The organism is Arthrobacter sp. CDRTa11 (genome assembly GCF_026427775.1).
Lineage (GTDB): Bacteria > Actinomycetota > Actinomycetes > Actinomycetales > Micrococcaceae > Arthrobacter.
The window spans coordinates 2803871-2918831 of sequence record NZ_CP044532.1 but is presented as its reverse complement, the minus strand read 5'-3'; the positions used below and the strand labels follow the sequence as shown (position 1 = coordinate 2918831).

108 protein-coding genes, 1 tRNA gene and 1 pseudogene (2 of these 110 cut by a window edge) are annotated in these 114961 nt (G+C 64.4%); 44 read left to right on the top strand and 66 right to left on the bottom strand.

Going from position 1 to position 114961, the window contains the following annotated elements; all coding sequences use genetic code 11:
- Window positions 1-1033: the 5' portion of a M20/M25/M40 family metallo-hydrolase gene (locus F8G81_RS13070; RefSeq protein WP_267275161.1), read on the bottom strand. The gene continues 272 nt to the left of window position 1, outside the view; 1033 of the gene's 1305 nt are visible here — the first part of the coding sequence; its start codon is at window positions 1031-1033; the stop codon falls past the left edge of the window.
- Between the two features lie 174 nt (window positions 1034-1207).
- Between F8G81_RS13070 and F8G81_RS13065 the strand changes: the two genes are divergently transcribed.
- A tRNA-Leu gene (locus tag F8G81_RS13065) sits at window positions 1208-1290 on the top strand.
- A gap of 203 nt (window positions 1291-1493) precedes the next feature.
- Here the strand turns inward: F8G81_RS13065 and F8G81_RS13060 are convergent.
- Window positions 1494-1982 (bottom strand): DUF805 domain-containing protein, encoded by a 489-nt coding sequence (locus F8G81_RS13060; protein ID WP_267275160.1) that lies wholly within the window; start codon window positions 1980-1982, stop codon window positions 1494-1496.
- A 135-nt stretch (window positions 1983-2117) separates the two neighbouring features.
- Here F8G81_RS13060 and F8G81_RS13055 point away from each other — a divergent pair, with 135 nt between their 5' ends.
- On the top strand, window positions 2118-3011 hold the full coding sequence (locus tag F8G81_RS13055) for a ribonuclease Z (protein ID WP_267275159.1): 894 nt from the start codon (window positions 2118-2120) through the stop codon (window positions 3009-3011).
- A 58-nt stretch (window positions 3012-3069) separates the two neighbouring features.
- Here the strand turns inward: F8G81_RS13055 and F8G81_RS13050 are convergent, their stop codons facing one another.
- A complete protein-coding gene (locus F8G81_RS13050; RefSeq protein WP_416377143.1) occupies window positions 3070-3711 on the bottom strand; it encodes an HNH endonuclease family protein in 642 nt (213 codons plus the stop codon).
- 411 nt (window positions 3712-4122) lie between these two features.
- On the opposite strand from F8G81_RS13050, the gene F8G81_RS13045 reads away from it, so the two are divergent.
- Window positions 4123-4425: a DUF4193 domain-containing protein gene (locus F8G81_RS13045; RefSeq protein ID WP_267275158.1), complete on the top strand. Its 303-nt coding sequence runs from the start codon at window positions 4123-4125 to the stop codon at window positions 4423-4425.
- A 93-nt stretch (window positions 4426-4518) separates the two neighbouring features.
- Here F8G81_RS13045 and F8G81_RS13040 read toward each other — a convergent pair whose 3' ends face one another.
- Window positions 4519-4983: a GatB/YqeY domain-containing protein gene (locus tag F8G81_RS13040; protein ID WP_267275157.1), complete on the bottom strand. Its 465-nt coding sequence runs from the start codon at window positions 4981-4983 to the stop codon at window positions 4519-4521.
- A 109-nt stretch (window positions 4984-5092) separates the two neighbouring features.
- Here F8G81_RS13040 and F8G81_RS13035 point away from each other — a divergent pair, with 109 nt between their 5' ends.
- The 4 genes from F8G81_RS13035 (at window position 5093) to F8G81_RS13020 (ending at window position 9211) form a co-directional block, all read left to right on the top strand.
- Window positions 5093-5836 carry a M50 family metallopeptidase gene (locus tag F8G81_RS13035; protein ID WP_267275156.1) on the top strand — a complete coding sequence of 248 codons (744 nt, stop codon included), beginning with the start codon at window positions 5093-5095 and terminating at the stop codon, window positions 5834-5836.
- Between the two features lie 9 nt (window positions 5837-5845).
- Window positions 5846-6922, top strand: a complete 1077-nt coding sequence (locus F8G81_RS13030) for a glutathione S-transferase family protein (RefSeq protein WP_267275155.1) — start codon at window positions 5846-5848, stop codon at window positions 6920-6922.
- 34 nt (window positions 6923-6956) lie between these two features.
- Window positions 6957-8066 (top strand): serine hydrolase domain-containing protein, encoded by a 1110-nt coding sequence (locus tag F8G81_RS13025; protein ID WP_267275154.1) that lies wholly within the window; start codon window positions 6957-6959, stop codon window positions 8064-8066.
- Between the two features lie 152 nt (window positions 8067-8218).
- On the top strand, window positions 8219-9211 hold the full coding sequence (locus F8G81_RS13020) for an FUSC family protein (RefSeq protein WP_267279209.1): 993 nt from the start codon (window positions 8219-8221) through the stop codon (window positions 9209-9211).
- Here F8G81_RS13020 and F8G81_RS13015 read toward each other — a convergent pair.
- From F8G81_RS13015 to F8G81_RS13005, 3 genes are read right to left on the bottom strand one after another with little or no spacing between them, the layout of a single operon-like run.
- Window positions 9208-10131 carry a MaoC family dehydratase gene (locus tag F8G81_RS13015; protein WP_267275153.1) on the bottom strand — a complete coding sequence of 308 codons (924 nt, stop codon included), beginning with the start codon at window positions 10129-10131 and terminating at the stop codon, window positions 9208-9210. The genes F8G81_RS13020 and F8G81_RS13015 overlap by 4 nt on opposite strands.
- Window positions 10128-11468: a 3-oxoacyl-ACP reductase gene (locus F8G81_RS13010; protein ID WP_267275152.1), complete on the bottom strand. Its 1341-nt coding sequence runs from the start codon at window positions 11466-11468 to the stop codon at window positions 10128-10130. Before F8G81_RS13010 ends, F8G81_RS13015 begins: the two co-directional genes overlap by 4 nt.
- Before the next feature lie 10 nt (window positions 11469-11478).
- Complete coding sequence (locus tag F8G81_RS13005) at window positions 11479-12846, bottom strand: acetyl-CoA C-acetyltransferase (RefSeq protein ID WP_267275151.1); 1368 nt, start codon at window positions 12844-12846, stop codon at window positions 11479-11481.
- Between the two features lie 59 nt (window positions 12847-12905).
- Here F8G81_RS13005 and F8G81_RS13000 point away from each other — a divergent pair, with 59 nt between their 5' ends.
- Both F8G81_RS13000 and F8G81_RS12995 read left to right on the top strand, forming a co-directional pair.
- Window positions 12906-13598 (top strand): TetR/AcrR family transcriptional regulator, encoded by a 693-nt coding sequence (locus tag F8G81_RS13000; protein WP_267275150.1) that lies wholly within the window; start codon window positions 12906-12908, stop codon window positions 13596-13598.
- A 114-nt stretch (window positions 13599-13712) separates the two neighbouring features.
- On the top strand, window positions 13713-15839 hold the full coding sequence (locus tag F8G81_RS12995; RefSeq protein ID WP_267275149.1) for an acyl-CoA dehydrogenase: 2127 nt from the start codon (window positions 13713-13715) through the stop codon (window positions 15837-15839).
- A gap of 149 nt (window positions 15840-15988) precedes the next feature.
- Here the strand turns inward: F8G81_RS12995 and glgA are convergent, their stop codons facing one another.
- Window positions 15989-17185, bottom strand: coding sequence for a glycogen synthase (gene glgA / locus F8G81_RS12990; RefSeq protein ID WP_267275148.1), 1197 nt, complete (start codon window positions 17183-17185; stop codon window positions 15989-15991).
- A 99-nt stretch (window positions 17186-17284) separates the two neighbouring features.
- Between glgA and glgC the strand changes: the two genes are divergently transcribed.
- The 3 genes from glgC to F8G81_RS12975 all read left to right on the top strand — a co-directional run bounded on the left by glgC (window position 17285) and on the right by F8G81_RS12975 (window position 20826).
- Window positions 17285-18694 carry a glucose-1-phosphate adenylyltransferase gene (gene glgC / locus F8G81_RS12985; protein ID WP_267275147.1) on the top strand — a complete coding sequence of 470 codons (1410 nt, stop codon included), beginning with the start codon at window positions 17285-17287 and terminating at the stop codon, window positions 18692-18694.
- A 102-nt stretch (window positions 18695-18796) separates the two neighbouring features.
- Entirely contained in the window at window positions 18797-20248 is a 1452-nt protein-coding gene (locus tag F8G81_RS12980; RefSeq protein ID WP_267275146.1) for an SDR family NAD(P)-dependent oxidoreductase, read from the top strand.
- 110 nt (window positions 20249-20358) lie between these two features.
- Complete coding sequence (locus F8G81_RS12975; protein ID WP_267275145.1) at window positions 20359-20826, top strand: pyridoxamine 5'-phosphate oxidase family protein; 468 nt, start codon at window positions 20359-20361, stop codon at window positions 20824-20826.
- Window positions 20827-20888: 62 nt separating this feature from the next.
- Here F8G81_RS12975 and F8G81_RS12970 read toward each other — a convergent pair whose 3' ends face one another.
- The 3 genes from F8G81_RS12970 to F8G81_RS12960 all read right to left on the bottom strand — a co-directional run bounded on the left by F8G81_RS12970 (window position 20889) and on the right by F8G81_RS12960 (window position 24304).
- Window positions 20889-21740, bottom strand: coding sequence for a transglutaminase family protein (locus tag F8G81_RS12970; protein WP_267275144.1), 852 nt, complete (start codon window positions 21738-21740; stop codon window positions 20889-20891).
- Window positions 21737-22663, bottom strand: coding sequence for an alpha-E domain-containing protein (locus tag F8G81_RS12965; protein ID WP_267275143.1), 927 nt, complete (start codon window positions 22661-22663; stop codon window positions 21737-21739). Before F8G81_RS12965 ends, F8G81_RS12970 begins: the two co-directional genes overlap by 4 nt.
- Before the next feature lie 84 nt (window positions 22664-22747).
- Window positions 22748-24304, bottom strand: coding sequence for a circularly permuted type 2 ATP-grasp protein (locus F8G81_RS12960; protein WP_267275142.1), 1557 nt, complete (start codon window positions 24302-24304; stop codon window positions 22748-22750).
- A gap of 118 nt (window positions 24305-24422) precedes the next feature.
- On the opposite strand from F8G81_RS12960, the gene F8G81_RS12955 reads away from it, so the two are divergent.
- Complete coding sequence (locus F8G81_RS12955) at window positions 24423-25538, top strand: YeiH family protein (RefSeq protein ID WP_267275141.1); 1116 nt, start codon at window positions 24423-24425, stop codon at window positions 25536-25538.
- 53 nt (window positions 25539-25591) lie between these two features.
- Window positions 25592-28240: an aminopeptidase N gene (gene pepN / locus F8G81_RS12950; protein WP_267275140.1), complete on the top strand. Its 2649-nt coding sequence runs from the start codon at window positions 25592-25594 to the stop codon at window positions 28238-28240.
- A 66-nt stretch (window positions 28241-28306) separates the two neighbouring features.
- Here pepN and F8G81_RS12945 read toward each other — a convergent pair whose 3' ends face one another.
- The 3 genes and pseudogenes from F8G81_RS12945 to F8G81_RS12935 all read right to left on the bottom strand — a co-directional run.
- A complete protein-coding gene (locus F8G81_RS12945; RefSeq protein WP_267275139.1) occupies window positions 28307-29410 on the bottom strand; it encodes a lipoate--protein ligase family protein in 1104 nt (367 codons plus the stop codon).
- 171 nt (window positions 29411-29581) lie between these two features.
- Window positions 29582-29839 (bottom strand): type B 50S ribosomal protein L31, encoded by a 258-nt coding sequence (locus F8G81_RS12940; RefSeq protein ID WP_028267311.1) that lies wholly within the window; start codon window positions 29837-29839, stop codon window positions 29582-29584.
- A gap of 142 nt (window positions 29840-29981) precedes the next feature.
- A pseudogene (locus tag F8G81_RS12935) lies at window positions 29982-30404 on the bottom strand (TrmH family RNA methyltransferase); the annotation flags it as partial.
- A gap of 273 nt (window positions 30405-30677) precedes the next feature.
- Between F8G81_RS12935 and F8G81_RS12930 the strand changes: the two are divergent.
- Together F8G81_RS12930 and F8G81_RS12925 are read left to right on the top strand one after the other, a co-directional pair.
- A complete protein-coding gene (locus F8G81_RS12930; RefSeq protein WP_267275138.1) occupies window positions 30678-30956 on the top strand; it encodes a hypothetical protein in 279 nt (92 codons plus the stop codon).
- 278 nt (window positions 30957-31234) lie between these two features.
- A complete protein-coding gene (locus F8G81_RS12925; RefSeq protein ID WP_267275137.1) occupies window positions 31235-32620 on the top strand; it encodes an NAD(P)-binding protein in 1386 nt (461 codons plus the stop codon).
- Between the two features lie 378 nt (window positions 32621-32998).
- Here F8G81_RS12925 and F8G81_RS12920 read toward each other — a convergent pair whose 3' ends face one another.
- From F8G81_RS12920 to F8G81_RS12905, 4 genes are all read right to left on the bottom strand, one after another.
- Entirely contained in the window at window positions 32999-33190 is a 192-nt protein-coding gene (locus F8G81_RS12920) for a hypothetical protein (protein ID WP_267275136.1), read from the bottom strand.
- Window positions 33191-33287: 97 nt separating this feature from the next.
- Complete coding sequence (locus tag F8G81_RS12915; protein ID WP_267275135.1) at window positions 33288-34178, bottom strand: TrmH family RNA methyltransferase; 891 nt, start codon at window positions 34176-34178, stop codon at window positions 33288-33290.
- A gap of 7 nt (window positions 34179-34185) precedes the next feature.
- Window positions 34186-34971: a sulfite exporter TauE/SafE family protein gene (locus tag F8G81_RS12910; RefSeq protein WP_267275134.1), complete on the bottom strand. Its 786-nt coding sequence runs from the start codon at window positions 34969-34971 to the stop codon at window positions 34186-34188.
- Between the two features lie 20 nt (window positions 34972-34991).
- On the bottom strand, window positions 34992-35777 hold the full coding sequence (locus tag F8G81_RS12905) for an ABC transporter ATP-binding protein (RefSeq protein WP_267275133.1): 786 nt from the start codon (window positions 35775-35777) through the stop codon (window positions 34992-34994).
- 131 nt (window positions 35778-35908) lie between these two features.
- Here F8G81_RS12905 and serB point away from each other — a divergent pair, with 131 nt between their 5' ends.
- Window positions 35909-36814, top strand: coding sequence for a phosphoserine phosphatase SerB (serB, locus tag F8G81_RS12900; protein ID WP_267275132.1), 906 nt, complete (start codon window positions 35909-35911; stop codon window positions 36812-36814).
- Window positions 36815-36909: 95 nt separating this feature from the next.
- Here the strand turns inward: serB and F8G81_RS12895 are convergent, their stop codons facing one another.
- A complete protein-coding gene (locus F8G81_RS12895; protein ID WP_267275131.1) occupies window positions 36910-37662 on the bottom strand; it encodes an SDR family oxidoreductase in 753 nt (250 codons plus the stop codon).
- A gap of 181 nt (window positions 37663-37843) precedes the next feature.
- Between F8G81_RS12895 and F8G81_RS12890 the strand changes: the two genes are divergently transcribed.
- Window positions 37844-38221 carry a DUF5655 domain-containing protein gene (locus F8G81_RS12890; protein ID WP_267275130.1) on the top strand — a complete coding sequence of 126 codons (378 nt, stop codon included), beginning with the start codon at window positions 37844-37846 and terminating at the stop codon, window positions 38219-38221.
- Window positions 38222-38229: 8 nt separating this feature from the next.
- Here the strand turns inward: F8G81_RS12890 and fabG are convergent, their stop codons facing one another.
- A complete protein-coding gene (gene fabG, locus F8G81_RS12885; RefSeq protein ID WP_267275129.1) occupies window positions 38230-38955 on the bottom strand; it encodes a 3-oxoacyl-ACP reductase FabG in 726 nt (241 codons plus the stop codon).
- A gap of 141 nt (window positions 38956-39096) precedes the next feature.
- On the opposite strand from fabG, the gene F8G81_RS12880 reads away from it, so the two are divergent.
- The 5 genes from F8G81_RS12880 to F8G81_RS12860 all read left to right on the top strand — a co-directional run bounded on the left by F8G81_RS12880 (window position 39097) and on the right by F8G81_RS12860 (window position 41383).
- Complete coding sequence (locus tag F8G81_RS12880) at window positions 39097-39540, top strand: DUF3099 domain-containing protein (RefSeq protein WP_267275128.1); 444 nt, start codon at window positions 39097-39099, stop codon at window positions 39538-39540.
- Window positions 39537-39809, top strand: coding sequence for a hypothetical protein (locus F8G81_RS12875; RefSeq protein ID WP_267275127.1), 273 nt, complete (start codon window positions 39537-39539; stop codon window positions 39807-39809). The genes F8G81_RS12880 and F8G81_RS12875 overlap by 4 nt, the downstream gene beginning before the upstream one ends.
- Window positions 39810-40685, top strand: coding sequence for an SURF1 family protein (locus F8G81_RS12870; protein WP_267275126.1), 876 nt, complete (start codon window positions 39810-39812; stop codon window positions 40683-40685). It abuts the gene before it with no gap.
- A gap of 58 nt (window positions 40686-40743) precedes the next feature.
- Entirely contained in the window at window positions 40744-40887 is a 144-nt protein-coding gene (locus tag F8G81_RS12865; RefSeq protein ID WP_267275125.1) for a hypothetical protein, read from the top strand.
- Between the two features lie 91 nt (window positions 40888-40978).
- Entirely contained in the window at window positions 40979-41383 is a 405-nt protein-coding gene (locus tag F8G81_RS12860; protein ID WP_323809186.1) for a hypothetical protein, read from the top strand.
- A gap of 14 nt (window positions 41384-41397) precedes the next feature.
- Here F8G81_RS12860 and F8G81_RS12855 read toward each other — a convergent pair whose 3' ends face one another.
- Together F8G81_RS12855 and F8G81_RS12850 are read right to left on the bottom strand one after the other, a co-directional pair.
- Entirely contained in the window at window positions 41398-42996 is a 1599-nt protein-coding gene (locus F8G81_RS12855) for an ABC-F family ATP-binding cassette domain-containing protein (RefSeq protein ID WP_267275124.1), read from the bottom strand.
- A 193-nt stretch (window positions 42997-43189) separates the two neighbouring features.
- Window positions 43190-43924: a GAF and ANTAR domain-containing protein gene (locus tag F8G81_RS12850; protein WP_267275123.1), complete on the bottom strand. Its 735-nt coding sequence runs from the start codon at window positions 43922-43924 to the stop codon at window positions 43190-43192.
- Window positions 43925-44108: 184 nt separating this feature from the next.
- Here F8G81_RS12850 and F8G81_RS12845 point away from each other — a divergent pair, with 184 nt between their 5' ends.
- From F8G81_RS12845 to F8G81_RS12830, 4 genes are all read left to right on the top strand, one after another.
- The gene (locus tag F8G81_RS12845; RefSeq protein WP_267275122.1) at window positions 44109-44318 is read left to right on the top strand and encodes a hypothetical protein; all 210 of its coding nucleotides are present in this window, start codon (window positions 44109-44111) and stop codon (window positions 44316-44318) included.
- A gap of 183 nt (window positions 44319-44501) precedes the next feature.
- On the top strand, window positions 44502-45131 hold the full coding sequence (locus F8G81_RS12840) for a biotin transporter BioY (RefSeq protein WP_267275121.1): 630 nt from the start codon (window positions 44502-44504) through the stop codon (window positions 45129-45131).
- An 11-nt stretch (window positions 45132-45142) separates the two neighbouring features.
- On the top strand, window positions 45143-45859 hold the full coding sequence (locus tag F8G81_RS12835) for an energy-coupling factor ABC transporter ATP-binding protein (RefSeq protein WP_267275120.1): 717 nt from the start codon (window positions 45143-45145) through the stop codon (window positions 45857-45859).
- Complete coding sequence (locus F8G81_RS12830; protein WP_267275119.1) at window positions 45856-46479, top strand: energy-coupling factor transporter transmembrane component T family protein; 624 nt, start codon at window positions 45856-45858, stop codon at window positions 46477-46479. Before F8G81_RS12835 ends, F8G81_RS12830 begins: the two co-directional genes overlap by 4 nt.
- Before the next feature lie 72 nt (window positions 46480-46551).
- Here F8G81_RS12830 and F8G81_RS12825 read toward each other — a convergent pair whose 3' ends face one another.
- On the bottom strand, window positions 46552-47736 hold the full coding sequence (locus F8G81_RS12825; protein ID WP_267275118.1) for a thiolase family protein: 1185 nt from the start codon (window positions 47734-47736) through the stop codon (window positions 46552-46554).
- Window positions 47726-49132: a class I adenylate-forming enzyme family protein gene (locus F8G81_RS12820; RefSeq protein ID WP_267275117.1), complete on the bottom strand. Its 1407-nt coding sequence runs from the start codon at window positions 49130-49132 to the stop codon at window positions 47726-47728. The genes F8G81_RS12825 and F8G81_RS12820 overlap by 11 nt, the downstream gene beginning before the upstream one ends.
- A gap of 61 nt (window positions 49133-49193) precedes the next feature.
- On the opposite strand from F8G81_RS12820, the gene F8G81_RS12815 reads away from it, so the two are divergent.
- Window positions 49194-50072 (top strand): neutral zinc metallopeptidase, encoded by an 879-nt coding sequence (locus F8G81_RS12815; protein ID WP_267275116.1) that lies wholly within the window; start codon window positions 49194-49196, stop codon window positions 50070-50072.
- A 120-nt stretch (window positions 50073-50192) separates the two neighbouring features.
- On the opposite strand, the gene F8G81_RS12810 is transcribed toward F8G81_RS12815, so the two are convergent.
- The 6 genes from F8G81_RS12810 to F8G81_RS12785 form a co-directional block, all read right to left on the bottom strand.
- Window positions 50193-50525: a metal-sulfur cluster assembly factor gene (locus F8G81_RS12810; protein ID WP_267275115.1), complete on the bottom strand. Its 333-nt coding sequence runs from the start codon at window positions 50523-50525 to the stop codon at window positions 50193-50195.
- 12 nt (window positions 50526-50537) lie between these two features.
- Entirely contained in the window at window positions 50538-51329 is a 792-nt protein-coding gene (gene sufC / locus F8G81_RS12805; RefSeq protein WP_267275114.1) for a Fe-S cluster assembly ATPase SufC, read from the bottom strand.
- Window positions 51330-51436: 107 nt separating this feature from the next.
- Window positions 51437-51796 carry a non-heme iron oxygenase ferredoxin subunit gene (locus F8G81_RS12800; protein WP_267275113.1) on the bottom strand — a complete coding sequence of 120 codons (360 nt, stop codon included), beginning with the start codon at window positions 51794-51796 and terminating at the stop codon, window positions 51437-51439.
- A 17-nt stretch (window positions 51797-51813) separates the two neighbouring features.
- Window positions 51814-53100 carry a Fe-S cluster assembly protein SufD gene (sufD, locus tag F8G81_RS12795; RefSeq protein ID WP_267275112.1) on the bottom strand — a complete coding sequence of 429 codons (1287 nt, stop codon included), beginning with the start codon at window positions 53098-53100 and terminating at the stop codon, window positions 51814-51816.
- 2 nt (window positions 53101-53102) lie between these two features.
- Entirely contained in the window at window positions 53103-54566 is a 1464-nt protein-coding gene (gene sufB, locus F8G81_RS12790; RefSeq protein ID WP_066291204.1) for a Fe-S cluster assembly protein SufB, read from the bottom strand.
- Window positions 54566-55405 carry a helix-turn-helix transcriptional regulator gene (locus F8G81_RS12785; protein ID WP_416377050.1) on the bottom strand — a complete coding sequence of 280 codons (840 nt, stop codon included), beginning with the start codon at window positions 55403-55405 and terminating at the stop codon, window positions 54566-54568. The genes sufB and F8G81_RS12785 overlap by 1 nt, the downstream gene beginning before the upstream one ends.
- Window positions 55406-55512: 107 nt before the next feature.
- On the opposite strand from F8G81_RS12785, the gene F8G81_RS12780 reads away from it, so the two are divergent.
- Genes F8G81_RS12780 through F8G81_RS12770 form a run of 3 tightly spaced genes read left to right on the top strand, consistent with a single transcriptional unit; the run spans window position 55513 to window position 58230 of the window.
- Window positions 55513-56481 carry an ABC transporter ATP-binding protein gene (locus F8G81_RS12780; protein ID WP_267275110.1) on the top strand — a complete coding sequence of 323 codons (969 nt, stop codon included), beginning with the start codon at window positions 55513-55515 and terminating at the stop codon, window positions 56479-56481.
- The gene (locus F8G81_RS12775; RefSeq protein WP_267275109.1) at window positions 56478-57278 is read left to right on the top strand and encodes an ABC transporter permease; all 801 of its coding nucleotides are present in this window, start codon (window positions 56478-56480) and stop codon (window positions 57276-57278) included. Before F8G81_RS12780 ends, F8G81_RS12775 begins: the two co-directional genes overlap by 4 nt.
- Window positions 57279-57285: 7 nt before the next feature.
- Window positions 57286-58230, top strand: a complete 945-nt coding sequence (locus F8G81_RS12770) for a COX15/CtaA family protein (protein WP_267275108.1) — start codon at window positions 57286-57288, stop codon at window positions 58228-58230.
- 125 nt (window positions 58231-58355) lie between these two features.
- Here F8G81_RS12770 and F8G81_RS12765 read toward each other — a convergent pair whose 3' ends face one another.
- A complete protein-coding gene (locus F8G81_RS12765; protein WP_267275107.1) occupies window positions 58356-59315 on the bottom strand; it encodes a heme o synthase in 960 nt (319 codons plus the stop codon).
- A 519-nt stretch (window positions 59316-59834) separates the two neighbouring features.
- Between F8G81_RS12765 and tkt the strand changes: the two genes are divergently transcribed.
- The 6 genes from tkt to pgl are packed head-to-tail and all read left to right on the top strand — an operon-like array spanning window position 59835 to window position 68064.
- Entirely contained in the window at window positions 59835-61952 is a 2118-nt protein-coding gene (gene tkt, locus F8G81_RS12760; protein WP_267279208.1) for a transketolase, read from the top strand.
- A 24-nt stretch (window positions 61953-61976) separates the two neighbouring features.
- Window positions 61977-63092 carry a transaldolase gene (gene tal / locus F8G81_RS12755; RefSeq protein ID WP_267275106.1) on the top strand — a complete coding sequence of 372 codons (1116 nt, stop codon included), beginning with the start codon at window positions 61977-61979 and terminating at the stop codon, window positions 63090-63092.
- 5 nt (window positions 63093-63097) lie between these two features.
- The gene (locus tag F8G81_RS12750) at window positions 63098-64732 is read left to right on the top strand and encodes a glucose-6-phosphate isomerase (protein WP_267275105.1); all 1635 of its coding nucleotides are present in this window, start codon (window positions 63098-63100) and stop codon (window positions 64730-64732) included.
- Window positions 64733-64746: 14 nt separating this feature from the next.
- Complete coding sequence (gene zwf / locus F8G81_RS12745) at window positions 64747-66318, top strand: glucose-6-phosphate dehydrogenase (protein ID WP_267275104.1); 1572 nt, start codon at window positions 64747-64749, stop codon at window positions 66316-66318.
- The gene (locus F8G81_RS12740) at window positions 66315-67256 is read left to right on the top strand and encodes a glucose-6-phosphate dehydrogenase assembly protein OpcA (RefSeq protein ID WP_267275103.1); all 942 of its coding nucleotides are present in this window, start codon (window positions 66315-66317) and stop codon (window positions 67254-67256) included. The genes zwf and F8G81_RS12740 overlap by 4 nt, the downstream gene beginning before the upstream one ends.
- Window positions 67257-67293: 37 nt before the next feature.
- On the top strand, window positions 67294-68064 hold the full coding sequence (gene pgl, locus F8G81_RS12735) for a 6-phosphogluconolactonase (protein ID WP_267279207.1): 771 nt from the start codon (window positions 67294-67296) through the stop codon (window positions 68062-68064).
- On the opposite strand, the gene F8G81_RS12730 is transcribed toward pgl, so the two are convergent.
- The 17 genes from F8G81_RS12730 to F8G81_RS12650 all read right to left on the bottom strand — a co-directional run bounded on the left by F8G81_RS12730 (window position 68017) and on the right by F8G81_RS12650 (window position 87454).
- Window positions 68017-68412, bottom strand: coding sequence for an RNA polymerase-binding protein RbpA (locus F8G81_RS12730; protein ID WP_267275102.1), 396 nt, complete (start codon window positions 68410-68412; stop codon window positions 68017-68019). The genes pgl and F8G81_RS12730 overlap by 48 nt on opposite strands.
- A 111-nt stretch (window positions 68413-68523) precedes the next feature.
- The gene (gene secG / locus F8G81_RS12725; protein ID WP_160670806.1) at window positions 68524-68781 is read right to left on the bottom strand and encodes a preprotein translocase subunit SecG; all 258 of its coding nucleotides are present in this window, start codon (window positions 68779-68781) and stop codon (window positions 68524-68526) included.
- Window positions 68782-68831: 50 nt separating this feature from the next.
- On the bottom strand, window positions 68832-69647 hold the full coding sequence (gene tpiA, locus F8G81_RS12720) for a triose-phosphate isomerase (protein WP_267275101.1): 816 nt from the start codon (window positions 69645-69647) through the stop codon (window positions 68832-68834).
- 89 nt (window positions 69648-69736) lie between these two features.
- Window positions 69737-70963 carry a phosphoglycerate kinase gene (locus F8G81_RS12715; protein ID WP_267275100.1) on the bottom strand — a complete coding sequence of 409 codons (1227 nt, stop codon included), beginning with the start codon at window positions 70961-70963 and terminating at the stop codon, window positions 69737-69739.
- Between the two features lie 10 nt (window positions 70964-70973).
- Window positions 70974-71984 (bottom strand): type I glyceraldehyde-3-phosphate dehydrogenase, encoded by a 1011-nt coding sequence (gene gap / locus F8G81_RS12710; RefSeq protein ID WP_267275099.1) that lies wholly within the window; start codon window positions 71982-71984, stop codon window positions 70974-70976.
- 261 nt (window positions 71985-72245) lie between these two features.
- Entirely contained in the window at window positions 72246-72872 is a 627-nt protein-coding gene (locus tag F8G81_RS12705; RefSeq protein WP_267275098.1) for a superoxide dismutase, read from the bottom strand.
- A 178-nt stretch (window positions 72873-73050) separates the two neighbouring features.
- The gene (gene whiA, locus F8G81_RS12700; protein ID WP_267275097.1) at window positions 73051-74031 is read right to left on the bottom strand and encodes a DNA-binding protein WhiA; all 981 of its coding nucleotides are present in this window, start codon (window positions 74029-74031) and stop codon (window positions 73051-73053) included.
- Between the two features lie 9 nt (window positions 74032-74040).
- Complete coding sequence (locus F8G81_RS12695; protein WP_267275096.1) at window positions 74041-75060, bottom strand: gluconeogenesis factor YvcK family protein; 1020 nt, start codon at window positions 75058-75060, stop codon at window positions 74041-74043.
- On the bottom strand, window positions 75060-75983 hold the full coding sequence (gene rapZ / locus F8G81_RS12690; RefSeq protein ID WP_267275095.1) for an RNase adapter RapZ: 924 nt from the start codon (window positions 75981-75983) through the stop codon (window positions 75060-75062). Before rapZ ends, F8G81_RS12695 begins: the two co-directional genes overlap by 1 nt.
- A 71-nt stretch (window positions 75984-76054) precedes the next feature.
- Window positions 76055-78061 carry an excinuclease ABC subunit UvrC gene (gene uvrC, locus F8G81_RS12685; RefSeq protein WP_267275094.1) on the bottom strand — a complete coding sequence of 669 codons (2007 nt, stop codon included), beginning with the start codon at window positions 78059-78061 and terminating at the stop codon, window positions 76055-76057.
- A gap of 88 nt (window positions 78062-78149) precedes the next feature.
- Window positions 78150-78818 (bottom strand): lysophospholipid acyltransferase family protein, encoded by a 669-nt coding sequence (locus F8G81_RS12680; RefSeq protein WP_267275093.1) that lies wholly within the window; start codon window positions 78816-78818, stop codon window positions 78150-78152.
- Entirely contained in the window at window positions 78805-79521 is a 717-nt protein-coding gene (locus F8G81_RS12675) for an HAD hydrolase-like protein (RefSeq protein WP_267275092.1), read from the bottom strand. Before F8G81_RS12675 ends, F8G81_RS12680 begins: the two co-directional genes overlap by 14 nt.
- 101 nt (window positions 79522-79622) lie before the next feature.
- Complete coding sequence (uvrA, locus tag F8G81_RS12670; RefSeq protein WP_267275091.1) at window positions 79623-82550, bottom strand: excinuclease ABC subunit UvrA; 2928 nt, start codon at window positions 82548-82550, stop codon at window positions 79623-79625.
- Window positions 82551-82597: 47 nt separating this feature from the next.
- On the bottom strand, window positions 82598-82975 hold the full coding sequence (locus tag F8G81_RS12665) for a GntR family transcriptional regulator (protein ID WP_267275090.1): 378 nt from the start codon (window positions 82973-82975) through the stop codon (window positions 82598-82600).
- Window positions 82972-84693 carry an ABC transporter ATP-binding protein gene (locus F8G81_RS12660; RefSeq protein ID WP_267279206.1) on the bottom strand — a complete coding sequence of 574 codons (1722 nt, stop codon included), beginning with the start codon at window positions 84691-84693 and terminating at the stop codon, window positions 82972-82974. Before F8G81_RS12660 ends, F8G81_RS12665 begins: the two co-directional genes overlap by 4 nt.
- An 89-nt stretch (window positions 84694-84782) precedes the next feature.
- A complete protein-coding gene (locus tag F8G81_RS12655) occupies window positions 84783-86471 on the bottom strand; it encodes an ABC transporter ATP-binding protein (protein WP_267275089.1) in 1689 nt (562 codons plus the stop codon).
- Window positions 86472-86674: 203 nt separating this feature from the next.
- Window positions 86675-87454: a trans-aconitate 2-methyltransferase gene (locus F8G81_RS12650; protein ID WP_267275088.1), complete on the bottom strand. Its 780-nt coding sequence runs from the start codon at window positions 87452-87454 to the stop codon at window positions 86675-86677.
- 98 nt (window positions 87455-87552) lie between these two features.
- Between F8G81_RS12650 and F8G81_RS12645 the strand changes: the two genes are divergently transcribed.
- Genes F8G81_RS12645 through F8G81_RS12635 form a run of 3 tightly spaced genes read left to right on the top strand, consistent with a single transcriptional unit; the run spans window position 87553 to window position 91993 of the window.
- Window positions 87553-90099, top strand: coding sequence for a DEAD/DEAH box helicase (locus tag F8G81_RS12645; protein WP_267275087.1), 2547 nt, complete (start codon window positions 87553-87555; stop codon window positions 90097-90099).
- Between the two features lie 21 nt (window positions 90100-90120).
- Window positions 90121-90621, top strand: coding sequence for a GNAT family N-acetyltransferase (locus F8G81_RS12640; RefSeq protein ID WP_267275086.1), 501 nt, complete (start codon window positions 90121-90123; stop codon window positions 90619-90621).
- A complete protein-coding gene (locus F8G81_RS12635; RefSeq protein WP_267275085.1) occupies window positions 90614-91993 on the top strand; it encodes an alpha/beta fold hydrolase in 1380 nt (459 codons plus the stop codon). Before F8G81_RS12640 ends, F8G81_RS12635 begins: the two co-directional genes overlap by 8 nt.
- Here F8G81_RS12635 and F8G81_RS12630 read toward each other — a convergent pair.
- The 5 genes from F8G81_RS12630 to coaE form a co-directional block, all read right to left on the bottom strand.
- The gene (locus F8G81_RS12630; RefSeq protein ID WP_267275084.1) at window positions 91979-93322 is read right to left on the bottom strand and encodes an MFS transporter; all 1344 of its coding nucleotides are present in this window, start codon (window positions 93320-93322) and stop codon (window positions 91979-91981) included. The genes F8G81_RS12635 and F8G81_RS12630 overlap by 15 nt on opposite strands.
- A gap of 69 nt (window positions 93323-93391) precedes the next feature.
- Window positions 93392-94756: an MFS transporter gene (locus F8G81_RS12625; RefSeq protein ID WP_267275083.1), complete on the bottom strand. Its 1365-nt coding sequence runs from the start codon at window positions 94754-94756 to the stop codon at window positions 93392-93394.
- Between the two features lie 110 nt (window positions 94757-94866).
- Window positions 94867-95895: a TerC family protein gene (locus F8G81_RS12620; protein ID WP_267275082.1), complete on the bottom strand. Its 1029-nt coding sequence runs from the start codon at window positions 95893-95895 to the stop codon at window positions 94867-94869.
- Window positions 95896-96102: 207 nt separating this feature from the next.
- Window positions 96103-98202: an excinuclease ABC subunit UvrB gene (gene uvrB / locus F8G81_RS12615; protein WP_267275081.1), complete on the bottom strand. Its 2100-nt coding sequence runs from the start codon at window positions 98200-98202 to the stop codon at window positions 96103-96105.
- Window positions 98203-98307: 105 nt separating this feature from the next.
- Window positions 98308-99540: a dephospho-CoA kinase gene (coaE, locus tag F8G81_RS12610; RefSeq protein WP_267275080.1), complete on the bottom strand. Its 1233-nt coding sequence runs from the start codon at window positions 99538-99540 to the stop codon at window positions 98308-98310.
- A 104-nt stretch (window positions 99541-99644) separates the two neighbouring features.
- On the opposite strand from coaE, the gene F8G81_RS12605 reads away from it, so the two are divergent.
- On the top strand, window positions 99645-100334 hold the full coding sequence (locus tag F8G81_RS12605) for an IMPACT family protein (protein ID WP_267275079.1): 690 nt from the start codon (window positions 99645-99647) through the stop codon (window positions 100332-100334).
- Window positions 100318-100818: a GNAT family N-acetyltransferase gene (locus F8G81_RS12600; protein WP_267275078.1), complete on the top strand. Its 501-nt coding sequence runs from the start codon at window positions 100318-100320 to the stop codon at window positions 100816-100818. Before F8G81_RS12605 ends, F8G81_RS12600 begins: the two co-directional genes overlap by 17 nt.
- A 130-nt stretch (window positions 100819-100948) precedes the next feature.
- On the opposite strand, the gene rpsA is transcribed toward F8G81_RS12600, so the two are convergent.
- The 3 genes from rpsA to F8G81_RS12585 all read right to left on the bottom strand — a co-directional run bounded on the left by rpsA (window position 100949) and on the right by F8G81_RS12585 (window position 104864).
- Entirely contained in the window at window positions 100949-102427 is a 1479-nt protein-coding gene (rpsA, locus tag F8G81_RS12595; RefSeq protein ID WP_267275077.1) for a 30S ribosomal protein S1, read from the bottom strand.
- Window positions 102428-102681: 254 nt separating this feature from the next.
- Window positions 102682-104007, bottom strand: a complete 1326-nt coding sequence (locus F8G81_RS12590) for a GNAT family N-acetyltransferase (protein ID WP_267275076.1) — start codon at window positions 104005-104007, stop codon at window positions 102682-102684.
- Window positions 104008-104060: 53 nt separating this feature from the next.
- Window positions 104061-104864, bottom strand: a complete 804-nt coding sequence (locus F8G81_RS12585; RefSeq protein ID WP_267275075.1) for a helix-turn-helix domain-containing protein — start codon at window positions 104862-104864, stop codon at window positions 104061-104063.
- 53 nt (window positions 104865-104917) lie between these two features.
- On the opposite strand from F8G81_RS12585, the gene F8G81_RS12580 reads away from it, so the two are divergent.
- A complete protein-coding gene (locus tag F8G81_RS12580; RefSeq protein ID WP_323809185.1) occupies window positions 104918-105469 on the top strand; it encodes a VOC family protein in 552 nt (183 codons plus the stop codon).
- Between the two features lie 33 nt (window positions 105470-105502).
- Here F8G81_RS12580 and F8G81_RS12575 read toward each other — a convergent pair whose 3' ends face one another.
- The 4 genes from F8G81_RS12575 to polA form a co-directional block, all read right to left on the bottom strand.
- Entirely contained in the window at window positions 105503-106126 is a 624-nt protein-coding gene (locus tag F8G81_RS12575) for a DUF1349 domain-containing protein (RefSeq protein WP_267275074.1), read from the bottom strand.
- Between the two features lie 17 nt (window positions 106127-106143).
- A complete protein-coding gene (locus tag F8G81_RS12570) occupies window positions 106144-107025 on the bottom strand; it encodes a DUF4097 family beta strand repeat-containing protein (protein ID WP_267275073.1) in 882 nt (293 codons plus the stop codon).
- Between the two features lie 5 nt (window positions 107026-107030).
- Entirely contained in the window at window positions 107031-107555 is a 525-nt protein-coding gene (locus tag F8G81_RS12565; protein ID WP_267275072.1) for a toxin-antitoxin system HicB family antitoxin, read from the bottom strand.
- A gap of 127 nt (window positions 107556-107682) precedes the next feature.
- A complete protein-coding gene (gene polA, locus F8G81_RS12560; RefSeq protein WP_267279204.1) occupies window positions 107683-110325 on the bottom strand; it encodes a DNA polymerase I in 2643 nt (880 codons plus the stop codon).
- A gap of 214 nt (window positions 110326-110539) precedes the next feature.
- Between polA and F8G81_RS12555 the strand changes: the two genes are divergently transcribed.
- On the top strand, window positions 110540-111013 hold the full coding sequence (locus F8G81_RS12555) for a hotdog fold thioesterase (RefSeq protein ID WP_267275071.1): 474 nt from the start codon (window positions 110540-110542) through the stop codon (window positions 111011-111013).
- Between the two features lie 22 nt (window positions 111014-111035).
- On the opposite strand, the gene F8G81_RS12550 is transcribed toward F8G81_RS12555, so the two are convergent.
- The 6 genes from F8G81_RS12550 to F8G81_RS12525 all read right to left on the bottom strand — a co-directional run.
- The gene (locus tag F8G81_RS12550; RefSeq protein WP_267275070.1) at window positions 111036-111599 is read right to left on the bottom strand and encodes a dihydrofolate reductase family protein; all 564 of its coding nucleotides are present in this window, start codon (window positions 111597-111599) and stop codon (window positions 111036-111038) included.
- A gap of 69 nt (window positions 111600-111668) precedes the next feature.
- On the bottom strand, window positions 111669-111890 hold the full coding sequence (locus tag F8G81_RS12545; protein WP_267275069.1) for a hypothetical protein: 222 nt from the start codon (window positions 111888-111890) through the stop codon (window positions 111669-111671).
- A complete protein-coding gene (locus tag F8G81_RS12540) occupies window positions 111887-113110 on the bottom strand; it encodes an inorganic phosphate transporter (protein ID WP_323809184.1) in 1224 nt (407 codons plus the stop codon). Before F8G81_RS12540 ends, F8G81_RS12545 begins: the two co-directional genes overlap by 4 nt.
- Before the next feature lie 153 nt (window positions 113111-113263).
- Window positions 113264-113803 carry an HAD domain-containing protein gene (locus tag F8G81_RS12535; RefSeq protein WP_267275068.1) on the bottom strand — a complete coding sequence of 180 codons (540 nt, stop codon included), beginning with the start codon at window positions 113801-113803 and terminating at the stop codon, window positions 113264-113266.
- A 17-nt stretch (window positions 113804-113820) separates the two neighbouring features.
- Entirely contained in the window at window positions 113821-114441 is a 621-nt protein-coding gene (locus F8G81_RS12530) for a hypothetical protein (RefSeq protein WP_267279202.1), read from the bottom strand.
- 101 nt (window positions 114442-114542) lie between these two features.
- On the bottom strand, window positions 114543-114961 hold the 3' portion of the coding sequence (locus tag F8G81_RS12525; protein WP_267275067.1) for a VOC family protein. The gene runs 16 nt beyond the window's last position; 419 of the gene's 435 nt are visible here — the last part of the coding sequence; the start codon falls outside the window, past its right edge — the gene reads right to left on this strand; it ends in the stop codon at window positions 114543-114545.

Below are 114961 nucleotides of genomic sequence, written 5' to 3'. Positions count from 1 at the left end.
CCAGGGAGACGTCCGAGTGGACATAGCTGACCTCGACGCCCGCTCCGGCGAGGTCACGGACGATCTCGAGGACATGTTCCTGCTGTCCCGGCAGGGTCCGGCAATCCACCAGGGCCTCCGCTGACTCGGGAATGACGTTGTGCTTGTAGCCCCCCTTCAGGAGGGTGGGGTTGGTGGTGTTTTGCAGGGTGGCGCCGACGAACCGTGCCACCGTTCCGAGCTGGTTCAACAGGAGGTCCGGATTGTCGGCATCGAACTCGACTCCTGTGAGCTCAGTAACACCGTCCAGGAACTGGCGGGTGGTGGGTGTCAGCTCAATCGGCCACTTGTACTCGCCGATGCGGGTCACGGCTGCCGCCAGCCGTGTGATGGCATTGTCCGTGCTGATCTGGGACCCGTGCCCGGCGCGTCCGTGGGCCACCAGGCGCAGCCAGGAAATGCCTTTTTCTGCGGTCTGCAGCAGGTACGTGCGCTGGCCGCCAATGGTCGCCGAGAAGCCGCCCACTTCTGAGATGGCTTCGGTGGCGCCCTCGAAGAGCTCGGGACGCTTGTCCACTGCATACCGGGCTCCGTACTCACCGCCGGCTTCCTCATCGGCAAAGAAGGCAAAAACTATGTCCCTCTTGGGCTTTCGTCCTGTGCGCGCCAAGCCCCGCATAACGGAGAGGATCATGGCGTCCATGTCCTTCATGTCCACCGCACCCCTGCCCCAGATCAGGCCATCCCGAAGTTCGGCACCGAAGGGATCCACCGACCACTGGTCCCTCAACGCGGGAACAACGTCCAGGTGCCCGTGCACCACCAGTGCGCTTGCCGACGGATCCTCGCCGGCCATCCGCGTGACCACATTGGCGCGGCCGGGAGCGGATTCGAAGATCTCAGCAGTCAGGCCCACTTCTTCGATCAATGCAGCCGTATATTCCGCCGCGGCCCGCTCCCCCGGCCCTGAGCCGTCGCCATAGTTTGAAGTATCTATCCGGATGAGGTCCTGGCAGATCCCTACAACTTCATCCTCGGGACGGACGTCAGACATCGATTTCTCCTCTTACGGGGGAACGGCTGCTAAGAACCAGGGCGACTCGCTTGCCATCAGCCTACCCACTCGCCCCGATTCCATCTTTCCGTAGAGTTCGTGTTAGAGTTTTTCTCGCTGCTTCGGAGAAAAGCGAACCGCTGAAAGGCGGAAACGTTGTCCGAAATACCACCTGCGCGGGTGGCGGAATGGCAGACGCGCTAGCTTGAGGTGCTAGTCCTCGAAAGGGGGTGGGGGTTCAAGTCCCCCTCCGCGCACACAAGGGAAAGCCCCTGGAATCCACTGATTCCAGGGGCTTTTTCGTGGACCCGCAAACCGGCGGCATTCACTCGCGGAGGTGATGTTGCTCACGCCCGTGGCTTAGGCAACTTCTCCCCCGCAACAGAAGAACCCGCCGTGCATGACGGCGGGTTCTTCTGTTGGTCGGTCACGTTGAGCTGACCAATGGTGCCACTGGCTACTACACGCTGCCTGGCTGGTCGAACCGCTGGCCTTCAGGCTTGGAAGCCAGGATGGTCATCACCAGCAAGGCAATTGCACCCACGAACGGAACGAGCACCACGAGGAGCAGCCAACCAGTGAGGTTGGCATCGTGGAGGCGGCGGACCGCCAGCGCCAGCGACGGAACAATGGTGGCGAGGCCCCAGATTACCAAGACAATGTAGACAGGAACTGCTCCTGCCCCCGGGACGGCCGTCCCGTCTGCCGTAACGGTCGCTCCGGCAGCCCCCATAATGCCCGCAACGATCTGCAGGATGATGCTGACACCGACGGAGACGAGAGTCCACCACCAGTACTCGCTGCGGCTGGCCCGGCCGGAGAACGTTGCGTACTTCTTGAAGAAACGCTTCACCGCTACCGGCAACGGCGCACCGTAATACGGTGCCCAAAGCGGCGGCTCGCCGGCCTGCAGGAACGGCTGTTGCTGTTGTTGTTGCGGATAACTCAAGGTATTTCCCCCGGATGTAAGAGTGATGAGACGTCCCAATACTAGGACCAACAGGGCCCTAAATGTACTTTCGATGGAGAAAGTTCATCCCGTGACCACCTGTCGCTGGTCCAGTCGCGTGGCACACTCAGTTTCATGCGTGAATTCGTCGTCCTGGGCACAGCCTCCCAGGTCCCCACCCGGTCCCGAAACCACAACGGCTATTTCCTGCTGTGGGACGGCGAAGGTTTACTGTTTGATCCTGGTGAGGGATCGCAGCGCCAGATGATGTTTGCTGGTGTTTCGGCCCACCAGATCAACCGGATCTGCCTGACGCATGTCCACGGTGACCATTGCTTTGGGCTTCCCGGCGTACTTTCCCGGATGGTCCTGGACGGCGTGAAGCATCCCGTCCACCTGCATTTTCCGGCTTCAGGCGGGGACGCAGTCCGGGCCCTCGTTTCCCTTGCTCCGCCGGGCCTTGACCTGCAGTTGCACCCGCATGCCGGCAGTTGCACCGTGGCCCCCGGACTGGAGATACGCCCGTTGAACCACAGGATCGAAACATACGGGTACCGGCTCGTGGAACCGGATGGGCATACGCTGCTCCCGGAGCGGCTCGAACAGGCAGGGATCAGCGGGCCCGACGTCGGCCGCCTGCAGCGCGAGGGCAGCCTTGGTTCCTTACATATAAAGGATGTAAGTGTTCCGCGGCGGGGCCAACGCTTCGCCTTTGTGATGGATACGGCACCCTGTGCCGGCGCCGAAGACCTTGCCGAGGGCGCGGACCTGCTGGTGGCCGAGTCCACGTTCAGCGACGCCGAGGTTGACCTGGCAACGCAGTACCGGCATCTCACCGCAGGGCAGGCCGGCGCTTTGGCGGCCGCTGGCCGCGTCCGCACTCTGGTCCTGACCCACTTCTCCGCCCGCTACCCAGACGTTGGCTTACTGGCAGCACAGGCCAGGGCACGTGCCGGAGGAGCAACAGTGGTGATTGCCAACGACCTTGACCGGGTTGCTTTTCCGAAGCGGCTTAACCCGGCGGGTTAAAACGTCGTCTGCGGGTGGAGGGATAAGAGCCTGAAAGCCGGGACGAAGCGGAGACAGCCTATTGGCAGGTGTTCAGGATTCCGGCGATGGCGTCATGCTCCGGCTTGGTGACCCACAGCTTGTACTTGGCCTTGACTGCCGTCTGGCGGGCAACGTACTCACAGCGAAACGATTTGTTGGACGGCAGCCAGGTGGCGGCGTCCTTGCCGGATTTGGACATGTTCGCCGGGCCGTCCGCTGCCATCAGGTTAAGGGGATCGTTGGCAAATTGTTTTCGTTCTTCTTCGCTGATCTGCTGGGCACCGGTCTGCCATGCCAGCGACAACGGGACAAGATGGTCGATCTGGACCTCGGAGCTTGTCTCGGCTCCCCGGATGAACGCTATGGTCTTCCCTGTGTATTTGTCGGGGAGCGTTCCGGTCAGCACAACGCAATTGTGGGTCCCGTCCTTAAACGTCTCTTCGACGAGGTCACGGGCCAGGATGTCGTTGCGGGTGTCGCAGCCGTTCCGGTCCACATCCGCCCAGGCCGGACCAAACTCGCCCCGGCTGTAGCCGGTCTTGGGTGCACGGCCCTTTACTGGGATTGTCTCCAATTGGGCAAGCGCGGCTGCGGCGTCGCCGGCCTTCGCCTCTGTCCCTGCGTAGGCGGTGCCCCTCGTTGAGCCGGGTTCGCAACCGGTCAGGCCGCCGGTCAGCAGGGCTGCAACGAATAGGGACAGGGCTTTTACGGGGAAGCTGGAGATATTCGTGTCCTTTAAAGGTGTGGCCGGAACGAACAGGTTACCTGCCGGCCCGGCCTGGCCCGGGCAACCTGGCCATGGCGTCCGTCACATGGGCGCCACTGCCGATCCCGTCGCGGAAAGCCTCCCATCCCCTGCACGCACAAACTCTTGCCGCGTCCGACTCCTGTGCGTCACAATTGGGCGGCAACTCGCACCAGTCGCGCCTTAAGACGCGGAATTTCGTCTCCCAGCGGTGCCATTGGTCACAAAAGCACCAACCGGACGTGTCTTTGTGCAAATGATCGTCGCTGCCTATTGGGGAATACCAGCCTGATGCTGTACGTTGCATACGCGACAGACAGAACCAAAGAAAAGAGAAACACCTAAGTGGCAACCGATTACGACGAGCTCCGCTCCGACGTCAAGGAATCGCAGGACAACTCGCTGGAGGCGCTTCAGTCCGCCAATGCACCGGACGCACGCAGCGTCGTCCTCGAACTCGATGAGGCCGATGGGCTGGATGGCGCCGGCGTTCCGGGAGGCGAATTTGTCGCCGAGGAACTGGTCGTGCAGGTCATTCCCCAGGCAGACGACGAGTTCACCTGCTACTCCTGCTTCCTGGTGCGGCACCGGTCCCAGATTGCACGGCAAAAAGATGGACACAGCTACTGCACCGACTGCGAAGGCTGATTCCGGACCTCCGGAGTCCACTGTCGGCTTAAACCGCCGGCGCCCGCACGATTCGATGAGGCACGCCCACTGACAGTGGACGTGCCTTTCGTTTTAGGTGAGGCGGCTCCGGACGATTTCGCTGACGGCCTTGCCATCGAAGCGCCCTGCCACCTTGGCGGTAACGGGTTTCATGACGGCGCCCATGTGGCGCAAGGTGGGTGCCTGCCCTTCGGCGGTGAGTTCTGCGATGGTTTCATCCACGATGGCTTCCACTTCCGCTGGGGTCAGGGCCTGCGGAAGATACGCCTCAATGACCTCAGCTTCAGCGATTTCGGCTGCTGCCCGTTCAGGTTCGCCGGCCTCGGAGTAAATCCGGGCGGTGTCACGGCGCTTAGCCGCTTCCTTTTGCAGCAGCGACGTTACCTGGGCGTCGTCGAGCACCATGGGCGTTTTGCCCGACTTTTCGCGCGTTTCGATCTCGCCCAGAACGTTTCGCACCGTTGCCAGGGCGATCTTGTTGCGGTCCTTCATGTGCGCAACTACGTCAGCATGCAGGCGTTCCTTCAAAGTGGTCACGATGTTCCTCGAGTAGCAGGGCACCCCATCGGGCAGGGCGGCGGCGAACCGTCCCTCTAGTACCGTAGAGGTCTATGGCTGACAATGACTATTCCCGGCACTGCAGGGTATGACCTCCTTCCCCGGACAACTATGGCAACGCATCCTTGAAGCCTTCAGCCGCACCGACATCCCGGAGGTTTCCCTCTTTGAGTTGTCCCTGGTGCTCGTGATGGCCATTGCGTTGTCCGTCCCGCGGGTCACGTGGAGGTACTTTGGCCTGTTGGCCACCGCCACCCATGAACTGGGCCACGCCTTCGCGGCGGTGGTCAGCGGCCAAAGACTCGGAGGGATCCGGCTCAGCCTGGACCACTCCGGAACCACCACAAGTTACAGCCGTGGACGGCTGGCCACCGTCTGGTCCGGTTTTTGGGGCTATCCGGTTCCGGCGATGACGGGTGCTGCCCTTGTTTCCGCAGGCTTTGGCGGCTGGGGCCCCGCCGCACTGGCAACCGGCACCCTGATCCTGCTTGCATCGCTGCTGTTCATACGGAATGTGGCAGGCTTCCTGATCACCACTGGGGCGGTCGCAGGCGGTGCCGCACTCATACTTTTTGTACCGCATACGTTCACAGGCCACGTGGCCGTCATCCTTGGGCTCGCCCTGTTGGTGGCCTCCGTCCGGGACCTGCTGAAGCTTTCGCAGGTGCACCTGCGGCGAAGGGAGCGTCTGGCAAGTTCGGATGCTTACCTGCTGTACCGCGCCACATCGGTGCCTTCCTTTATTTGGATAGGCCTTTTTACAGCGATTGTGGCCGGGTCCTGGCTGGTTGCCTGGCAGCCCATCTCCACAATCCTTGCAGCCGGCACCTAGGCTTAACCCATGGGCAAGGAAACACAGGCCGCTCCAGCGTCCGCTGGCCACAGCACCACGGGTGCCTACGTAGCGGAGGGCGCCGAATTCAACCGCGACACCAACTACATTGAGGACCGGATCACGCGCCACGGTTCTTCCGGCAGCAACGGCGAGCCGGGCTGGCCGGTGGAACCTGGACGCTACCGGCTGATTGCCGCAAGGGCCTGTCCGTGGGCGAACAGGGCAGTTATTGTCCGGCGGCTCCTTGGCCTGGAGGACGCCATCTCCCTGGGCCAGCCGGGTCCCACGCACGACGCCCGGTCCTGGACCTTTGACCTGGACCCGGGTGGCGTGGACCCCGTGCTGGGGATTGAGCGGCTTCAAAGTGCTTATTTCACGAGGTTCCCAGGGTATCCGCGGGGCATCACCGTTCCGGCCTTAGTGGATGTTGCCAGCGGTGCGGTGGTAACGAACAACTTTCCCCAGATCACTTTGGACTTCTCCACTGAGTGGACCGAATTCCACCGGCCCGGCGCCCCCCGGCTTTATCCTGAGGAGCTTCGGCCCGAAATTGACGCCGTCAACAAACGCGTCTTTACCGAGGTGAACAACGGCGTCTACCGCTGCGGTTTTGCGGGTTCACAGAAGGCCTACGACGCCGCCTACTCTCGGCTTTGGACAGCCCTGGACTGGCTTGAAGAGCGCCTGGCAAGGCAGCGGTACCTGGTGGGAGAGACCATTACGGAGGCCGACGTGCGGCTGTTCACCACCCTGGCCAGGTTCGACGCTGTGTACCACGGCCATTTCAAATGCAACCGGCAGAAACTCAGCGAGATGCCCGCCCTGTGGGCATACGCGCGTGACCTGTTCCAGACTCCGGGCTTTGGTGACACGATCGATTTCGTCCAGATCAAGCAGCACTACTACATCGTCCACGAGGACATCAATCCCACCGGGATCGTTCCGCACGGCCCCGACCTGACGGGCTGGCTCAAGCCCCATGGCAGGGAGTCACTGGGTGGGCGCCCGTTTGGCGACGGTACTCCCCCGGGACCCGTCCGGCCTGGCGAAGAGATCGCTGCGGGGCACGGCGCCGCAGCTTGACCGGGAAGCGCTTTCTGCCCCCTAAGCTATGAGCATGCAGATTTCACACGGCTTTGCCGCGCCCGGGTATGAGGACGTCCTGGATCTTTTCGGGTCCTTCCTGGCTGACGACCCGCTGTACAGCGCCCAGGTGGCGGCGTACCGGAACGGCATCAAGGTGCTGGACCTGGCAGGCGGCCCGGAGATCAGTGCCGATACCCTGACAGGCACCTACTCCTGTTCCAAGGGCGTCGCTGCCGTGGTGATATCCCTGCTGGTCCAGGACGGACTGCTGGATTTGGACCGCACCGTGGCCCATTACTGGCCGGAGTTCGGGGTTCACGGCAAGGAGCGGCTCCTGGTGCGTGCGGCCCTGTCACACCAGGCCGGCCTGATGGGCGTTGAAGGCGGCTTTGCCCTGGACGAATTCACTACTCCGTTGGCTGCCGCCCGATTGGCTGCGGCCCAACCGGAATGGACCCCGGGCAGCTGCTTTGGCTACCACGCCCTGACCATCGGGATCCTGATGGAAGAGCTGTGCAGGCGGGTCGCCGGGGACACCCTGCAAAACCTCTATGACCGCCGCATCAGGAAGCCCTCCGGGGTGGACTTCTTCCTGGGACTGCCCGAAGAGTTGGAGGAGCGCTACCGGGATGTTCTCTACGACGTTGACGCCCGGCAGCCGTGGGTGGACCCGCTCAGCCTGGAAGGACTTAACAGCAACGCCCCGGTCAGCACCATCATGGAGCTTCCCAACCACCGCACCATCCGGGCCGCCGGCATGAGCGCGGCCGGTGGAGTCGGATCTGCCGAAGGGATGGCACGGCTGTACGCTGCAACTACAACGGGCGTGGATGGGGAGCCGCCCCTGCTTACTCCCGGGACGATCGGTGTGATGACGCAGGAACAGGTCTGGGGCCTGGACCGTTCCTCGGGACTGGATAACGCGTTCGCGGTGGTCTTTATGAAACCGCATCCCTCGCGGAATTTCGGGAGTCATCGTGCCTTTGGCCATGAAGGCGCCAATGCTGCCTTGGGTTTTGCCGACCCTGCCTACGGGCTTGGCTTTGGCTATGTTCCCCGGCGTGCGGAGGATGGGCGCACCCCCGGCAAGGCGCACCGCCTGGCCGCGGCGGTCCGGCAGGCTGCATCCGCCTTGTCCTAGCCCGCGTCCAGCCCTAGTGTGGGGCGGTGGATAATTCGAAAGTCCAGACGGCAGCCAGGTGGACCACGGGCACCCGTCTCTTGAAGAACGCAGCGGCCGGACTTTCGGCCGCGTTTACAGCACAGCGCCTGCAGCTTGCCGCCAAGGCTGCGATGGCTGCCGGCCTCGCTTTTCTCGTCGCTCCCCTCATGCCCGGGGCGGCGGCGGACTACCCCTACTACGCGCCGCTGGGGGCTCTGGTGGCGATGTATCACAATGTGGCTGGCTCGGTGAAGCAGGGCCTGCAAACCCTGATCGGGTTGGCCATGGGAATCGGGCTGGCTTTCCTCCTGGTCAACATCACGGACCCCTCGCCGCTTTCGGTGGCCATCTTAATGGGTATTGGAGTGCTCCTGGGCGGACTTCCCCGGATCGGATCCGGCAGCGACTGGATTCCGACGGCGGCCCTGCTGGTTCTGCTGGTGGGCGGCAGCAATCCTGACGACTTTTCCTTCGGATACCTTCTCCAAATGGGCGCCGGAGTAGCCGTTGGCATCGCCGTCAACTTCCTGGTCTTTCCACCCCTGCATTTTGACGCTGCAGCGGCGAGCCTTGACGAACTCCGTGCCGCCCTGGGCAAGCAGTTGACTGACATGGGATCGGCACTTACTGAAAGCTGGCCGCCCGAACATGAGGACTGGTCCCGACGCTCGGATGAACTGGCCTCAGCTGCCCGTACCGTCCGCCACCTGGTCCGGGAGGCTGACATGAGCCGGCGGGCCAACCCGCGCCGAAAGCTGCATCCGCGCGACGTGGACCTTGACTACCGCAACCTGCGCGAGCTTGAGCGTGTGACATTCCATATCCAGGACATGACCGATGTCCTGTCCGACGTGATCTGGGAGGAGGACGCGCCGTATGCAGTTCCTCCGGAGGACAGCCGCCCCCTGGCCGATGCCCTGACTGCCACGGGCATGTTGCTTTCCTCGTTCCGTGAGGGCGATCCTGAACTCCAGGCGGAGCGCTTCGCGGCGGCGGAATCGGCGGTGGAAGCCTGCGTGGAGGCGACATCGGGAAATGCCCCGGAGGCCGGCACTGTGCCCGCCTCCGAGTCCATCCTCCTGAGCCTGCACCGGATTCTCCGGGCCGTGCGTCCGGCGTCTTAGAGCCCTGCCACAGCGCCGCTGAAGTGCCGGCGTCCGGACCGGGGGTTCCAGGCTACGAACTCCGACCGTTTCCATGCCCCCTCAGCGGCCTCCACAGAAGTGATGTGCAGGCCGACGCGGCCCGGCAGGAACACCGGCGCCTCAAACTCGATGCTCCAGCTGAAGGAATCGCCCTTGACTGCCCCGACGTCGGCGAGTGCCCTTGAGGCGAGGTACATCCCATGGGCGATGGAGCGGCGCATTCCCAATGCCTTAGCCGAGAGGACGCTGAGGTGGATGGGGTTAAAATCCCCGGAAACGGCAGCATAGGATCTCCCCGTGTCCACGCCCAGGTGCCAGAGCGCAGTGGGGTCCGGTGGCCTGAACTCCGCGGGGACGCTGGATGGGGACGGCTTGTCGATTCCGGGCAGGAACACGCCCTTGGCAAGGTACGTGGAGACACCGGTCCAGCGGACCTCCGAGGCGCCAGTACGGCGCACCTCCGCAACAACATCCAGCTGTGTCCCTGCGCGGTGTCCGCGCAGGTTCGCCACCCGTGCCGTAATGTCCAGCGGCTCAGTGAACGTGACTGGCGAACGCTGCTCCACGTAGTTGCTCAAATGGATCATGCCCAGGACGGGCAGCGGGAAGTCGTCCCGGTTCATCACGCTGATGGCCACCGGGAAGGCGAGGGCATGGATGTAGCCGGCCGGCAGGACGTCGCTGGCTGTTTCCCCGATGAGGTGCTGGTAAGCGGTGAGGTTGCCGACGTCGGCCATGACGCCGCGCACTTCATGGCTGGCGTCCGGGAGGCTGGAGCCGTTGTTTGCTCCCAGTACCCGGCGGCGGGCCGCCTGGGCGGCCGCGTTCACGTAGAGCTTGGAGAGCGAGGGCATCTCGCCAAGAATGACGGGTTGAGGCGTTGGCTGAGCCGTGGTCATGCCCCCACCATGTGCTGTCCGCAGACCCGCAGCACTTCCCCGTTGATGCCCCCTGCTGCATCACTGGCGAGGAAGGCGATGGCCTCGGCGACGTCTGTCGGCTCGCCGCCTTGCTGGAGGGAGTTGAGCCGCCGGCCCAGTTCCCTCATGGCGAAGGGGATGCGGGCTGTCATCTCCGTTTCGATAAAACCTGGCGCAACGGCGTTGATTGTGCCTCCTTTGGCTGCCATGAGCGGGGCGGTGGAACGAACCATTCCCATGACCCCGCCCTTGGATGCCGCATAGTTCGTCTGCCCCCTGTTCCCTGCTATTCCGCTGGTTGACGCCACCGACACAATCCTTGGTGACCCATTGAAGATTTCCGCGGCGAGCAAGGCTTCGTTGATCCGCAGTTGGGCGGCGATGTTGACGTTGATCACCGAACTCCAGCGGGAATGATCCATGTTGGCCAGCAGTTTGTCCCTGGTAATGCCGGCGTTGTGGACCACTATGTCCAGGTGCCCGTGGCGTTGCACGGCGTGCTCGATGATCCGCTGCCCGGCGTCATCCCTGCTGATGTCCAGCTGAAGGGCAGTGCCACGGACCTCGTTGGCCACCGTTGCCAGATGGTCACCCGCTGCCGGTATGTCAACCAGGACCAGTGTGGCGCCGTCCCGGTGGAGGGTCCTGGCTATGGCTGCGCCTATTCCACGCGCTGCACCGGTGACCACGGCGACCTTGCCGGCAAGCGGCCTTTCAACGTCGGCAGGGAGTTGGCCCGCCGTCGTCGTAACCGTCAGGAACTGGCCGTCCACAAAGGCGGAGCGGCCGGAGAGGAAAAACCCCAGGGCAGCCACGCTGCCGGGGCTGGCAGCGGTTGTTTCGCCGGCGAGCAGGATCCCGTTGGCCGTGGCACCGGCACGGAGTTCCTTTGCGAGCGAACGCAGGAAACCGTCAACCCCCTGGCGGGCCGCCGCCTCGGAAGGTGTTCCTGCCTCACTGGCAGGGCGGGAAACGGTGACGAAGCGGGCGCTCGGGGCGAGGTCCCGCAGCGAGGATGCGGCTGCCAGGACCGGTCTTTCGAGGTCCTCGGGCCTGGCCACATCGTCCAGGACAAGAATGATGGCACCAAGTTTTTCGCGGGGCACCGCGTGGCGCCGGACATCCAGGTCCCAGGAGAGCAGGACGGCGGCCAACTCGTCCGCGCCGTTTGTTGTCCCCTGCACCAGGATGGGTCCGGTAATGAGCGGCTGGCCCGGCTGGTACCTGCGCAGCAGCGCCGGCTGGGGAAGGCCGAGCTTCCGGGCGACCTTCCTGCCCGGTCCGTGGCTGACCAGTTGGGTGTATGTGTCTGTCATCCGATGCTCCTTACAGCGCTTCGAGAATGGCAACGACGCCCTGGCCGCCGGCGGCGCAGACCGAGATGAGCCCGCGGGCAGGCCGGCCGTTTACCGTCCCTTTCTCGTGCAGCATCTTTGCGAGCGAGGCAGCGATGCGGCCGCCCGTAGCGGCAAAGGGGTGTCCAACGGCGAGCGAGGACCCGTTGACGTTGAGTTTGCTGCGGTCGACACTGCCAAACGCCCCGTCGAGCCCAAGCCTGGTTTTGCCGAACTCCTCGTCCTCCCACGCCGCAAGCGTGCTGAGGACGGTACCGGCAAAGGCTTCGTGGATTTCAAAGAAATCAAAATCATCAAGGGTCAGTCCGCGGCGTGCCAGCAGGCGCGGGACGGCGAAGGCGGGAGCCATGAGGAGCCCGTCCTTGCCGTGGACAAAATCCACAGCGGCAGCTTCACCGTCCACTACCTTCGCCAGCTTGGGCAGGTCATGGGCGTCTGCCCATTCTGCAGATGCCAGCAGGACAGTCGATGCGCCGTCCGTCAACGGGGTGGAATTACCCGCCGTCATGGTGGCTTCTGCACCCAGGTTCTTTCCGAAAACAGGCTTCAGCGATGCCAGCTTCTCCAGCGTCGTATCCGGCCGCAGATTCGAATCCCGCGCCAGCCCCCGGTACGGGGTCAGGAGGTCGTCAAAGAATCCGGCTCCGTAGGCAGCCGCCAGGTTGCGGTGGCTGTTCAGCGCGATCTCGTCCTGTGCCTCGCGTGTGATGTTCCACTGCGCTGTCGTCAGCGCCTGGTGTTCCCCCATTGACAGGCCGGTGCGGGGTTCGCCGGTGCTTGGCGCGTCCGGGGCCAGGTCCTTGGGGCGAAGCCGGCTAAAAGCTTGGAGGCGCTGCGGCAGGGTCTTGGCGCGGCTGAGGTCCAGGAGAACGGCCCGCAACCCCTCGCTGACCGCAATGGGCGCGTCTGACGCAGAATCCACGCCACCGGCAATGGCGGAATCAATCTGGCCAAGCTTGATTTTGTTGGCGAGGCCCAGGACGGTTTCCAGGCCGGTTGCGCAGGCCTGCTGCACGTCGTAGGCAGGCGTTTCAGCAGACAATGAGGAGCCGAGGACAGCCTCGCGGGTCAGGTTGAAGTCCCTGGAGTGCTTCAGGACGGCTCCGGCGGCGACTTCGCCAATCCGCTCATCCTGGAGGCCGAACCTGGCGATGAGACCCTCCAGCGCGGCCGTCAGCATGTCCTGGTTCGAGGACTTGGTGTAGGCGCCTCCCGATCGGGCAAACGGAATTCTGTTGCCGCCCACGATGACGGCATCGCGAAGGGTCACGCCGGCTCCAGGGGAGGCCGGGGTGCTGAAATCCTGTGGTCCGGTTGCGGATTGTCCATCGACGGACATGAGATGACTCCTCTGGTTGTCGGTTACCGATACTCAGCGTACCTGATACGCTGAGTATCGTGAACAAGCTCCTACCCGTGTCCCCTCCGGCCTTTGCCGCTGGCAGTGCCGACGGCCGTTCGGCCCGTTGGCAGACCCACCGCGAGGACCGCCGCCGTGAACTCATCAAGTCTGCGCGGCGGGCTGTGCATGCGCTGGGAAGCGACGCTTCCATGGAGGAAATTGCGGCAGCCGCAGGAACGTCCAAGTCAGTCTTTTATCGCTACTTCGGGGATAAGGCGGGCCTTCAGCAGGCCGTGGGCGAAGTGGTCCTGAGCCAGATGCAGCAGCGGATCCGGGAAGCTGCCCAGAGTGCCCAGACCCCGCGCCAGGGCCTGTTCGCCATGGTTTCCGCCTATCTCCAGATGGCTGAGACAAGCCCGAATGTCTACAGCTTCGTGACCCGTTACTCCCCCGCTGACGCAGACACTTCGCAAAATGCAGCGGCAATCTCAGGCGCGCTGGGCCACTTCTTCGAGTCCATCGGAGAAATGATCGCCACTCCGATGCGGACGCATCTTGGGGACGGCAAGGAAGCCGTGATCGGATATTGGCCCATGGCTGCCATTGGGCTTGTCCGCAATGCCGGTGAGCAATGGTTGAGCACACCGGCTTCAGACTCCAAGCCGGACCAGGAAGCCATGGCACGCCAGATCACCGCCTGGCTGTGTGTGGGGATCGCGCCGGAGCTGGACCAGTCAAAATCACCGTAGGACCTTGCCGGAAGGCAGACTGTGACGCCGCGGCGTGCAACCCCCATCCGTCCGGACCAACCGGCCAAACCTTTCATCAGAACCCATCTGTCAGAACCAACGAAGGACATTGACATGACCGAACTAGTGGACCGACCCGCCGGCAGGGGATCCCGGCCTGCCGCCGCCACCCCGGGGGACGGTAAGCCGGCTCAAGGACAGCCAGCCGTGGACGTTGCAGGCCTTGGCCGGCTGCTCCTGGGCCGATGGGCTGAGATCCGTCTGCAGGCGCGGGACCTGGCCGCCCGTCCGGAGCTGCACAAGACCGAGGGCCTGCCCCACACCGAACATCGGATCCGAACGTTCGGCCAGTTGAAGTACCTCGTGGAGAATGAAGCCGTTCACCGTGCCTTTCCCACAGCGCTGGGCGGCTCTGACGACCATGGGGGCAACATCGCGGGCTTCGAGGAGCTGGTGACCGCTGATCCGTCCCTGCAGATCAAAGCCGGCGTCCAATGGGGCCTTTTTGGTTCGGCGGTGATGCACCTTGGCACTGAGGAACACCATGCCAAGTGGCTCCCGGGAATCATGAATCTTGATATTCCCGGCTGCTTTGCAATGACGGAAACAGGCCACGGCTCCGACGTCGCCAGCATTGCCACAACAGCCACGTACCACCCCGGAACCCAGGAATTCGTGGTCCATACGCCGTTCCGTGCCGCATGGAAGGACTACATCGGCAACGCTGCCATCGATGGACTCGGCGCAGTGGTCTTTGCGCAGCTGGTCACCCAAGGTGTCAACCACGGAGTGCATGCCTTCTACGTGGACCTGCGCGATCCTCAGACCAAAGAGTTCCTGCCCGGCATCGGCGGCGAGGACGACGGCGTGAAGGGCGGCCTTAACGGCATCGACAACGGCCGGCTGCATTTCACCAACGTCCGCATCCCGCGGTCCAATCTTCTCAACCGGTACGGCAATGTGGATGTTGACGGCACCTACAGCTCGCCCATTGCCAGCCCCGGCCGCCGTTTCTTCACGATGCTGGGGACCCTGGTCCAGGGACGGGTGTCACTTGATGGTGCGGCAGTGGCCGCGTCCAAGATCGCCCTCACCGCTGCCATCCGCTACGCCACGGAACGGCGCCAGTTCAACGCCTCGTCCCACACGGAGGAGGAAGTACTTCTCGACTACCAGCGGCACCAGCGCCGGCTCTTCACGCGGCTGGCCACCACCTACGCCGCGGGCTTTGCCCATGAGCAGCTGCTCCAGAAGTTCGACGACGTGTTTTCCGGCGCCCACGACACCGACGAAGACCGGCAGGATCTTGAAACCCTTGCTGCGGCCCTGAAGCCGCTCAGCACCTGGCATGCCCTCGATACACTGCAGGAGTGCCGCGAAGCCTGCGGCGGCGCAGGCTTCCTGATCGAAAACCGCTTCGCTTCCCTGCGGGCGGACCTGGACGTCTATGCCACGTTCGAAGGTGACAACACGGTGCTGCTTCAGCTCGTGGCCAAGCGGCTCCTGGCCGACTACGCCAAAGAGTTCAGGAATGTGGATTTTGGCGTCCTGGCCCGCTACGTTGTGGGCCAGGCGACGGGCGTGGCCCTCCACCGCACCGGGCTGCGGCAGGTGGCCCAGTTTGTGGCCGATACGGGATCAGTGCAAAAGGCCGCCCTCGCCTTGAGGGACGAAGAAGGCCAGCGGGCCCTGCTGACGGACCGGGTCCAGACGATGGTGGCGGACGTGGGTGCCGCCCTCAACGGAGCCAACCGGCTGCCCCACGACAAAGGGGCCGCACTCTTCAACAAGCACCAGAACGAGCTGATCGAGGCCGCGCAGGCCCACGCTGAGCTGCTGCAGTGGGAGGCCTTCACGGAGGCGCTGAAGGACATCGCGGATCCGGGCACCAAGACAGTGCTGACGTGGTTGCGTGACCTCTTTGGACTTTCCCTGATTGAGAAGAACCTGGCCTGGTACCTCATGAACGGCAGGCTGTCCATGCAGCGCGGGCGCACCGTGGGCGAGTACATCAACCGGCTCCTGGTGAAGATCCGTCCACACGCCCTCGATCTTGTGGAGGCGTTCGGCTACAGCCAGGACCACATCCGCGCGGCGGTCGCCACCGGTGCAGAAAAGACCCGGCAGGATGAGGCTCGCGCGTATTTCAGGAGCCAACGGGCCAGCGGCCAGGCCCCGGTGGACGAGAAAGTGCTGCTTGCCCGCACCTCCGGGGCAGCCAGGGGCCAGTCCGGAGCCTGACTGCCCCTGTCCAGCAAAAAACGACGGTCCAGCAAAAAACGACGGCGCCGCTCCCCACTGAAGGGAGCGGCGCCGTCGTGATGACCGGGTTAGTCCTGCTGAACGGGGTCAAGAGGCTGCGGCCCCAAACCGGCCGCGGATCAGGGGTGTCAGTTCAGGACTGAACGGTATACCTCAAGGGTTGTTTCGGTGATGGACTCCCAGGAGAAATGCTCTTCGGCACGGCGGCGGCCGGCCTGTCCCATGGCCCGGGCACGCTCGGGATCGGACACAACCTCAATGAGTGCTGCGGCGAATTCCGTGACGAACTTCTCCGGATCCAAGGGTGTGCCCGTGCCATCGGTGACCTGTTCGATGTCAACCAGCAGGCCAGTTTCGCCGTGCTTGACCACCTCCGGGATCCCTCCCGTGGCGCTGGCTACAACAGCGGCCCCGCAGGCCATCGCCTCAAGGTTCACGATGCCCAGGGGTTCATAGATCGAGGGGCAGGCAAAGGCGGTGGCATGGCTCAGAACCTGGATGAGCTCCTTGCGCGGCAGCATCCGCTCGATGAGGACCACACCTGTCCGCTGGCTCTGGAGCTCCTCAATCAGGCGCGCCGTCTCGGCGGCGAGTTCAGGGGTATCCGCCGCCCCGAGGCACAGCACCAGCTGAACATCGGCCGGAAGCTTGGCCGCGGCGCGCAGCAGGTACGGCACGCCCTTTTGGCGGGTGTTGCGCCCCACAAAGACCACGCTGGGCTTCTCAGGATCGATGCCCAGGGCGCGAACGGCGTCTTCGCCTTCATCACGGTGCCACTGGTCGACGTCGATGCCGTTGTGGACCACACGCACCTTGGCAGGGTCAACATCCGGGTAGCTGCGCAGGATGTCCTGGCGCATGCCTTCGGAAACGGCGATGATGGCTGCAGCGGCCTCATAGGCGGTCTTTTCCACCCAGGAAGACAGTGCGTAACCGCCGCCGAGCTGCTCAGCCTTCCACGGCCTCAAGGGTTCAAGGCTGTGCGCGCTGAGCACATGCGGGATGCCATGCAGCAGGGACGCCAGATGCCCTGCCATGTTGGCGTACCAGGTGTGGGAATGGACGACGTCTGCGCCCTCGATGTCGGGAACGATCCGCAGATCCACCCCGAGCGTCTGGACCGCTGCGTTAGCGGATCCAAGGTCCTCGGGCACGGTATAGGATGTCACCCCGGCACCGTGGTAGTCGGCATCGCGGGGCGCCCCGAAAGCACGAACCTGCAGGTCAACGTGCTTACTCAGCACCCTGCTCAATTCGGCCACGTGGACTCCGGCGCCACCGTAGATCTCCGGCGGGAACTCTTTAGTCACAATGTCTATTCGCACCGTTCCAAGGTAGTCCTTCCCGCGTATCTGTTCTAGTGTGAAGGAGTCCGGGCATGCCGGACTGTTTGGGGAGTTACGAAGGCGTACAGGAGTCACCACATGCCGTTGAACAAAAAAGTCCTGGCCATTGTCCTCGCTGGCGGCGAGGGAAACCGGCTCATGCCACTGACGGCAGACCGGGCAAAACCTGCTGTGCCCTTTGCCGGCAGCTACCGCCTGATCGACTTTGCCCTGTCCAACCTGGTGAATTCGCGCTACCTGCAGATCGTTGTGCTCACCCAGTACAAATCGCACAGCCTTGACCGACATATATCCGAGACCTGGCGGATGTCCACCCAACTGGGCAACTACGTGGCATCCGTCCCGGCCCAACAGCGTGTAGGCAAGAGCTGGTTCCTGGGCAGCGCCAACGCCATCTACCAGTCCCTGAACCTGATCCACGACGCCAATCCCGACATCGTGGTGGTGGTCGGCGCAGACCACGTCTACCGCATGGACTTCGCCCAGATGGTTGACCAGCACGTCAAGAGCGGCGCCAAGGCCACCGTTGCCGCGGTGCGCCAGCCCTTGAGCATGGCCGACCAGTTCGGTGTGATCGAAGTGGACCAGGAAAACCCGCAAAAGATCGCCGCTTTTGTGGAGAAACCCGCCACCACACCGGGACTCGCCGCCGACCCCACACAGTTCCTGGCATCGATGGGCAACTACGTCTTCGACGCCGACGCCCTGGTGGAAGCACTCCACGTTGACGCCGAACGCCTGGACACCAAGCACGACATGGGCGGGGACATCATCCCCTACTTCGTTAACCAGGGTGACGCAGGAGTCTACGACTTCACCCTCAACGACATCCCCGGTTCCACCGAGCGTGACCGCACTTACTGGCGCGACGTCGGCACCATCGACTCCTTCTATGACGCCCACATGGACCTCATCTCCCCCCTTCCGGTCTTCAACCTGTACAACTCCGAGTGGCCCATCTACACCCGGCAGACCATTTCCCCGCCGGCAAAGTTCGTCCGCGGGCAGAAAAACACGGTCGGAACGGCGCTGGATTCGATCGTTTCCAACGGCGTGGTCATTTCCGGCGGCGTGGTGGAGGGCTCAGTGCTTTCCAACGACGTCTTTGTGGGAACCAGAAGTCGCGTGATCGACTCGGTGCTGATGGACAAGGTAAACGTCGGCGAGGGCGCCGTGATCAACCGGGCCATCATCGACAAATACGTCAAGATCCCGGCCGGTGCTGCGATTGGGCTGGATCCGGAGCTTGACCGCGCCAGGGGCTTCAAGGTGACCGAATCAGGAATCACCGTGCTGGCCAAGGGCCAGCAGGTGCCGGAACCTGGCGAGGAAGAGCTTGCCCTCTCGGCCCGGAACCTGCACCTGGTTCCCAACGCCGTCAAGGCTGCCACCGCCAACTATCCTGACCTGCGGGAATCCGTGGACCAGACCGCGGAGATCCACGCAAAAACGGCAGCGGAGGTTTCGCCCGGCGCCCGCCGTTCCTGACCCCGGCGTTCCTGACCCATTCATTCGTGGCCGGGCCGTCCCGGGCCGGCACCTGACGGGCGTCGGCCGGGCTGGCGTTCTTCAGGCTGTAAAATCGGTACAATGAGCTCCCCCGATTTAACGCCTGAGGAAATCCAGGCCTGCCTCAAGGTCTTGAACAGCATTCACGTCTACGACGAGGAACATCCGGACTTCGTCTCCGTGCGCCGTGCCACCGGGAAGATGTTCAAGGCCGTCAAGCGGCACCGCCGGGTCACCAAGCGCGACCTGATTTCCGAAGCCGACCGGGCGGTGCTGGCACAGACGGCAACCGCGGCTCCGGACCGGATCGACGACGAAACCCGCGGAAACAAGCTGGAGACGTCTGCCACCGGTAAGGTTGCCGGCCACCTCATCCGTTCACGCCCGTGCTACATCTGCAAGCAGCACTACACCCAGGTGGATGCGTTCTACCACCAGCTCTGCCCCGAGTGCGCGGCGTTCAGCCACACCAAGCGTGACGCCCGCACCGACCTCACGGGCCGGCGCGCCCTCCTGACCGGCGGACGGGCAAAAATCGGCATGTACATCGCCCTGCGCCTGTTGCGGGACGGTGCGCATACCACCATCACCACCCGTTTCCCCAAGGATGCTGCCCGCCGGTTCGCCGCCATGGAAGACAGCGCCGAATGGCTGCACCGGCTTCGGATCGTTGGCATCGACCTCCGCGACCCCTCCCAGGTGATGGCCCTGACCGACTCGATCGACGCTGCCGGCCCCCTGGACATCATCATCAACAACGCTGCCCAGACCGTTCGCCGCTCCGGCAACGCCTATAAGCCGCTGGTGGATGCCGAGGACGAGCCGCTTCCGGCAGCGCTGGAGCCTGGCAGCGGCGGGCCGGAACTGGTGACGTTTGGGCATGCCCATGACAAGCACCCCCTCGCGCTGGCCAGCAGCGTCACCGAGCACCCGGTACTGGCTGGAGATGCCATCACGTCCCTGGCATTGTCCACCGGCTCCGCATCTCTGGAGCGGATTGCGTCCGGAACCGCCATCGACGCCGGTGGACTCGTCCCCGACCTTGGCGCCATCAACAGCTGGACCCAGGTGGTGGACGAGGTAGACCCCCTGGAAATGCTGGAAGTTCAGCTCTGCAACGTCACGGCACCCTTCCTGTTGGTCAGCCGGCTGCGTCCGGCCATGAAGCGATCCACCGCGCACCGGAAGTACATCGTCAACGTCTCCGCCATGGAAGGCCAGTTCTCGCGCGCCTACAAGGGGCCCGGGCATCCGCACACCAACATGGCCAAGGCGGCGCTGAACATGATGACCCGGACCAGCGCGCAGGAAATGCTGGAATCCGACGGCATCCTGATGACCGCGGTGGACACGGGCTGGATCACCGACGAGCGCCCCCACGTCACCAAGGTCCGGCTGATGGAGGAAGGCTTCCACGCCCCGCTGGACCTCGTTGACGGAGCCGCGCGCGTCTACGATCCCATTGTGATGGGCGAAAAAGGCGAGGACCAGTATGGCGTTTTCCTGAAGGACTATAAGCCCAGTCCCTGGTAACGGGGACCGAACCCAGTCACTGGTGACAGGATCGGCACCCAGTCACTGGTGACAGGATCGGGACCCTGCCCCTACTGTCCTGCCTTGGCACTGTGGCGTAGGCTCACGGCATGAGCAGCGAGTCAATGTCAGAAGTGCACAGTTTGGATCACCGCGAGTGCTGGGACCTGTTGCGGACAGTCTCAGTCGGACGGCTGGCCGTCCTGGTGAACGGCCAGCCGGACATCTTTCCCATTAACTACACGGTCGACGGCGGGACGCTCGTGTTCCGCACCGGCGAAGGAACCAAACTGGCCGGTGCGTCCGGCGGCGCCCAGGTGGCATTGGAAGCCGATGGAGTAGATGCCGTGAGCGGGCTGGCCTGGAGCGTTGTGGCCAAGGGGCCGGCCGCGGTCATCACGGGCACAGAGGACATCCTGGATACCGCAGCCCTTTACCTGTTCCCGTGGCAGGCAGGAAAGAAGGACGCCTTCATCCGGATAAACCCGGACTCCATTACGGGACGGCGGTTCAAGGTCACCGCACCCATGACCTGGTGGACGCAACTCAGCGGCGCCGTCAGGACGGCCCCGGAGTAAGCCAGCCCGGTGCCGGGGCGCTGCTCCGCCAGACCGCCCCGTCAGGCGGAGCCAGAGGGATCCTAAGCGAGCCGGGTGATCTCCACGCTGACACTCAGCGCCGATCCCCCGCCGCCCGACAGAATGCCCTTCAAAGGCGGTACGTCACGGTAATCCCGGCCCTTGGCCACCGTGACGTGGTAATCGCCGGCCGGCTTGTGGTTGGTGGGGTCCCAGCTGCGCCATTGGCCGTCCCACCACTCAAGCCACGCATGCGACTGGCCGGCAACCGTTTCGCCAATGTCCGCCGTCGACCGCGGATGCAGGTAACCGGAAACGTAACGCGCCGGTATGCCGCAACTGCGCAAGGCCCCAATGGCAAGGTGGGCGAGGTCCTGGCAAACTCCCTGCCGCTGCCCCCACGCCTCTTCAGCATTGGTGGTGACGGCGGTGGAGCCTGACACATAGGTCATTTCGCCGCGCATCCATTCAAAGATGGCCAGGGCCGCCTCATGCGGGTTCTTGCCGGCCGCCACTTCCGGAATGATCCCCAACACCTCGGCGCCCGGGCCGCTCAGCTGAGACTGCGGGAGCCAGTCGCTGTACGTGTTCAGCGTCTCCGTGGAGGACAGCACGTCCCAGCCGGCAATGTCGGCGTCGGACGGAATCCTTTCCGCGCGGTGCACCTCAACCGTGCTGTTGGAAACCACCTCAAGGTGGTCATGCGGCATCTGCATGTCAAAGGCTGTGACCCTGGTGCCCCAGTAGTCCCGGTAGCTGCTCACGGCCGCCTGCGACGGCGAGACCTTGAGCACCGATTCGAGGACCACCTGCTGGGGGTCCGTCAGGGGCGTCACCCGGGCCTCGTTGTAGGACAGGGTGACCCGCTTGTTGTACTTGTACGCGGTCCTGTGGATGATGTTTAGCCGGGTCATGAAACTTCTCCCACCCAGGCCAGTTCGTCCGCCTGATTGAAGTACTTACGGGATATGGCGTCGGAGGCCTGCGAAACGGCCTTCTGCACGCGTTCCATGTGCTCGGGCAGTTCGGACATCAGGTCATCCGTCCGGTGGAATTCCAGGAAGGTCCTGGCCTGGCCCACGATGCGGCGGGCGTCGTTGATGAAGCCCACGCGCTGGGCCGAGGGGTCCAGTTTGGCCAGGCATTCGTCGGCGTCCCGCAGGGCATAGACGATGGAACGCGGAAACAGGCGGTCCAGCAGCAGGAACTCGGCGGCGTGCTGGTCCCCGAACGCGGCGCGGCGGGTCCGCAGGAACGATTCGTAGGCTCCGGCACAGCGCAGCATGTTGACCCAGGACATTCCTGCGGAGAGCACATCCCGGGTGGAGAGCATGCGTGCCGTCATGTCCGCCCGCTCCAGGGAACGGCCAAGCACCAGGAAGAGCCAGCTTTCATCATGGCTGACAGTGGTGTCTGCCAGTCCGCTGACCATGGCGGTCCGTTCCAGTGTCCAGTTGCAGAAACGGTATGTACCCACAACGTCCTTACGGTGCTGGCTAAGCCCGTAGTAGGTGGTGTTGAGGCTTTCCCACAGGCCGGACGACACTGTTTCGCGGGCGCGCCGGGCATTCTCGCGGGCAGCGCCGAGGGAACCTGCAATGGACGTCGCGCTTGTCTTGTCATAAGCCAGGGCATGGAGCAGCTCCGGCAGTCCGAAGTCGGCGCTGTCGGGCCGGGCGCCCATCACAGCGAGGAGTTCCTGCGCGACACTGCGTCGTTCGTCCATGGGAAGGTGGTTCAGGCGTTCGAGGTGCACATCCAGGATCCGGGCCGTACCGTCCGCCCGCTCGACATAGCGTCCGATCCAAAAAAGGGACTCAGCAATACGGCTAAGCATTCGCGGCTACCTCCTGCGCGTCCGGTACTTCGGTGATTTCTGGAAAGGGACCTCTGAACAACGGTGCGGCGTCGCGCTTCCGGGTCACTGCTGCTGCTCCGACTGGCGGTCGCGCCAATTGCTCTCCACTGGCCAGACGGAGACACGCTCCCGGATGGTGATGGACGGCCGCGGAATGGTTTCGACGGGGACCTGGGGTGAACCGGCCAGGACCCAGGTGTCCTTGGATCCGCCGCCCTGGCTGGAGTTGACGATCAGCGAACCCTCTTTCAGCGCCACCCTGGTGAGTCCGCCGGGCAGGACCCAGACGTTGTCGCCGTCGTTGACCGCGAAGGGGCGAAGATCCACGTGGCGGGGACCGAACTTGTCTCCGCTCAGGGTAGGCACGGTGGACAGCTGGAGCACCGGCTGCGCGATCCAGCCGCGGGGATCGGCGATGACCCGCTTGCGGAGGGCATCGAGCTCGTCCCGTGAGGCGTCAGGCCCGATCACCAGGCCCTTGCCGCCGGACCCGTCCACCGGCTTGACAACAAGCTCCGCGAGGTTGTCCAGGACGTACTCGCGGGCTTCCTTTTCCTCCAGCCGGAACGTGTCAACGTTCGCGATGACAGGTTCCTCGTTCAGGTAGTAGCGGATCAGGTCCGGGACGTAGCTGTACACAAGCTTGTCGTCTGCCACTCCGTTGCCCACGGCGTTGGCGATGGTCACGCCGCCCGCGCGGGCAGCATTGACCAGGCCAGGGCAGCCAAGCATGGAATCGGAGCGGAACTGCAGCGGGTCCAGGAATTCGTCGTCGATCCGTTTGTAGATCACGTCCACGCGCTGCTCGCCGGCGGTGGTACGCATGTAGACGCGGTTGCCGCGGCAGATAAGGTCACGCCCCTCCACCAGCTCCACGCCCATCAGGCCGGCCAGGAGGGTGTGCTCAAAGTAGGCGCTGTTGAAGACACCGGGAGTGAGGACCACCACGGTAGGATCGTCGACGCCGGACGGGGCGGTCTTTCGCAGGGCGGACAGCAGCCGGCGGGGGTACTCCTCCACGGGCCGGATGAGTTGCTGGCCGAACGCCTCCGGCAGGCCCTTGGCCATGGCGCGGCGGTTTTCCAGGACGTAGCTCACGCCGGAGGGGACCCGGACGTTGTCCTCGAGGACACGGAACGTGCCGGCGGCATCGCGGACGACGTCGATGCCCGAGATGTGAACCCGAACCCCGCCGGCCGGCTCAAAACCCTGCACCTGGCGGTGGAAGTGGGCGCTGGTGGTGACCAGCTGGCGGGGAATCACGCCGTCGGCCACCACGTTCATCTTGTCGTAAACGTCATCAAGGAAGGCTTCGAGGGCCCGGACCCGCTGGGCTACGCCGCCCTCCAGCACGTCCCATTCGTCAGCCGGAATTACGCGGGGAACGATGTCCAGCGGGAACGGCCGCTCCTCCCCCGCGAAGTCGAAGGTCACACCGCGGTCCAGGAACGTCCGCGCCATGGAATCGGCCCGCGCGCTGACGTCGGCGAGGGACAGCTTCTGCAGGGCATCCGCCACCTGGCCGTAGGAGTCACGGGGTTCCTGGCCGGGGGTGAACATCTCGTCGTAGGCGCCGGTTCTCCCGGCGGCCTCGGAGTAATCCTGGAATAGGTCTGACATTCCTTTAGCCAACCATCTTTTTGTTTCGAAAGCATTACTGCGATCCATTGTGGCGTGTTGGGACGGCATCGCGGGTTCGTGGAATCCGTGTCCTTTCCGGCAAAGTAGGTGAGTGGCAATGAACAGAAGCCGGCGCGACTCCCGAAAGGGGCCGGGCACCAGACAGCCGGGACTGCCGCACGCCCCTGCTGACCGTCTCCTGCCGGGCCTGCTGACCGCTGCCCTTTCCCTGGCAGCCGTCTTCACTGTCCATGCCCTGGTGCCTGTCCTCCCCGCCATGACCCTGGCCGTTGTCCTGGGCCTCCTCGCCGCCAACCTGCCCGGCACCGCGGTCTGGATCGCCGGCCGGGCCAGGCCGGGCCTTGACTTCGCCGGAAAACACTTCATGCGCGGCGGGATCGTCCTGCTGGGGCTCAAGGTCAGCATCATGGACATCCTGGGCCTGGGCTGGTTGGCCATGGTCCTGATCGCCGGCGTGGTGCTGGTGAGTTTCTGGGGCACCTACCTGATAGCCCGCCTCTTCCGGCTGCCGACCGAGACATCACTGCTGGTTGCCACCGGCTTTTCAATCTGCGGAGCCTCGGCAATCGGTGCCATGGCCGCCGTCCGACGGATCCGGCATGTGGACACCGTCCTTCCGGTGGCGCTGGTGACGCTGTGCGGAACACTCGCCATCGGGGTGCTGCCGCTGCTGGTGCACCCGCTGGCCCTGTCTCCCCTCGCCTTCGGCGCCTGGACAGGGGCCTCCGTGCACGACGTCGGCCAGGTGGTGGCCACGGCGCAGACTGCCGGCACAGCGGCCCTTGGCATCGCCGTCGTGGTCAAACTCACCAGGGTGCTGCTGCTGGCGCCTGTGGTGGCCGTGGCAGGACTGCAGCAGAGAGTGAGCACGGGGAGGCTGCGCCGAAGCGCCGGCGCGCAGAACCCGTCCGGGAGTGCCGCGGCCGGGCCGGTGTCACCGGAACTCGCCCTGCCGCCTATAGTGCCCCTGTTCGTGGTGGGGTTCGTGGCCATGGTGGCGCTTCGCTCGAGCGGCTGGCTGACCCCCGGCTGGCTCGAGGCCGGGGCGGGACTGCAGGACATCCTCCTGGGCGCGGCGCTGTTCGGGCTGGGCTCTGCGGTGCGGATCCGAACGCTGCTGCACACCGGTGGCCGGGCGTTGCTCGCAGCGCTTGCCGCGTGGCTCCTGATCGCGCTGCTGGGCCTCGGGGCTGCGCTGCTGATGACAGGCTAGGACTGGGGTTCAACGGTGGTTTATCAGCGTTGCCCGCATGATTAGATAGCGGAGTGCCACTTGAGAATCTGCAGCGCGCCGAAGCCGCCGAACGTTCAGCCCTGATCACCACCCACAGCTACGACATTTCCCTGGACGTGCGGCAGGCGGAGAACCCTGACGTGGCAGGGTATCCAAGCCGCAGTGTCATCAACTTCTCTGCGGCGGAGCCAGGCGGTTCCACCTTCCTGGACTTCATTGGCAGCGATGTGCACAGCGTTTTCCTCAACGGCAAAGGGTTGCCCGTGGCCCAGGTGGTGGACGGTTCCCGGATCCGGCTGGACAACCTGCAGGCAGAGAACCAGGTGACAGTGACCGGCACGGCCCTCTACAGCCGCTCCGGCGAAGGGATGCACCGCTTTGTTGATCCGGCCGACGGCCAGTGCTACCTGTACACCCAGTACGAACCGGCGGATGCCCGGCGCGTGTTTGCCAATTTTGAGCAGCCCGACCTCAAAGCCGAATTCACGTTCCACGTCATGGCGCCTTCCGGGTGGGAGGTGACCTCCAACGGTGCGGAGACGGCCCGAACCCAGCTCACCAGTGATCCCGCCACGAGCCGCTGGGATTTCGCACCCACCAAACCAATATCCACCTACATCACCTCCATCCTTGCCGGTCCGTACTTCAAAGCGGAGGACAGGTGGCAGGCAACGCTGGATGACGGTACCCAACTGGATGTTCCCCTGGCTCTATACTGCCGGGCGTCCATGGCGGAGTCCTTTGATGCTGCCGAGCTGTTCAAGCTGACCAAGAATGGGCTGGAGTTCTTCAACCGGCTCTTCGACTACCCCTATCCCTGGGGAAAGTACGATCAGGCCTTTGTCCCGGAGTACAACCTGGGCGCCATGGAAAACCCCGGGCTGGTGACGTTCACCGAAAGCTACGTTTTCACCTCACGCGCCACCGATTCCCAGTACCAGGCCCGGGCCAACACCCTGATGCACGAGATGGCCCACATGTGGTTCGGTGACCTGGTGACCATGCAGTGGTGGGACGACCTGTGGCTCAAGGAATCCTTCGCCGACTACATGGGGACACTTGGCGTGGACCGGGCCACCGGCTGGGACACCGCCTGGGTGGACTTTGCGAACAAACGGAAGGCGTGGGCCTACGTCCAGGACCAGCTGCCCACAACGCATCCGATCGTGGCCGACATCCCGGACCTGGAGGCGGCCAAGCAGAACTTTGACGGCATCACCTACGCCAAGGGCGCCTCGGTGCTCAAGCAATTGGTGGCCTACGTGGGCTTTGAAGCCTTCATCGCAGGTTCCCGGCAGTACTTCCGGGACCACGCATACGGCAACACGACGCTCGCGGACCTGCTGGAGGCGCTCAGTGCTTCCTCCGGCCGTGACCTGGCCGGGTGGGCAGCGCAGTGGCTGCAGACTTCAGGCATCTCCACCCTGTCCGTGGAGACCGGGGCGCACGACGGCGTCCTCGGCACAGTGGCCATCGTCCAGGACGCTGAGGACCCCGTCAGCGGACGCCAGGAATTCCGCCCGCACCGGCTCCGGCTGGGATTCTACGACTTCGCCACGGACGGCGCCCTGGTCCGGACAGAAAGTGTGGAAACGGATGTTGCCGGTGCCCGGACGGAACTACCAGAGCTTACGGGCCGCCCGGAACCTGCCCTCCTGCTGCTCAACGACGATGACCTCAGCTATGCCAAGGTACGGCTGGATCCGTTGTCTGAGGCCACCGTGCTGGAGTCGCTTGACCGAATCACGGATCCGATGGCCCGTGCACTCTGCTGGACAGCGCTGTGGAACTCTGCGCGCGACGGTGAAAGCCCTGCGACCCGGTACATTGAGGCCGTCCAGGCCTTCGGGCCTTCCGAAACGGGGATTGGCGTCCTGCTGAACATCCTCGACAACGCCTCGACCGCCGTCGAACGCTATGTTCCTCTGCACGAAAGGGACGCCGTCCGGGCAGCCTTCCTCACGGCAGTCAACACGCGGCTGGAAAGTGCCGCACCGGGTTCGGACCACCAGCTTGCATGGGCCCGCACCCTCGCGGCCGTCAGCCGCCATGACGCGGCCTTCCTTTCCACGCTCAGGGGCCTTCTGGATGGAACGGCTGTGGTGGAGGGCCTTGCAGTGGACGCAGAGCTGCGGTGGAACATCTGGCACGCCCTGGCGGCCAACGGAGAGGCAACACAGGCCTTGCTTGACGAGGAATTGGCCCGGGACACCACAGCCTCAGGCCGTGCCGGCCACGCGACGGCGCTCGCCGCCCGCCCCGATCCCGAGGTCAAGAAGTCTGCCTGGGACGCCGCCGTGCACGGAACGGAACTGTCCAACCAGCTCCTCAGCGCCACCATCACGGGCTTCAGTACTGCGCCTTCAGCCCTCCTGGAGCCCTATGTGGAGCCCTATTTCGAGTGCCTTCGCGGCGTGTGGGAAGACTGGAGCATCGAAATCGCCAGCCGGATCGTCCGGGGACTGTTTCCCCTGGCCCAGGATATGCCGCTGGACGGGAGCCGCCCCGACCAGCATCCGGTGGTGATCCGCACTGACGAGTGGCTGGACGGGAATGCGGACGCTCCGCCTGCCCTCCGGCGGATTGTCATCGAGCAGCGCAGCCACCTGCTCCGGGCGCTCACCGCGCAGGCCGCCGACGTGCATTCACCTGAGCCTTTGCCGTACCCCGCTGCGCAGTGAAGCCGGGGTTCGGTGCGCGGGGGCAGTCCCTGCGCAGCGAACCCGCAGGTCCACGCGCACTGACGGTTAGGGAACCCGGTTCAGCCATTCCGCGGTGCCGAACTTTGATGCCACGCGCTCCCGGGCAGCCGTGAGTTCCGCTTCGGTAAGTTCAGAAGGGGTGGCAGCATACCTTTCGGTGAAAACCTCCATCATGGCCGAGATGATCTCCGTGCGCGCCAGCCCCGTCTGCCGCCGGAGCGGATCAACGCGTTTTTTGGCGCTGCGCGTCCCCTTGTCCGAGAGCTTCTCCTTGCCGATGCGCAGCACTTCCACCATTTTGTCGGCGTCGATGTCATAGCTCATGGTCACGTGGTGAAGCATGCCGCCGTTGGCGAGGCGCTTCTGGGCTGCACCGCCGATCTTCCCCTGTTCCGTGGCGATATCGTTCAGCGGCACGTAGAAGGCGCTGATCCCGAGCTTCTCCAGGGCGGCCATCACCCAGGCATCAAGGAATGCGTAGGAGTCCGCGAAGCTGATGCCGTCCACCAGCGTCTGTGGAAGGTACAGGGAGTACGTGATGCAGTTGCCGGCTTCCATGAACATCGCTCCCCCGCCGCTGATCCTGCGGACCACGGTGATGCCGTGCCGGGAAACGCCGTCGGGGTCTATCTCATTGCGGACCGACTGGAAGCTGCCGATCACCACCGAGGGTTCCTCCCAGTCCCAGAAGCGCAGCGTGGGGTTGCGCCGGCCGGCGCCCACCTCCTCGGTCAGCACTTCGTCCAACGCGACGTTGATGTGTGTGGGCAGCACGGTGGGAGCGATGACGTTCCAGTGGTGGTCTGACCAGGACGTAGCCTTTGCCAGGGCGCGGCGGACAGTGACCGCCACAGCATCCGCGGAGAAGCCGAACAGGACGGCGCCCGGCGGCAGGGACGCTGACACGGCGGCGGACAGCTCTGCCGCCGTCGCCGTTTCGGGGAGCCCGGCCAGGGCCTGGTTCATGGCCGGCAGTGCGTCATCGGGCTCCAGGAAGAAATCCCCGCTGAGGGAGACGTTGGACAGGAAACCGTCCACGACGTCGAGATCCACCACCACCAGCTTGCCGCCGGGCACCTTGTACTCGCCGTGGCGGTTTGCTGCCGTTCCGGGAGAGGGGGGAACGGGGCGGGGCATAGGCTGCGTCATGGCTTCCATCCTGCCGCAGACAAAGGCGGAATGCAGAACCTGGAACGCAGAACGTGGAACGCAGAAGGTGGAACGCAGATCGAGTACGCAGAAAATGTACGCAGAACCTGAAACGCAGGAAGCCCGCACCGTTGCCGGTGCGGGCTTCCTAAGAACTTTGCGGGAAGTGAATTACTTCTTGCCGCCGAAGCCCTTGAAGCGAGCGTTGAAGCGCTCGACGCGGCCTGCAGAGTCCATGATGCGCTGCTTACCCGTGTAGAACGGGTGGGACTCGGAGGAGATTTCGACGTCGATGACCGGGTAGGTGTTACCGTCTTCCCACTCGATGGTCTTCTTGGAAGACACGGTGGACTTGGTCAGGAACTTGACGCCGGAAGCCAGGTCGTTGAAAACAACAGCTTCGTACTTCGGGTGGATATCAGACTTCATAATGGGACCTTTGTTCGCACAACTGGATTTTGCCAGTTGCCAGGTATGAATGGGATGGCCGCTTTCCGCGACGCAGATAAAGCATTGCGGCCAGCTACCAATAATAGCGGATCGTGGGGGTCCCCGCGAACCGCTTTCCTGCCTACTGCCGGGTCCGTAGCTCCCAAAAGGCCACGGCAGAGGCTGCGGCCACGTTGAGTGAGTCAACGCCTGCCCGCATGGGGATCTTGACAGCGAGGTCGACGGCGGCGAGAGTCTCCGCGCTCATGCCCGCGCCTTCGGTGCCCAGCACCAGGGCCAGCCGGGCCGGGTTGCGCGCGGCGAGTTCATCCACGTCCACGGCGTCGGGTGTTAATTCCATGGCGGCCACCGTGAAGCCGGCGTCCCTGAGAACGTTCAGGTCATGCGGCCAGCTTTCCAGCCGTGCCCACGGCACCTGGAAGACGGTGCCCATGCTGACCCGAACGCTCCTGCGGTAGAGCGGATCCCCGCACCGCGGCGAAATAAGCACCGCATCAATGTCCAAAGCGGCGGCGGACCGGAAAATGGCGCCCACGCTAGTAGGTACTGCAATATGCTCCCCAGACATGATTACAGCTACTGATAGTCCGTCAGGAAGATTCAGCAATGTGGAGTCGGTAGTTGTCGCGGGCGCGGTATCCGCGGACATCTCGACAGCGGGCGGCATCTATCACGTCAGGACGTCACTCCCGTCGCCAATGGATCGCACCATAGATGAGGGTGCGCTCAGAGTTTCCGCTGCCGTCCGCCTTCATGGTCTGGCACGCATTGCCCGCCCTCCTCGTCGTCCGACTACTGAGTGGGCTCGGCATTTGGCATGCTGACGGCAACCGCTACGGCGCACCTCACCGAGCTCTACAGCCGGGCACGACCGCGCTGGGGACCTCGCCGCGCCGAAGTGGTCTCGACTGCGGCCGACATCGGCGGCCTCGGCCTGGGGCCGCTGGCAAGCGGAGTCCTGGCCGAGTACGTTCCCTCGCCACTGTTCACCCCCTATTTCGTGTTCGCGCTCCTCCTCGTCATCGGGGCGCTGCTCCTGCTGGCCGTGCCGGAGACGGTCCAGGCTCCTGTCGGGCCGTGGGTGTACCGCCCTTAGGCGCGGAACAGCATCTGGGTGTAGAGCACGAAGACCGCGAAAACGATGGTGACGATGGGGTCATGTGGATGAGGAAGTCGGCTGAAGGCCAGTCCGGCGCGACCTGGCACCTCGAGTGCCTCGCAAACACCTTCTCGCCGACGAAGTCGGGCACGTTCGAGCAGCTCTTCCGCCCGTAGGTCAGGCGCAGACCGGGCGATAACCGGTCGGGCGGCCGCCCGACTGTACCTGCGCACCGGAGGATTCCCCGCGCAGCCGGCCAAGGCTACTATGAGTGCGTGCGAGGGCGCATCGAAGCCGACTATCTGGTGGTCGGCGCTGGGACAGCGGGGATGGTCTTCACCGACCGGATCCTCGCGCATTCGGATGCCACGGTCGCGATCGTCGATCGCCGGCACGCGCCCGGGGGACACTGGCAGGACGCATATCCGTTCGTTCGGCTGCACCAGCCCGCGAACCTCTACGGCGTCGAATCCGTGCCATTCGGAGCCGACAGGCGCGACGTCAGCGGCACGAACGCAGGCATGTACGAGCTGGCCGGCCCGAGCGAGATCTGCGCGCACTTCGAAGAGGCGATGACGCGGGTCTTCCTGCCGACCGGTCGTGTAGTCTACCTGCCCGAGTGCGAGTTCGTTGACGAGGGTCGGATCGTCTCCCGTCTGGACGGCCGCACCGTGCCCGTCACCGTGCGCCGCCGCGTGGTGGATGCGAGGTACCTCGAGGGCCGCATCCCCGCCACCTCCGCCCCGCCGTTCGCTGTGGCCGAGGGAGTCCGCTGCATCCCCACCGGTGGGCTAGCCCGACTCGCCCACCCGGCCGGACGCTTCACGGTGATCGGCGCGGGAAAGACCGCCCTCGACACGTGTGTGTGGCTTCTCGAGCGGGGTGTGGATCCCGCCGACGTCACGTGGATCAAACCGCGTGAGGGATGGTGGCCGAATCGACGCTACCTGCAGCCGCACGACCTTGTCGTCGACCAGTACGTCGCGAACGCCGCGCAGATCGAGGCCATGGCCCAAGCGACGACGGTTGACGATCTCTTCGCACGGCTCGACGAACAGGGAATCCTGCTGCGGGTCGATCCCTCGGTGCCACCCACAATGTTCCACGGCGCGATCGTCGGAGAAGCCGAGATCGCCCTCCTCCGGCGAATCGAGGATGTCGTCCGCCTCGGTCACGTGCGTACTGTCGAGCGCGACCGCATCATCCTCGACGACGGTATCATCCCCACGACACGCGACACGCTGCACCTCCACTGCGCGGCGTCGGGGCTCGTCCGGCCGCCACTCCGTCCGATCTTCGGGCCTGGCCGCATCACGCTTCAGCCGATGTTCTGGGGCACCGTCTCGTTCCAGTACGCGATGCTTGGCGTCGTCGAAGCCGAACTCCACGACGACGACCAGAAGAACGAGCTGTGCCGCCCGCTGCACCTCTGGGATCGGAATGTCGACTTCCTCATCTCCTACGCCGCGCTGATGGCGAACGCCCGGGCTCGCGGCCAGCATCCGGCCGTGTCCGCTTGGTCGCGCACGAGCCGACTGTATCCTTTCGCCGAGCTGGAGCGTTACGCCGACGACCCACGCCTCCCCGAGGCTCGCGGGCGCAGCCGAGCCCATGCCGCCGGAGCGCTCTCCAACCTCCCCCGGCTCATCGCCTCGGCGTGACCCGGCCATCGGCGGCCGGCGATCGCTGAGGGGCGGTGAGACTTGTGCTGCAGGCTCGAGACGAGACCGACGGCTGCGGCTTCGTGCCCGATGGGGCGGGATCCTCACGTTGTTGATGTGTGGTTGGTGGGCTTTGTATGCTCGCCGTCACCCAGGGGTGCCGGGTGTGGCTTTGGCGGGTCAGCCGGAAGGGTGGCTTGAAAGGATTGGCCGGCCGGGCTGCCACGGCCTTGCCCTCGTTGCCGTCGACGGGCACGAATTCGGGGTCTTCGCCCCGGAGCTGAAGATGTAGTCCAGCGCGATCGAGTCTGCCCGGATCGGGATCGCTCCGGGTCCCGTGTCGTCGCCGGTCCGATTGGAGCCGTTGTCGTCGTCGTCTCACGTCCCCGACGTCCGGCCGTCGTCGATCGTGCCGGTCCACACGACGCGGTACGCGTCCTCGTCGCTGCGGTGCACAGCAGGCGGCCCCTGTGGCCAAACCCAAGCAGGATGTCGGTCATGGCCTGAGTACCAGTCCGGGCCACCGGGGCCTGGCACCGCACCGCCCAGAGCCACAGAATCAAGACCCATGTGTGGATTCATAGTTCGCCCCAGACACCGCAGTGAGGTGGGTCCAGTTGCCGAGACGTCGTGACCGAATCGAATCATGCGACTTCCGGCCAAGCCACTACCGCGTCGCATAGAAAGCGACGGCCGACGAGGCAGCGACATTGAGAGAGTCCACGCCGTTCATCATCGGGATGGTGACCCGCCGGTCGAGCACCCGATCCGTCTCCGGGGTAAGCCCCTCCCCCTCAGTACCGAAGACCAGCGCTAGGTTCTCATGGTCCTCGGCGACCAGCTCGTCCAGCGTGATCGCCCCCTCCCCCAGCGTCATCCCCGCCAAGACATAGCCAGCCTCCTTCAGCAGCCCGACGTCCTCGGGCCATGACTCGATCCGCGTCCACGGCACCTGGAACACCGTGCCCATGGACACTCGGATCGAGCGGCGGTAAAGGGGGTCGGCGCACTGCGGCGTCACCAGCACGGCATCGACGCCGATCGCCGCGGCGCTGCGAAAAACCGCGCCTACGTTTGTATGATCAGTCAGATTTTCAAGCACTGCGATCCTCGAACGCCCTCGTCTCTCAGGATCGACGCCCGACATTTTGGAACACCCGACGTTGGTGTGGTCCACAATGTCCTCCAGGACTGCCACCCGCCGCGCGCCTGCGAGCAGTTCCGCAAGCGGGACGGGCGCCGGGCGCTGCATCGCCGCCATGGCGCCGCGGTGCAGGTGGAAGCCGGTGATTTCCTCCAGCAGTGCCGCACTGCCGATGAAAGCCGGGACGTCCGGATAGGAGCCGAGGATGTCCTGCAGGTCATCAAGCCACTTCTCCGCGAGGAAAAAGGAACGCGGCGTGTGGCCCGCCGCCAGTGCCCGGCGCAGCACGCGGGAGGACTCCGCTATGTACATACCCTCGGCGGGCTCGCGTAGTTTTCGCAGGTGCACATCCGTCAGCTGTGTGTAGTCCGAGACACGGGGATCCCCGGCGGACTCAAGGTAGTGGATTGTCACCGGTTGATTATTTCAGCAGATTGGCAATCATAAAGCCCAGCGCCATCAGGCCGAGCGCGAAGATAATCCCCCGCAGCACGGCGGGCGACAGGCGCCTGCCGACCCTCGAGCCCAGGAGTCCCCCCACCGTGGAGCTGACGGCGATCAGGAGCACCACCAGCCAGTTGATCCGGTCAAAGGCGAACAGCAGGTAGGAGACGGCCGCGACGAAGTTCACGCCCAGAACCAGGATGTTCTTCATGGCGTTGGCGTTCTGGATGGTTCCGGTCAGGAATATCCCCAGGATGCCAACCAGCAGGATTCCCTGGGCCGCGACAAAATACCCGCCATATACGCCGGCGAGGTAGACCAGCACCACCAGGAGAAACCCATGGCGCTTGTCCCGAATGGCATGCTCAGGATTCACCTCGCGGTTGAGCACCCAGGACTGCAGCCGCGGCTGGAAAAGGACCATAAGAAGGGCCATGACCAGCAGCACAGGGGCCACGAAGTGGAAGACCCTCTCCGGGAGGTGGAGGAGCAGCCAGGCTCCGGAGATCCCTCCCAGCAACGAGGCCGGCAGCAGCCTGAGCAGTTGCCTGCCGCGGCCCGTGAGTTCACGGCGGTAGCCCCACGCGCCGGCGGCGGTGCCGGCCACCAGGCCCATGGCGTTGCTCATGGATGCCACAACGGGAGTGACGCCGAGGGCGATCAGCACCGGGAAGGTCACCAGGGTGCCGGACCCTACGACGGCGTTGATGGTGCCTGCCCAGAGGCCGGCGAAGGTCACAAAGGTACTGCTGAGAAGGTCCACCTGAGGTTGCCGCCGCCGGTTTAGCGGCGGGCGGTGGCGGTGTAGCGGCCCCCGGTGACGGTGACGTCAAGGTCCAGCCCGAAAGTCTGGCTCAGGTGGGCGGCGGTCAGCACGTCGGCGATGGGTCCGGCGGCCACAACATTCGCGTCGCGGAGCAGCATGGCATGGGTGAATCCGGGCGGGACCTCTTCAAGGTGGTGGGTGACCAGGACGATGGCCGGCGCCGACTCGTCCTGGGCCAGCTCACTGAGGCGGTGCACCAGGTCTTCGCGCCCGCCAAGGTCCAGGCCGGCGGCCGGCTCGTCGAGGAGCAGAAGTTCCGGATCTGTCATCAGGGCACGGGCGATCTGCACACGCTTGCGCTCACCTTCGGACAGGGAGGCGAAGGGCCGGTTGAGCAGCGGTCCCATGCCCCATTCGTTCAGCAGGGTGAAGGCCCGGCGTTCGTCGTCGCGCTCATAGCCCTCACGCCAGCGGCCGGTTACGCCATAGGCGGCCGTCACCACAACGTTGAGGACTTTCTCATGCTCGGGGATCTGGTTGGCCAGCGCGGCGGAGGAGAGCCCAATGCGGGGACGGAGCTCAAACACGTCCACAGCACCCAGGATTTCCTCCAGGATGCCGGCCATGCCGCTGGTCGGATGAAGCCGCGCGGCAGCAATCTGAAGGAGCGTGGTCTTGCCGGCGCCGTTGGGGCCCAGGATGACCCAACGCTCGCCCTCCTTGACCTGCCAGTCCACCTTGTTCAGAAGCGTTTTGGCTCCACGGACAACGCTGACGGCGGCCAATTCAAGAACTTCACTCATAGGAGTAGACACTAGGACAAAACGCGGGCGGACTGATAACTGATACCCGACGACTGCAGGGGAAGTCCGGGGCAGGCGCAAACGGCGCAACGAATTCGGACAGGACTCCCCCGCTGGCTAAGATTGCAGCCATGACTTCGAACGTGACTGCGGTCAGCTACGGCCTCAAACTGACCCCAGGGGAGCTGGAACAGCTGCGTTCCCTCCTGATCGAAAACGGTGCATCCGTTCACGACGAATCCCGTGCCGCGGACAGCCGGTATGAGGTTCACACCGCGGAACTGGGCCTCCCGGAGGCTACCCATGCCGGCATCGCCGCCCTGCGGAGGGCCGTGGCAGGAGCCTCAGAGGACGGACCGGAGAGGGCCATGGACACCGCGATTGTGCCGTCGGGGTTGCGAAATGCTCCCCGCAAGCTGCTGATCATGGATGTTGACTCAACGCTGATCCAGCAGGAAGTCATTGAGCTCCTTGCGGCCTATGCAGGCAAGCGGGAGGAAGTCGCCGCGGTGACAGAAGCCGCCATGCGCGGCGAACTTGATTTCGCACAGAGCCTGCATGCCAGGGTTGCCGTCCTCGCCGGCCTCCCGTCGGACGTCGTCGACGCCGTCCGCAGGGAAGTGAAGCTGAGCGCGGGAGCTGCCGAACTGGTGGCTGCCTTCAAGGCCGCCGGTCACGTCGTCGCCGTCGTTTCCGGCGGGTTCAACCAGATCCTGGAGCCGATCGCCGACGAACTGGGGCTGGACTACTGGATGGCCAATGAGCTCGAAATCGTCGACGGTGCCTTGACCGGCAAAGTGCTCGGGGCGGTCATTGACCGGGCCGCCAAGGAAAAATACCTGCGCGAATGGGCCGCGGCCGAGGGCATCCCGATGGAGCACACCATCGCCGTGGGCGATGGCGCCAACGACCTGGACATGCTGGGTGCCGCAGGAATAGGCGTTGCCTTCAACGCCAAGCCCGCGGTTCGCGCCGTTGCTGATTCGGCGATCAACATGCCGTACCTTGACGCCGTGCGCCACATCGCGGGCGTTTGACGGACAAAAACGAGGTGGCGTTTGGCGGCAGTGTTCATGCAGAACACTGCCGCCAAAATCCCTCCGAAGGTCTACTCAGCCCTCCGTGACCGTGCTTACTTGACGCTCTTGCCGAAGTAGTCGGCACCGCCCGCGTATTCAGTGTGGCCGGACTCCACGTCTGCGGTGGCCATGCCGGCCACCACTTCAGCGAACTCTTCCACTGAATACAGCTTGCCGGCCTCTGCACGGCGTGCCTCGATGGCGCCCGGGCTGGAACGGTCCAGGAGGGTGGCGGTGACCGTGCCCTCGATCATGTCGCCTGACACCACCACCAGGGAGATGCCCTTTTCAGCCAGGTTCGGCAAAAGTTCACGGAGCGCATCTTCCCCCGCGCGCTTGCTGCGGGCGACCGGCTCGTATTCCGGCATGGTGGGGACGGAATTGATGAAGTGGGCCTGGTGGCTGGTCACGAAGACTACGCGGGAGCCTTCCTTCATCAGGGGCACTGCGGCATTGAGCATGTTGACCTGGGCGTCGCGGTTGAGCTTGAGCGCGTAGTCATCTTCCATGCCGGACTCCATGCCGCCGGATGCATTGAGCACCAGGACATCAAGTGACCCAAAGTTCTCCATGGCCGCGCTGGCCAGCGCCTGCACGCCTTCCCGGGTGGTGAGATCTGCGCCCACCGCCACGGCGCGGCCGCCGGCGGCTTCGATGCCAGCCACAACCTTGTTGGCGCGGGGCGCCTTCTGACGGTAGTTAACAACGACGGCGGCACCCTCGGCAGCGAGGTTTTTGGCCACTTCGGCGCCAATTCCGCGCGAGGATCCGGTCACGATGGCTGTTTTGTTGTCCAGCAGTCCCACAGGTACTTCCTTTGTTCGAAACGTCTAAATATGTCTAGGCCTGCAGTCCATCATGCCAGCGCAGGACTCCATTACGCTTGTTCAAGCCCAACAAAGAAGCCCCGGCCGGCTAGTTGCCGGCCCGTCGGCAGGCGTAGGCTGCCGCCATGCCTAGGTGCCATAAAGATGCAGGGCCGCAGCCTTGACTGGAGCGCATGGCGTTGATTCCAGCCCGGAGGAGCTCTTTCAATCGTCCCCGGACGGGCTGGAACTGTACCGTGCAGCGCACCGCCTGATCACCACCACCGTGGAGGCCACCGTACGAACGACCGCCAGCCAGGTGGCGTTCCGCCGTCGGCGTGGCTTTGCCTATGTGTGGAATCCGCGCCGCCATCTCAGTACCGATGTTCCCGCGGTGCTTTCCCTTGCGCTGCCCCGGCGGGTCGATTCGCCCAGATTCAAGGAAATCGTCCACCCGTCCCCCACGGTATGGATGCACCACCTGGAGCTCCGCCGGGCGGATCAACTTGACGCCGAGGTGGCTGACTGGATCCGGGAGGCGCACGGCGCCGCGGAATGAGCCGCGCGCTAGTGGCCCATGCCCAATCCGCCGTCCACCGGAATGACTGCTCCGGAGATGTACGCTGCCTCGTCGCTGGAAATCCAGCGGACAACGTTGGCAACCTCGGAGGCGTCGGCAAAGCGTCCGGCAGGAACCTTGGAGAGGTAGTCCTTTTGGGTTGCCTCGTTCAATTCAGCGGTCATGTCCGTATTGATAAAGCCCGGCGCCACAACGTTGGCCGTGATTCCGCGGGAGCCCAGTTCACGGGTGAGCGAGCGGGCGATGCCCACCAGCCCCGCCTTGGACGCCGAGTAGTTGATCTGGCCCGGGGCTCCGTACAGTCCGGAAACGGATGAGATGAGGACCACTCGGCCCTTCCGCATCCGGATCATGCCCTTGGAGGCGCGCTTGATGACGCGGAATGCCCCGGTGAGGTTGGTATCGATCACCGAGGTGAAGTCGTCCTCGCTCATACGCAGCAACAGCATGTCCTTCGTGATGCCTGCGTTGGCCACCAGGACCTCGACCGGGCCGTGGGCGGCTTCCACCTCGGAGAAGGCAACATCCACGGAGGCCTCGTCCGTCACATCGGCTTTGACGCCCAGGATCCCCGCCGGAAGCTGCGACTCGCTCCGGTAGGTCACTGCCACCTTGTCGCCGTTGGCGAGGAACGCCTCGGCGATGGCCAGACCGATTCCGCGGTTGCCTCCGGTGATCAGGACGCTGCGGGCCGCGGTAACTGCTTCAGACATTAAACGCTCCGGGATTCTGCGGCATGCTGGGCCGCTGTAGCTAGGGGTGGATTTTGCTGCCTCCGATCTTAGCCTCCGTTTGGGCGCCACTGCCGATGGTGAGAGAATTGAGGCAAGCCTTTGGAGCGTGATCAATCAACCGTGACCCTTGAAAACCATGCCGGACAGTCCGTGCCCGGAGATCGTGAAAGGTTCTCCGGGGACCCGGAAGTCCACAGCATCACGGATGCCGCTGCGGCCCATTCGGAGGACATGCACGAGCGCATGGTCAAGTACGCGCTGGCCATGGGAATCCGCATGGTGTGCCTCATCCTGATCTTTGTGGTGGATGGATGGTTCAAAATCGTTATGGTTGCCGGAGCGGTTTTCCTGCCGTGGATTGCAGTGGTCATCGCCAACGGCAGCGACAAAGCGGAAATCCACAGCGATTCGCTCCTCGACTCCGCTCCCCTGGCTGAACTCGAGCGCGGCGTGGCGGAATCGCCCGCCGACGAGGACCCCGTCTCGCCAGTGCTCCAAGGCGAAGTCATTGATGATAACGACGACGACGAACCACACAACGGACAGGAACGGCGCGCTTCATGAACATTTTCGACCTGGCTGCAGGGACGGATCCCGGGCCGGCCGGGCCTGCCATGTGCTCCCGGAAAGCCTGCCGTTCGAATGCCGTCTGGCAGCTCCTCTGGAACAATCCCAAGATCCACACTCCGGAACGGCGGAAGATCTGGCTCGCCTGCAACGAGCACCGTGCCTGGCTTGAGGACTATCTCCAGACGCGTGGGCTTTGGAAGGACACCGTAGCCCTGGCTCCCGAGGCGGAGGCCGGACATGCCCCTGCAAGGCAGGACGGCTGAATGTACCGGTTCCTCTTTTCCAGCAAGTGGCTGGGCTACCTCCTGCTGGCCGCCCTTTTCGCGGCGGCCTGTGTCTTCCTGGGGCGGTGGCAGATGGACCGCAGGGCTGAAACCCTTGCAGAGATCAACCGGGTGGTCTCCAATTATTCGGCAGCCCCCATTCCCTTCGCTGACGCGAGGGACGACTTCATCAGTCTGGATCCGGAGAAGGAATGGACTCAGGTTGAACTGAAGGGCCGCTATGACGTCGCAGGCCAACGGATTGTCAGGAACCGTCCGCTGAACGGCCAGCCGGGTTATGAGGTAGTGGTTCCGTTCAGGCTTGATTCGGGCGAGACAGTGGTCATCGACCGCGGATGGCTGCCCATTGGCAACAACAATCCGGGCAGCCCCGACTCGGTCCCGGAACCGCCCTCCGGGGAAGTGACTGCCGTTGTCCGGCTCAAACCAGGTGAGCCGCAGCTGCAGCGCGGGGCCCCGGCCGGGCAACTGGCCTCCATTGACCTTCCCACCTACTCGGCTGAGCTGGGCTATCCCCTTCTGACCGGCGCCTACGGGCAGCTGGCCAGCGAGTCGCCGCCAGTGGCTGACATGCCTTTTCCCTTCCCCATGCCCTCCACGGAGGAGGGGACGCATCTGTCCTACTCGCTGCAGTGGTTTGCCTTTGGAGTCCTGATGTTTGTGGGCTTCGGCTATGCCGCCAGGCAGCAGGCCCGTAACGCGGCGATCGACGCGGAAGAGGAAGCGGAGGACGGAATTGACTCCGGTAGCACAATGCACTCGGCGGCCCGCCGTCGTCCCGCCGTTGCCCGTAAACGCAGGAACGCGACGTCGGAGGAAGAGGAAGACGCCATCCTGGACGCGCGGGGCATGTAACGGATATCCGTCCCCGTTCCCACGGCGGCCGCAGCCGCCGCGGGGTTACTATGACGGCATGAGCGAGAATCCAGCCGAAGATGACCCGCCGGTACGCGATGACGAAAGCCCGCGGGAATTCCTCGCTGATGCCCTTTCGCCGGTAGTGGATCCGGACGTTGAGGCGGACCGGCCGAGCGCGCCAGGAGAGCCTTCCGAGTAAAAACCTGAATCAAATGTTGCGCAGGTCACATCGATTGCCTAGTCTGGGTGAGGCCGCAGCGTCGCGGCCACCCCTAACGAAGGGCAGCGTCTTGACCGACAAGCTCAGTATTCTCGTTCGAGTAGACCTCGATTCCGCCCGCGCCCAGGTTTCCACCCGAGGCCATGTGACCACCAAAAGCATCCAGGCCCTTTACGTTGTGGTAAAGCGAGCCAACGCCCTCCGGGAAAATCTTGACCTGGAAATCGACATGACCCACGCCTGGGTTGAGCCGGACGCGCTGGAGCAACTGAACAAGTGCTCCCGGACGCGTCACCTGCCCGTGCAGATCGATCCCTACCAGGCGGACTGCAGGCTCCGGGTGGTACCGCCAAGCACTGCAGTCATGACTGCACCGGCCATGAGTGCACCGGCTTCGGCCGCGACGGCCGGGACACTGACACAAAGGACGCCAACCAGCATGGCACGAACGAAGATGGCTGGCCTGGCTGCCTGAGCCCCGCTGAGAGCCTAGGCCAGTGTGATGAGGTCCAGGTAGTCCTCGTTCCAGAGGTCCTCGACGCCGTCCGGCAGGAGGACTACCCGCTCCGGATTCAGTGCTTCCACTGCGCCTTCGTCGTGGCTGACAAGGACCACGGCGCCGCTGTAGTTGCGCAGGGCGCCCAGGATCTCGGCGCGGCTGGCAGGGTCCAGGTTGTTCGTGGGTTCGTCCAGCAGAAGCACATTGGCGCTGGAAGCCACAATGGTGGCCAGGGCCAGGCGGGTTTTCTCACCACCTGAAAGGACGCCGGCCGGCTTGTCGACGTCGTCCCCGGAGAACAGGAACGAGCCAAGGATGCCGCGGACTTCGGCGTCCTGCATGTCCGGCGCTGAAGAACGCATGTTCTGCAGGACGGTCCGGTCGACGTCCAGGGTTTCGTGCTCCTGGGCATAGTAGCCCACCTTGAGCCCGTGCCCAGGGATGATGTCTCCGGTGTCGGGCTTGTCCACGCCGGCGAGCATGCGCAGCAGGGTGGTCTTTCCGGCGCCGTTCAGGCCCAGGATAACCACCTTGGAACCGCGGTCGATCGCCAGATCCACATCGGTGAAGATCTCCAGGGAACCGTAGGACTTGCTGAGGCCTTCTGCCGTCAGCGGGGTCTTGCCGCAGGGTGACGGATCCGGGAAGCGGAGGGCGGCCACGCGGTCGTTTTCGCGGACGGCTTCCAGCCCGCTGAGCAGCCGCTCGGCACGCTTGGCCATGTTCTGGGCCGCAACTGCCTTGGTGGCCTTGGCCCGCATCTTGTTGGCCTGGTCAAACAGGACCTGGGCCTTCTTTTCCGCGTTGGCGCGTTCCCGCTTGCGGGCTCGTTCGTCGGTCTCCCGCTGGGTGAGGTAGCGCTTCCAGTCCATGTTGTAGAAGTCGATCTGGGCGCGGTTGGCGTCGAGCAGGAAGACCTTGTTGACGGTGGCTTCCAGGAGCTCGGTATCGTGGCTGATGACAATGAGCCCGCCCTGATGGTTTTTCAGGAAGTCGCGGAGCCACGCGATGGAGTCCGCATCAAGGTGGTTGGTAGGTTCATCCAGCAGCATGGTCTCGGCGTCGGAGTACAGGATCCGTGCCAGTTCAACACGCCGGCGCTGCCCACCAGATAGCGTCTTAAGCGGCTGGTTCAGGATACGGTCCGGCAGTGCCAGGTTGGAGCAGATGGCGGCGGCTTCGGCCTCAGCGGAGTAGCCGCCGGCGGCCAGGAACTCTGATTCCAGCCGGTCGTAGCGGTTCATCGCCTTGCGCTGGACGTCGGCGTCCTCGCTCGCCATCTCATCGTGCGCCTGCCGGAGCTTGCCGACGGCGATGTCCAGCCCCCTGGCAGCCAGGATACGGTCGCGGGCAAGCTGCTCCATGTCCGGGGTGCGGGGATCCTGCGGAAGGTAACCGATCTCTCCGGTGCGGGTCACTTTGCCGGCGGCTGGAAGTCCTTCACCGGCCAATACGCGGGTCAGGGTGGTCTTGCCTGCTCCGTTTCGGCCCACGAGGCCGATCTTGTCTCCCTTGTCGATGCGGAAGCTCACCTGGTCCATAAGGAGCCGGGCGCCGGCGCGCAATTCAAGATCCTGGACGGTAATCACAGCAGGTAAGGCCTTTCACAACGGGGAACGCCACGGCTCAACGGATGTCGTCTGGGATGAGGGCATCTGGAAGAAACGGGCAGATTGGCCAGAGAACGGCCTTTACAAGTCTACCGGCCGCAGCTTCACTGCATAACCGCCCTGCCGCCGTCGTGATTTCCGTGGCCCGGAAGGCCGCCTGGCCGCCGGTACGTCACGGCTCGAAGTGCATTGCCCTGGGCGGTCCTGCAACCCCGGCGACGACGCCACCGGCAACATCATGCAGCTTCTCGTTTCGGGTGCTTGAAACGCGACGCAGGATATCGAAGGCTTCTTCGCCCGTGCAGCGGTTCTGCGCCATGATGATGCCACGTGCCATGTCGATGGTGGTCCTGGACTCCATGGCCGAGGCGAGGTCATGGGCGCGCAACTCGGCGGCGGCGATCCTGAGGCCCAGGCGGAGCGCACGCGCGGCCACGTCACCGAAGCGCTCAGCCTCGTCGATCGTTTCCTGGGTAAAGACGCCCCTCTCGGCAGCGAAGAAATTCAGGACGGCCGACGCATTGCTGCCCACTTCCAAGGGGATGCCCAGGGCGCTGTGAAAGCCCTTATCCCCCAGTTCTTCACGGAACTCCGGCCAGCGGGCATCGGATGATACATCGCCCAGCAGTACCGGGACGCCTGTCCGCACCGCCAGCAGGCACGGCCCGTCTCCGAGCCGCTGTTCGATGCCGTCCAGGAGGACCGCATCATCGCTGCTACCGGCGATCGTCGCGGAGCGCTTGCGGCGCCGAAGCGTAACGGCACACTCAATGCGTGTGTTCGTGGCGCGGGTCATTGCAGCGGCTGCCCGACCCGTCATGCCCTGGAGGAACCCTTTGATGTCTTCCATGTCGGCAACAAGGTCCTGCAGCCGTTCGACGTCGTCCATCTCTTCAGGTGTATCCATAGTGGTCAATCTATTGGAGCAGGAGTGCGGCTACAACAGCGGCCCACTGCAGCAGGAAACGCGGCAGGCCTGCCGACTCCCGCAACCCCTGCCGGCCCGGGATTTTGACATCCCACACCTCACAAATTGCAGCAATGCCGTTGCCGGTCTTGTGGGGTGCGGGTAGCAGAAGCAAGGATTGGTTATGGAAGACCTGCGGCACACGGCGAGGATCCTGCTGCAGCGGGATGATGTGGCCTTGACTGACCTCTGGATCCTGTACTGGAACCACGGTGGGGATTGCCATCCCTTTGATTTTGATGCCTTTATCCATGAACTGTTGCCGGTTGCCTGGTTCGACATGAACGCCCTGGCCTCGGCGGTTCATGAGCTGGTTCTGGAAAACACCGGCTGAAGCTTCCGCACACATACCTTGGGTGTCCGTGCCGGGACACTGCCTTGGCCCCGGACGTTTTTGTGGGCTGCCATCAGGTGCGGGACCCGCGGTTAGTAGGTTGCCTACAAAATGGCCGCTTTCCTGGGCCGGTAACGTCAGGATGACCCCTATCCCCGCTTGTATACCCCCGACAGGACTTCCATGAGCAAGACTGACACTGCTGTCTCCGGCACCGCCGCCCGTGAACGCACCCGCTGGAACGCCACGGACCTTGGGCTGATCGCCGTTTTCGCCGCGCTGGTGGCAGCATCAGCCATGATTCCCGGCATCGCCGCCAATGTCTTCGGCGTTCCCATCACCTTCCAGACGCTCGCCGTGATGCTCACCGGACTGATGCTGGGCCCTGGACGCGGCTTCGCCGCCGTCGGCCTCTACACGGTCCTGGGGCTGGCTGGACTGCCGATCTTCAGCCAGGGCCGCAGCGGCCTGGGTATCCTCGCCGGACCGTCAGCAGGCTATATCATCGCCTTCCCCATCGCCGCGGCCGTGGTCGGCTGGCTGGCAACAGTGGTTATCCGCCGCACGTCGCGTGCCAGGGCGCTGTGGTTCTTCGCCGCAGCCACGGTAACCAGCATTGTTGTGGTGCACACCCTCGGGATTGCCGGGATTGCCCTGAACACCAAGGCGACCCTGGGCGAGGCCTTTGTTGCCGACCTCATCTTCTACCCCGGCGACGTCGTCAAGAACGTCCTGGCGGCAGCGATCGCGGTTGCCCTGCACCGGGCCTTTCCTGACCTGCTGGTGCGCCGCGTTAAGCGGATCGCGGCGTAGGGTTACCAGCCATGGCCAGCATTTCATTCCAGCATGCCAGCGTGGAGGTGGCTGTAGAAGGCCGGAATGAGTCCAAAGCACTCCTCCGGGACGTCACGTTGGACCTGACTGAACAGCGGATCGGCGTTATCGGGGCCAACGGCTCCGGCAAGTCCACGCTGCTGCGCCTGATCAATGGGCTTGTCCAGCCAAGTTCGGGCTCGGTCAGTGTGGACGGCGCCGATACTGTCCGGGCCGTCCGTGCTGTTCGCCGGCAGGTCGGGTTTGTTTTCACCGATCCGCTGTCGCAACTGGTGATGCCCACAGGACGCGAGGACGTTGAACTGTCATTGCGCCGGCCGGTCCGCAACGGACAGGAGCGGCGCCGCCAGGCGGAAGCCGCCCTGGACCGGTTCGGCATCCTCCCGCTCGCCGACCAGAGCATCTACGAGCTCTCCGGCGGAGAACGCCAACTGATGGCACTCGCGGCCGTTCTGGCCGTAAACCCTTCGGTACTGGTACTGGATGAGCCTTCAACGCTGCTGGATCTGCGGAACCGCGAGCTGCTGCGGCGTACGCTGTCGGCTCTTGACCAGCAGATCATCATGTCCACCCATGACCTGGATTTGGCACTGGAAATGGACCGTGTGCTGGTGGTCGAAGCAGGCCGGGTGGTGTTCGACGGCGGCCCTGCCGAGGCGGTGGACGGGTACCGGGCGCTTTGCGCCAACGGCCTGGCATCCCCGTGAGGGGGCATGGCTTCCTGCTGGCCAACTATGTTCCCGGCAACTCAGTCATCCACCGGGCACCGCTGGCAGCCAAGTTCCTGCTGGTCATCGGCTGTGGCCTGTCGTCGTTCCTGATTGCCGACTGGCTGGCGTCCGCCGCGGTCCTTGCCGTGATGTGCGGGCTGTTTCTCCTGACCGGCGCGGGTGCGCTCAGGCTGCTCGCCGCCATCCGGCCGCTGATCCTGGTACTGCTGGTGATCGGCCTGTTCCAATGGTGGCAGCTGGGTGGCCCCACCGCCGCACGCATTGTCCTGAACATCCTGGTCTGCGTGGTTGCGGCGTCCCTGCTGACAGCCACCACCCCGATGCAGCGGCTGCTGGACGGTGTGGTTTCCCTGGCCAGGCCCTTCCGCCGCTTTGGCGCCGACCCCGAGCGCTTTGCCCTCACCATCGCCATCATGCTGCGGAGCATCCCCTACATTGCCGGCGCGTTCGCCGACGTTCGGGACTCCGCCCGTGCCCGCGGGCTGGAGCGCAACCCCCGTGCCCTCGTGCTGCCCGTCATCATCACCACCGTGGCGTTCGCGAGGCAGACCGGCGAGGCACTGGCGGCCCGCGGACTGGGCGAGCCCGAAGAATGAGGGCTGAAAAGCGGCCGCTGAAAACGGACAGCCTGAAAACCCTGAACAGCGTGAAAACCCGAACGCGCTTGATCAGCCGGCAAACTTCTCATACTGCAGCAGTGCCGCGGTACCCATGCCGCCGGCAATGCTGATTATGGCCAGGGCCAGGCAGCCTGCCTCGGCTTTCCGCCTTGCCTGAGCCAGCAGGCGCGTCACCAGCACGGCCCCTGACGCCCCGTACGCATGGCCCAAAGCCAGCGCACCGCCGTCGTGATTCACCAGAAGCGGATCAACGCCAAGGTGGTCAAGGCACGCAAGTGCTTGCGACGCAAAAGCCTCATTGAACTCCACCAGGCCCAGCGCCGCGACAGACAAAGCCCTGGCCGCAAGAAGCTTTTCCGCGGCCATCGCAGCCCCGATTCCCAGCAGCCGCGGTTCCACACCCACAGTCTCAGTGGCCAGAACCAGCAGGCCGTCCGGCACGCGCAATTCCCGTGCACGCTCCAAGGACGTGATCACGACGGCGGACGCCGCATCCGCGTCGAAGCATGAGTTCCCGGCGGTGACAGTTCCCTGATCCACAAAGGCTGCCGGGAACCTGCCCAGGACGCCGGCAGTCAGCCGCGGACGTGGGCCGTCATCAGTACTGATGGTCCCGGACGACGTTTCCAGCGGAGTGATTTCGCCGGTAAACAGGCCCGCCTGGACTGCTTCGACTGCCCGTTGATGGCTCCGCAGGGCAAAGGAATCCTGGCTCTCCCGGCTGACCGAAAACCTGGCTGCGACGTTCTCGGCAGCCACACCCATGTCGGGGTCACCAAAGCTGTGCGGCACAAACTGCGCCCGGGAAAAGAAGTCAGGCCCGCCGTCGTCGTTCCGGTGTGCGCGCAGCGGCGCGGTGCTGATGCTTTCCACTCCCCCGGCCAGATAGACGGGACCGCCCCCGGCGGCCACCAGCCTGGAGGCCAGCACGATGGCATCCAGCCCCGAGCCGCACTGCCGGTCCACGGTGACGCCCGGGACGCTGACAGGAAGGCCCGCCTCCAGCAGGGCGAGCCGGGCCACATTTCCACCGCCGCCCACCGCGTTGCCGATCACAACATCGGTGACGGCCCCGGACGGAATGCGGCTGTCAGCAAGCAGCTGAGCCAGGACAGGCGCCAGCAGCTGGTGTGCCCGCAGCTCCTTCAGGGCCCCGTTCGCGCGGCAGACTGGGGTGCGGCGAGCACCGATGATGACTGGCTGCCGGTCTTCGGGAAGGAGATCAGTGGCCAAGGTGCCGGGCCCTTTGGTCCTGCGAGCCGATCCATTCGAGGAACATGTTCCGGCTGACCTTGCCGCGATCGGTGGTGGGGAGTTCGGTCAGCGCAAAATACTGCAGGGGCCGTTTATCCCGGGACAGGATGTTTTCCAGTCCTGCCCTGAGCTGCGTGGCCGTGATTCCGCCGTGCGAGGGCAGGACCCCGGCCACCACCCGCTGACCCCTGAGGTCGTCCGGCATCCCGGCCGCGACCGCAGCGGCGACGCCCGGCACGGAAGCCAGCGCAAGCTCCACCTCGTGCGGATAAACGTTCTTTCCGGAGGTCAGGATCATGTCGGCGCGGCGGCCCAGGATGTGCAGTTCACCATCCGCCAGGTAACCCTGGTCCCCCACCGTGTACCAGCCGTCGAAAGAGCGCAGGGCCTCGCCGTCGTCACCCCAGAGGTAGCCGTTGCTCACCATCGGGCTGCGCACGCAGATATTTCCCGCGGCGCCATCCGCCAGGGGCGCTCCGGCGTCGTCCAGGATCCGTACCTCCACACCGGGAAACGGGTGTCCGATCCCGGTTCCGCCGGCATCAGGCAACTCTCCCGCAGGGAGGCCTGTCCCCGAAACGAAGCTGAGTTCGGACGCGCCATAGTATTCGAAGATGGTGGCATGGGGAGCCCAGCGGCGGGCCGCTTCCAGCGTACGCGCGTCGAGCTTCGAGCCGGCGCAGATGATGGTGCGGACACCGGACGCATCAACACAGCCTGTCAGCCCGCGCTCGCTCAGCAGCCGAAGCATGGTGGGAACCAGCACCAGCCGGGTCACGCCGTCGTGCGCTATGGCAGCGTGAACGTCACCAACATCGAAATGTTCGAGGGTCTGGAATTCCGAACCGGCGTAGAGGCACTCGGCCAGGGCGTAGAGGTTGAGGCTGGCAGCGAGCGGGCCGGGCGCCAGCGTCACGTCGTCCTGCCGGAGGCCAAAGAACTCGATCGAGGCGTCAAAGGACTGCTGCCAGGACCGCCGCGACCTGGTGAAGGCCTTGGGCACCGAGGTGGTTCCCGAGGTGAGCCCGATCAGGAAGGTGGAGTCGGGTGAACCGTCAGCCAGCGGGTCTTCCCCGGACACGGCAGGCGGTTGCTTGGATACGCGGAGCCGCTGATGGATCTCCTCGCGCAGCAGGGCCGGCCACGCCGGATCCAGGACGGCGCATTGCCGTTCCCCCGCAACACCCGCCGCGAACCTGATGGCGAAGTCCACAGAGTTGGCCTCAGCAAGGACCGTTACGCCAGCAGAACCGGCCACTGCTGCTGCGGCGGCATCCCGGAGTGTCAGCCAGTCCAGGCGTTTGCCTTCGACCACGACGGCGGTGTCGTGCGGCCGCTCTTCGGCCCAGCGCTGGATTCTGTTCAAGAAAGGCATCAGATCAACTTTACCGGCCAGACACCGGCTGCCACCCAAGCGCGAGGACTATTGTGACTCTATGAGTTTCAATGACAATGTCCAGCTGGACCCCTCGCAAGTGCAGGACCGCCGTGGCATGGGCCGCGGGGCTAAAGTGGGCGGTGGCATCGGGGGCGGGCTCATCCTCCTGGTCGCCTTGCTTCTCGGCGTGAATCCGCAACTGCTGGAGGGGCTGGGCGGCGCGGCGCCCGATCCGCAGAGCCAGGGTACCGCGCCCGCGTGCAAAACGGGAGCCGACGCGGACGCACGCCTGGACTGCCGGATCACCGGGACTGTCAACAGCCTCAACGCTTTCTGGCCCGGTTACCTCCGGAACTACAACGTGCAGTACCCCCAGCCGGAAACGGTCATCTTCGACGACGCCGTCAGCACCGGTTGCGGGACGGCGTCCAGCGCTGTGGGCCCGTTCTATTGCCCCGCGGACACCACTGCCTACTTTGATCCCGGATTCTTCCAGGACCTGGTGGACAGGTTTGGGTCCTCGGGCGGCCCCCTGGCCCAGGAGTATGTGGTTGCCCACGAGTTCGGCCACCACATCCAGAATGTGCTGGGATACCTTGACCGCGCCCAGCAGGATCCACAGGGGCCTGAATCGGGCGCTGTCCGCGTGGAACTCCAGGCCGACTGCTATGCCGGCCTCTGGGTCAAGCATGCCTCCACCCAGCCGGGACCCGACGGCCAGCCCTTCCTGGAGCCCATTACCCAGCAGGATCTGAACGACGCCCTGTCGGCAGCATCGGCAGTGGGCGATGACCGGATCCAGCAGGCCGCCACTGGAAGGGTGACGCCGGAAGCCTGGACCCATGGATCCAGTGAGCAGCGGCAAAAGTGGTTCTCCCTGGGGTATCAGACCGGCGACATCAACCAGTGCGACACGTTCTCGGCGGCCACCCTCTGATCCACCGTACTGGTCCTTAAATCCGTACTTATTCTTAAAGCCGGACTTCTTAAAACCGGACGACAACGGACGGCACCTTCGCTGGGAAGGTGCCGTCCGTCGTCGTACTTGCGTGAAGGGTCAGATGTTGAAGCCGAGGGCCCGCATCTGGTCCTTGCCGTCGTCGGTGATCCGCTCCGGACCCCATGGCGGCATCCATACCCAGTTCAGGCGCCAGTCGTCCACGATGCCGTCCAGGGCCTTGCCCACCTGCTCCTCGATGACATCGGTGAGCGGGCAGGCGGCCGTGGTCAGCGTCATGTCGATCAACAGGGCGCCGTCGTCGTCTGAGTACTTCAGGCCATACAGCAGCCCGAGGTCAACGATGTTAACGCCGAGCTCGGGGTCGATGACGTCCTTGAGTGCTTCTTCGACGTCTTCGAGGCCCGTGCGGGCCGAATCGATTTCGGTCATGGCAGGTCCTTACTAAGCCTGTGCCGTTGCTGCGGCGATGGAGGCAGCGCCGGCGCCCTTGGCGTAGCGGTCGTAGCCTTCTTCTTCGAGGCGGTCAGCCAGCTCGGGGCCGCCTTCTTCGACAACCTGGCCGTCAACAAACACGTGGACGAAGTCCGGCTTGATGTAGCGCAGGATGCGCGTGTAGTGCGTGATGAGCAGCGTGCCCATGTTGCCCTCGGCGTGTGCGCGGTTGACACCCTCGGAGACGACCTTCAGCGCGTCGACGTCCAGGCCGGAGTCGGTCTCGTCCAGGATGGCGAACTTCGGCTTGAAGAGTTCCAGCTGCAGGATCTCCACACGCTTCTTCTCGCCGCCGGAGAAGCCTTCGTTGACGTTGCGCTGGGCGAAATCGGCATCGATGCGCAGCTTCTGCATGGCATCCTTGACTTCCTTGGTCCAGGTGCGCAGCTTGGGAGCTTCGCCGTCGATGGCGGTCTTGGCGGTGCGCAGGAAGTTGGTCATGCTGACACCGGGGACCTCCACGGGGTACTGCATGGCCAGGAACACGCCGGCGCGGGCGCGCTCGTCAACGCTCATGGCCAGGACGTCTTCGCCGTCGAGGGTGATGGAGCCGCTGGTGACGTTGTAGCGGGGGTGGCCGGCGATGGTGGAGGCCAGCGTGGACTTGCCGGAGCCGTTGGGTCCCATGATGGCGTGGGTCTGGCCGGTCTTGATGGTCAGGCTGACGCCCTTCAGGATCTCCTTGGTGCCCTGCTCAGTGTCAATGCTGACGTGCAGGTCCTTGATCTCAAGAGTAGACATGTGTCTTGTTCTCCTTTGCCCCGCGCCTTCCGGCTGCGGTGCGGTCTTAGTCTGGAAGTTGGTTCTGTTGCTGGTGCTGTTGTTGTTTGCCTCAGGCAAGGTGGCTGCTAGCCAAAGTTGGGGGCTTCCGCGCCGTTGACCACGTTGGTGAAGTCCACGTAGACCTCATCCCCGACGATCTCGACGGCGAACACCGGGACCGGATCATACGCCGGAAGCTGCAGCGGTTCCCCGCTTCTCAGGTCGAACTGGGAGCCGTGGCCCCAGCACTCGATCATGCAGCCTTCCACCTCGCCCTCGGACAAAGAGATGTCCGCGTGCGAGCAGGTGTCGCCGATGGCGTGGATCTCGCCCATGGAGTCCTTGACGATGGCTACGGGGTAGTCATCGATCAGGATCCGCAGCGCCTGCTTGAGCTGGATTTCATCGACCTTGCAGACGAATTCGCCCTTTGGCTGGTCAGTCATCTGTAGTCCTGTGCCGTCTAGTTGTTGGTCACGGCGAGCTCGCGCTCAACAGCATCCGTGAGCCGCTCTTCGAGGGCCGGAACCTTGATCTGCTGGATGATCTCGTAGAGGAAGCCGCGGACTACCAGGCGGCGCGCAACATCCTCGGGGATGCCGCGGGCCATGAGGTAGAACAGGTGCTCGTCGTCCAGGCGCCCCGTGGCGCTGGCGTGGCCGGCACCCTTGATCAGGCCTGTTTCAATTTCCAGGTTCGGAACCGAGTCGGCGCGCGCGCCGTCGGTGAGCAGAAGGTTGCGGTTGGCCTCGTAGCTGTCGGTGCCTTCGGCTTCCTTGCGGATCAGGACGTCGCCAACCCACACTGCGTGCGCGTTCCTGCCCTGCAGGGCGCCCTTGTACAGGACGTTGGAGGTGCAGTTGGCCACAGCGTGGTCTACGAACAGCCGCTGCTCCAGGTGCTGGCCGGCGTCGGCGAAGTACAGGCCGAACATTTCAGCCTCGCCGCCGGGGGCGGTGAAGCGGGCCGAGGGGGTCACCCGGACGAGGTCTCCGCCGAGGCTGACCACCACGTGCTTGAGCTTGGCGTCACGGCCGATTTTCGCCTGCTGGGAGGAGGCGTGGACGGCGTCGTCGTTCCATTCCTGGAGGGAGACAACGGTGAGGTCGGCGCCGTCTTCAACAACGATTTCAACGTTTTCGGAGACCACAGCCGAGCCCTGGTGATCCAGGACCACAACAGACTTGGAGAACTTTTCAGCCACGATCAGCAGGTGCTGGGCGGCCGCTTCTGTCGACTGGCCGGTGATGAGGACCGAGATTTCCGTATCAGCCTCGAACTCGGCCGGGACGGTGATGACGGTGGCTTCGCTGAAGTTCTCCCAGGCGTTGGCGGACACACGGTCCTCCGGGATGCCGGCAGAACCAATGCGTTTGTCACCGCGGGCCACCGTCTCCACCTGGATCCGGTCCGGGCCGCTGACGGTAACGGCCGGAGCCGCCCCCGCGAGGACTTCGCTGTGAAGTCCGCGCAGCCGCTTGAGCGGCGTGAACCGCCAGTCCTCTTCCAAGCCGGTGAGCGGCTTGAAGTCGGCCAGGTTGTACGAGGTCAGGCGGCCGGCGCGTGAGCTGTCCGGGATACCAACGCCGCCGCCATGTGAATGGCTCTTAACCGCTTCACCTGCAAGCGGGGCCTTGGAGGCGGCCGCGTTGATCGGTGACAGGCTTTCGCCCTCTTCGGTGAAACCGTTAATAAACGGCTGGGCTGAGGGCGCGCCGATGCGCGCCTTTTCAGTAGTGATTTCAGTCATCGTTATCCGACGGACCCTTCCATCTGCAGTTCAATCAGGCGGTTCAGCTCAAGTGCGTACTCCATCGGGAGTTCGCGGGCAATTGGTTCGATGAAGCCGCGGACGATCATCGCCATGGCTTCGTCTTCGCGCATGCCGCGGGACATCAGGTAGAAGAGCTGCTCTTCGCTGACCCGTGAAACGGTTGCTTCGTGGCCCATGACAACGTCATCCTCGCGGATGTCGATGTACGGGTAGGTGTCCGAGCGGCTGATGGTGTCCACCAGCAGGGCGTCGCAGCGGACGGTGTTGGCAGAGTGCTTGGCACCTTCGCGGACCTGGACCAGTCCGCGGTAGGCTGCACGGCCGCCGCCGCGGGCAACAGACTTGGAAATGATGGAACTCTTGGTATTCGGCGCGATGTGCACCATCTTGGAGCCGGTGTCCTGGTGCTGGCCGGCGCCGGCGAAGGCGATGGACAGGGTCTCGCCCTTGGCGTGCTCGCCCACCAGGTACACGGCCGGGTACTTCATGGTGACCTTGGAACCGATGTTGCCGTCAACCCATTCCATGGTGGCGCCTTCTTCGCAGATGGCACGCTTGGTCACCAGGTTGTACACGTTGGTGGACCAGTTCTGGATGGTGGTGTAACGGACGCGGGCGCCCTTCTTGACGATGATTTCCACCACGGCGGAGTGCAGCGAATCCGAGGTGTAGATCGGAGCCGTGCAGCCTTCGATGTAGTGGACGTAGGAGTCCTCGTCGGCGATGATCAGCGTGCGCTCGAACTGGCCCATGTTTTCCGTGTTGATGCGGAAGTATGCCTGCAGCGGAATGTCCACGTGGACGCCCTTGGGGACGTACACAAAGGATCCGCCGGACCAGACTGCGGTGTTCAGGGAAGCGAACTTGTTGTCGCCCACCGGAATGACGGTGCCGAAGTACTCCTGGAAGATCTCCGGGTGCTCGCGCAGTGCCGTGTCGGTGTCCAGGAAGATAACGCCCTGTGCTTCCAGGTCTTCACGGATCTGGTGGTACACAACTTCGGACTCGTACTGTGCGGCCACACCTGAGACCAGGCGGCTGCGCTCAGCTTCCGGGATACCCAGTTTTTCGTAGGTGTTCCGGATGTCCTCGGGCAGGTCTTCCCACGTGGCGGCCTGCTTCTCAGTGGACCGGACGAAGTACTTGATGTTGTCAAAGTCGATGCCGGAGAGGTCTGCACCCCAGGTGGGCATGGGCTTGCGGTCGAAGTACTTCAGGCCCTTCAGGCGAAGGTCCAGCATCCATTGCGGCTCGCTCTTCTTGTCCGAAATATCGCGGACAACCTCGTCGCTGATACCGCGGCGGGCGTTGGCGCCGACATCGTTCTTGTCGGACCATCCGTACTCGTACGTGCCGATGCCGTGAAGCTCAGGATTCTTTTCCAGAATCTCCGAGATCACAGTGTCTTCGGCTACCGCTTTCTCTGATAGTTGGTCCGTCATCACGGCCTTTCTTGCTGATGGTTGTTTACTTCATTCAGGCTGGCGGGGGCGGCTACCGGGATTTGGGGTCCCATAGCAGCCAGCCTGCCTGTAGGTATGTGGGTGGTACAGACGTGTCCGCCGCGTGCCAGGGTGGACAGACGGCGCACGTCCACGCCTACGAGCCGGGCAAAGACCTCGGTCTCGACATCGCAGAAGACGGGGAAATGGGCTGCCAGCTGCTGGATGGGGCAGTGCCCCTGGCAGAGCTGGACGCTGGAAAGCGCCGCGGGCAGCGGGGCTTTGGCCTCGATCGAGGCGGCCGACGCCACAAAACCGTCCCGGCTGAGGGCGGCGGACAGCGCACGGGCCCGGGCGGTGATATCCGGACCGGCCTTTTCGATCTCCGGCGCATACCGGCGCTCCATGTCAGCAAAACGCTCGACGGCGAATTCCCGCACCGCTGCTTCGCCGCCCATTTGCTGGAGCTGCTTGAGTGCCAGGGTGGCGATATCCAGGTAGTCGTTGCCGAGAGTCGATTGCCCTTGGGAACTGAGGACGTACCGGCGGGCCGGCCGGCCCGCTCCGGCACCGGCCCTGGCCACGCGCTTGACCTCAATGACACCGCTGCGGGAGAGGTGATCCAGGTGACGGCGGACGGCGGCCGGGGTAAACCCGAGCATGTCACCGAGCTCGGCCGCGCTGATGGGCCCGTGCTCCAGGACGGCGCCCAGGACACGGTCCCGGGTGCGCTCGTCCGCGTCAGCCACCGGCACGGCAGCGAGATGGCCGCCCTCGGTGGTCCGCGGCGCCCCGTGCCCGGCAAAAGGCACAGCAGAAGCATTGGTCATGGAATACACAACACAATCATGTCGTAATTTAGTCCCCCCTTCCAGTAAGGTGAGGCTGGCCTGCGTATGGCATCGAAACAAAACCGGTGCAGTACTACATCGCGTAGAATGCTGGGGTGCGTTCCCCCAAATCCCCGGTTCTGTCCATCAGCGGGTTAATTAAGGATGTTGGTCCGCTGGCCGCCCTGGATGGAAAAATGCTCCGTGTGGTCAGCGGTGTTTCGCTGGTTGCTGAGCGGGGCCAGGTTACTGCCCTCCTTGGCGCGAACGGCGCCGGAAAAACCACCACCATTGAATGCGCCCAGGGCCTTCAAAAGCGCAGCGGCGGGACTATTTCCCTGCTGGGCGAGGATCCCGCCCGTGCGGGCGCCGAACTCCGCTCCCGGGTAGGGATCATGCTCCAGGACGGCGGCCTCCCGCCGTCGGCCCGTCCGATCCCCCTGCTGAAACACATCGCGGGCATGTATTCGCGCCCACGGCCGGTCCATGAGCTGGTGGAGCGGTTGGGGATCGACGGATTCAGCCGGACCACCGTCCGCCGCCTTTCCGGCGGACAGAAGCAGCGGCTGGCACTTGCCGCGGCGCTGATCGGAAACCCCGAGGTCCTGTTCCTCGACGAGCCCAGCGCAGGACTTGATCCCCAGTCCCGGCAGCTGGTGTTTGAACTGATCTCGGAGCTGCGGGACGGCGGGATGGGCATCGTCCTGACTACCCACCTGATGGACGACGCCCAACGGCTGGCGGACTACGTCTACATCATCGACGCCGGCAGGAACGTGGCGGAAGGCACTGTGTCCCAGCTGCTCCAGCGGGATCCCGCTGTCGAGGACGGCGTTGACCACGTGCGGACGCTCTTCTTTGAGGCCCCTGCGGGCCTGGACTTTGCCGGTGTCCTCCCCGAAGCCATCGCGGTCAGTGAGACGCGTGCCGGCAGCTACGTCGCCACCGGAGCCCTCACCCCCCAGGATCTTGCCTCGTTGGCAACCTGGTGGGCCGCCCATGGTGTGATGCCCGGTTCCATGAGCCTTGAGGCGCGCAGCCTCGAAGACGTTTTCCTTGACATTTCCGGAAAGGAGATCCGATGAACGGTCTGCCCACGGTTACCGTCCCGGCATCCCCGGGCAACCGCTCCGCGTCGCCGCCGGCTGCCGCCCCGCTGCTTCGCCGCATCCTGCTGCAGGGCAAGTACGAGTCCCTGACCATGATCCGCAACGGCGAACAGCTCATCCTGGCAGTTGTGCTGCCACTCCTTGCGTTGGTTGGCCTGACGGTCACCCCGTTGCTCGACGGGCTGGGGGCGAGCCGGATCAACGTGGCAGTCCCGGGCATCCTGGCGCTCTGTGCCATGTCCACGGCATTTACGGGCCAGGGAATTTCCACAGGGTTCGACAGGCGCTACGGCGTGCTTCGGTTCCTCTCCACCACTCCGCTGGGGCGCGTCGGCCTTATCGCCGGCAAGGTGCTGGCGGTCCTTGTGGTGCTGGCCCTGCAGATCGGCGTGGTCACGGCCGTTGCCCTGCCGTTGGGCTGGCAGCCTCCCGCCGCGGGCTGGCTTCCCGGCATTTCCCTTCTTGTCCTGGGCGCCGCGGCGTTTACCGCACTGGGACTTCTGGTTGCCGGGACGGTACGGCCCGAGGCCACGCTGGCCATCACCAACCTGCTGTGGATCCTGCTCGGCGCCCTGGGCGGGATAGTTATCCCTGCCGTACGGCTCCCGGACGCGGCACAGGCAGTGGTGCATTACCTGCCTTCCGGCGCCCTGGGCGAAGCCTTGCGCGAAGCATTCCTGCACGGCACGCTCAATGGCGGCGCCGCGCTTATCCTGCTGTCCTGGACCATCCTTGGCGGGGCCGCAGCCATCCGTTGGTTCAAGTGGAATTGAGATATTCGTGAGCACGGCTTCACGCCTCCCCCAGTTCGCCGGCCGCCTCATCGCAGGTTTGCCACGCACCGTCGATACCCGTGTCCGCCGCCTTGCGGTGGCATCCCTCATCGGCCAGACCCTCCTGGTGGTCACCGGCGGCGCTGTCCGGCTCACGGCGTCGGGCCTTGGCTGTCCCACCTGGCCGCGCTGCACTGACACGTCGCTGGTGAACACCCCGGAAATGGGCATCCATGGATTCATCGAGTTCGGTAACAGGCTGCTGACCTTTGCCCTCGCGGCAGTGGCGGCGCTCATGCTGGTCTACCTGTGGAACCTTCGCAAGGAACGGCGGGACCTCTTCCTGCTGGCGCTTGGCCTGCTGGCGAGTATTCCGGCGCAGGCCGTGATTGGGGGCATCACGGTGCTGACCAATCTCAACCCGTGGGTTGTCGGGCTGCACTTCCTCGTCTCGATGGCCCTGGTGGTGTTCGCCACGCTGCTGGTGAACCGGGCCTACGGCCGGACCGGGCGCTTTGCCAGCGCCCTGCTCCCCGCGCTGCCGGGCGTCCTGCGTCCGGTGACGGCCGCCGTCGCGCTTTTCTCAGCCGCTGCCGTGATGTTGGGCGTGGTGGTGACTGGGGCGGGCCCGCATGCCGGCGATGCCGACGCGCCGCGGAACGGGCTGGACTGGGACCTCTTCTCCCATATCCACGCCGTTCCTGCCTACCTGATCACCGCCGGAACGCTTTTTGCACTGGTGATCGTTTTCACACGGCGCATCTCCGGGCCCTTCAGGACGGCGGCGTTGATGCTGCTGGCTGTGACCCTGCTACAGGCGGTCATCGGCTTCACGCAGTACTACAACAGCATCCCTGCCCTGCTGGTCGCGGCGCACATGCTCGGTGCGGCGCTGCTGATGAGCGCAGCAACCAACGCGGCCGATGTGGCCCGGTCCAGCCCGGTCAAGTAGCCAGGCGACACCCCTCCCTCAGATCCTGCGCAAACGGAAACCCTCACGCACTGAATGAACTTGAAAGTGCGAGAGGGTTTCCGTTTTTTCTGCGAAAGGTGAGAGAGCGTTGGGTCTGGTTGGCTTTAGCCCACGATGGCGGAGCCGACGAAGGGGTCGACGGCCAGTGCGATGAAGAGCAGCGTCAGGTAGCTGATGGATCCGTGGAACACCTTCATGGCCCGCTTGTCCGGGATGTCCTCGCGGTGGGCGCGGATGTACAGGGAGTGCGATTCGTACAGGAACCAGGCGCCGGCCACTACCGCTGTCACGGTGTAGACCCAGCCTGCCCCGCCTGCCGGAACCATCAGCAACGAGCAGGCCACCATGGCCCAGGCGTAGAGGACCACCTGGACCGAGACCACCTTGGCGCCGGCGATGGCACCAAGCATGGGAACGTTGGCGTTGCGGTAATCCTCGCCGTAGCGCATGGACAGCGGCCAGTAATGCGGCGGTGTCCACAGGAAGATGACCATAAAGAGGATCACCGCCGGCCACTCCACCGAGTTGGTGACGGCAGCCCAGGCGATCAGGACCGGAAAGCAGCCCGCGGCCCCGCCCCACACAATGTTTTGCGCCGTGCGCCGCTTCAGGATGATGGTGTAGATGACCACGTAGAAGAAGATGGCGGCCAGTCCCAGCCACGCCGCCAACGGGTTGGCGCCGAACCAGAGGATCACGATCGCGGCAACGCCCAGCAGCCAGGAGAAGATGAGTGCTTCACGGGGCGTCACCTCGCCCGTGACCAGGGGCCGGTTCTCGGTGCGATGCATCAGTTTGTCGATGTCCCGGTCAATGTAGCAGTTGAAAGCTCCGGCGCTGCCAGCGGCAAAGGCACCGCCCACAAGCGTGGCCAGGATGAGCCCGACGGACGGAAAACCCCGCTCGGCATAGATCATGGTGGGCAAAGTGCTCACCAGCAGCAGTTCGATAACCCGGGGCTTCGTGAGGGCGAAATACGCCTTGGCCTTGCGGGCCAGCCCTGCTCCCCCTCTGGCCCGGGAAGCGTTCAACGGCGTATCGGTTGTGCTCACGGTGGCAGTCACCCGTTCTGTTTGGCAGTTCTGTCTGCTGTGCAGCTGTCATTGCGGCCGTATTCCCCGGGCTACTCCACGGAAAGGACGATTCCAGGAGTTCGGGCAACGGCCGAAGGTTTCCGTCAGCCCTGATCAGGGCCGGGCAACCCGGCATAAGCCTTCCCTATCATACCGTGCCTGCACCGGATGGACGGCGCCGCTTTAGGCCCAGATGATCGTGCGCAGGCTGTTTCGATCAGATTAAGTCAGCGGCCCGGAACAGTGATTCACATAAGGGGAAATTGCGTCCACTACGTGAGATTTGCGCTGACCGGACAGTGGAATGGAGCTAAGCTGTCACCAGATCAGCACGCAGCGGGAGAAGCAGTGGAAAACGCATTCCCACCATGCCGGCGACTGAGTGATAGATCAACGTTTCGATGGTGAACGGCTGGTACACACCGCAGCGGGCACCACAGCGTGCCCCCGACCGGATCCGGTGTACCGCCCGCCATCAGCACAGAGAGGGGCCCGGTTTTCGTGCCACATTTGGAAGAGCAAGAACTGTCATGGACCAGCTTGGACCAGCGCGCCGTGGATACCGTCCGCGTTTTGGCCGCGGACGCTGTGGAGAAGGTGGGCAACGGCCACCCCGGAACCGCCATGAGCCTTGCGCCCGCCGCATACCTTCTCTTTCAGAAGCTCATGCGCCACGATCCGCGGAATCCTGACTGGCTGGGACGTGACCGTTTCATCCTGTCCCCCGGCCACACGTCACTGACGCTGTACATCCAGCTGTTCCTCTCGGGCTACGGCCTGGAGCTGAAGGACCTTGAGGCCCTGCGCACCTGGAATTCCCTCACCCCGGGGCACCCGGAATACAAGCACACTGCCGGTGTGGAGATCACCACCGGCCCGCTGGGCCAGGGACTCGCGTCCTCCGTTGGCTTCGCGTACTCACAGCGCCGCCAACGCGGACTGTTCGATGCCGATGCTGCCGCCGGCACCAGCCCGTTCGACCACACCATCTGGGTTATCGCCTCCGACGGCGATCTCCAGGAAGGCGTAACCGCCGAGGCTTCCTCGCTGGCCGGCCACCAGGAGCTGGGCAACCTGGTCGTTATCTACGATGAGAACCACATCTCCATCGAGGACGATACCGACATCTCCTTCACCGAAGACGTCCTGAAGCGCTACGAAGCCTACGGCTGGCACACCCAGCGCGTCGACTGGACCAAAACCGGCGAATACAAGGAAGACGTGCAGGAGCTCTACTCGGCACTGCTCGCCGCCAAGGCCGAGACGTCCAAGCCTTCCATCGTCTCGCTGCGCACCATCATCGGCTACCCGGCCCCGAAGAAGCAGAACACGGGCAAGATCCACGGTTCCGCCCTCGGCTCCGAGGAAGTAGCGGCACTGAAGGAGGTCCTGGGGTTCGATCCCGCGAAGTCCTTCGAAGTTGACCAGGACGTCCTGGCCCACGCCCGCGCCGTGGTGGACCGCGGAGCAGCTGCCCGCAAGGAATGGGAGGAATCCTTCAACTCCTGGCAGGCGTCCAACCCGGAAGGCGCCGCGCTCCTGCAGCGCATCGAAGCCCGCGAACTGCCTGAAGGCCTGGACGATGCACTGCCGGTCTTCCCAGCCGGCAAGGACGTGTCCACCCGTGCCGCATCCGGCAAGGTGCTCAACGGTCTGGGCCCGGTCATGCCGGAACTCTGGGGTGGCTCCGCTGACCTCGCCGAATCCAACAACACCACCATCGAGGGCTCGCCGTCGTTTGTGCCGGCGTCCAAGCAAACTGATGCATGGTCCGGCAACCCGTACGGCCGCGTGCTCCACTTTGGTATCCGTGAGCACGCCGCGGCAGCCATCGTGAACGGCATCAGCCTCCACGGCAACACCCGGTCCTTCTCCGGCACCTTCCTCATCTTCAGCGACTACCAGCGCCCCGCCATCCGGCTAGGTGCCCTGATGGGCGTCCCGTCGCTGTACGTCTGGACCCACGACTCCATTGGCCTGGGCGAAGACGGTCCCACCCACCAGCCGGTGGAACAGCTTGCCTCTCTGCGCGCCATCGTGGGCCTGGACGTTGTCCGCCCGGGCGACGCCAACGAGGTGGCCGTGGCATGGAAGACCATGCTGGAGAACCACGAAAACCCGGCCGGCATTGTGCTGACCCGCCAGAACATCCCTACCTACGCCCGCGGCGAAGGCAAGGCCGACGGCGACACGTTCGGTTCGGTTTCCGGTGTGGCCAGGGGCGGCTACGTCCTGGCTGAGGCGTCCAAGGACGGCGCCACCGTTCCGGCCGACGTTATCCTCATTGGCACCGGCTCCGAAGTCCAGCTTGCCGTCCAGGCACGCGAAGCGCTCCAGGCTGAAGGCATCGCCGCCCGCGTCGTCTCCATGCCTTGCGTGGAGTGGTTCAACAAGCAGGATGCCGCGTACCGCGAATCCGTACTTCCGGCCGGCGTCAAAGCCCGTGTATCCGTCGAAGCCGGGCTCGCCCTGGGCTGGAGGGAATTCGTCGGCGACGCCGGCCGTTCCATCAGCCTCGAGCACTATGGCGCTTCCGCCGACTACAAGCGCCTTTTCCAGGAGTTCGGCATCACGGCGGAGGCTGTCGCCGCCGCTGCCAAGGACTCCCTCGCTGGCCTGCAGGCCTGAACCCTATTCCAGGAGATACAAAAAATGACTACCCCCACTCAGCAGCTCTCCGACGCCGGAGTTTCCATCTGGCTCGATGACCTTTCCCGCAGCCGCCTCGAAACCGGCACGCTGCGCAAGCTCATCGAAGAGAAGAACGTTGTTGGTGTCACCACCAACCCGTCCATCTTCCACGCCGCGATCACCTCGGGCACGGACTACGACGCCACGATCGCGGCCCAGGCCGAGGCCGGTGCCAGCATCGAGGACACCATCTTCGAGATCACCACCACGGACGTTGCCGACGCCTGCGACCTCTTTGCACCGGTCGCCGCCGCAACCAAGGGAGTTGACGGCCGCGTTTCCATCGAGGTGGATCCCCGCCTGGCATGGGACACGGCCGGCACCATCGCCGAAGCGAAGCACCTTTACAAGAAGGTCAACAAGGACAACGTCCACATCAAGATCCCGGCCACCCTCGAGGGCCTGGAAGCGATCACGGCCACCCTCGCCGAGGGCATCAGCGTCAACGTGACCCTGATCTTCTCGCTCGAGCGCTACCGCGCTGTCATCAACGCCTTCCAGCTGGGTCTTGAGCAGGCCAAGGAGAACGGCCACGACCTCTCCCGGATCCACTCGGTGGCCTCGTTCTTCGTTTCCCGCGTTGACTCCGAAATCGACAAGCGCCTTGACGCCATCGGCACCGACGAGGCCAAGGCACTCAAGGGCAAGGCCGGCGTGGCCAACGCCCGCCTGGCCTACCAGGTCTACGAGGAACTCTTCGCCACGGAGCGCTGGGCCCTGCTGGCCGACGCCGGTGCCCTCCCCCAGCGCCCGCTGTGGGCTTCCACCGGGGTGAAGGATCCGGCCTACCCGGACACCCTGTACGTGACCGAACTGGTTGCCCCCGGTGTGGTCAACACCATGCCAGAGAAGACGCTGGACGCCACGTTTGACCACGGCGTCATCACCGGTGACACCATCACCGGCCGCTACGCCGAGGCCAACGCAACCCTTGACGCGCTGGACGCCCTGGGCATCTCCTACAACGAAGTCGTTGCGCTCCTCGAATCCGAGGGCCTGGACAAGTTCGTGGCCAGCTGGAAGGAACTTTTGGCTGACGTTGAAGGTGCCCTCGCCTCTGCACGGAAGGCTTCCTAGTCCATATGAGTACTCTCAGCTACGACGCCACCGGTGCCGCACAGCGGGCACTTGAACAGCACCTGCCGGTCCTCGTCGAGGAGCGCATTGCCACCCGGATCTTTGCCAAGGACCACACCCTGTGGGGTCCCGACGCCGAAGCCGAGTCGGCAGTCCGCCTCGGCTGGGTTGAGGCAGCCACCGTCTCGCAGCCCTTGGTTCCAGGCATCCTGGAACTGCGCGATGCCCTCAGGGCCGAAGGTGTCACCCGGATCGTGCTTTGCGGCATGGGCGGATCATCGCTTGCCCCCGAGGTGATCGCCGGCACCGCTGGCGTCGAGCTGACCGTATTGGACAGCACCGACCCCGACCATGTCAGTGCAGCCCTCGCGGACCGCCTGGCCGAGACCGCCATTGTGGTTTCATCCAAGTCCGGTTCCACCCTGGAAACCGACTCCCAGCGCAGGATTTTCGAACACGCCTTCAACGAGGCCGGCATCGATGCCAAGAGCCGGATCATCATTGTTACCGATCCCGGTTCCCCGCTGGACAAGGCATCCCGTGAAGCCGGCTACCGGGCCGTCTTCAACGCCGACCCCAACGTCGGCGGCCGCTACTCTGCCCTCACCGCATTCGGACTGGTGCCCTCGGGCCTGGCCGGCGTGGACATCCAGGCCTTCCTGGACGAGGCCGAGGAAGCTGCCGAAATCCTGAACGAGGACGCCCCGGAGAACATCGGGCTGGCCCTCGGAACGGCCCTGGGCGGAACCAGCCCGCTGCGGGACAAGATTGTCATCGCAGAGGACGGCTCCGGCATTGTGGGCTTCGCGGACTGGGCCGAACAGCTCATCGCCGAGTCCACCGGCAAGCTCGGGACAGGTGTCCTGCCGGTCGTGGCCGGCCCCTCCTCGCCTGAGGTCACTTCCGGCGCCGAGGACGTCCTGGTGGTGCGGCTGGTAGCTGCTGACGCCGACGTTCAACTCGGTGAAAACGAGGTGGCCATTGCCGGCGGCCTGGCAACCCAGATGATGGTCTGGGAATTCGCCACGGCCGTCGCCGGACGGCTGCTGGGTATCAACCCGTTTGACCAGCCCGACGTCGAGGCTGCCAAGGTGGCTGCCCGCGGCCTGCTGGACGCCCAGCCGGAACCCACGCCCGCTGCGTTTGTTGACGGTGCCGTCGAAGTACGGGGCGGCGACTGGCTCGGCGACTCCGCCACGGCCGAGGACGCCGTACGCGCACTGCTGGCGACTCTTGCCGGGGACAGCTACCTCAGTGTTCAGGCATACTTTGACCGGCTCGCGTTCGCGCAGCTCGAGGGCATCCGGGACGAACTGGCAGCAGTCAGCGGCCGTCCCGTCACCTTCGGCTGGGGACCGCGCTTCCTGCACTCCACCGGTCAGTTCCACAAGGGGGGCCCCGCCATCGGCGTCTTCCTCCAGGTCACGGCGGCTCCCGCCACCGATCTGGCCATCCCTGACCGTCCCTTTACCTTCGGGGAGCTGATCTCAGCGCAGGCCGCCGGGGACGCCCAGGTCCTGGCCGGCCACGGACGGCCCGTACTGCGTCTGCACCTGACCGACCGCGCCGCCGGGGTGGCACAGCTGCAGGAGATTGTCGCAGCCCTTGCCGCTCGGTCAGCATCCGTCACTGAAAGCTAAGGCAAAAAGCAACCATGCCAGAAACTGAATACGGCAGGACATCCGGGTTGCGTCCGGGTAAATCGGGGCGTAATCCGTTGCGTGATCCGCGGGACCGCCGCCTGAACCGAATCGCCGGTCCGTCCTCGCTGGTACTCTTCGGAGTCACCGGCGACCTTGCCCGCAAGAAGCTCATGCCGGCCGTGTATGACCTGGCGAACCGGGGGTTGCTGCCGCCGAGTTTCGCGCTGGTCGGCTTCGCGCGGCGCGAGTGGGACAAGGAGGATTTCGCCGCTGAGGTGAAGGCCTCCGTGCAGGCCTACGCGCGCACGCCTTTTGATGAGGCGGTGTGGAACCAGCTTTCGGAGGGCATCCGTTTTGTCCAGGGCGAGTTTGATGATGACGGCGCTTTCGAGCGGCTCGGCGAGACCATTAAGGAACTCGACGATGTCCGCGGGACCCGGGGGAACCATGCGTTCTACCTCTCGATCCCGCCGAAGGCGTTTGAGCAGGTCTGCCGGCAGCTGTCCAAGCACGGACTGGCGCAGGCCGAGGGGGATAAGTGGCGGCGGGTGGTGATTGAGAAGCCGTTCGGCCATGACCTGGAATCTGCCCGGAAGCTCAATGACATTGTGGAGTCGGTGTTCCCCGCGGACGCGGTGTTCCGGATCGATCATTATTTGGGGAAGGAGACGGTGCAGAACATTCTGGCGTTGCGGTTCGCGAACCAGTTGTTTGAGCCGTTGTGGAACGCGAACTACGTGGACCATGTCCAGATCACGATGGCTGAGGACATTGGTACCGGCGGCCGGGCGGGGTATTACGACGGTGTGGGCGCGGCCCGCGACGTGATCCAGAACCACCTGCTGCAGCTGCTGGCGCTGACCGCGATGGAAGAGCCGATTTCGTTTAATGCCGATGATTTGCGCGCCGAGAAGGAAAAGGTCCTGGCCGCCGTCAAGCTCCCTGATGACCTGTCCACGCATTCAGCGCGCGGCCAGTTCGCCGGCGGCTGGCAGGGCGGGGAGCAGGTCCAGGGCTACCTGGAGGAAGAGGGCATCCCGGCCGATTCCACCACCGAGACGTTCGCCGCGATCCGGGTGGACATCCATACCCGGCGCTGGGCCGGAGTGCCGTTTTATCTGCGCGCGGGCAAAAGGCTGGGACGGCGGGTGACGGAGATCGCGGTGGTGTTCAAACGCGCCCCGAACCTGCTCTTCCGTGATCATGGTGAGGATGACTTCGGTCAGAACGCTGTGGTGATCCGGGTCCAGCCCGATGAGGGCGTGACCATCAGGTTCGGGTCCAAGGTCCCGGGCACCCAGATGGAAGTCCGGGACGTGACGATGGACTTCGGCTACGGGCACTCCTTCACCGAATCGTCCCCCGAGGCGTATGAGCGGCTGATCCTGGACGTGCTGTTGGGTGAGCCGCCGTTGTTCCCGCGGCATGAGGAAGTGGAGCTGTCCTGGAAGATCCTTGACCCGTTCGAGGACTACTGGGCCGAACTGAATGAACAGCCCGAACCCTACGCCCCGGGTTCCTGGGGCCCGGCCAGCGCTGATGAGCTGCTGGCCCGTGACGGACGAACCTGGAGAAGGCCATGATTGTTGATTTGCCGGACACCACCACTTCGAAGGTGTCCAAGAAGATCATGGCCCTGCGCGAGCAGGGCGGCGTGATCGCGCTGGGCCGGGTCCTGACCCTGGTGGTCGTGACCAAGTCCGGGCTCGAGGAAGAAGCGATCGAGGCCGCGAACGAGGCCAGCCGGGAACACCCCTGCCGGATCATTGTGCTGGCCGACGCCGGCAAGGACGCCCCGGACCGGCTGGACGCGCAGATCCGGGTCGGCGGGGACGCCGGCGCGTCCGAGGTGATCGTGCTGCGCGGCTACGGCCAGCTCGCACACGAGTCCGAGTCCCTGGTCGCCGCGCTGTTGCTGCCGGACGCCCCGATCGTGGCGTGGTGGCCGCACGGCGCCCCGGAAAACGCCTGCGAAACCTCGATCGGGCGGATCGCGCACCGCCGGATCACCGATTCCGCGAATGAACCGGACCCGCAACAGGCCCTGGAGAACATCCGGACCACCTACAAAGCCGGTGATACCGACCTGGCCTGGACCCGGCTGACGAACTGGCGGATCCAGCTCGCCGCGGTCCTGGACCAGGTAGACCCCTCCCCCGTGACAGCCGTCGCGGTCGAAGGCGCCTCCGACTCCCCCTCCACCATCCTCCTCGCGGCCTGGCTCACCCTGTCCCTGGACGCCCCCGTCACCATCGTCGCGGACCCCGCCGGAACCGGGATCCGCCGCGTCCGGCTCAGCCGCCCCGGCGGCGACGTCCAACTCTTCCGCCCCGGACTCTCCATCGCCGAACTCACCCAACCCGGACAACCAGCCCAACGCATCTCACTCCCACGACGCAGCCTCCGCGACTGCCTCGCCGAAGAACTCCGCCGCCTGGACCCCGACGAAGTCTTCGGAGAAGTGATTACTATTGGACTGCCACGTACCAATCTAAGGAGCGTCCGACCCAGTGAGCGTTGAGCCAAGAGTAAGCATTCATCCTGATTCATCCGTCCTGATGGCTGCCATCGCAGCCCGCCTGATCACAAAACTTGTTGATGTGCAGGATAAGTACGGTGAGGCCACGGTGGTGCTTACTGGCGGCACGGTTGGCATCGGTACGCTGAAGGCTGTTGCTGACTCTCCGGCGGCGCCTGCCGTTGACTGGTCGCGGGTGAACTTCTGGTGGGGCGACGAACGTTTCGTGTCCGCCGGCGACGCCGACCGTAACACCAAGCAGGCTTTTGACGCGCTGCTGTCGCACATTCCGGTGGATCCCGCCAGGATTCACGAGCCTGCCTCCGCGGATGACTTTGACACCCCGGAGGAGGGGGCAGAGGACTACGCCCGCAGGCTTCGGGAGGCGGCTGAGGCGGAGCACGCTGCGGACATGTCAGATGACCGCGCGGACCAGCCTGGCGTGCTTCCGCGGCTGGATGTGGTTCTGCTGGGCGTTGGCCCCGACGCGCATGTGGCATCGCTGTTTCCGGAGCAGGGAGGCATTCGGGAGAAGTCGCTGACGGTTGTTGGCGTCCGAAACTCCCCCAAGCCCCCGCCCCTGCGCATTTCGCTGACGTTGCCGGCCATCAACACTGCCGCCGAAGTGTGGATGGTCGTGGCGGGCGAGGACAAGGCGGGAGCGGTGGGCCTGGCGCTTGCCGGCGCCAACCCGGTCCAGGTACCGGCGGCCGGCCCTCGAGGCACGTCCCGCACACTCTGGCTTATTGACGAGAACGCCGCGTCACGGGTCCCCCGGCAACTGGTCCGCAAGGACGCCGCGGGCGCGTAAGCGTTCGAGCGCTCCGGCCAGGACGTCTTCGGCGTCCTGGTCGGAGCGCCGTTCTTTAACGTATTCCAGATGGCTCTTGAAACCTTCTTCGACAGCTTCGTCGAGGGCAGCTTCCTGCCCGTCCCTTGACGCCGTGGCCCCACATCTGCGGCAGTCCCAGACCAGGGGAACCTGGTCTTCCGGCAGCTTAATAAAAACAGGCCGCGTTTCGTGTCCCTTGGCGCACCAATAGGAAACACGCATACGCGGCAATCTGTCACCGGGAAAATCATCGGACTGGTTCTTGAGGCCGGTTCCTTCCGTGACACCCACGCGGGTGCCACGGAATCCTGACGCTGTGTTTACCATCGGGACTCCTGGCTGTTAACTGAAACTGTGGCTGTTGGGTGCCAACAGCCACAGTTTAGTTCGGAGTGTCCCCTGGCGGCAGTGCCGGTCCAGGATCAGCAGGAATAAGGGTTAGGAGTCGCCCGCGCCACTAAAGCGCATAATCAGGCCCAGGGCAATGATGACGACGCCCCAGGTGACGCCAAGGATGACGGTGAACCTGTTCAGGTTGCGCTCGGCCACGCCGGAAGAGCTGAGGCCGGAGCTCATGCCGCCACCGAACATGTCCGACAGACCGCCGCCCCGTCCCTTGTGCAGGAGGATAAGCAACGTCAGCAGAAGGCTGGTGATGCCCAGGAGGATCTGCAGAATGACATGAAGAACGTCCACGACGGCCTTTCAGAAGATTGGAATTGCGGGAGCCTGGCGCTGCGTCCGGACTACTCCGTCAGCAAATGACTCTCGAACCTGACAATATTAGCAAACTCCGCCGGATCAAGGCTTGCCCCGCCCACCAACACGCCGTCGACGTCCCGTTCGTTCAGGATGGCAGCAACGTTGCTGGACTTGACTGAGCCGCCGTAAAGCAGCCGGATTTTTGCTGCAACATCGTCGCCAAACAGGGTGGCCAGTTCGGCGCGGATGGCTGCACACATCTCTTGGGCGTCTTCCGGTCCCGCTACTTCGCCCGTACCGATGGCCCACACGGGTTCGTAGGCAACAACCAGCTCGGCTGCCTGTTCGGGGGTGAGTCCCTCGACGTCCGCGCGGAGCTGGTTCAGCGTGTGCTCTACATGGGTTCCGGCCTGGCGGATTTCCAGGCCTTCGCCGACACACAGCACCGGGGTTACTCCATGCTTGAACGCTGCCTTGACCTTGGCGTTGAGTACTTCGTCCGATTCCAGGTGGATGGTACGGCGTTCGCTGTGCCCCACCAGGACGTACTTGCAGCCCAGCTTGCCGAGGAACTGGCCGGAGATGTCGCCGGTGTAGGCTCCGGAGTCGAACTGCGACAGATCCTGGCCGCCATAGGCAATATCGAGGTCGTCGCCCTGAACCAGGGTCTGCACGCCGCGAAGGTCGGTGAAGGGCGGGAAGACGGCAACCTCAACGCGGTTGTAGTCATGCTTGGCGTCGGACAGGGTCCAGGCCAGCTTCTGCAGGAGGGTGATGCCCTGGACGTGGTCCATGTTCATCTTCCAGTTGCCCGCGATGAAGGGCGTGCGGTCAAAAGCGCCGTTCGTTGACGTAGTCACGTGTTCTCCAAAAGTTTTGAATGTATGTGCGGCCGGCAGGGTGCCCGCGGGCACCCTGCCGGCCGGAGGATATGGCGGTGTCCGGTGACCTAGCGGTCCAGGACGCTCAGACCCGGGAGTTCCTTGCCTTCAAGGTATTCCAGGCTGGCGCCGCCTCCTGTTGAAATGTGGCCGAAGGCGTCGTCAGCGAAGCCCAGTGTCCGCACGGCAGCGGCTGAGTCTCCGCCGCCCACAACGGTGAACGCATCGGCTTCGGTGAGTGCCTGCGCTACAGCCCGGGTGCCGCCGGAAAAGGCTTCAAACTCGAAGACTCCCATGGGACCGTTCCAGAACACGGTTTTTGCACCCTTGATCCGGTCCGCGAAGGCGGCCGCCGAATCGGGGCCAATGTCCAGGCCGATGCCCTTGGCTCCAAAGCTGCTGCCCTCGATGGCGTCTGCAGGAACGGTTTCGTGCGTGGCGTCTGCGCTGAACTTCTCGGCGACAACGACGTCGGTGGGGACAATGAACTCCGTGCCGGCAGCTGCCGCCCGCTGGAGGTAGTCCTTGACCACCGGGATCTGGTCCTCTTCCAGGAGGCTGCCGGCCACTTGGTGGCCAACGGCAGCAAGGAACGTGAACAGCATGCCGCCGCCCACCAGGATGGTGTCAGCCTTGCCCAGGAGGTTGTCGATGACGGCCAGCTTGTCAGAAACCTTGGAGCCGCCAAGAACCACCACGTATGGACGCTGGGTATCAGTGGTCAGCTTCTGGAGAACTTCCACTTCCGTGTGCACCAGATCGCCCTGGTAGGACGGAAGCCGGGTGGCGACGTCGTAGACGCTGGCGTGCTTGCGGTGGACAGCGCCAAAAGCGTCATCCACAAAGGCGCCGTTACTGCCCGTCAGGGCCACCAGCTCATCGGCGAACTGGGCCCGCTGTGAATCGTCCTTGCTGGTTTCGCGCGCATCGAAGCGCACGTTCTCCAGGACCAGTACTTCACCGTCCTGCAGGGATGCAGAAAGCTCCTTCGCGGAGCTTCCGACGGTGTCCTCGGCGAGAACCACCTTGAAAGGCGCGAGTTCCGCCAGCCGTGCCACGGCGGGCTTCAAGGAGTACTTTTCTTCCGGGGCGCCCTTGGGACGTCCGAGGTGGGCTGTGACCAGTACGCGGGCACCGGCGTCCGTGAGCTTTTCCAGCACTGGCAGGGAGGCCTTGATGCGGCCGTCGTCAGTCACCGTAAAGCCGTCGAGCGGCACGTTCAGGTCACTTCTGACCAGAACGTACCGCCCGCGGACACCTTCAGCGATCAGTTCGTTGAGGGTGTGAAATGTCATGTGTCTAACCCTAGCCCAGCTTGGATGCGACGAGCTTCGTCAGGTCCACCAGGCGGTTGGAGTAGCCCCATTCGTTGTCATACCAGGACACAACCTTGACCTGGTTGCCGATGACCTTCGTCAGGCCGGAGTCGAAGATGGAAGACGCCGGGTCCCCCACGATGTCGGAGGACACGATCGGGGCGTCCGTGTAGGTCAGGATTCCCTGGAGTTCATCCGACTCGGAAGCCTTCTTCAGCGCCGCGTTGACTTCTTCCACGGTGGTTTCGCGGGAGACGTTGACGGTGAGGTCGGTGGCGGAACCGGTGGGCACGGGAACGCGGATGGCGTAGCCGTCCAGCTTGCCCTTGAGCTCGGGCAGGACCAAGCCGATTGCCTTGGCGGCACCCGTGGAGGTGGGGACCATGTTGATGCCTGCGGCACGGGCGCGGCGGAGGTCGTTGTGCGGGCCGTCCTGGAGGTTCTGGTCGGCGGTGTAGGCGTGGATGGTGGTCATAAGGCCACGCTCGATGCCAAAGGTGTCGTTGATGACCTTAGCCAGCGGGCCGAGGCAGTTGGTGGTGCAGGACGCGTTGGAGATGATGTGGTGCGCGGAGGAGTCGTAGAGTCCGTCGTTAACGCCCATCACGATGGTGATGTCCTCATCGGAGGCCGGAGCCGAGATCAGGACCTTCTTGGCGCCTGCGTCGATGTGCTTCTGGGCAGCGGCTGCCTTGGTGAAGAAGCCGGTGGACTCGATGACGATGTCGACGCCCAGTTCGGCCCAGGGGAGGTTTGCGGGATCGCGCTCGGCGAGAACCTTGATGACGTTTCCGTCGACGACGATGTTGCCGTCCTTGACCTCAACGGTTTCCTTGAGGCGGCCACCAACAGAGTCATACTTCAGCAGGTGGGCAAGGGCTTCGGGGCTGGTGAGGTCGTTGACGGCAACGATCTCAAGGTCCGCGCCCTGTGCGAGTGCTGCGCGGAAGTAGTTGCGGCCGATACGGCCGAAGCCGTTGATACCAATACGGGTCGTCACTTTTTTGTCTCCTTGGTGCTTGTAAAAGCACAACTAGTTGAGCAGGCGTTCAAGCCAACTAACAGATCCCGCACGCCATTGGGCAGAGATGATTACCAGATCGGAGGGCGACCAGCCACGTTGCTGAAGGCTAACCGCCTTCCGTGACCTATCTTACGTTTAACTGGGTCTGCCCCCGCAACTGCGGGGGCAGACGGTCCACATTCCGGCCCAAATGCCGCTAAATGTGAAGTTTGTTACAGGTGCGTGTACCGCACGTCACTACGGGAGGGTGATGAGGCCCGTCGCGTTGGAGCGGGCAGCATCGAAGCGCTTGGCGACGTCGGCCCAGTTGACGATGTTCCAGAATGCCTTGACATAGTCCGCCTTGACGTTGACGTAGTCCAGGTAGAAGGCGTGCTCCCACATGTCCAGCATCAGCAGCGGGGTGGTGCCCAGCGCCACGTTGCCCTGCTGGTCGTAGAGCTGCTCGATGACAAGGTTGCCACCGATCGGCTCGAAGGCCAGGAAGCCCCAGCCGGATCCCTGGAGGCCCAGGGCGGCTGCGGAGAACTGCGCACGGAACGCGTCGAAGGAGCCGAAGGCGTCATCGATGGCAGCGGCGAGCTCGCCCTCGGGCTTGTCCCCGCCGTCCGGAGACAGGTTGTTCCAGAACACGGAGTGGTTGACGTGGCCGCCGGTGTGGAACGCGAGGTCCTTGGAGAGGCGGTTGATGTTGGCGAAGTCGCCCTTGTCACGGGCATCAGCCAGCTGGGCCAGGGCGTTGTTGGCGCCTGCAACGTAGGCTGCATGGTGCTTGCTGTGGTGCAGCTCCATGATCCGCGCCGAAATGTGCGGCTCAAGGGCTGCGTAGTCGTAGCTGAGTTCTGGCAGTACGTACTCGGTCACAAAATCCTCCAATGTCGTGGACTGTCTGTCCGGTTGGTAACTCTCGGATTGTGCATCCGGATGACAGGCATCCGGAAAATTGCGGTAACGGAACCGGCGGGGCCGGGCCCGTTCGCCGGGCATAACCTTCGTCCCGGTTCAGGTATTTCCGTCACAGTCTCTGATTCTAGGGGCGCTCTTACTCGTCCAGCATTTCCGGCGTCACATTGGCGTCCGTGCCGGGGATCCCCAGGTCGATGGCACGTTTGTCTGCCATGGCGAGCAGCCGGCGGATGCGCCCGGCAATCGCGTCTTTGGTCATCACGGGATCTGCCAGCCGGCCCAGTTCATCGAGGCTTGCCTGCTTGTGGGCCACCCGGAGCTCGCCGGCGTACTTCAGGTGGTCCGGGACGTCGTCGCCGAGGATTTCGAGTGCACGGTCAACGCGGGCACCTGCTGCCACTGCCGCCTGCGCGGACCGGCGCAGGTTCGCGTCGTCGAAGTTGGCAAGCCGGTTGGCGGTGGCGCGGACTTCCTTGCGCATCCGGCGTTCCTCCCAGACCATCAGTGCGTCGTGGGCGCCCATGCGGGTCAGCAACGCTGCGATGGTGTCGCCGTCGCGGATTACCACGCGGTCCACTCCCCTGACTTCCCGGGCTTTGGCCTGGATGCCGAGGCGGCGGGCCGCCCCAACCAGTGCCAGGGCGGATTCCGGGCCGGGGCAAGTGACCTCCAGGGACGACGAGCGGCCCGGTTCCGTGAGCGAGCCATGGACCAGGAACGCACCCCGCCAGACGGCCTCGGCATCGGCGGCGGAGCCGTTCACCACGGCTGACGGAAGCCCACGGACAGGCCTGCCCCGGCCGTCGAGCAGTCCGGTTTGCCGTGCCAGCGCTTCGCCGTCGCGGACCACGCGGACCACATACCGGCTCCCGCGTCGCAGCCCGCCGCCGGAAACCACGATGATTTCGCTCTGGTGGCCATAAACCTCCGCCACCGCCGCCCGCAGCCGGCGTGCTGTGGATGCGAGGTCCACTTCGGCCTCGATCACAATCCGGCCCGAGATGATGTGCAGGCCGCCCGCGAACCGGAGCATGGCCGAGACTTCAGCCTTGCGCACTGATGACTTCTTGATGTCCAGACGGGACAGTTCTTCCTTGACCGATGCTGTCAGTGCCATGGCACCTTCCTAACTGTTCCCGAAAATGTCTTGGTACGCCGTCGCCAGACGCAGGGGGTCATGGATGGGCCGGCGGCCCGACGCCCCTACTTTACCCAAGACAACCTCGGCACCGATCATCTCCGCCGCCTTCTCGAACTCGGACAGGTCCGGAACGGACGCAGGATCCGCCAGCACCACATCCACGCTGAAACCCGGAGCGTAGCGGCGCAGCGCATGCAGGTGGTCGGCCGCGGACATCCCCGATGTCTCTTTCGTATCGGTGGCCAGGTTCATGGTGAGGCAGCGCTTGGCCGCAGTATGGCACAGCGCCTGCCGCATCTCGGGCAGCAGCAGGTGCGGCAGCACCGACGTGTACCAGGAGCCGGGGCCCAGGATGACCCAGTCGGCCAGTTCGATCGCGGTGAGGGCCTCCACACACGCGGGAGCGGCCTCGGGGAGCAGGCGGACCTGTTCCAGCGAACCGGCCACCGCGCAGCGTGCCTGGCCGCGGATGGTTTCAAGTGCGGACGCACCGTCCGGTGCAGTGATCCGGACGTCGCCCTCGATGGTCAGCGGGACGGTGGACATTGGCAGTACCTCGCCCCGGGCGCCCAGCAGGGCCCCTGCCCACTTGAGTCCCGCCACGGTGTCGCCCAGGAGCTCCCAGAGCGTCACGATCAGCAGGTTACCCATCGCGTGTTCATCCAGGGAGCCACCGGGACCCTTGCCCGGCCGGAACCGGTGCTGCATCACGTCGCGCCACGTGCGTCCCCAGTCGGTGTCGTCACAGAGCGCGGACAGCGCCATGCGCAGGTCCCCCGGCGGGAGGACAGCGTACTCTTCCCGCAGACGCCCCGATGATCCGCCGTCGTCCGCTACCGTGACGACGGCGGTGAGCTGTGACGTGAGCAGCCTCAGGGCTGACAGCGAGGCGGACAGGCCGTGCCCGCCGCCGAGCGCCACCACGTTGGGACCCTTGTCCTGCTGGCCTGCTCCTGTTCCCCCTGAAGGCGGAATCAAGGGCATCGGCCCGGTAAGCAATCCCATTACTCGCGGCCCAGGTCCCGGTGGCTGGTGGTGACGGTGACCCTGGGATATTGGGCCAGTTTCTTGGAAAGCTCGACGGCGACGGCCACCGAGCGGTGCTTGCCGCCCGTGCACCCGACCGCGATGGTGGCATAGTGCTTGTTCTCGCGCCGGTAGCCGTCCAGGACCGGTTCGAGCGCCAGTACATAGCGGTCAACGAAGTTCTTCACGCCTTCGGCCTCCAGGACATAATCGCTGACATCCTTGTCCAGGCCCGTGTGCGGGCGCAACTGCGGAACCCAGTGCGGGTTGGGAATGAAGCGCACATCAGCCACGTAGTTCGAATCTACCGGCAGGCCGTACTTGAACCCGAAACTCATAACGTTCAGCCGCAGCGCCACAGGTCCGGTCTCGCTGAAGAGTTCGGTGATAGCGGTGGCCAGGCCGTGGACGTTGTACGTAGAGGTATCAAGGACGACGTCGGCGCTGTCGCGGAGTTCTGTCAGCAGCTCCCGTTCTGCGGCGATGCCGTCCAGGATCCGGCCGCCTTCCTGCAGCGGGTGGGGCCTGCGGCCCTGTTCAAAGCGGCGGACCAGGACGTCGTCGTTGGCGTCGAGGAACAGGACCCGGAAGGTCACGCCGCTCGCGGCAAGGGCACCCAGGGCAGCGCGGATGTCGGCGAACAGGCCCTTGCTGCGGACGTCCATGACCACGGCAAGCCGCGGAATGGACTGCGGTGCGTGTGACACCAGTTCGGCGAGCGTGCTGAGCATCTGCGGCGGCAGGTTTTCCACGACATACCAGCCGTGGTCCTCCAGCGCGTCCGCAGCCGTGCTGCGTCCGGCCCCGGACATCCCGGTGACCACGAGCAGCTCCGCTTCGAGGGGCTTGACCGGCGTCAGCCCGTCCTGCTCCGTCCCGGATTCCGCCGTTGACTCTGCCATTAAATTCCGCTCCGTTTCTCTCCTGCATGAGGCGAGGAACCGCAACCGCGGAAACCCCCTCCTTACCCTAGCTAAGTTTCAAGGATTTCGCCGGTGCTCATGTTGATGGCCGGGGCGGTTTCGCCCGCCGCGGCGTCTGAGCTGAAATGGGTGGCGATGGCGGTGGCGAGGGCGGGGCCGATGCCTTTGGCTGCCGAGAGTTCGTTGACGGACGCTGCCTTGACTCCCTTAACGGAACCGAAGTGCGCGAGCAGGGCTTTCCGCTTCGATTCCCCCAGGCCCGGGACGCCGTCCAGCGCCGAAACCGTCATGGCCTTGCCGCGCTTTTGCCGGTGGAAGGATATGGCAAAACGGTGCGCTTCATCACGGATGCGCTGCAGGAGGTAGAGTCCCTGCGATGTCCTGGGCAGGATGACCGGGAAGTCGCTGTCCGGCAGCCAGACTTCCTCGAGCCGCTTGGCCAGTCCCACTACATAAACGTCATCAATGCCCAGATCAGCCAGCGCCCTGGCAGCAGCGTTGACCTGTGGCTTGCCGCCATCCACCACCACCAGGTTTGGCGGGTAGGCGAATTTCGTCCGTGGGGCCGGCGTGGTGGTGTCCAGGACTGCGGCGTCAGCCGCAGCATCCAGGGCCGCCTGGTGTCCGTCGAGGGCGGCGGCTTCCACCTGGGCCGTCTTGTCCTGCAAGTAGTGGCGGAAACGGCGGGTCAGGACATCATGCATGGCTGCTGTATCGTCTGTGGCGGCTGCGCCGGTCACGGAGAACTTGCGGTAGTCGGACTTCTTCGGCAGGCCGTCCTCCACCACCACCATGGACGCCACCACGTTGGTGCCCTGGACATGGGAGACGTCAAAGCACTCGATCCGGAGGAGCGCCACCGGCAGGTCCAGAGCTTCCTGGAGCTCCTGGAGGGCCTGCGACCGGACGGTCAGGTCCCCTGCCCGCCGCGTCTTGTGCAGTTTCAGGGCGTGTTCCGCGTTCTCGCGGACGGTAGACATCAGCGCCGCTTTGTCGCCGCGCTGGGGCACCCTGATGTCCACTTTGGCTCCCCGCAGGCCTCCGAGCCATTGGGCAAGCTCTGCTGCGTTACTCGGGGCAACGGGCACCAGGACTTCCCTGGGCAGCCTGCCGTGGCTGTCCCCATCTTCGCCGTACACCTGCTGGAGGAGGTGTTCCACGAGGTCCGGCGTGGTGGCGTCTTCCACCTTCTCGACAACCCAGCCCCGCTGGCCGCGGACCCTGCCGCCGCGGACGTGGAACACCTGCACGGCTGCTTCCAGCTCGTCTTCGTGCAAGGCAAAGATGTCGGCGTCGGTGTCCTCGCCAAGGACCACGGCGTTGCGTTCGAATACTTTCCGCAAGGCAGAGATGTCGTCGCGGAGCCTGGCCGCACGCTCGTAGTCGAGGGCTGCCACGGCCTCGGCCATCTGTTTTTCCAGCTTGGAGATAAAGCGTTTGGCTTCACCGCCCATAAAAGCGCAGAAATCCTCAGCCAGCGCCCGGTGTTCCTCCGGCGTGACCCGGCCGACGCAGGGTGCCGAGCATTTGTCGATGTAGCCAAGCAGGCAGGGCCTGCCGCTGGCCTGGGCCCGTTTGAGGACACCGGCGCTGCAGCTGCGGACGGGAAAGACACGCAGGAGCGTATCCATGGTTTCGCGGATGGCGCCGGCCGTGTACGGGCCGAAATAGCGGGTGCCCTTCCTGCGGTCACCCCGCATGACCTGGACCCGCGGCAGCTTCTCGCTCATGGTCAGGGCAAGGTACGGATAAGTTTTGTCGTCGCGGAAGACAACGTTAAACCGCGGCTTGAATTCCTTGATCCAGGTGTATTCCAGCTGCAACGATTCCAGCTCGCTGCTGACCACTGTCCATTCGACGCTGCTGGCGGCATGGACCATGGCATGGGTTTTGGGCAGCAGTCCGGCCGGATTCGCGAAATAGGAATTCAGGCGTGAGCGGAGGCTTTTCGCCTTGCCCACGTAGATGACCCGGCCATGGGGATCGCGGAACCGGTATACCCCGGGGTTGATGGGTATCTCACCCGTCTGGGGCCTGTAACTTGCTGGATCTGCCACGTTTCCAGTCTACTGAGGCTGCAGGGGCGTCAGTGCCACCACAGGCTGCCACGGCCGGGAACCGCCACTGCTGGTCCATTGCCCTGCTCTAGTCCACTGCCTTGCTCTGGTTGTAGCTGGTGGAACGGTCCTGGCCGCTGAGTTCGGCGATGGAGTCCATGATCTTGTCCGTCACCTGGCGCCGGGCCGGAAGGGAATGGTCCGGACCTGTCTTGTCGAAGTAGAGCGGCGCCCCGACCTTCATGGTGAAATGCTGCGGCTTGAAGCCCTTCTCGCCGGCAGGCTGCAGGTTCTCGGTGCCGATCAACCCCACGGGCACCACGGGGGCGCCGGTGGTCAGGGCCAGCCAGCCAACGCCGGTCCGGCCACGGTAGAGGATGCCGTCGCGGGAGCGGGTGCCTTCGGGGTAGATGCCGATGCCCTTGCCCGATTCAAGGATGTCCAGGAGTGTCTTGAGCGCCTGTACGCTGGCCGCCTGCTCGCCGCGTTCTACCGGGATGGAGCCGACGGACTCGAAGAAGGACTTCATGACCTTGCCCTTGATGCCACCGGTGTTGAAGTACTCGGCCTTCGCGAAGAAGGCCACGGGGCGCGGCATCAGGGCCTGGACAATGACACTGTCAAAAAATGAAAGGTGGTTGGGCGCAACGATAAACGCGCCGTCCGTGGGCACGTTTTCAAGTCCGACGACGGTGGGCCGGCAGGAGCCCGCGATCAGGGTCCGGGTGGTCCAGCGGACCGCATCAAAGAGTGCCATCGTTTTGCACCTCGCTCATGGCTGCTGCATGGATGGCTTCCAACCGCTCGATGGCGGCCACAAGGTCCGGTGCGGTGTCCACCAGCGTGACGGCCCCCGCATCCTGCAGTTCGCCGTTGGGAGCAAAACCCCAGTTCACGCCGATGCAGTCAAGCCCGTTGGCAATGGCGCCGGCCACGTCCTGGGCACGGTCCCCCACCATCACCGCGTGGTGGGTGGAAAGGTCCCGCAGGGCAGCGGCAATAATGCCTGTTTTCCCCACGGGGCCGGCGGCCGCGGCGGATTCGTCGTCGGCGGAGCCCCTGATGGACTGGAACAGGCTTGCTATCCCGTGGTGCTCAAGGACCGTCCGCGCCAGGCCTTCAGGTTTCTGGGTTGCCACGGCAACGGGCCGGCCTGCCGCTGCGAAGCTGTCCAGGACATCCATGATGCCGGGGTACAGCCGTCCCTGGCCAATGCCGGTGGTGACGTAGTACTCCCGATAGAGGCGGATTGCATCATCCAGCAGGTCTGCCGGAACCATGGCGACGTTCAGCAGGGAGTCGCTCAGTTTCGGGCCGATCATCGCGTCCAGCAGGTCCTGGCTGGGAACAGGGAGTGCAAGCTTCCGAAGGGCAGCTGCAATTCCGTCTGTAATTCCGCCTGCGGGATCGACAAGAGTGCCGTCCAGGTCAAAGATCACGGGCACTGTTGTTTGAGTCACCGGCTTAGTTTCTCATGACACCAGTCAACCCTGAAACTCGCATACTCCTCTTGGAATACTTCTTTGAATACTTCATGGATGCCGGGCATCTCCCGGCGCTGCTAGCCCAGAATCTCGGCCAGGAAGGCAGCGGTGTAGCTTTCCTCGGACTTTGCCACCTGCTCAGGGGTTCCCGTGGCAACAATCTGGCCGCCTCCCGAGCCGCCGTCAGGACCGAGATCCACGATCCAGTCGGCGCTCTTGATGACGTCAAGGTTGTGCTCGATGGTGATGACCGTGTTGCCCTTGTCCACCAGGCCCTGGAGGACCAGCAGCAGCTTGCGGATGTCCTCGAAGTGGAGGCCGGTGGTGGGCTCGTCCAGGACGTAGACGCTGCGGCCGTTGGAGCGCTTTTGGAGTTCAGCCGCCAATTTGACGCGCTGGGCTTCTCCGCCGGACAGGGTGGTGGCAGGCTGTCCCAGGCGCACATAGCCCAGCCCTACATCCACCAGTGTGTTCAGGTGCCGGGCGATGGGCGAGAAGGCAGCGAAGAACTCAGCGCCCTCTTCGATGGGCATGTTCAGGACATCGGCGATGGTCTTGCCTTTGTAGTGCACCTCAAGCGTTTCCCGGTTGTAGCGCGCGCCGTGGCAGACTTCGCAGGGCACGTAGACGTCGGGGAGGAAGTTCATCTCAATTTTCAGTGTGCCGTCGCCGGAGCAGGCTTCGCAACGCCCGCCCTTGACGTTAAAGGAGAAACGGCCGGGCAGGTAGCCGCGCACCTTCGCTTCAGTGGTCTCGGCGAAGAGCTTACGGATGTTGTCGAAGACGCCTGTGTACGTGGCCGGGTTGGACCGGGGGGTGCGCCCGATGGGGCTTTGGTCGACGTGGACCACCTTGTCCAGGTGCTCAAGGCCCTGAACGGACTTGTGCCGCCCGGCGACCTGCTTGGCGCCGTTGAGCTTGTTGGCCAGCACCTTGTAGAGGATTTCGTTGACAAGGGTGGATTTGCCGGAGCCGCTCACGCCGGTGACCGCCGTGAAAAGCCCCAGCGGGAAGGCAGCGTCGATATTGATCAGGTTGTTCTCGCGGGCACCCACCACTTTGAGCTCACGCTTTTTGTCGTACTTGCGCCGCTTCTTGGGGATGTCGATTTTCTTTCGTCCCGACAGGTAGTCGCCGGTCAGGGAGGCGCGATTCTTCAGCAGGTCCTGGTACGAGCCCGAGTGCACTACCTCGCCGCCGTGCTCGCCGGCGCCGGGTCCGATGTCCACAATCCAGTCGGCCTCGTGGATGGTGTCTTCGTCGTGCTCCACCACGATGAGGGTGTTTCCCATGTCGCGGAGCCGGGTGAGTGTCTCGATGAGCCGGCGGTTATCGCGCTGGTGCAGCCCGATGGACGGCTCGTCCAGGACGTAGAGGACCCCCACCAGGCCGGAACCGATCTGGGTTGCCAGCCGGATACGTTGAGCCTCGCCCCCCGACAGTGTGGCGGAGGGCCGTTCGAGGTTCAGGTACTCCAGGCCCACGTCAAGGAGGAATGTCAGGCGTGCCTGGATCTCCTTCAGCACCTGGTGCGCAATCTGGGCCTCGCGGCCGGTGAGCACCAGGTTGTTCAGGAAGTCCGCACACGTCCGCATGGGCATGGCGGCGACGTCGGCAATGGATTTTCCGTTAATCAGGACGGACAGCGACGCGGGGTTCAGGCGGGCGCCGTTGCAGGCGGGGCAGGGAATCTGCCGCATGTATTCTTCGTAGCGGTCCCGGGCCCAGTCGGAGTCTGTCTCGCCATGTTTGCGGTGGACGTACTGGATGGCGCCTTCAAAGCCTGTGCTGTACTTCCGTTCCCGGCCAAAGCGGTTGCGGTACTGGACCACCACCTTGTGGTCCTTCCCGTGCAGGACCGTCTGGCGGACGTCGTTACCCAGCTTCTCCCAGGGAGTGTCCATGGAAAACCCGAGTTCCTTCGCCAGGCCCTCGAGCAGCCTGTTCCAGTACTCAGTGGTGGCGGTCCCCAGGGACCAGGGGGCAATGGCCCCTTCCGCCAGTGACAGCTCCGAATTCGGGACGATCAGTTCCTCGTCCACCTCCAGCTTGGTGCCGATGCCGCTGCAGGCCGCACAGGCCCCGAAGGGGTTGTTGAAGGAGAAGGAGCGGGGCTCGATCTCATCGATGGCCAACGGGTGTTCGTTCGGGCAGGCAAGGTTTTCGGAGAAAGCGCGCAGCCGGGCGGGATCGTCGGCGTCGAGGTCGACAAAATCTGCCAGTACGCGGCCCTCGGCGAGGGACAGCGCTGTTTCGATGGAATCGGTAAGGCGCTGGCTGATGCCTTCCTTAACCACCAGGCGGTCAACCACCACCTCAATGGTGTGCTTGAACTGCTTGCCCAGCTTGGGGGCGTCATTAAGCTGGACCAGCTCGCCATCCACCCTGGCACGGGAGTAGCCCTTCGCGGTCAGCTCCTTGAAGAGGTCCACGAATTCGCCTTTTCGTCCCCGGACCACCGGGGCGAGGATCTGGAAGCGTGTGCCCTCCTCGAGCTCCAGCAGCTGGTCCACAATTTGCTGTGGGGTCTGCTTGGTCACCGGCTCACCACAAACCGGGCAGTGCGGACGGCCCACGCGCGCCCAGAGCAGGCGCATGTAGTCGTAAATTTCCGTGATGGTGCCGACGGTGGAACGCGGGTTCTTGCTGGTTGACTTTTGGTCGATGGAGACGGCCGGCGACAGTCCCTCGATGAAGTCCACGTCCGGTTTGTCCACCTGGCCCAGGAACTGCCGGGCATAGGCGGAAAGGGACTCGACGTAGCGCCGCTGTCCCTCCGCAAAGATGGTGTCGAAAGCCAGGGAAGACTTGCCGGAACCGGACAGGCCCGTGAAGACAATCATGGCGTCGCGGGGCAGGTCGAGGTCCACGTTGCGCAGATTGTGCTCGCGGGCGCCCTTGACAACCAGGCGTGACAGGTCCGGACGCGTGGGCTTGACGGGGGTCCGGGCCGCGGTGGCGGGAACGGGTTCGACTGCTGTTTCTTCAGCTACGGCTTTAGGCACCCACTAATGCTAATCGAAAACTTCTTCGAATATCCACGTGGCATCCTTCAGCGGTCGTAGGCCGCAGCCAGTAGCTGGACCGCCTCGGCGAACGAGGCACCCTGCGCCTTGGCTGCTCCTGCATAGGCGGCAGCCGCAGCTGAGAGTGCGTCCCACCGTTCATCCCGCGCGCAGACCACCGTGCCGTTCCTGCCGCGGGTGGCCACCACGCCTGCCGCCTCAAGTTCCTTGTAGGCCCGGGCCACAGTGTGCGGGGCCACATCCAGCCGTTCGGCCAGGGCACGCACTGCGGGAAGCCGGGTGCCCGGCGGCAGTACGCCACTGTCCGCCAGTTTGATCACGTGAAGGCGCAACTGTTCAAACAGCGCCACGGTGCTGGCCTGGTTTGGCTTCCAGCTCCCGGGAAAGCTGTTCCCTGCACTCATAGCCCGGCTTCCAAGGCACCTGGTTTTTCCGCGCGGCCGGCGAACTGGGCGTTGTAAAGCCTGGCGTAATAGCTGTTGGCTGCCAGCAAGGCACTGTGGGTTCCCTGCTCCATAATGCGTCCGTGATCCATGACCAAGATTAGATCAGCGTCACGGACTGTGGACAAACGGTGGGCAATAACAAAACTGGTCCTCCCCTGCCGCAGCCGTTGCATGGCCTGGCGGATCAGGAGTTCGGTCCTGGAGTCCACGGAGCTCGTGGCCTCATCCAGGACCAGGACGCTGCGGCCTGCGAGCTGGGCCCGGGCAATAGTGATCAGCTGGCGCTGACCCTGGCTGAGCGGGTCTCCCCCGTTGTCCAGCATGGTGTCGTATCCGGCCGGGAGCGACCGGACGAAATGGTCTACGTAGCTTGCTTCCGCTGCGGCGACAATGTCAGCGTCAGTGGCGCCTGGCCGGCCGTAGGCGATGTTCTCCCGAATACTTCCCGCGAACAGCCATGCATCCTGGAGCACCACTCCGAATCCAGCCCGCAGGGCGTCCCGTGGCATGGTGGCGATATCCGTGCGCCCCATGGTGATCCGCCCTGTATCAATTTCATAAAAGCGCATCAGAAGGTTAACGACGGTGGTTTTGCCTGCTCCGGTATGACCGACAATTGCCACTGTCTGTCCCGGCGCCACGGTAAACGAGAGGTTCCGGACAACGGGGACGGATGGCTGGTACCCAAAGGTGACATCGTCAAAAACAATACGTCCGCCGGCTTCCGGCGCTGTGCGTGTTCTCCGTGGTTCGGCCGGAACTTCGTCGGCGTCAAGGAGTGCGAAGACCCGACCTGCCGACGCGGCGCATGACTGGATGACGTTCAGCATGCCGCCGATCTGCCCGACGGGCTGGGTGAAGAGCCGGCTGAACTGGATGAAGGCCTGGATGCCGCCAATGGTCATGGCTCCGGCGGTGACCTGCAGCGCTCCGACCACTGCCACCGCGATGTAATTAAGGTTGCCGATCAGGACCATCAGCGGCTGCACCATGCCGGATGAATACTGCGCCTTCGCGGCCGCCCGGGCAAGCCTGTCGTTACTCGCCGCAAAAATAGCTGCTGCCTGTTCCTGGTACCCGAAGGCCTTGATCACCTCATGCCCGCTCACGAACTCCTCCACGTGCGCGTTCAGTTCCCCCGTTTCGGTCCACTGGCGTGCGAACTGCGCCTGGGACCGGCGGGCCACCAGGACAGTGATCAGCGTGGACAGTGGGACAAAGGCAAGGGCAAGGCCGGCCAGGAGCGGGGAAATCCAAAGCATCATGGCCAAGGCACCACAGAGCATCAGGACCGACATGATCAATTGGGTCAGGATCTGGTTGAGCGCCTGGGAGATGTTGTCCATGTCATTTGTGGCACGGCTGAGGACGTCGCCGCGGGACTGTTCCTGGAAGTAGGTCGACGGCAGTCTGTGCAGCTTGTCCTCCAGGGAAGCCCGGAGGCGGTACATGAGGCCGTGGACGGAACTCGCTGTCAGCGAGCCCTGGACCCAGTTAAACAGCGACGCTCCGACGTACATCAGGGCGACGCCTGTCAGCAGGCCTGCCAGCCTCTGCTCGTTCAGGACGCCGTCAAACACCCCGTCCACCACGACGTCGGTGGCGTCACCCAGGTATTTCGGTGCCGCTACATTGAGGCCGGCAAAACCGCAGGTTGCCGCGATGGCGGTCAGCATGTGCCATCTGTACGGCGTCAGCAGGCCAAGCAAGCGGCGCGATGTGGCCCAGAACAATGCCGGAGCTTCCTCGGCTGCCAGCGGCGCCGTCACAGGGTGTCCTCCAGGGCAAGCTGCGATTCCGCGATCTCCCGGTATGTGGCGGAGGCTGCCAGCAGCTCAAGGTGGGTGCCCTGGGCCACCAGGCGGCCGTCGTCGAGCACCAGAATCAGCCCTGCGCCCGCCACCGTGGCAATCCGTTCCGCCACAACGATCACCACCGCCATATCCAGGGCCGCTCCCAGCGCATCCCTCAGCCGGGCATCGGTGTCGTAGTCCAGGGCGGAGAAACTGTCGTCGAAGAGGTAGAGGGAAGCCGGACGAAGCAGCGCCCGCGCAATGCAGAGCCGCTGCCGCTGGCCGCCGGAGAGGTTTGTCCCGCCCTGCCCCACGGCCGTCTGCAGGCCGAGTGGCAGCCGCCGGACAAAGTCCGAGGCCTGGGCAATATCCAGCGCTCCCCACAATTCGGCATCCGTCGCCGCCGGCGCAGCGATCCGCAGGTTATCGGCGACCGTTCCCGTAAACAAGTGGGAGCGCTGCGGCACAACGGCCATTTGCCTGCGCAGCAGGTCAACCGTGACCGCCCGGATATCCCGGCCGCCTACAGTGATAACTCCGCCGGTGGAATCCATAAACCGGGGAATCAGGTTCAAAAGCGTCGATTTTCCGCTGCCCGTAGACCCCACGATGGCAGTGGTGGTGCCGGGCCGGGCAGTGAAGGTGATGTTTTCCAGCACCGGGGCTTCCGCCCCGGGGTAGGAGAAGCTGACATTGCGGAACGAAACGCTGCCGCCGTCGAAAACCACGTCCCCGCCGCGAAGATCGGCACCGTCCCTCACCGTGGGCACGGCATCCAGGACAGCCCGGATGCGCTCGGCGCATGCAGCGGCACGGGGGGCCGTCATGAGCACATACATGGCCATCATGATGGCCAGCAGGATCTGGAGGATGTAGGCGACAAAGGCTGTTAAGGCGCCGATCTCCATCTGACCGTTGTGCACACGGTGGCCGCCGAACCACACGACTGCCACCGACGAGAGGTTCACCACGATCATGATCAGCGGCAACATCCCCGCCACCACGAGGGCTGACTGCAGATTGTTCCCGGTGAGGCTGGCGTTCGTGCGGGCGAAACGCCGGGTCTCGTGATCCTGCCGGACAAAGGCCCGGATCACGCTGGCTCCGATGATCTGTTCCCGCAGCACGGCGCCGGTGCGGTCGAGCAGGTCCTGCCCTTCCCGGTAGAGCGGCACGAGGCGCCGGACGATCAGGTACATGACCAGGAGCAGCACGGGCACGATGATGATCACCACCGCCGAAAGCACCACGTCCTGATGCAGGGCCAGCAAGACACCGCCCACTCCCATGACGGGCGCCGCAACAAGCATGGTGAACACCAAAACCGCGAATGCCTGGATCTGCTGGGTATCGTTGGTGGCCCGCGTCACCAGGCTTTGTGTGCCGAACGCCGCCACCTCCTGGGATGACAGGCTCTGGATTTTGCCAAAGAGCTCCGCGCGAAGCTGGCGCCCGAGCTTCATGGCCACCACGGCACCGAGGTATCCGGCGGCGATGGCCGCCCCCGCCTGGACAGCAGCGATCCCCGTCATTAGTGAGCCCAGCCGCAGAATCACCGGCGTGTCACCGGCAACGATGCCATCGTCAATGATGGCCGCATTCACTGTGGGGAGCAGGAGGTTGCCAGCCGTCTGGAGCAGTTGCAGGAGGACAATCGCCATCACGGTTGCCTTGTGGCCGGCCAATAGCCGGATCATCATCCGGAAAAGCACCGCACCTCCAGAAACTGTTCGGGAGGCCCATCGCGGCCTGGCCTGACGCCTCCCCGTGGCCGCTCCGCCATTGTAAGCCTCATCACATTCCAACATTCGTCATGGCGCGTGACACACCTGTAGAGAACATATATCGAATGGAGTTTGGGGCGTTAGCCTTTCTTACGCGCCACGGCGAAAATCCTCCGGAAAGGAAATGCAGTGCCGTGTTTCGTTTCCGGATACGCCGACGTGAGCGCCGCTGCATACTCGGACTCGAAGGTAAGTGCGTCCTCGGCAGAAAGTGCGGCAAGGACCGGCCGCAAAGCCGTTCCCCGCACCCAGGTGAGTACGGGATCGGTGCCGGTGAGGAGTTGCTGGTAACTGGTCTCCCAGGTGTCAGCCTTGCAGTTCGCGTCCAGCATGATTTCGAGGTAGTCGGCCGGCTCCCCCACCGACTCCCCGCCGCGCAGCACGCCTTCCAGTTTTGGTTGCCAGCGTGAAGTCGAAGCCAGTTCCCGCATCAGGACATGGGACGGTGCATTGAAGTTGCCGGGGACCTGCATGGCGAACCACGCGCCCGGTTTCATCCGGTCAAGCCACCGGGCCAGCAGGTCCTGATGGCCCGGAACCCACTGAAGCGCCGCGTTGGAGACCACCACATCCGTAGTGGGCGACGGCATCCACTCGGCAATGTCCTCGAACTCAAAGCGCAGCCGGGGTTCCCCACGCGCTTCCGCGGCCGCCCTGGCCAGCATCTCTGCGGACGAATCGAGCCCCAGCACTTTGGCATGGGGCCAACGCCGGGCCAGCGTTGCCGTGAGGTTCCCCGGTCCGCACCCAAGGTCCACCACCTCATGCGGGTGCTGGGTGTGGATCCGGCCGGTCAAATCGAAAAATGGCCGGTCCCGGTAGTCGCCGAACTGAACATATTTTGAAGGGTCCCACTTCACATTTATCTCCACACGGTCTGGTGCTGTGTCCGGTAGGGCGAGCCTAACCCGGTCCTCCCACAAACTGCTGCACCGGCTGGGCACTAAGCTGGAAATCAATGAAACTCGTTGACCAGCTGCCCGTCCTGTCCGTTCCAAGCCTCTCGGGAGCGGGCATCGACCCTGACGCGTTGTACACCCAGTTCCTTGAGTGGACTGACAGCCGTGGACTTGCCCTGTACGCAGCACAGGACGAAGCCATCATGGAGTTGGCCACCGGCGCCAACGTCATCCTGGCCACCCCGACGGGCTCGGGAAAGTCCCTTGTAGCGATAGCCGCCCATTTCCAGGCCATGTCCCGCGGCCAACGAAGCTACTACACCGCGCCCATCAAGGCCCTGGTCTCTGAGAAGTTCTTTGCGCTGTGCGACATCTTCGGGGCTGAAAACGTCGGCATGATCACGGGCGATTCAGGTGTCAACCAGGATGCCCCGATCATCTGCTGCACCGCCGAGATCCTGGCCAACATAGCCCTCCGCGAAGGCGCCGGCGCGGAGCTGGGAGCCGTCATTATGGACGAGTTCCACTTCTACTCGGATCCGCAGCGCGGCTGGGCGTGGCAGGTTCCGCTGCTGGAACTGCCGCAGGCCCAGTTCCTGCTGATGTCCGCGACCCTGGGTGACGTCAGCCGGTTCGAGGAAGGCATCACCGAACTCACCGGCCGTCCCACCACAACGGTAAGTTCAGCGGAACGGCCCATCCCGCTGCACTACTACTACCACCAGACGCCGGTGCACGAAACGCTTGAAGAGCTTCTCTCGACCCGTCAGGTGCCCGTCTATGTGGTGCATTTCAGCCAGATCGAAGCCATTGACCGCGCCCAGAACCTGATGAGCATCAACGTCTGCACCCGTGAGGAAAAGGACAAGATCGCGGAGCTGATCGCGAACTTCCGTTTCGCTGCGGGGTTCGGAAAAACCCTCAACCGGCTGGTGCGTCACGGTATCGGCGTCCACCATGCAGGGATGCTTCCCAAATACCGCAGGCTGGTGGAGCAGCTCGCCCAGGCGGGCCTGCTGAAGGTTATCTGCGGCACTGACACGCTGGGTGTGGGCATCAACGTGCCCATCCGCACCGTCCTGCTCACGGCCCTGAGCAAGTACGACGGCGTCCGCACCCGCCTGCTCAACTCCCGGGAGTTCCACCAGATCGCGGGCCGCGCCGGCCGCGCCGGGTATGACACTGCCGGAACCGTTGTGGTCCAGGCCCCCGAACACGTGACGGAGAACGTCAAAGCGATGGCCAAAGCCACCGCAAAATTCGGCGATGACCAGAAGAAGCTCCGCCAGGTGGTGAAGAAGAAGCCGCCTGAGGGATTCGTTTCCTGGGGTGAACCGACTTACAAGCGCCTGGTGGAATCCGTCCCGGATCCGCTGACTTCCAGCTTCAGCGTCACCCATTCGATGCTGATGAACCTGATGGAGCGCCCTGGTGACCCGTTCACCGCCGCACGGCGTTTGCTGACGGAGAACCACGAGTCGCGGTCCTCGCAGCTGCAGCTGATGAAAAAGGCCCTCGGGATCTACCGGGAACTGCTCGCGGCCGAAGTGGTGGAGCGCATCCCGCCGGAGCAGCAGGGCGCGGATGGCCGCAGCGTGCGGCTGACAGTTCACCTGCAACCGAACTTTGCGCTGAACCAGCCACTTTCCCCGTTTGCGCTGGCAGCACTGGAACTGCTGGATCCGGAGTCGGCGTCGTACGCATTGGACGTGGTGTCAGTGATCGAGGCGACACTGGAAAAACCCCGGCAGATTCTCTCCGCCCAGCAGAAAAAGGCCCGCGGCGAGGCAATCGCTGCGATGAAGGCGGACGGGATCGAGTACGACCAGCGGATGGCGATGCTGGAGGAGGTTACGTACCCGCAGCCTTTGGCCGAAATCCTGGGCGAAGCCTTTGAGGTCTACCGCAAGGCCGCGCCCTGGGTGGGTGACTTCGAACTGGCCCCGAAGTCCGTGGTCCGTGACATGTATGAACGGGCCATGAACTTCGGCGAATTCGTCCAGTTCTACGGCCTGGCCCGCTCCGAGGGAATTGTCCTGCGCTACCTCGCCGACTGTTTCAAGGCGCTCCGCCAGACAGTGCCGCAGGACCTGCTCCGGGAGGACCTCGAGGATCTCATCGCCTGGCTGGGAGAACTGGTGAGGCAGGTGGACTCCAGCTTGCTGGATGAATGGGAGGAACTGACCTCCGGTGCCGCGCCCACTCCCCATGACGCCCCGCCGCCTCCTCCCCCGTCGCTGACGTCCAATATCCGGGCCTTCCGTGTGATGGTCCGCAACGAGATGTTCCGGCGGGTGGAACTCTTCGCGGATGAGAACGCAACCGCACTGGAAGAGCTCGACGGCGGCGCCGGCTGGGACGCTGACCGCTGGGAGGACGTCCTGGACGGCTACTTCGACGAACATAACGACATCGGCACCGGCCCCGACGCCCGCGGTCCAGGGCTGCTGATCATCACCGAAGAGCCCGGGCAGTGGAAGGTGCGCCAGATCTTTGATGATCCGGCGAGGAATCATGACTGGGGAATCTCGGCGGTGGTGGATCTGGCCGCCTCCGACGAAACGGGTACGGCCGTAGTCCGCGTGACCGACGTCAACCGGCTCTGAGGTCGCCAGTAAACTCGAACCATGAGTGTAATCCGCCCCGCAACAGTTCAAGACGTCCCCACGATCCTGCGCATGATCCATGATTTGGCCATCTATGAGAAGGAACCGGACGCCGTCCGGAACACCCCGGAGAAGCTTTCGGAGGCGCTGTTCGGCGAGAATCCGCGCGTGTTCGCCACGATGGCCGAGAATGAGGCCGGCGACGTCCAGGGATTCGCGCTCTGGTTCCTGAACTACTCCACCTGGGAAGGCGTCCACGGCATCTACCTTGAGGACCTCTACGTCAGCCCGGATGCACGGGGCGAGGGCCACGGCAAGGCCCTGCTGCAGCACCTTGCGGCCACGGCCGTCGAAAACGGATATGCACGGGTGGAGTGGAGCGTCCTGGACTGGAACGAGCCGTCCATCAATTTCTACCGGAACCTCGGCGCGTTCCCCATGGACGGCTGGTCCACATTCCGGCTGACCGGCGATGCGCTGGAGCACTTCGGCAGCACCCGCCCCGTGTCTGTCCATGGCTAAGGCAGCACGGGCTGCGGTGAGGGCCGCCGGCCCGGTAGCCCATACGGTCCGGGCCCGCCACGAGTTCCGCGGCATGCGCACGGCGGAGCACTATTTCACAGTTCCCCTGGACCATTTCGGGCACGACGCGGTGCACCCTGATCGGCAGGCAGGGCCAGCCTCGGAGACCATCACCGTCTTCGCACGCGAGTACGTTTCCGCTGCCCACACCGAGGCTGAGGCGCAGAGCCTGCCGTGGCTGCTGTTCCTCCAGGGCGGCCCCGGAGGCCGCGGCCCCAGGCTGGCCTCGCTGGGCGGGTGGAGCAAAGCGGCCGCCAAGGACTTCCGGATCCTGATGCTCGATCAGCGCGGGACCGGCCTCTCCTCGCCCATCGACCGGAATACCCTGCCGCTTCGGGGCACACCGGAGCAGCAGGCCGCCTACCTTGAGCACTTCCGCGCAGATTCCATCGTCGCCGACGCCGAACTCGTCCGCCTGGCCCTGGGCTCAGGACCGTGGACCATCTACGGCCAAAGCTACGGCGGTTTTTGCGCGCTCAGTTACCTTTCCTTTGCCCCCGGGGGCGTTAAGGAGGCGCTCATCACGGGAGGCCTGGCACCCCTCTCCGGCACCGCCGACGACGTCTACCGGGCCACCTTCCGGCGGGTCGCCGCGCGGAACGACGAGTACTTCACGTGGTATCCCGAGGACCGCACCACCGTGGAGCGGATCGCCGCCCACCTGCGGCAGGTACGCGAGGTTCTTCCCGACGGCGGCCAGCTCACAGTGGAGCGGTTCCAGATGGCGGGAGCCTTCCTGGGCGGAAACACCCGGGTGGACGCACTGCACTTTTTGCTGGAGGACGCTTTCACCGAGACACCACACGGCAGCCGGCTCTCGGACGCTTTCCTGGAACAGATGCAGGGAATCGTATCCCGGCAGTCCAACCCGCTCTATGCCCTGATGCACGAGTCCATCTATGGCCAGGGCCAGGCGACTGACTGGTCGGCCTGGCGGGTGCTCCAGGAGTATCCGGAGTTCAGGCCGGAAGCAGAACCCCTGCTGCTGACCGGCGAAATGGTCTACCCGTGGTACTTCGACCAGGACCCGGCCTTGCGTCCGCTGCGGGACGTGGCGGAGCTGGTGGCAGCCAAGAAGGACTGGAAGCCGCTCTACAGTCCCTCCCGCCTTGCCGCCAACACGATCCCCGTTGCCGCGGCCGTCTATCGCGACGACATCTACGTGGACCGCGACCTGTCCCTGGAAACCGCCGCAGCGGTCCGGGGACTGCAGGTCTGGGAGACGGCCGACTTCCACCATGACGGGATTTCGGACGACGGCGAGGCGATCTTCGGGCGCCTGCTGGGTATGGTTCGCTCAGCCCGCCGCTGATGGGCTGGCCGTGCTGCGGCTGCGGATATCCGCGGCCAGCACGGCCATCACCACGGCAGCAATGGCGACGGCAAACATGTTCAGCCCCTGATAGCCGATCCAACTCATCACCAGACCGGAGAAGCCGGCACCAATTGCTCCGGCGGCGCTCATCAGCGTGTCCGAAACGCCCTGGACAAGTACCCGGGAATCGACGCTGACACTCTCCGCAAGCAAGGTGGAACCGGCGATGGTGGCGGCAGACCAGCCGAGTCCCAGGAGCACCAATCCGGTGGTGACGAGGATGGGCTGTCCGGCGCCAAACCCCGCACAGCATGCCGCCGCCAGGATCAGGCCGTGCCCGCCGATGATGACGGGAACCCTGCCTGCACGGTCGGTAAGCCACCCCATCACCGGAGACAGTGCATACATCCCTGCAATGTGCAGCGAAATGGTGAAGCCGATCAGCACAAAGACGTCCGTACTGGCGGTGTGGGCGTGGCCTGCACCATGGGAGGCCAGCGGTCCTTCGCTCAGAAGTTGCAGATGAAGCGGCGTCATGGACATCACGGCGGCCATGCAGGCGTGGGCTGCAACGATGGCCAGCAGCGCCAGGCCGGCCTTTGGGGAGGACCTGATCGCGGCAAGCCCGCGGCGAAGTGAACCCCTGCGGGGGCCCGGGACGGCGGTAAGGGCGCCGCTGCCGGCGCCCCGCCTGATGGCGAGGGCGTGGAGCAGCGGATCCGGGCGCAGGCCGATCAGCAGGAGGAGGGCCGCCATTGCCAGTCCCGCAGTGGAGAATACAAAGGGCCCGGCGATGCCGGGCAGGCCCATGGCCTCCCCCACAACAGCGCCAGGCCTGATCAGGTTGGGGCCTGCCACTGCTCCGGCGGTGACAGCCCAGACAACAATGGCAAGGGAACGGCCCCGATGCTCCGGGTCCGCCAGGTCAACCGCGGCAAACCGGGCCTGGAGGTTTGCCGCAGTGGCCAGACCCAGGAGGGCGGCTCCGGCCAGGAGCACAGGAAAGAACCCCGACACCGTTGCCGCGATGACCACCATCGCCCCCAGCATTCCGGACAGGACACCTGTCAGGAGCCCGATCCGTCGGCCCCGCCGTTCGGCAAGGCCTGCCAGCGGCATGGCTGCAACCGCGGTTGCCAGGGTCATCACAGTGGTCACTGAGCCTGCCCAGGCGTTGGAGCCGGAGAGCTGGACGGCGAGGAGGGAGCCCACAGACAGGCTTGCGCCGCTGCCGATCCCGCTGAGCAGCTGGGCCAGGGAAAGAACCAGGACAGTGCGGCGTTGGACCCGGTGGGTGTCCAGCGCCGCAGCGGTAGAAGAAGTCACCGTCCGAGCATAGCCATTGGATTACAAGGCTTCGCTGAGGCTCGTCGGCCGTCTGCCAGGCATAGCAGCTTAACCGGCCAGTGGCTGACGGCGGTGTGCCACAAGTGTCACCAGGGCCGCCGCCAGGACGGCCGCCCCCACCAGGCCGCCGGCAAGGTTCAGCCCGAGGTAGCCCGTCCAGCTGAGGATGAGCCCGGAGGTGGCCCCGCCGACCGCTCCGGCGATCCCCATCATCATGTCGGAAACGCCTTGGACAACAACCCGTGATTCCTGGCCCACGCTTTCGGCCAGCAGGGTGGAACCGGCGATGGTCGACGCGGACCAGCCTATTCCCAGCAGGACCAGCCCGGTGGCCACGGCAGCCGTGGAGGCCTGCCCGAACCCGGCAACGGCTACAGCAACCATGAGCGTGATGAACCCCAGGATGATGGTCTCGGTCCGGCCTGCCTTATCTGTCAGCAAGCCCATGACCGGTGACAGGGCAAACATTCCGGCGATATGAAGGGAGATCGTGAAGCCTATAATGACCAGGACGTCGCCCGAGGCAGTGTGGCCGGCGTGGGACGCGCCCGGCCCTGCCACCAGTTCCTGCAGATGCAGCGGCGTCATGGACATGACGCCCACCATGATGGCGTGGGCTCCCACAACAGCTGCCAGGGCCAGGACGGCCGCCCTGGACTGCCGAATCGCGCGCAGCCCGCGGACGAGTGAACTTCCGAAGCCAGGCCGGGGCGCAGCCGCCTGCAGGTTTCCCGGCGGCTGCGGCGTGCCGGCGCCAGCTCCGTCCGCCTGGCGGGCGGCGAGCTCCCGTGCGAGCAGGAGGGGGTCTGGTCTAAGCCCGGCAAAAAGCAGGGCGGTGGCCAACACCAGACCGGCACCGGAGATTACGAACGGACCAGCCATCGAGGGCAGGCCCAGGGCCTGTCCGACGACGGCTCCAGGCTGAATCAGGTTTGGTCCGGCCACCGCACCCACAGTGACCGCCCATACCACTGCCGACAACGCCCGGCCCCGGTGTTCGGCTTCGGCGAGGTCAACAGCGGCAAAGCGTGCCTGGAGGCTGGCGGCTGCACCCACACCGATTCCGGCTGCCCCGATCAACAGGAGGAAGAAAAGCCCGGTGACAACCGACAGTACGATCAGGAAAGCACCCACGACGGCGGCAGACAGCCCCGCGACCTGGCCAACCCGCCGCCCCCGGCGGTCAGCCAGCGAAGCAAGGGGAAGCGCCACCAGCGCAGCGCCCAGAGTCATGATCGTGGCCACTGCCCCTGCCCAGGCAGTGGAGCCCGACAGGTCCACGGCAAGGAGGGACCCGACGGATACCGTTGCTCCCGTTCCAATGCCGCCCAGGACTTGGGCCGCGCTCAGCAGCGCCACAGTGCGCCGTTGCACCTGGCGCACTCCGATTTCGGTGTTCAGGGTGCGGGCCATGGTCTGAGCATAGTACCGGCCCCGCGGGTCAGACAGAGGCAAGTTAAAACGACAACCCCGGCCGCAGGCGGCCGGGGTTGTCCGTACAAATTGGCAGAATGCCGGAGCTGTTACTCGACGTCGCTGAGGCTCTTCTTGGCATCTTCCTCGAGGCGGGGATCCAGCTTGGACTGCTGGGCCTTGGAGCTCACCAGGCTGGCGATAACGGCGATGACGATGGTGCCAATGATGACGCCCAGGGACACGTATGTCGGGATCTCGGGAGCCCATTCGATGTGGTGGCCGCCGTTGATGAACGGGAGTTCGTTGACGTGCATCGCGTGCAGGACCAGCTTGACGCCGATGAAGGCGAGGATGACTGAGAGCGCGTGCTTGAGGTAGATCAGCCGGTTCATCAGTCCGCCCAGCAGGAAGTACAGCTGGCGGAGGCCCATCAGCGCGAAGATGTTCGCCGTGAAGACAATGAATGCGCTCTGGGTCAGGCCGAAGATTGCGGGGATCGAGTCGACTGCGAAGAGGAGGTCGGTCATGCCGATGGTGACGAAAACGATGAGCATCGGGGTGAAGACCTTTTTGCCGTCCACCACCGTGCGCAGCTTGCCGCCGTCGAACTTCTCGGACATCGGAATAACCTTGCGGAGCTTCTCGATGATCGGGTTTTCCCGGTCCTCTTCGTCTTCGCCCTCATCCTGGGCCTGCTTCCAGGCGGTCCACAGCAGGAACGCGCCGAAGATGTAGAAGACCCAGCTGAACTGTTCGATGACCATGGCGCCGAGCAGGATGAAGATGCCGCGGAGCACCAGCGCGATGATGATGCCCACCATCAGCACTTCCTGCTGGTACTTACGCGGGACCGAGAAGCGGGCCATGATGATGATGAAGACAAACAGGTTGTCGATGCTGAGGCTGTATTCAGTGACCCAGCCGGCAATGAACTGCCCGCCATACTCCGGGCCGGTGAACAGGAACATGGCGCCCGCAAAGACCATGGCCAGGGCCACGTAAAAAGCCACCCACAGTCCGGCTTCCTTCATGGAAGGCTCGTGGGGGCGGCGGAGCACCAGTAGAAGGTCAAAGGCGAGGATGAGGCCGAGGACGACGAATGAGCCGACTTCGAACCAGACGGGAAGTTCGAGCACAGGGGATACCTTTCGTAGGGTACAAAGAAGCGGTGTAAGTCTCTCCGGCAGCCTGTGCACTTGGTGCTGAAACGGCGGCCCGCTACGCCCGGCCGGGCAACTGTGCCTGGCGTGTTGACGATCGTAGCGCTCGGGATACTCCCCTACGTGACGTTAACTGTACCAGCACCGATGGTGTGCGCTCCCCGCGTTCCCCGGGGCGGCGGTTCAGGCGTGCCCGGCGGCCTGCATTTGGCGTAGCTCCTTCTTCAGGTCGCTGACCTCATCACGGATCCGGGCGGCCACTTCGAACTGAAGTTCGGCGGCTGCGCCATGCATCTGTTCGGTGAGCTGTTCGATCAGGCCCACCAGGTCCTCGGCCGGAGCCGCTGCCAGGCCGTCTGCACGGACCTGGGCGGCACCCTTCGCTGCGGACTTCCCCCGTTTCGCGCCCTTGGCCAGCCGGTTGTTGCTGAGCAGTTCCTGGGTGTCGGCGTCTTCCTTGGCGAGCTGGTCCGTGATGTCGGCAATCTTCTTCCGGAGCGGCTGAGGATCGATGCCCTTCTCCGTGTTGTAGGCCACCTGGATGGCGCGGCGCCGGTTGGTCTCGTCGATGGCGTGGGCCATGGAGTCGGTGATGCGGTCGGCGTACATGTGGACCTGGCCCGACACGTTGCGGGCAGCGCGGCCGATGGTCTGGATAAGCGAAGTGGAGGACCGCAGGAAGCCTTCCTTGTCCGCATCCAGGATGCTCACCAGCGAAACCTCGGGCAGGTCCAGGCCCTCGCGGAGCAGGTTGATGCCCACCAAAACGTCGAAGACACCCATCCGGAGTTCCCGCAGCAGCTCAACGCGCCGCAGGGTGTCCACATCGGAGTGCAGGTACTCAACCTTGATGCCGTGGCCCAGCAGGTATTCGGTAAGATCCTCGGCCATGCGCTTGGTCAGCGTGGTGACCAGGATGCGTTCGTTCTTCGACGTCCGTGTCTTGATCTCGCTGAGCAGGTCATCGATTTGGCCCTTCGTGGGCTTGACCACTACTTCGGGGTCGATCAGCCCGGTGGGCCGGATGATCTGTTGCACAAAACCGTCAGCCTTGCCTAGTTCGTACTTGCCGGGAGTGGCCGACAAGTAGACGGTCTGGCCTACCCGTTCGAGGAATTCGTCCCATTTGAGCGGACGGTTGTCCATGGCCGAGGGCAAGCGGAAGCCGAAGTCCACGAGGTTCCGCTTACGCGACATGTCGCCTTCGTACATGGCGCCGATCTGTGGCACGGTGACATGCGATTCGTCGATCACCAGGAGAAAGTCGTCCGGGAAGTAGTCGATGAGGCAGTGCGGTGCGGTCCCGCGGGCCCGGCCGTCAATGTGCGATGAGTAGTTCTCGATCCCGTTGCAGAAGCCCATCTGCTGCATCATTTCAAGATCGTAGGTGGTGCGCATCCGGAGCCGTTGGGCTTCCACCAGCTTGTTCTGGCTTTCCAGGACCTGCAGGCGCTCGGCGAGTTCATCCTCGATCCGTTTGATGGCCCGGGCCATCCGCTCGGGACCGGCCACATAGTGCGAGGCCGGGAAGACGTACATTTCGTCTTCGTCCCGGATGGTTTCGCCGGTCAGCGGATGGAGAGTGTGGATGTTCTCAATCTCGTCTCCGAAGAATTCGATCCGGATGGCCAGTTCCTCATACATCGGGATGATCTCCACGGTGTCGCCACGGACACGGAATGTGCCGCGGTGGAAGTCCATGTCGTTTCGGGCGTACTGCATCGCGACGAACTTCCGCAGCAGGTCATCGCGATTCATCTGCGCCCCCTTGCGGAGCGTGACCATACCGGCGATGTATTCCTCCGGGGTGCCGAGGCCATATATACAGGACACCGTGGCGACAACGATCACGTCCCGGCGGGTCAGGAGGGCGTTCGTGGCCGAGTGTCGGAGCCGTTCAACTTCCTCGTTGATGGAGGAGTCCTTCTCGATGAAGGTGTCCGTCTGGGCTACGTATGCCTCAGGCTGGTAGTAGTCGTAGTAGGAGACGAAGTACTCCACCGCGTTGTTGGGCAGCAGCTCCCGGAACTCGTTGGCGAGCTGGGCGGCAAGAGTCTTGTTCTGCACCATCACCAGGGTGGGGCGCTGGACCTGTTCGATAAGCCAGGCCGTGGTGGCGCTCTTTCCTGTACCGGTGGCGCCGAGCAGGACCACGTCCTTTTCACCGTTCTTGATGCGCTCGGTCAACTCGGCGATGGCGGCAGGCTGGTCACCCGCCGGCTGGAACTCGCTGATGACTTCAAACGGCGCTACGACACGGTTGATCTCCTGGGCAAGGCTCATGCATCTAATCTACAACCGGGGACCGACAGTGACAGCCCGATCAGTTACCGGCGAACACAGCGTAGGGACGGCGTACGGACGGAAACCGGCCGTGCCGGTGAGCGGTCAGGACGGGTACGACGGCGGGACCCACCCCGAGCGCTTGGCCCACTGCTCCATCGGCTCTTCCGCCGCGGCGAACCAGGCCTCCTTGGCAGCGGCGTAGGCGGCCGTAGAGGGGTCGGTGGCGTGAAGCTCCGCAAGGCGGCGCTTCAGGGCGAGATAATCCGCCGCAGTGTCCGGATCGGCCCGCAGCCAGTCCCGGAAACAGAGGGCGAAGCGCCAGCCGGCAGACCCGGCGGCCCTGATATGAAGGTTGACGGCCCGGCCGGGGTCGGCGCTGGCGTGTAGGCGTTTCGCCCACGCAGTGGTGTCCGGCAAAGTTGGCTTGGGCGTATCCGCCGTGATGGCGTGCACGCGGGGATATCCGGCGGCGGCCAGGGCGGGCTCCAGCGGCGCCGCCGCAGACAACGCCGGTACTGTCAGCTGCAGGTCAAGAACATCCTTGGCGTCCAGGCCGGGGACTGACGTTGAGCCGACGTGGTCGAGACCGAGCACCGCAGGCTCTCCGTCAGGCGCGTCCTTCCGGAGCGCGGCGAGGATCCTGGTGATCAGCCGTTCCGCGGTCCGGGGCCACTCCGAGCTAGCTGCGTGCAGGACCGGTCCGCCAGGGCGGTCAGCGGGCGTCTGCGCCAGGAGATTGCGGGCGAACGGGGCCAGCCGCTCCGCCCAGAGCGCATCCACCTGCGCCAGCAGTCCGTCCATGGAGCCGGAGTTGTCCAGCACCACATCGGCAGCGGCGAGCCGTTCATCGCGCGAAGCCTGCGCGGCCATCCGTGACTGCGCTTCCTCGGAGGTCATCCGGCGGTGGTCCAGCATCCGCCGGATCCGGACCTCGTCCGGGGCGTCCACCACCACAACCAGGTGGAAGTCACTCCCCTGGCCGGTCTCCACCAGCAGCGGAATGTCCTGGACCACCACGGCACCGAAAGGAGCGGCCGCCACGATGCCCGCCGCCGCCTGGCGCACCAACGGATGGACGATGCCGTTCAGTACAGCCAACCGCTCCGGGTTGCCGAAGACCACGGCACCAAGCTTCGCCCGATCCAGCCGGCCCCCGCCGTCCAACATTCCACTGCCGAAGGCCTCAACGACGGCGGCCAGTCCCGGCGTGCCTGGCTCCAGCACCTCCCGCGCCAGGGCGTCAGCGTCAACCAGCACCGCCCCAAGATGGGCGAGGCGGGAGGCGACCACTGACTTCCCGGAGGCGATGCCGCCCGTCAAACCGATTTTCAGCACGCAACCACATTAGTACCCGGCGTCCAGGTCTGATGCCGTAATGGGCCCACGCCGCCGGGGGGCGGCGGGCCTGGACTGGGGGCGGCGGGGCCTAGACTGGGGCGGTGCAAGAGCAAGAAAGCCGGACCACCGCCTACACCACGCTTGCCGCAGGAACGGATTTCCGGCACGAGATCGAGCTCAAGCGGTCCCGCTTCATCACTGTGCTGCGCCGCACCGCTACCGAAGAGGCCGCGAAGGACCTGGTATCCGGACTGCGCCGGGAGTTCCACGACGCCCGCCACCACTGTTCCGCTTTTGTCCTGGGGCCGGACCGCGATGTTCAGCGTTCAAACGACGACGGCGAACCCTCCGGCACGGCCGGTACCCCCATGCTTGAGGCCCTTGTCAAAAGGGAAACGACGCCGGGGGTGACGGACCTCAGCGACGTGAGCGCCGTCGTCGTGCGCTATTTTGGCGGTATTCTGCTGGGCGCCGGGGGCCTGGTTCGGGCGTACTCGGAGTCAGTGTCCGCGGCTCTGGAGCGGGCCCCGCTGGTGCGCCGCTGCCGGCTGCGGATCTGTGAATCGTCCGTGCCGCACGCCGCCGCCGGCCGGCTGGAGAATGACCTGCGGGCGGCCGGGTTCGTGATGGCGGAAACGGGGTATGGCGCACAGGACACGATCCTGCGGCTGGCCATCCCCGATGAGCCGGCGGACATCGCCGCGGCTACGGACCGCGTCTTGTCGCTCACTGCCGGGAAGGCCACGCTCAGGCCCGGTGGAACGGAGTGGATTGATGTCCCGCTCCCCTGACGTCCGGCTGGCAGACGTCGATGAGGCCATGCTGGATCAGCTCATGGCGCTGGCCATGACCGATGCCTCGCCCGACGAGGTCACACCCCCGCTTGGCTCCGGCCCGGGCTGGAACGCTGAGCGGATTGACTGGTTCCACGCTTACCACCGGGCCTCGTCCGCAGGCCTTGACGGGGCGGCGCAGGAGAAGTCGTGGGCTGTGCTGTGCGACGGCGGCGCCGCCGGTTCCATCAGGCTGAAGCGGACGGGGCCGGCAACGGCGGAAACCGGCATCTGGCTGGGCCGCAGCTGGCGCGGCTCCGGCATCGGAAAAGCCGCGTTGACCCTGGTCCTGGCGGAGGCCCGGCGGGCCGGCCTGCAACGGGTGACCGCCACCACCACGGGCGCCAACATTGGCGCCCAGCGCCTCCTCACGGCGGCGGGGGCCTTGCTGACGTTCGACGACGGCGGCGCGGTGAGTGCCGCCGTCGAACTTCCCGACTGACTCGCAGCAAACGCACCGAAACGCACGTTTGACAGCGTTAGCTGCCAGTCAGATGGCGTGTTAAACACAGTGGGCCCCTGCTTTCGCAGGGGCCCACTGTGTCAGCCCGGGAAGCCCGGGCCGGTGGCAATTAGTTGCCGGTCAGCTTCTCGCGCAGAGCGGCAAGAGCCTCGTCCGAAGCCAGCGTGCCGGCTCCGGTGTTGGACTCAGCAGCCGGCTCCGAGGAGTAGCTGGTGGTGCCGGAGTCGCTCTCACCGGACGTTGCAGCTGCAGCATCGTCGGCAGCGTGCTGGGCAACCTGCTTCTTGTGTGCTTCCCAGCGGGTCTGGGCGTCAGCGTACTGCTGCTCCCAGGCAGAGCGCTGGTTCTCGTAGCCTTCAAGCCACTCGTTGGACTCCGGGTCGAAGCCCTCCGGGTACTTGTAGTTGCCCTCTTCGTCGTACTCAGCGGCCATGCCGTACAGAGCAGGATCGAATTCGGTGCTTTCGGCGTCGACGCCCTCGTTGGCCTGCTTGAGGGAGAGGGAGATCCGGCGGCGCTCGAGGTCGATGTCGATGACCTTGACGAACAGCTCGTCACCAACGGAGACAACCTGCTCAGCCAGCTCAACGTGGCGCACGGCGAGCTCGGAGATGTGAACCAGGCCTTCGATGCCATCTTCGACGCGGACGAACGCACCGAACGGAACCAGCTTGGTGACCTTGCCCGGAACAACCTGGCCGAGGGCGTGGGTGCGGGCGAAGGTCTGCCACGGATCTTCCTGCGTAGCCTTGAGCGACAGGGAAACACGCTCGCGGTCCAAGTCGACCTCGAGGACCTCGACGGTGACTTCCTGGCCAACTTCGACAACCTCTGACGGGTGGTCGATGTGCTTCCAGGACAGCTCGGAAACGTGGACGAGACCGTCTACGCCGCCCAGGTCCACGAAGGCACCGAAGTTGACGATGGAGGAAACGACGCCGGGACGGACCTGGCCCTTTTCCAGCTTGTTGAGGAACGTGGAGCGGACCTCGGACTGGGTCTGCTCGAGCCATGCACGGCGGGACAGCACAACGTTGTTGCGGTTCTTGTCCAGCTCGATGATCTTGGCTTCGATCTGCTGACCGATGTACGGAGCAAGGTCGCGCACACGGCGCATCTCGACGAGGGATGCGGGCAGGAAGCCGCGCAGACCGATGTCGAGGATAAGACCACCCTTGACAACCTCGATGACGGTACCGGTGACAACACCGTCTTCTTCCTTGACCTTCTCGATGTCGCCCCAGGCACGCTCGTACTGAGCGCGCTTCTTGGAGAGGATCAGGCGGCCTTCTTTGTCTTCCTTGGTGAGCACCAGGGCTTCGACCTGATCGCCAACGGAGACAACGTCTCCGGGATCAACATCGTGCTTGATGGAAAGCTCGCGGGAGGGGATGACACCTTCGGTCTTGTAACCGATGTCGAGCAGAACTTCATCGCGGTCGACCTTGACGACGGTACCTTCGACGAGGTCTCCGTCGTTGAAGTACTTGATGGTGGCGTCGACTGCTGCGAGGAAGTCCTCAGCGGTACCGATGTCGTTAATAGCGACTACGGGGGTACCGGGCTTCTCGGTGGAGGTGATGGTCATGTAGTAGGGGCTCCGTTGTGGATAGTAAGTCGGTCAGGCAAACCACCGCGCCCGCGTTATGGAACGCAGGCGCAGGTTTCGGCAGATCACACAGACCTGCCGGGTCATCCTGATTTTGTGGATTCTAGATACGTGCACGTAGTACACGCCCGTTTATTCTAGTCGCAGTGGCCAAGGCTGGTCAAAGCGCGGGCACCGCGGGCGCCGGCAAGTCTCACGAACGCACGCAAGGCTTGCCAGTCCATGGCCAGGCGTCAGAAGTGGGTGAGGCAGTGCGTGGGCCGCTCCACGGTGAACATCTGCCGGGCCTGGAACGCTGCGCCCTTGGTGTTCTCGCGGATCCGGCCCGCCGCAGTCAGGGTCACCGGGCAGACAGCCCCCAGATAGATCGAAGACAGCGCTGACACGTCCAACGTCAGATCAGCCTGGCCCGGTGTTTCCCAAGGAACGACGGCGGCCTCGCCGCCGGTAACTTCCAGGGCAAAGGTTCCTGCGGTGAGCCCCAGCGGATCCAGGACTTCCAGGACCAGCCGGCCGTCCACAGGAAAGTACCGCGCCTCCAGTGCTTTCCGGACGTCCAGGATCCTGAGCCACAGCATGTCCCTGCTGTTCGAGGAGTCGATGCAGCGGGGGTCGTTCAGGGCCCATGTGAGCGGGTCGTCCAGCGGGGCTTCTTCCCACGTCACCCGCTCCACCAGGTCGATGGCACCGAGGAACTGCCACAGTTCCAGATAGGCCTCATTGCTGGCGGCAACAAGGTCCACTATCTCCATGGTGTAGGGCTCTTTCTCCCACCCCAGGAACTTGTAGGACACGTACCCGTCAACGGCTCCGTGCGGCCCGTAGTGCAGGGCCACTTTGATGGCGGGATCCTCCTTGCCGTCCGGGCCGACGGAACCCGACGCCAGGAGGCGGTACCAGTCCTGGCGGCCCATAGAGCCCGGAGTCAACCGGTGCACCTTGTCGAAGACCTGGGGAGCCAGGTCCAGCAGCACCTTCGGTTCGGCGACTTCAACGTAGCCCACGGGCTGGTGGTTGAGCCTGAACCTGGCGGTGGTGTCCACTTTCACGCTGCGTTCGAAGCTGGCTACTCCGTAACCGAACCGTCCATAGATCGACCCCTCGGATGCCGTCAGGGCAGCCATGGCCATGCCGTCCCGCCGCGCCATCGCCAGGTCTTCTGACATCATCCGGCGCAACAGGCCCCGGCGCCGGTGGGACGTCCGCACCGTGACCGCGGTGACCATCTGCGTCTCCAACTGGCGGCCGAAGCCAATGTTGAGCGTCTTGCGAAGAGTAGCGAAGGTGGCGACGGGAACGTCTGCCGGCAGCGACCCCGCCGCAACGTCCCGGGTCTGGTAAGCCCCGGTGAGGACGCGCTGGTCTGCCCGGTAGCTCTCAAGGGACCTGGCTATCCGCTCCGGCTCGCGCGCGGGCTCATGGAAACCGAAGGCCACAGCCCTGATCCACGATTCAGCCTCGGCATAGCCCTGCTCGCCCTTGGTTGCCGCACCAAAACGCCGGATTTCATAGTCCCCACTCAGATCATCCACACCGCCGAGCCTAGCCAATAAATCCATCGTCTGGCCAGTGCTCCCCTGTCGTGTCGCCGACGCCCCCTGCGGCCGGTTCGTCAGGCGTCCCGGCGCTGCGCCTCACCCAGTTCGCGGGTTGCCCGGGGAGTTTCTCCGATGACGCTTTTGTAGCTGCGGGAGAAATGCGGGTAGTCCGTGTAGCCGAGCGAGGCAGCAAGTCCGGTCAGCGAGGTGGACGGTTCAGCAAACAGGACAGTGGCCGCATGTTGGAGGCGGCGGCACTCAATGAGCCATTTGGGCGAGACACCCAGATGGGAGTACACCAACCGCTCAAGGGACCGGGGCGGCACGTTGACCCTCTCCGCAAGATCCGAGGAACGCAGGATTCCGTCATCATTTTCGGCCAGTTCGCACACAGCATTGACGAGCGAGGCCCTGTGGTCCAGAAGCGAAATGAAGGGCAAGAGCCAGCTTCTGAGGGTTCCGACCAGCGCGAGGCGGGCCCCACTGGCTCGCGGCGATTCGTTCATGAGGGCGGCCACTGCCTGAACAGGGGCATCCTGCAGGCGCTCCCCGGATGCTGGTACCAATGCGGGCTCCGTCCCGGAGAGGATCCGCGCGGCCGCCGGGCGGAAGAGGACGCCGACAGCCCAGGACGTCCCGGCAAGTTCCTGTACCTGGACGCGGGACGACGGCCCAAACAACCTTGCAGAACCGGCGTCGAATACCGCGTTGAAAGCCGGGTACGTCAGGACACGCTGGGCACGTACCTGTCCGGCCGGAATTTCCCACCGGACCACCCAGACGTGGCGCACCAGTTCAGCGAGCCCCGGGCCGAGCTCGAACCGGTCAAAAGCCACATCCGGTGAGCCCGGGTTCAGATGGCCTTTGGAAACTGGCACAACGCTCCTTTTGTCGCAAAAGTACAAGACGGCGGTGCCGGACACTGCGCACCATGGACGGTATGGAAAAAGCACCTTCACAGAAACACCTGGACACCCCTGATCCGACCGAGGCTGTGACCGGAACCTACACCACCGGCGGCATTCCTCACGGAAGCACTTCGCTGACCCCCCACCTGGTGGTCGATCCTGCAGCAGAGGCCCTCGCATTCTACGAAACTGTGTTCGGGGCCCGTGTGCTGGACACTACGCGCTTTCCCGGCGGAGACCTCATGGCCCATGCCGTGCTGGATTTTGGATCCGGGCTGCTGACGTTGAGTGATCCGCTGGAGGAATATCAGCTGGCCGCGCCCACTCTGGGCGCAGGATCGTCATTTTCGCTGGCCGTGTATGTGCCTGATACGGACGAGGCTGTTCGTCTGGCGATCTCGCTGGGAGCCACTGTCCGTGAACCCGCGATGACCTTTGTGACCGGTGACAGGTTCGCCTCGATCCTTGATCCCTTTGGCGTCCGTTGGTCCGTCATGACCAGAGTCATCGACCTGTCACCCGAGGAGAGCAAACGGCGCGTGCAGGAGTGGGCCGGCCAGCAAAGTTCCAGCTGACGTTTGCGGGAGGTGCCTGCCAGGCGGGCGCGGCTAGGTGCCGTCCCTTACTTCGGCCAGCCGCTGGGTATCGAACCTGACCTCGCTGAATGTCGCCGTCGTTCCCTCCCCGGAAGGGGACTGCGCCGCGAATCCGATTTTGACGGCATCAGGTGCAGGCTCGCCCATGCTGAAGTAGCGCACCATGTTCCACCATTCGCCGTCGATGGACGCGTGCAGCGCGAAAGCCTGGCCGAGGCGGGAAATCCGCAGGTAGGTGCCCGATCCGTCGATTGGCCAGCTGTCACAGTCGTCGGACGTGCCGTTCCGGGTGACAACCGACACCACCCTGGTGGTCCCGCTGGGATCCAGCTCCGCGCAGACTTTGAACCAATGCAGTGGATCGACGTAGCCAAGCAGCACGCCGGAGTCGAAATCAGAGACAAACACGGGGCTGACGAAGGCGCTGAACCGAAAGTCACCCGTGACGGGCCAGACGAAGCGTTCAGCATCGGACGTGCCCGGATCTCCGCCGGGGTCAAGGAACATATCCGCGCCGGCGTCCGCCGTCAGGACCAGCCTCTCCCCCTCAAGGAGCGGGCCAACCAGAGCCGGCGGGCCTTCACTGACCAGGGGGAAGGGAAGTGACCCGATCTGGATTCCGCGCGTTCTGTTCACAACATCAACCCTACTCATCACCCGTGGTTTGCCGTCCCGTGGATTGGGTCGAGCGAACGCTGGATTTCGACGTCGCCGTAGGAGGTCCGGGCGCGGATCTCCACCGTCTCCTTCTGCCCGCCAGGGCCGTCGGCGGCGTTCAGGGAATTGATCACCCTTCCGTACTGGGTGCTGACGTCGAGCCAGGCCGCAGTTCCTTCCTGGACGCCTACGCGAACGTCGCCCATCGCCGTTTCCAGCAGGACGGAGCCGCGCGCCACTCCGCCAACCCGGATCCTGCCGTTGGCGGACTTGGCTGTGACGGACCCTTGCGCCTGGCCAATGGAAATTTTGCCGTTGGCAGCCTTGACCTGGACATCGCCGGCCACCCAGCCGATATAGACGTGCCCGTCTGAGCTCTTGATGTGGGCGGCGCCATCAATACGGCGGGCACTGATCTCGCCGGACCCGGTTTTGATCTCGACGTCGCCGGCGGCACCTTCCAGCGTGACGTCCCCGTAGCCGGTCTCAGCCTTGACGGAAGCGGTCCGGTCCAGGCGGATCCTGCCCATGCCGGTTTTGAGCGAACACCGGCCCAGTTCCCCCTGGCACTCGAACTTGCCCATTCCTGCCTCTGCCCGGAGGTCGGAACGGGAGGGAAGGCTGATGGTGACGTCAACGGATCCGTTTCCAGTGAAAATGGCATACCGCCTCCAGTCACTGGACCCCTTGACGACGAGCCGGCCATGGGAAAACTCCACCCTCGTTTGCTCGGCCGCCCGGATGTCCGAGGCCTTTGTTTCATCCGTGGGCTGCACGTCAACAACGGTGTCGCTGCGGTCGCTCGCTTTAATCCGGACGTCTCCGAGGTTCAACTCGATGGTGACGGAAATGGGTTCCGGGGTTCCGAAATCAAACATGGAACTCACAGCACCCAACCGCTGTAGCTGCGCCCCTCGGAGGACCTTTTCTTACTGCCCCGGGGGGATGGGCCGGGATGCTCCAAAGAAGCCGCAAGAGAGCGGACCAGCCACGAGTTGACAGAGAGTTTCTCCGCTGCCGCCGCAGCCTCTATGCGCTGCTTTAGGTGTTCCGGCAGGCGCAGCGTAAACCGGGACGTCCCGCCCTCGTCCCCCTCCCCTGGCAAGGCCGGCTGGGGTTCAGTGACAGGGAACTCCTGAGGGGTATCGTCGAAGTCCGTCCGGGCCGGTGGAAGGGAAACAACGAACTCGGGATTGCGGCCGCGCAGGCGCACCTCCACCGATCCTGGCGCGAGCTCCCCGGTGATTTCCCCGGCGGCGGCCGCAAGTGCTTCCAGCAGGACAAGCCGAGTAGCGGTTTCCAGGGGCGCTGCGAGCCGGAGCGCCACCTCACGCGTCTGCTCGCCGCCTGCGCCGGCGGCGTTGGCCAACTGTTCCTGGAGGCTGTTGACATACGTTTGAAGTTCCATGATGTCATCATGGCGTCAAAATGGCGTCACGGTCAAGATGGCCGGCGTCCAGCAGGCGGCACATCGCCGGCCCTGTATCCCGGGGGTATGCAGGGCCGGCGAGACCGCCTAACGAAGTGCGGGATTCCTAGTGGCCGGCGTCGTACCAGGTGGTGCCAACACCGATCTGCACTTCCAAGGGCACGGTGAGATCGGCGGCGGAGCCCATCTGCTCGGTGACCAGCCTCTCCACGACTTCCCGCTCCCCAATGGCCACCTCAAGCACCAGTTCATCGTGTACCTGCAGGAGCAGGCGCGATTTGAGTCCCTGGGCCTGCAGTTCGTCGTGCACGCCCAGCATCGCCCTCTTGATGATGTCCGCTGCCGAGCCCTGGATGGGCGAGTTCAATGCGATACGCTCCGCGTTTTCCCTCAGCTGCCGGTCCGTGCTGGTGAGGTCCGGCAAATAGCGGCGCCTGCCCTCAATGGTGGCCGTGTAGCCATCGACCCGTGCCTGGTCCACCACTCCGCGGAGGTAGTCACGGACGGCCCCGAACCTGTCGAAGTAGTCCTTCATCAGGTTCCGGGCCTCGTCTACCGAAATTTCCAGCTGCTTGGAAAGCCCAAATGACGTCAGTCCGTAGGCAAGCCCGTAGGACATGGCCTTGACCTTGGAACGCATGGCGCTGGTCACTTCTGCCGGCGGAACATGGAAAATGTGCGAGCCAACGAAACGGTGAAGATCTTCGCCTTCCTTGTACGCAGCAATCAGTCCGGGATCTCCTGACAGGTGGGCCATGATCCGCATTTCGATCTGCGAGTAGTCAGCGGAGAGCAGGCACTCGTAGCCGTCGCTGACCACGAAGATGCCGCGCACGCGCCGGCCTTCCTCGCTGCGGATGGGGATGTTCTGGAGGTTGGGGTTGTTGGACGAAATCCGACCCGTGGCGGCAACGTTCTGCGCGTAGGTGGTATGGATGCGGCCATCCTCGGTGACGGACTTCTTGAGTGTTTCGAGCATCTGGCTTAGTTTCGCGGACTCGCGGTGCGCCATCAGCTGGACCAGGAACTCGTGGCCCGTCTTTTCCAGGAGGTTCTTCAAGGAAGCGGCGTCGGTGGTGTAGCCGGACTTGATCTTCTTGGTCTTCGGCAGCTGGAGTTCGTCGAAGAGGACAGTCTGGAGCTGCTTGGGGGAACCGAGGTTGACCTCGTGGCCAATGGCGGCGAAGGCGAGTTCCTGCGCGTTATCGATGACCTTCGCCAAATCAGCAAGCTGTTCATCCAGGTGGGGCATGTCGATGGCTATCCCGGCGAGCTCCATGTCGGCAAGGACCCGGCTGACGGGCAACTCCAGGGTGGACAGCAGATCCTCGGCCTGGCGCTCCTTGAGCTCGGACTCGAAACGCCGGCTCAGGGTCTGGACCACCGCGGCCACCTTGACCAGCGCATCCGCGGCGGCGGCATCCTCGCCGTCGAACGACAGTTCAAGCTGGCCCGCCTTGGCCGTCTCCGGCGAGATGCTGATGTTCAGGTGGTGCTGCGCCAGTTCCGCGAGTTCATAGGTACGGCGGTCCGGCTGGATGAGGTACCCGGAGATGGAGGTGTCGTCCACTACTCCTGAGAGTCCCAGCCCACGGCTGGACAGTGCCTTGAGGGCAGCCTTGTAGCCATGCATGACCTTGGCGGAGGTGTCATCCCGCAGCCAGTCTGCGAGGACGTTTTCAGCTGCGGCGTCCTGGGCGGCGAGGTCGATGTAGACGGCGGCGTCGTCACGGACGATGGCCACTGCTGCGGCGTCTTCGCCGATACGGCCCGGTACCAGGTCAACGGCGATGGCTGAGCGTTTTCCGGCCCCTGCAGCGAGGAACGCAGCCAGCCCTGCCGCGTCCGCCGGGGTGACAAAGGCAGGGGTGTCGATGGTCTCGCGTTCCGCGGACTCCACTTCGTCGCTGCCGTAGAGGGCGAACAGCCGGGCGCGGATGGTCTTGAATTCGAGTTCGTCGAAGAGTTGCTCCAGGGCGGCCTCGTCAGGCCTCGGCTCGGCGAGGTCCTCCAGCGTCAGCGGCAGTTCCAAGTCGGTGTGAAGCCTGTTCAGCCGCCGGTTGCGCTTGACGTCCTCGACGTTTTCGCGGAGGGCGTCGCCCACCTTCCCGCCGATCGCGTCCAGGTGCTCCAGGACTCCTTCGAGCCCGCCATAGAGGTTGATCCACTTGGCTGCGGTCTTGGGTCCCACGCCCGGAACGCCCGGAAGATTGTCCGCGGACTCCCCCACCAGCGCGGCGAGGTCCGAGTATTGCGGAGGCGTGACAAAGTACTTCTCCTGGATGGCCGCAGCATCCAGGCGCGGGATGTCGCTGACGCCTTTCCGCGGGTAGAGCACAAAGACGTTGTCCGTGATGAGCTGGAAGGCGTCCCGGTCCCCTGTTACCAGAAGTACTTCGAAGCCGGCCTTCTCCCCCATGGCGGCAAGCGTGGCCAGGATGTCGTCAGCTTCGTAGCCGGGCATCTTGATGGTCTTGATGCCCCAGGCACCCATGACCTTGTCGATGAGGTCGATCTGGCCGCTCATCTCCCGCGGCGTTTCGTTTCTGCCGCCCTTGTATCCGCTGTACTCCGCCTTGCGGTGGGTGGTGTCATCGGAGACGTCGAAGGCGACCGCGATGTGGGTGGGCTTCTGTTCCTTGATCAGGTTGATGAGCATGGACGTGAAGCCGTGGATGGCGTTGGTGTGCTGTCCGTTGGCCGTGGAGAACTTGTCCGCCGGCAGGGCGAAGAAAGCCCGGAACGCCATGGAGTGCCCGTCCAGAACCAGCAGGCGCGGCTGGCCGGTGATGGGGATGACGGGAGCCACCGTGGCTGATACCGATTGGCTGGCCGGCGGCGGAACCACCACGTCCTGCAAGGCAGCGTCGGCGGGCAGGGCAGCATCGTCCCGGAGGTCAGAGGTTTGGGACGGGAAAGGGGCCGGTTTGGTAGTTTCACTCACAGGTGCCAGCCTAGTTCCCATGATGGACAATTTCACGCCCGGCCCATTTACTGATGAGTTGGTTGCAGCCGGCATCCCGGAACACCTTCACGGCTGGCTTGCCGAGTACGGAGTAGGCGCCCTGGTGGTGAAGATGGGGATCCACTTCCTGGAGATGAGCCCCGAACGGACCGTGGCCACCATGCCAGTGGAGGGCAATACGCAGGTGGCAGGCATCCTGCACGGCGGCGCCCACGTGGTCCTCGCGGAAACCCTGGGCTCCTTTGCGGCCGGGATGCACGCCGGGCCGGGGCGGCGGGCCCTGGGCATTGAGGTCAGTGCAACCCACCACCGCTCCATTGCCTCCGGGAGCGTCATCGGGACCTGCACCGCAATCCACCTGGGCCGCACGCTGACAACGCATCAGATCGTGGTGACCGACGAAAAGGGACGGCGGCTTTCCACCGCCCGGATCACCAACATGCTGCGTGACAACGGTCCCGACGACAGCTGACTGCTGTGTCTGTCCCCCCGCCCTATGCCCCGCCAGGCCGGGCGGCCGGGCTGAAGCCGTAACGAAGCTCCACGACTCCCCGCCCCAGGGTGCGCGAATCTGTTAACTGAAGCGGCGGCGTCGGGCCTTCAAGGGGCAGCAGCCGCTTTCCGTTCCCCAGGACCACGGGGATGATGGACACGATGAGCTCGTCCAGCAGGCCGGTTTCGGCGAACTGTGCCGCAAGGTTTCCGCCGCCCACCACCCAGACGTTCTTGCCGCGGGCGTCGTCCTTGAAGTCCTGGACAAATTCGCGGACATCACCCCGGATAAAGGTGACGTCCGCTCCCGGCGGCGCAGCGTACTCGTGGCGCGTGAAAACGTACGAGGGCGTGGAGGTATAGGGCCAGTTTCCCGGTTCGTGTTTCATCAGCCAGGCGAACGTTTCTCCGCCCATCACAATGCAGCCCACGCCGTCCATGAACGACTCGTAGCTTTCCTTGCCGCCCTCGAAACCGTCAAACTGCAGGAGCCAGCCGAGGTCATCGGTGGACGTTGCGATAAAACCGTCAAGGGACGAAGCAACAAAATACTGGATCCGTGACATGGCTCAAGCCTAGCCATCGGCTCCTGCCCTGCACAGGGACTACGCTCCACAGCGACTACTGTGGCCGGACTACTTGCTGAAGTAAGGAATGATCAGGTAGAGCCCGAACAGGACAGCAAGGCCGCAGAGGCCGAAGCAGGCGTATGCCAGGGAGCGCTTTATGCCGGGCGAGGACTGCTCAGCATCACCGGCAATGGCGGTGAGGCGGACACCCAGTGAGTACAGGAACACCACTGTCACGGCGGACACGAGGGTTGCGCCGCCTACTGTTACCAGTTCCAACCACTTCATTGCTCGGAATCCTTCGGATTGTTGGCTTTCGCCCTGGCCTGGGCCCGGGCGAGGCTCTTCTTCTTGGCGAAGCGGACGGCTTGCCCGGCTTCTTCGACTTCCACGGCATTGTGGTGGCCCACATGGGACTTGCGGGAATAGAAGAACATAAACAGCACGGCAGCAGTTCCGGCGACGGCGGCGATCACCACACCGACGACGCCCGTCTTCACGAGCAGGGCGGTCAGCGCGCCCACGATGCCTGCAGCCGGCAGGGTGAAGAGCCAGCCGACAAGGATCTTGCCCACCATGCCCCAGCGGACCGTGGTGCCTTTACGGCCCATCCCCGAACCGATGACGGAACCGGAGGCCACCTGCGTGGTGGACAAGGCGAAGCCCAGGTGCGAGGAGGCCAGGATGGCCGACGCGGTGCTGGTCTCGGCGGCGAAGCCCTGCGCCGGCTTGACCTCGGTGAGGCCGGAACCCATGGTCCTGATGATGCGCCAGCCCCCGGCGTAGGTTCCGATGGCAATGGCGAAAGCACAGGCTGCAATAACCCAGAACTGGGGGCCCGAGCCTGGATCCTGTGTGCCGGCGGCAATCAGGACCAGCGTGATGATGCCCATGGTCTTCTGGGCGTCGTTGGTGCCGTGAGCCAGCGCCACCAGGCTGGACGTGAAGATCTGTCCGTTGCGGAAGCCGCCTCGCTTCTGCGTCAGCTTGCTGCCGGTCTCGGGATCATGGCGTGAGGTCATGGCGTAGGCGAGGCGGGTGCAGATGTAGGCAACAATGCCCGCGATGAGTGGCGCAAAGATGGCCGGGAGGATGACCTTCTGCATGAGGCTTTCGAGGTTGATCGAGTTGAACCCGATGCCCGCGATGGCCGCGCCGATCAGTCCGCCGAACAGGGCATGGGATGAACTGGACGGAAGCCCTTTGAGCCACGTGATCATGTTCCACAGGATCGCACCCATCAAACCGGCGAAGATGATGTCCGGAGTGATCTGGATCCCGTCGGAGCCTTCCCTGATGATGCCGCCGGAAACTGTCTTGGCCACTTCCGTTGACAGGAATGCGCCCACCAGGTTCAGGATCGCCGCGAGAGTCACTGCAGTCTTCGGTTTGATTGCGCCGGTGGCGATGGGCGTGGCCATCGCGTTGGCGGTGTCGTGGAAGCCGTTCGTGAAGTCGAAAAATAGTGCCAGTGCTATGACCAGCGCCACCATTAAGGTGATATCCACCTGTTGCCCAATCTGCAGAGTCGACGTTCAGCAGTTTCTTTCCCCCGCCTGCCCCTGCACAGCATAATTCACCAGCTGTTCGCTTGGAATGACCTGTGGTGTTTGCAGAAGCGGCGTGAAACCTTATAGATCGTACGCGTCCATGGCATCAGGTCAAAACACCGGCTGTTCCAGAAAGGAGCTGACGGCGCCGAGCTCGGCAGGTGAGATTCCGCGGCGCGGGTCAGGTGACACCAGGAGGATGCGCCGTCCCAGGATCCTGGACCACGCCTGCGCCTCCACCTCATACCTGAGTTGGTCATCGATCCACACCACGGCGTCAGGGCCATACCTGTCCATGTCATCCTGGATGGCACGCAGTTTCCACCACCCTTCCCCGTGGGCTTCACCCAGGACTCCTCCTGCGCCTGCTCCTGCTCCTGCCGCCGTCAGGTAGGGCCAGTCCGCCGCGTTGAGGCCAATGGAGGGGCACAGGTACTCGGGTGCAAGGTCCTCCCAGCTGGTCAGCCACACGCACCGGAGTCCGTCAAGGGTGGCGAGTCCGTTCAGTCCGTCGACGAGCTCCTGGGCAAATGCGACTGACAACAGGCCGGCATTGGCGTAACGCCAGGGCGAGCCCCATTCACTGACCCCGGCAGGTCCGAACGGACAGATCACCCCGTCCACGTCGAGGTAAAGGGAGACTCTTTTCACACATGCCTCCCCCGGACCTACCGCTGCGGAGAATCCGATGGGCGGCCGGAATCGAGCATGGGCGCCACTTTCTCCTCCAGCGCGGCAACTGTGGCATCCGGCAGCACTATGAGGCCGTCCAATTCCCGGCGGGCCCGCTTATAGGCAGCCTGCCGCTCCGCGGGGGTGGCGGCGTCGTTCTCGGCGAGCCGCAGCAGCTTCCGGGCCGTGGCCAGCCGCAGACGCTCCGGGCCGGAAAAGTTGGTGTCCCTGATCCGTTTGGCTTCCCGCTCCGCGACGGCGAAGGCCACTTCAAAGGCATTGACCGACGCCCGGTAAGCCTCAAGCCGTGACGGTGCGGTCAGCTCTTTGGCCGCCGAAGGGCGCAGCCCGTCCGCCTCACGTTTGGCCCGCAGGAAAGCCACCGTGAGGGGTTCGCGGACATCAGTCATCAACGGAAAGTCAATCAGCTTGCCGACGTCCAGTTCGTAGTCCAGCCAGCGGCGGTTCACGGCATCATGGGCAGCCATGAGGGACTCGACGTCGGCGATGGCCACCTTCTCGGCCTGCAGGGACTGGTTCCGGAGTTTGTACAGCTCCACCCTGCGCTGATGCCTGCGTTCGGTGGACATCTGCCAGGACTTGGCCCACCCGCCCATCACACCGCTGAGGGGGAAAACCAGCCACCAGTAGTGAGCGAGAAAATCAAAGAGGGGCACCCTTCCATCGTCCCATCGCGGGTGGCCAGCTTCAAGGAACCTTAAGTCAGGGGACCGCCGGGCTGCGCGCCGTTGACATTGACCAGCCACGCCACGCCGAACTTGTCGGTGCACATGCCAAAAATGTCTCCCCAGGGCGCCTGCTCCAGGGGAACAGTCACACTACCGCCGTCGCCGGCCAGTTTGTCCCAGTAGCCGCGCAGCTCGGCCTCGTCGTCGCCGCTGATGGAGACAGAGATTGACCCGCCCGGTGCGTACTCCATGGAGTTGGGGGTGTCGGCCCCCATCAGGACCATCCCTTGCCTGGTGGTCAGCATGCCGTGCATGATCTTGTCCGTCTCGGCGGGGTCCTCGCTCGCCTGGAATTCGCCGAAGGTGCTGAGTGTCAATTCGCCGCCAAAGACGTTCTGGTAGAAGTTCATCGCCTCCCGGGCGTTGTCGCGGAAGCCAAGGTAGGGGT

Excerpts from the sequence above, each read along its gene's own strand:
- F8G81_RS13055 (WP_267275159.1), top strand. The coding sequence starts at position 2,118 with ATGCGTGAATTCGTCGTCCTGGGCACAGCCTCCCAGGTCCCCACCCGG.
- F8G81_RS13035 (WP_267275156.1), top strand. The coding sequence starts at position 5,093 with ATGACCTCCTTCCCCGGACAACTATGGCAACGCATCCTTGAAGCCTTC.
- F8G81_RS13030 (WP_267275155.1), top strand. The coding sequence starts at position 5,846 with ATGGGCAAGGAAACACAGGCCGCTCCAGCGTCCGCTGGCCACAGCACC.
- F8G81_RS13025 (WP_267275154.1), top strand. The coding sequence starts at position 6,957 with ATGCAGATTTCACACGGCTTTGCCGCGCCCGGGTATGAGGACGTCCTG.
- F8G81_RS13020 (WP_267279209.1), top strand. The coding sequence starts at position 8,219 with ATGGCTGCCGGCCTCGCTTTTCTCGTCGCTCCCCTCATGCCCGGGGCG.
- F8G81_RS13015 (WP_267275153.1), bottom strand. The coding sequence starts at position 10,131 with ATGACCACGGCTCAGCCAACGCCTCAACCCGTCATTCTTGGCGAGATG.
- F8G81_RS13010 (WP_267275152.1), bottom strand. The coding sequence starts at position 11,468 with ATGACAGACACATACACCCAACTGGTCAGCCACGGACCGGGCAGGAAG.
- F8G81_RS13005 (WP_267275151.1), bottom strand. The coding sequence starts at position 12,846 with ATGTCCGTCGATGGACAATCCGCAACCGGACCACAGGATTTCAGCACC.
- F8G81_RS12995 (WP_267275149.1), top strand. The coding sequence starts at position 13,713 with ATGACCGAACTAGTGGACCGACCCGCCGGCAGGGGATCCCGGCCTGCC.
- glgC (WP_267275147.1), top strand. The coding sequence starts at position 17,285 with ATGCCGTTGAACAAAAAAGTCCTGGCCATTGTCCTCGCTGGCGGCGAG.
- F8G81_RS12980 (WP_267275146.1), top strand. The coding sequence starts at position 18,797 with ATGAGCTCCCCCGATTTAACGCCTGAGGAAATCCAGGCCTGCCTCAAG.
- F8G81_RS12975 (WP_267275145.1), top strand. The coding sequence starts at position 20,359 with ATGAGCAGCGAGTCAATGTCAGAAGTGCACAGTTTGGATCACCGCGAG.
- F8G81_RS12970 (WP_267275144.1), bottom strand. The coding sequence starts at position 21,740 with ATGACCCGGCTAAACATCATCCACAGGACCGCGTACAAGTACAACAAG.
- F8G81_RS12965 (WP_267275143.1), bottom strand. The coding sequence starts at position 22,663 with ATGCTTAGCCGTATTGCTGAGTCCCTTTTTTGGATCGGACGCTATGTC.
- F8G81_RS12960 (WP_267275142.1), bottom strand. The coding sequence starts at position 24,304 with ATGTCAGACCTATTCCAGGATTACTCCGAGGCCGCCGGGAGAACCGGC.
- F8G81_RS12955 (WP_267275141.1), top strand. The coding sequence starts at position 24,423 with ATGAACAGAAGCCGGCGCGACTCCCGAAAGGGGCCGGGCACCAGACAG.
- F8G81_RS12945 (WP_267275139.1), bottom strand. The coding sequence starts at position 29,410 with ATGACGCAGCCTATGCCCCGCCCCGTTCCCCCCTCTCCCGGAACGGCA.
- F8G81_RS12940 (WP_028267311.1), bottom strand. The coding sequence starts at position 29,839 with ATGAAGTCTGATATCCACCCGAAGTACGAAGCTGTTGTTTTCAACGAC.
- F8G81_RS12930 (WP_267275138.1), top strand. The coding sequence starts at position 30,678 with ATGCTGACGGCAACCGCTACGGCGCACCTCACCGAGCTCTACAGCCGG.
- F8G81_RS12920 (WP_267275136.1), bottom strand. The coding sequence starts at position 33,190 with ATGGGTCTTGATTCTGTGGCTCTGGGCGGTGCGGTGCCAGGCCCCGGT.
- F8G81_RS12905 (WP_267275133.1), bottom strand. The coding sequence starts at position 35,777 with ATGAGTGAAGTTCTTGAATTGGCCGCCGTCAGCGTTGTCCGTGGAGCC.
- serB (WP_267275132.1), top strand. The coding sequence starts at position 35,909 with ATGACTTCGAACGTGACTGCGGTCAGCTACGGCCTCAAACTGACCCCA.
- fabG (WP_267275129.1), bottom strand. The coding sequence starts at position 38,955 with ATGTCTGAAGCAGTTACCGCGGCCCGCAGCGTCCTGATCACCGGAGGC.
- F8G81_RS12875 (WP_267275127.1), top strand. The coding sequence starts at position 39,537 with ATGAACATTTTCGACCTGGCTGCAGGGACGGATCCCGGGCCGGCCGGG.
- F8G81_RS12870 (WP_267275126.1), top strand. The coding sequence starts at position 39,810 with ATGTACCGGTTCCTCTTTTCCAGCAAGTGGCTGGGCTACCTCCTGCTG.
- F8G81_RS12865 (WP_267275125.1), top strand. The coding sequence starts at position 40,744 with ATGAGCGAGAATCCAGCCGAAGATGACCCGCCGGTACGCGATGACGAA.
- F8G81_RS12850 (WP_267275123.1), bottom strand. The coding sequence starts at position 43,924 with ATGGATACACCTGAAGAGATGGACGACGTCGAACGGCTGCAGGACCTT.
- F8G81_RS12845 (WP_267275122.1), top strand. The coding sequence starts at position 44,109 with ATGGAAGACCTGCGGCACACGGCGAGGATCCTGCTGCAGCGGGATGAT.
- F8G81_RS12840 (WP_267275121.1), top strand. The coding sequence starts at position 44,502 with ATGAGCAAGACTGACACTGCTGTCTCCGGCACCGCCGCCCGTGAACGC.
- F8G81_RS12835 (WP_267275120.1), top strand. The coding sequence starts at position 45,143 with ATGGCCAGCATTTCATTCCAGCATGCCAGCGTGGAGGTGGCTGTAGAA.
- F8G81_RS12820 (WP_267275117.1), bottom strand. The coding sequence starts at position 49,132 with ATGCCTTTCTTGAACAGAATCCAGCGCTGGGCCGAAGAGCGGCCGCAC.
- F8G81_RS12815 (WP_267275116.1), top strand. The coding sequence starts at position 49,194 with ATGAGTTTCAATGACAATGTCCAGCTGGACCCCTCGCAAGTGCAGGAC.
- F8G81_RS12810 (WP_267275115.1), bottom strand. The coding sequence starts at position 50,525 with ATGACCGAAATCGATTCGGCCCGCACGGGCCTCGAAGACGTCGAAGAA.
- sufC (WP_267275114.1), bottom strand. The coding sequence starts at position 51,329 with ATGTCTACTCTTGAGATCAAGGACCTGCACGTCAGCATTGACACTGAG.
- F8G81_RS12800 (WP_267275113.1), bottom strand. The coding sequence starts at position 51,796 with ATGACTGACCAGCCAAAGGGCGAATTCGTCTGCAAGGTCGATGAAATC.
- sufD (WP_267275112.1), bottom strand. The coding sequence starts at position 53,100 with ATGACTGAAATCACTACTGAAAAGGCGCGCATCGGCGCGCCCTCAGCC.
- sufB (WP_066291204.1), bottom strand. The coding sequence starts at position 54,566 with ATGACGGACCAACTATCAGAGAAAGCGGTAGCCGAAGACACTGTGATC.
- F8G81_RS12775 (WP_267275109.1), top strand. The coding sequence starts at position 56,478 with ATGAACGGTCTGCCCACGGTTACCGTCCCGGCATCCCCGGGCAACCGC.
- tal (WP_267275106.1), top strand. The coding sequence starts at position 61,977 with ATGACTACCCCCACTCAGCAGCTCTCCGACGCCGGAGTTTCCATCTGG.
- F8G81_RS12750 (WP_267275105.1), top strand. The coding sequence starts at position 63,098 with ATGAGTACTCTCAGCTACGACGCCACCGGTGCCGCACAGCGGGCACTT.
- zwf (WP_267275104.1), top strand. The coding sequence starts at position 64,747 with ATGCCAGAAACTGAATACGGCAGGACATCCGGGTTGCGTCCGGGTAAA.
- F8G81_RS12740 (WP_267275103.1), top strand. The coding sequence starts at position 66,315 with ATGATTGTTGATTTGCCGGACACCACCACTTCGAAGGTGTCCAAGAAG.
- pgl (WP_267279207.1), top strand. The coding sequence starts at position 67,294 with ATGGCTGCCATCGCAGCCCGCCTGATCACAAAACTTGTTGATGTGCAG.
- F8G81_RS12730 (WP_267275102.1), bottom strand. The coding sequence starts at position 68,412 with ATGGTAAACACAGCGTCAGGATTCCGTGGCACCCGCGTGGGTGTCACG.
- F8G81_RS12715 (WP_267275100.1), bottom strand. The coding sequence starts at position 70,963 with ATGACATTTCACACCCTCAACGAACTGATCGCTGAAGGTGTCCGCGGG.
- whiA (WP_267275097.1), bottom strand. The coding sequence starts at position 74,031 with ATGGCACTGACAGCATCGGTCAAGGAAGAACTGTCCCGTCTGGACATC.
- F8G81_RS12695 (WP_267275096.1), bottom strand. The coding sequence starts at position 75,060 with ATGGGATTGCTTACCGGGCCGATGCCCTTGATTCCGCCTTCAGGGGGA.
- rapZ (WP_267275095.1), bottom strand. The coding sequence starts at position 75,983 with ATGGCAGAGTCAACGGCGGAATCCGGGACGGAGCAGGACGGGCTGACG.
- F8G81_RS12680 (WP_267275093.1), bottom strand. The coding sequence starts at position 78,818 with ATGGCACTCTTTGATGCGGTCCGCTGGACCACCCGGACCCTGATCGCG.
- F8G81_RS12665 (WP_267275090.1), bottom strand. The coding sequence starts at position 82,975 with ATGAGTGCAGGGAACAGCTTTCCCGGGAGCTGGAAGCCAAACCAGGCC.
- F8G81_RS12660 (WP_267279206.1), bottom strand. The coding sequence starts at position 84,693 with ATGCTGACCGCCATCGCGGCAACCTGCGGTTTTGCCGGCCTCAATGTA.
- F8G81_RS12655 (WP_267275089.1), bottom strand. The coding sequence starts at position 86,471 with ATGGCGATTGTCCTCCTGCAACTGCTCCAGACGGCTGGCAACCTCCTG.
- F8G81_RS12645 (WP_267275087.1), top strand. The coding sequence starts at position 87,553 with ATGAAACTCGTTGACCAGCTGCCCGTCCTGTCCGTTCCAAGCCTCTCG.
- F8G81_RS12640 (WP_267275086.1), top strand. The coding sequence starts at position 90,121 with ATGAGTGTAATCCGCCCCGCAACAGTTCAAGACGTCCCCACGATCCTG.
- F8G81_RS12635 (WP_267275085.1), top strand. The coding sequence starts at position 90,614 with ATGGCTAAGGCAGCACGGGCTGCGGTGAGGGCCGCCGGCCCGGTAGCC.
- F8G81_RS12625 (WP_267275083.1), bottom strand. The coding sequence starts at position 94,756 with ATGGCCCGCACCCTGAACACCGAAATCGGAGTGCGCCAGGTGCAACGG.
- uvrB (WP_267275081.1), bottom strand. The coding sequence starts at position 98,202 with ATGAGCCTTGCCCAGGAGATCAACCGTGTCGTAGCGCCGTTTGAAGTC.
- F8G81_RS12600 (WP_267275078.1), top strand. The coding sequence starts at position 100,318 with ATGTCCCGCTCCCCTGACGTCCGGCTGGCAGACGTCGATGAGGCCATG.
- rpsA (WP_267275077.1), bottom strand. The coding sequence starts at position 102,427 with ATGACCATCACCTCCACCGAGAAGCCCGGTACCCCCGTAGTCGCTATT.
- F8G81_RS12590 (WP_267275076.1), bottom strand. The coding sequence starts at position 104,007 with ATGGATTTATTGGCTAGGCTCGGCGGTGTGGATGATCTGAGTGGGGAC.
- F8G81_RS12580 (WP_323809185.1), top strand. The coding sequence starts at position 104,918 with ATGGACGGTATGGAAAAAGCACCTTCACAGAAACACCTGGACACCCCT.
- F8G81_RS12570 (WP_267275073.1), bottom strand. The coding sequence starts at position 107,025 with ATGTTTGATTTCGGAACCCCGGAACCCATTTCCGTCACCATCGAGTTG.
- F8G81_RS12565 (WP_267275072.1), bottom strand. The coding sequence starts at position 107,555 with ATGGAACTTCAAACGTATGTCAACAGCCTCCAGGAACAGTTGGCCAAC.
- polA (WP_267279204.1), bottom strand. The coding sequence starts at position 110,325 with ATGGCGTTCCGGGCTTTCTTCGCCCTGCCGGCGGACAAGTTCTCCACG.
- F8G81_RS12555 (WP_267275071.1), top strand. The coding sequence starts at position 110,540 with ATGATGGACAATTTCACGCCCGGCCCATTTACTGATGAGTTGGTTGCA.
- F8G81_RS12550 (WP_267275070.1), bottom strand. The coding sequence starts at position 111,599 with ATGTCACGGATCCAGTATTTTGTTGCTTCGTCCCTTGACGGTTTTATC.
- F8G81_RS12545 (WP_267275069.1), bottom strand. The coding sequence starts at position 111,890 with ATGAAGTGGTTGGAACTGGTAACAGTAGGCGGCGCAACCCTCGTGTCC.
- F8G81_RS12530 (WP_267279202.1), bottom strand. The coding sequence starts at position 114,441 with ATGGGCGGGTGGGCCAAGTCCTGGCAGATGTCCACCGAACGCAGGCAT.